The organism is Oceanicella sp. SM1341, from assembly GCF_003448965.1.
Classification (GTDB): Bacteria; Pseudomonadota; Alphaproteobacteria; order Rhodobacterales; family Rhodobacteraceae; genus Paroceanicella.
In genome coordinates this window covers 1-112,187 of record NZ_QRGC01000017.1, presented here as the reverse complement: position 1 = coordinate 112,187, position 112,187 = coordinate 1, and the positions used below count along the sequence as shown (strand labels likewise).

Sequence of the window (112,187 nt, the reverse complement as noted above, 5' to 3'; positions counted from 1 at the left end):
GAGATCGACACCGCTGCCATCCGCCTTCACGCGGACCTTCACGTTGTAGTCGATCACGCGTTTGACCGGCACGAGGACCTTCATCCGCATTTCTCCACTGTTGCGCGCGCCGCGGTGGCCGCGGCACGACGAAATTCTGCCGGGGGGTGGCTTCCGGGCGCCCTTCCGCTTCCCCGCCGGGGGAAGGGCGGCGCTCCGGCTTCCGGCCCCGACTTCCTTAAAAGACCCCCGGCCGAGGTCAAGTGCCTTGACCGGGGCATCTGCCGGGACCGATGGGTAGGGCAAGAAAAACCGATTGTCGACATGTTCTGCGTCGCTTTGCGGTCCGTGCCCGGCATCGGGCGGGCGGGAAGCGGGCGCGCGGGGGGCTCAGCGGTTGGCGCCGGGCACCCAGAGCACGTCATCCGCGCCATTGCCGTTCGCCACCCGGGAGGCGACGAAGAACCAGTCCGACAGCCGGTTGAGGTATTTCACCCCCGCGGGGTTCACCTCTTCCTCGGCGGCAAGCGCCACGCTCAGCCGCTCGGCGCGGCGCGAGACGGTGCGGCACAGGTGCAGGTGGGCGGCCAGCGCCGAGCCGCCGGGCAGCACGAAGCTCCTGAGCGGCGCGAGATGCGCGTTCATCGCGTCGATCTCCTGCTCCAGCCGGGTCACCTGGGCGGGGGTGACGCGCAGCGGCGGGTACTCGGCCGATGCATCGGCGGCCATGTCCGGGCGGCAGAGATCGGCGCCGAGGTCGAAGAGATCGTTCTGGATGCGGGCGAGGGCTGCGTCCATCTCGCCCTCCGCATGCAGGCGGGCGAGGCCGAGGGTGGCGTTGGTCTCGTCCACCGTGCCGTAGGCTTCCACGCGCGCGGCGTTCTTGGCCACGCGGGTGCCGTTGCCGAGCGCCGTGTCGCCCGCGTCGCCGGTGCGGGTGTAGATCCGGTTGAGGACGACCATGCTCAGCTCCCGAAGGCGACGAAGATGATGATGAGGATCACGGCGACGAACTGCAGCCCGATGCGCCACTGCATGATCTTGTTCGCGTTGCGCCGGTTGAACTCGCCGCCCTTCGCGAAGGTGCCGATGCCGAAGAGCAGCACCGCGAGCACCGCGAGGCAGGCGAGGCCGGCAAGATAGAAGAGGGGTGAGTCTGTCATGCCCCCGAGTCTAGCGCCGCGCCGGCGAAACGCAACGAATCCCCCCGCGCGGAGGCGCCGTGCCGCAGGCGGGCGGGCGCCGCGGCCGGGCCAGCCCGCTGGAATCGCGCGGCAACCCGCGCCGCGGGGCCGGGGGAAACTTGCCGTGATCGGGGGGCTTCGCGGGCGTCTCCCGCCCCGGCGCTGGTGGTGGCGGCTACTGGTTGCGCAGCAGCCGGTCGCGGGCGCGGGTGGTGAGCAGGCGGCGCAGGGCCTCGGCGGCGCGCGTGGGCAGGGTGACGCGGTAGCGCGGCTTCGGGCGCGGGCTCTCCAGCGCGTGGATGAGCGCGCGGGTGACGGCGGCGGGGGGGCGCTCGAAGCGGTCCGGCGGCCCGGCCTCGGCATAGAGGCGGGGCAGCACCTCGGCCGCGTAGGTGGCGCGCTTCGGGGCGTTCTGCCAGTCGATCCAGCGCTCGAAGTGCGGGCGCGACTTCACCCGTATCTGCGTGCCGATCGGCCCCGGCTCGATGAGCGAGATGTGCACCGGGCCGCCGAGGTTCTCCAGCCGCAGGGCGTCGGTCATCCCCTCCATCGCGTGCTTGGTGCCGCAATAGGCGCCGCGAAAGCGCAGCGCGGTGAGGCCGAGCACCGAGGAGCAGTTCACGATCCGCCCCGAGCCGCGCGCCAGCATGCCCGGCATCAGCCGGTGGATGAGCTCGAAGGGCCCGAAGAGATTGGCCTCGAAGATGGCGCGCAGGCCGCCGCGCGGCACGTCCTCCATCGCGCCGGGCAGGGCGAAGGCGCCGTTGTTGAACAGCGCGTCCGGCACGCCGGTGCGGGCGAGGGCGGCGGCGATGCTCGCCTCGTCCGCATAGTCGAGCGGGAAGCTCTCCAGCCCCGGGTGGCCCTCGGCCATGAGGGCGTCGCAATCCTCCGCCCGCCGGCAGGTGGCGAAGACATGCCAGCCGCGGGCCGCGAGGGTGAGGGCCGCGTCGCGCCCGATGCCGGAGGAACAGCCGGTGATCAGCACGCTGCGATGGGTGTGGGATGCGCTCATGGCCCGCCTTTCCTGCGCCGGGGGAGGTGGGGCCCAGAGGGGCCGCCGCGGGCCGCGCTGTCAAGCGCCGCGCGGCCGGCTCCACACCGGCCCGCTTCGCACTGGACGGACGCCCGGTGCGCCGTTACAGAAACTCCATGTCAGACACACTCGATGTTCCCGGCCCCGAAGACGGTGGCACCTCGGCAGAGACCCTGCGCCGCGCGCTCGGCGAGCGCTACCTCACCTACGCGCTCTCCACCATCACCAACCGCGCGCTGCCCGATGCCCGTGACGGGCTGAAGCCGGTGCACCGCCGCATCCTCTACGCGATGCGGGGCCTGAAGCTCGACCCCGGCGGATCCTTCCGCAAATGCGCCAAGATCGTCGGTGAGGTGATGGGTAACTACCACCCGCACGGCGACCAGGCGATCTACGACGCGCTCGCCCGCCTCGCGCAGGATTTCAACGTGCGCTACCCGCTCGTCGAGGGGCAGGGCAACTTCGGCAACATCGACGGCGACAACCCCGCCGCCCAGCGCTACACCGAGGCCCGGCTCACCGCCGCGGCCATGGCGATGCTCGAGGGGCTGGCGGAGGACGCGGTCGATTTCCGCCCCAATTACGACGGCTCGGACAGCGAGCCCGAGGTGCTGCCCGCCGCCTTCCCCAACCTGCTGGCGAACGGCTCCTCCGGCATCGCGGTGGGCATGGCCACCAACATCCCGCCGCACAACGTGGGCGAGCTCTGCGACGCGGCGCTGCACCTCATCAAGCACCCCAACGCGAGCGTGGAGACGCTGGTGGACATGGTGCCGGGCCCCGATTTCCCCACCGGCGGCGTGATGGTCGAGAGCCGCGACGCCATCGTGGAGGCCTACCGCACCGGCCGCGGCGCCTTCCGCACCCGCGCGCTCTGGACCCAGGAGGACCTCGGCCGCGGCCAGTGGCAGATCGTGGTCACCGAGATCCCCTACCAGGTGCAGAAATCCAAGCTGGTCGAGCGCATCGCCGAGCTGGTGAACGAGAAGAAGCTGCCCATCCTGGCCGATGTGCGCGACGAGAGCGCCGAGGACATCCGCCTCGTGCTCGAGCCGCGCTCGCGCACGGTGGACCCGAAGCTGCTCATGGAAATGCTGTTCCGCCAGACCGACCTCGAGCTGCGCTTCAACATGAACATGAACGTGCTCATCGACGGGCGGGTGCCGCAGGTCTGCGGGCTGCGCGAGGTGCTGCGCGCCTTCCTCGACCACCGGCGCGAGGTGCTGCTGCGCCGCTCGCAGCACCGGCTGGAGAAGATCGACCACCGGCTGGAGGTGCTCGAGGGCTACATCGTCGCCTTCCTCAACCTCGACCGGGTGATCGAGATCATCCGCACCGAGGACGAGCCCAAGCAGGTGATGATGGCGGAGTTCAGCCTCACCGACGTGCAGGCCGAGGCCATCCTCAACATGCGCCTGCGCAGCCTGCGCAAGCTCGAGGAGATGGAGCTGCGCCGCGAGCGCGACGCGCTGGTGGCCGAGCGGGAGGACCTCGTGGCCCTGCTGGGCTCCGAGGAGCTGCAGTGGAAGCGCATCGCCGACCAGCTGCGCGAGACCCGCAAGACCTTCGGCGCGCCGGCGAGCTTCCGCGGCATCACCTTCGTCGACGATCTCGCCGCGCTGAAGGCCGAGCATGGCGAGGCCTACCCCGTTGGCGCCCGCCGCACCGGCTTTGCCGATGCGCCGCAGATCGAGCTGGTGCCGGCCGAGGCGCTGATCGAGCGCGAGCCGATCACCGTGGTCTGCTCGAAGATGGGCTGGATCCGGGCGATGAAGGGCCATATCGCCCTCGATTCGGAGCTGAAGTTCAAGGACGGCGACGAGGCCCGCTTCATCTTCCACGCCGAGACCACCGACAAGCTGCTGGTGGCCGCCACCAACGGGCGCTTCTTCACGCTGGGCTGCGACAAGCTGCCCGGCGGGCGCGGCATGGGCGAGCCGCTGCGGCTGATGGTCGACATGGCCAACGACGCCGAGGTGGTCGACCTGCTGCTGCACCGGCCGGAGGGCAAGCTGCTGCTCGCCTCCTCCGCCGGCGAGGGGTTCGTGGCGCCCGAGGCCGAGCTCATGGCCCAGACCCGCGGCGGCAAGCAGGTGATGAACCTCGCCGCCGGCGTGCGGGTGCATGTCGTCCGCCGCCTCTCGGGCGACCACATCGCCGTGGTCGGGGAAAACCGCAAGATGCTGGTCTTCCCGCTCGACGAGATGCCGGTGATGTCGCGCGGCAAGGGCGTGCGGCTGCAGAAGTACAAGGACGGCGGCCTGTCCGACGCCATCGGCCTCACCCTCGCCGACGGGCTCTCCTGGAAGGATGGCGGCGGGCGCACCCGCACCGAGCGCGACCTGGGCGAATGGCTGGGCAAGCGCGCCTCCTCCGGCCGCATGGCCCCGCGCGGCTTCCCGCGCGACAACCGCTTCGCCGAGGGCTGAGACCTACGGGCCCGCGCCGCCCCGACGGGTGGCGCGGGATGTCCCCTCGCGCGTCCGCCCGGCTCGCCCGCAGCCGACCGACACGGCCCGGCCCGCCCTCCCGGGTGACGGAGGCCGGGTCCCGCGCCGGAGCAGGCCGCTCGCGCCGGCTTCCGCGCGCTTGCGCGTCCGCCGCCTCGCCGATGGCCGACCGACACGACCCGCCCGCCCCGCCGTGTGCCGGTTCCGGCGCCGGGACAGGCCGCCCCCGCAAGGATTTTTCTCGCGCGCGTCCGCCCTCCGCAGCCGGGCGTCGGGGCCTTGTCGTTTCTTCTTCCCCATGAGGGCGGGGCCTGTCCGGTTCGCCGGGCGCCCGCCCGCCTCGCTCGCCCGTCTTCCGGTCGGGACAGGGCAGCCGGCGCGCTTCCGGGAGGCAGGAACCGGGTGCCCGCGCAGCCGGCTTCCGGCGGTGATCCGATCACGCGCCGATCACGTGATTGCGATAGCGCTTGCATGGACAGGCCCGGCCGCGCCCCCCAGCCTTTCCGCCCGGACCGCCTCTCCCCCGAGGGGCCGGCCGATGGAAGACAGGGAGAGAGCCATGAGGAGACACCTGGCAACCGCGGCCCTGCTGCTGGCGGCGGCCCCCGCCGCGGCGCAGGATCACGACGAGATCCTGGAGGCGATCACGCTGCCCGAAGGCTTCAACATCTCGGTCTTCGCCGAAGTGCCCGGCGCGCGCTCCATCGCGCTCACCGAGCCGGGCGGCCCGATCTTCATCGGCTCGCGGGACGGGGCGGTGCACTCGATCCGCGACGCGGACGGTGACGGCGTGGCCGAGGAGGTGCACGAGCGGGCCGCCGACCTCAACGTGCCCAACGGCATCGCGGTGCGCGACGGCCGCCTCTACCTCGCGCTGCAGGACCGGGTGGCGGTCTGGGACGCCGGGGCGGAGGGTCTGGCCGGTGAGGGGCGCCCGGAGCCGCTCGAGACGGTGTACGACGATTTCCACGATGCCTATCACCACGGCTGGCGCTACGCGAAATTCGGGCCGGACGGGCGGCTCTACATCTCGCTCGGCGCGCCGTGCAACATCTGCGCGCTCACCGAGACCACCGGCAAGATCATCTCCATCGCGCCCGACGGCTCGGACATGCGGCTGGTGGCCGACGGGGTGCGCAACTCGGTGGGCTTCGCCTGGCACCCCGGCACCGGGGTGATGTATTTCACCGACAACGGTGCCGACCGGATGGGCGATGATATCCCGCCCGACGAGCTCAACGCCGTCGAGACCCCCGGCGGGCACTACGGCTTTCCCTGGCGCGGCGGCAGCGTGGCGCTGACCGGTTACGAGGACGAGGAGCCGCCGGTGGAGGTGATCGCCCCGGTGGTGGAGTTCGGTGCGCATACCGCGAGCCTGGGGCTCGACTTCGTCGACAGCGCGATGCTGCCCGAGGACTGGCAGGGCGACGCGGTGGTGGCCCAGCATGGCTCGTGGAACCGCTCGACGCCGATCGGCTACCGGCTGATGCGGGTGCGCTTCGGACCGGACGGCACGGCGCAGGGTCGGGAGGTGTTCGCCGAGGGCTGGTTGCTGGACAATGGCAACGTGCTCGGCCGCCCGGTCGACGTGGCGCAGATGCCCGATGGCGCGCTGCTGGTGACCGATGATCACGCCGGGCTCGTCTACCGCATCACCTACGAGTAGGCGCGCCACCCCGGCCGGGCGTGCCGGCGCGTCGGAGAGGGGCTGCGCCCCCCGCCTCCGCACCGGCGTCGGGCCTTCGGCCCTCCGGCGCGCATGGCGAGGGGGCACTTGCCCGGGTGCCGCCTGGCGCGGCCGCAGGCGCGGAGCGCCACCCGTCCCGATGCGGGCCCCCGGGCCCGCATCACCGGGTCGGCAGACCCGGTGCGGATGTGCCCTGCGGGCACAGCCGCGGGACGTATCGCCCGGGCACCGGCCGGGGCAGCGGCGCTCAGATCGGGCGCACGCGCAGTTTCACCCCGCCTTCCGGGCGCAGGGTGATGAACAGGCGTGGCACCGGGTCGGGTCCGTCGGCCTCGAAGCGGAAGCGGCGCAAGAGCGCGGCGAGCACGATTTGTGCCTCCATCATCGCGAAACCGGCACCGATGCAGATGCGCGGACCGTCGCCGAAGGGCAGGTAGGAGAAGCGCTCCGGCCGCGGCCCGAGGAAGCGCTCGGGGCGGAAGGCGTCGGGCTCCTCCCACAGCATGTGGTGGCGGTGCAGCGCGTAGATCGGCAGCATCACCGTGTCGCCGGGGCTGATGATCCGGCCGCAGAGCCGGTCCTCCGCCCGCGCGGTGCGGGAGAGAAACGCCGCCGGGGGGTAGAGCCGCATGGTCTCCTCCACCACGGCGCGGGTGAAGGGCAGGGCATCGAGGTCCTGCGGGCCGGGCAGGGCTTCGGGCAGCACCATCGCCTCGGCCCGGGCGCGCTCCTGCGCCGCCTGGTCGTGCCCGAGCAGGTAGAGCGCCCAGGCGAGGGCGAGGGCCGTGGTCTCATGCCCGGCGACGATGAAGGCGAGCAGGTTGTCGCGCAGCTCCTGCGGGTTCATGCGCCGGCCGCTGTCGGGGTCGGCCGATTCCATCAGCATGCCCAGCAGGTCGGGCGTGTCGGACGGGTTGGCGAGGCGCTCGCGCACCACCCGGTCCGCCACCTCGTGCAGGCTGCCCACCACCCGCCGGCCCATCAGCGCGCCGGGCCGCGGCGCCCAGGCGGGGGCGCCCACGATGTCGAGCAGCGAGACGCGCCCCACCCGGCGGATGTAGCCGTTGATCGTGTCATGCACATGCGCGCGGTCGATCTGCCCGCCGCCCGCGAGGGTGACGTTGCAGATGATGTCGAAGGTGACGGCCACCATCTCGTCGTAGAGATCGGCCGTGGCGCCCCCGGGCCCCGCCGCGCGCTCCAGCCGGGCGAGGGAGGCGCGCGCCGCCTCCTGCATCACCGGGGCGAGGTCGGCGAGGTTGCGGTGCGAGAACACCGGTGCCGCGGTGCGCCGCTGCCAGCGCCAGTGCGCGCCCTCGGCGAGGAACAGGCTCTCGCCGATGCCGGGGCCGAGGATGCGGTGGGTCACCGTGCTCTTGGGGTAGTCCTCCACCCGGTCGCGCAGCACCCGGCGCAGGGCCTTCGGGCTCATCACCATGTGCCAGCGCAGCCCGGTCTTGCCGGTGACCATCGGCTGGCGGGTGGCGTTCCACGGGATGATGGCGAGCAGGTTGCCGCGCGCGGCACGCAGGGTGCCGAGGATGCTCAGCGGCTCGCGATGCAGCTCGGCCCGGACCGGGATGAAGGGCGTGTCGGCGAGATCTTTCATGGGGTCCTCCCGCATCAGAGTATGGGGTCGGCGGGGCAGTTTGGGAATTGCGGCGGCGACGATTTCCTGCGATGGGGCGCGGATGAGCGACTGGGACGTGATCGTGATCGGGGCCGGAGCGGCCGGGATGTTCGCCGCCATCGAGGCCGGGCGGCGGGGGCGGCGCGTGCTGCTCCTCGACCATGCGAAGGCGCCGGGCGAGAAGATCCGCATCTCCGGCGGCGGGCGCTGCAACTTCACCAACATCCATGCCGGGCCGGGGAACTTCCTCTCGGAGAACCCGCGCTTCGCGGTCTCGGCGCTGAAGCGCTACACGGCGCGGGACTTCCTCGCCCGGGTGGAGGCGCATGGCATCGCCTGGCACGAGAAGACCCTGGGCCAGCTCTTCTGCGACGGCTCGGCGCGTGAGATCGTGGCCATGCTCACCGGCGGGCTGGCGGAGGCGGGGGTCACCCTGCGGCTCGGCACGCCGGTGGAGGCGGTGGGGCGCGACGGCGGCTTCGTGGTGCAGGCGGGCGGGGCGCAGCGGGCGCAGAGCCTGGTGATCGCGACGGGCGGCAAGTCGATCCCGAAGATGGGGGCGACCGGCTTCGGCTACGACATCGCGAAACAGTTCGGGCTGGGGCTGGTGGAGACGCGGCCCGGCCTCGTGCCGCTCACCTTCGCCGAGCAGGAACTGGCGCCGATGAAGGCGCTGGCCGGGGTCTCGGTGCAAGGCGCGGCGGCCAGCGGCAAGGCTCGCTTCGAGGAGGCGGTGCTCTTCACCCACCGCGGCCTCTCGGGCCCGGCGATCCTGCAGATCTCCTCCTACTGGCGCGAGGGCGGCGAGATCACCCTCTCGCTCGCGCCCGCGCATGATGTCTTCGCCGAGCTGAAGGCGCAGAAGGCGCAGGCCGGCCGGCAGGCGCCGCAGACCGCGCTGGCCCGGCTGCTGCCGAAGGCGCTGGCCCAGCACCTCGCCGCGGGCCTCACCGGCAACCTCGCCGACCTCTCCGACAAGCGCCTGCGCGCGCTGGCCGAGGCGGTGAACGCCTGGCGCCTGCGCCCGGTGGGCAGCGAGGGGTACCGCACGGCCGAGGTGACGCTGGGCGGGGTCGACACGGCCGGGCTCGACAGCCGCACGCTCGCGGCGCGCGAGGTGCCGGGGCTCTACTTCATCGGCGAGGTGGTGGACGTGACCGGCTGGCTGGGGGGCTACAACTTCCAGTGGGCCTGGTCGTCGGGCTGGGCCGCGGGACAGGTGGCCTGAAGGGCGCGTCCCGCTTGTCGGGACAGGGCCGACGAACGCCCCACCATGGGTGGGGATGAGGAGGCCCTCGCTCCGCCGGGGGCCCCGCGCTGTACGCTCCCTCCCGCGGGGAAGGCCCTCCTCATCCCCTCCCGGGGCGGGAGGGGAGTTCGTCGGCCCTCGTCCCGCCGGGGGCGGGACGGGCGTCGTTCCTGAGGGGGGAGTTGAAGCGCCGCGGGGCTCCCGCGAATGTGCCGGGGCTCGGGCGGCGGGAAGGCTGCCGCTGCTCTCGGGGAAGGGCAGGCGGCAGGGGGGGGGCGCAACCGGCGTCGCGCCGGGACGCCTCAGGCGAAGGCTTCGGGGTTTGCCTCGCGGGCCATGTGGTCGAGCACGGCGTTCACGAATTTCGACTCGCGGCCCTCGGGGAAGAAGGCCTTGGCGACGTCGACGAACTCGGTGATCGCCACTTTCGGCGGCGTCTGGCGGCCGAGGAACTCGGCGCCGGCGGCGCGGAACAGGGCGCGCAGCGTGGGGTCGATCCGGTCGATCGGCCATTTCGCCACCAGGGCGCGGTCGGTCATCTGGTCGATGGCGGCCTGGCGGCTCACCGCTTCGGACACGAGGTGGCGGAAATGGTCGATGTCCGCTTCCTCGTAGGTGTCCTCGTCGATGGTGGCCCCGATGCGGTGCGTCTCGAACTCGGACATGGTCTCGCTCAGCGAGGTGCCCTGCGCCTCCATCTGGAACAGCGCCTGCACGGCGTAGAGCCGGGCGGCGGAGCGCATGCGGCGGGCGAGGGAGATCGGCATGGAGCGGGCCATCAGGCGGTGTCCTTCGAAGGGGCGGCACCGCCGGCGACCAGCGTGTCGGTGGAGGAGGGGGCGAAGGCCTTGCCGCCGCGCTTGAAGCGCCGGGCGAGGGCGACGAGATGCAGCGCGGCCTCGGCCGCCCCGCCGCCCTTGTTCTGGTCGAAGGCGCGGGCGACGGCCTGGGCGTGGTTCTCCACCGTGAGGATGCCGTTGCCGATGCAATGGCCCTCGAGGCCGAGCAGGGTGAGGGCGCGGGAGCTGTCGTTGCACACCGTGTCGTAATGGGTGGTCTCGCCGCGGATCACGCAGCCGAGTGCCACGTAGCCCTGGTAGCGGTAGCAGTTGGTGGCGAGGCGGATCGCGGTGGGCACCTCGAGCGCGCCGGGCACCTCGATGGTCTCGTGCGTGGCGCCCACGCTCTCCAGTGCCGCGCGCGCGCCGGCCAGCAGGCCGTCGGCGATGTCGCGGTAATAGGGGGCGACGACGATCAGCACGTGCGGCGCGGGGTCGAACGCCGGAAGCGGCACGCGGTAATGGCTTTCACCGGCCATGGATCACTCCTCCTCGGGGCCGGGGGCCCCGGAAATCGGGCGGGTGGAATGCACCGTGAGCCCGTAGCCTTCGAGCCCCACGATACGCGGCACGGGGGAATTCGTCAGCAGGATCATTTCGGAAATGCCCAGCGCGCCGAGGATCTGGGCCCCCAGCCCGTACTGGCGCAGGATGTTCGGGCTCACCCCGCCGGGCGAGACGATGTTGGTGAGGGCGTTCGGCTCCATGTCGCGCAGGATCACCACGGCGCCGCGGCCCTCGCGGCCGATCTCGGCCATCGCGTCGTGCAGCTGGTGCGCGCGGCCGGTGCGCAGGCCCAGCATGTCCTCGAGGATGTTGGCGGCATGCATGCGCACCAGCACCGGGCCGGGGGCGGAGAGATCGCCCTGCGTGAGGGCGAGATGCTCCTGGCCCTCGGTCTCGTCGACGAAGACGCGCAGCAGCCAGTCACCGCCATGCTCGGAGGAGAAGGTGCGCTGGGCGCTCTCGCGCACCAGGTTGTCGTGCCGGCGGCGGTAGGCGATGAGGTCGGAGATGGTGCCGATCTTCAGCGCGTGGCGTTGGGCGAAGGCGACGAGGTCGGGCAGGCGGGCCATGGTGCCGTCGTCGTTCATGATCTCGCAGATCACGCCGGAGGCGTTGAGCCCGGCGAGCCGGGAGATGTCGACCGCCGCCTCCGTGTGGCCGGCACGCACCAGCACGCCGCCGGGCCGCGCGCGCAGCGGGAAGACATGGCCGGGGGTGGCGAGGTCCTGCGGGCCGCTCTCGGGGTTGATGGCCACGGCCACGGTGCGGGCCCGGTCATGGGCGGAAATGCCGGTGGTCACGCCCTCGCGCGCCTCGATGGAGGTGGTGAAGGCGGTCTCGTGGCGCGACTGGTTGGAGGCCGACATCATCGGCAGGCCCAGCCGGTCCAGCCGGTCGCCGGTCATCGCGAGGCAGATGAGCCCGCGGCCATGGGTGGCCATGAAGTTGATCGCGTCCGGCGTCGCCATCTGCGCGGGGATCACGAGGTCGCCCTCGTTCTCGCGGTCCTCGTGGTCCACGAGGATGAACATGCGGCCGTTGCGGGCATCCTCGATGATCTCCTCGATGGAGGAGATGGCATCGGAGTAGGTGTTGATCATCAGCGTCGCCTCACGCGTTGGTCATCTCGGCGAGCCGCGCGACATAGCGGGCCAGCGTGTCGATCTCGAGGTTCACCCGGTCACCGGCCCGGGCGTCGCCCCAGGTGGTCTCGGCGCGGGTGTGGGGGATGATGTTCACTCCGAATTCCAGCCCCTCGACCTCGTTCACGGTGAGGGAGGTGCCGTTGAGCGCCACCGAGCCCTTGGGCGCGATGAAGCGGGCCAGGGCCTTCGGGGCGCGGAAGCGGTAGCGGATGCTGTCGCCCTCGGGCGTGAGCGAGAGGATCTCGGCCGTGCCGTCGACATGGCCGGAGACGATGTGCCCGCCCAGCTCGTCGCCCACGCGCAGGGCGCGCTCGAGGTTGATGCGCTTGCCCGCCGCCCAGCCGCCCAGGGTGGTGAGGGAGAGGGTTTCGGCGGAGACGTCGACGTCGAACCAGCCGCGGCCCTCCGCGCTGCCTCCGGGATTGCCCCCGAGGTTGCCCTTGTCGACCACGGTGAGGCAGACGCCGTCGCAGCTGATGGAGGCGCCCAGTGCCACGCCGGCCATGTCGTAGCCGCAGGCGATGCGCATCCGGGTGTCGCCGCGGGGGGTGATCTCCACGATCTCGCCGATGTCGGTGATGATGCCGGTGAACATTTCTCTCGCCTTTCCGCGCTGCCGGGCTAGGGAAGTAGCGTGCAGCCGCGATGTACGCAAGCCACGCCGGCGTTTTTCCGGCGGCTGCCGCGCCGCAGCGATAGGGCTTTTTCCCCTGCCTGCGATACGCTACCATCGGTTGCGCGGCCGGGGCAGAACGCCCGGAGCGCCGAAGGCCGGGCCGCGGCACGACCGGGACGGAACGCCCGGAGAGCGGGGCGCGATGCCCCCCGGCGCGGCAGGGCGCGGCGCCCGGGCCGCCGGGAGGAACGCCCGGTGCCCGCGCGGCCCGCACGGACGGAAATTCGTGGCCCGATGGCCCCGGACGATGCAGGTCGGGGCCGGAAGGCCGTGGAGACCGTCACCCGGGCCGAAAGGCCGTGCAGAAGCAATGTCGGGGCGAAGGCCCCGAGGAAGCAATGTCGGGGCGCATGGCCCCGGGGAAGCAATGTCGGGGCGCATGGCCCCGAGCCGGACCAGGCCGGGGCCATCCGCCCCGGAACAAAGCAAGCGGGGCGAATGCCCCGGAACAGAGCAAGCCGGGGCGGATGCCCCGGAAAAGCGGGGGCGAAACGCTCCGAAGACTGCCAGGGCGGAACGCTCGGAAAAAAAGGCCATAAGAGGGACAAAACTGTGATCAGGCTCTTTGCGACCGGACCGCTGAGATATGCGGCCCTTGCGTTGATTCTTCCACTTTCGGCCTGCGGACTGCCCAGATCGGGCCCGAGCATGACCGAGATCGAGGCCGGCACGCCGGACGATGACGCCGAGTCGCTGCCCTTCGAGGTGGTGGACGTGACCGACCAGGTCGCGCGCTTCGCCGCCCGGGACGAGACGCTGAACTTCGGCACGAGCTTCCTCAACGCGATGGAGCAGAACGTCGACCTCTTCGGTCCCGGCGACAGCATCTCCATCACCATCTGGGAGAACGTCGACAACGGGCTGCTGGCCAGCATGGGCACCAAGCAGACCTCGCTGCAGGAAACCCAGATCGACCAGACCGGCTACATCTTCGTGCCCTACGTCGGGCGCATCCGCGCCGCCGGCCGCTCGCCCGAGGACCTGCGCCAAGTCATCACCGCCGGCCTGCAGGGCCAGACGCCGGACCCCCAGGTGGAGGTGCGGCGCGTGCGCTCGGATTCGGCCACCGTGAAGATCCTCGGTTCGGTCAATTCCCCGGGCGTCTACCCGATCGAGGCCTCCACCCAGGAGCTGATCGGCATGCTCTCCATGGCCGGCGGCATCTCGCTCGACCCGGAAGTGGCGATCATCAAGATGCGCCGCGGCACCCAGAGCGGCCAGATCTGGCTGCAGGACCTCTACGACAACCCGGCCTTCGACGTGCCGCTGCAGGCCGACGACTCGGTCATCATCGAGCGTGACCGGCGCACCTTCACCGCCCTGGGTGCCTTCGGCGCGCAGCAGCGGGTGCCCTTCCCCTCGCGCAACATCACCGCGCTCGAGGCGCTGGGCCTGGTGGGCGGGCTGAACTCGCAGCTCGCCAACCCGCAGGGCGTGTTCGTGTTCCGCACCGAGCTGCCGGACATCGCCAGCAAGGTGCAGCCCGGCAAGAGCTTCGCCGAGCCGGTGAACACCGCCTACGTGATCGACCTCACCAAGCCGGGCGGCATGTTCACCGCCGGCTCCTTCGGCATCCGCAACGGCGACGTGCTCTACGTGACCGAGGCGCCGATGGTCCGCGTGATCAAGACGCTGAGCTCGCTCTCGCCGCTGGTGAGCTTCGCCGGCACGGTGAACAACCTCTCGCGCTGAGCCGCGCGACGCTGACAGCGAAAGGGCCGCCCCGGGGGATCGGGGCGGCCCTTTTTCGTGGGGGGTGATCGGGACGGACGCCGGGGGCGGGGGCCATGCCGGGGGCTCGTGAGCGGTCCCGGAGCCCGGGGGCGATGCCTGTTCGGAGGCCGCGTCGGGCCCAGACGGTCTGAGCCCTGCGCGCTCCTGCCCGGACCCGCGCCCGCCCGCGCGGCCCGGCCCGATCCCCGCGGATCCCGTCTGCCGGAGCGCGCCCGGGGCGCCGGCGCCTCGCCCGGTTGCCCGGGCCGTCAGTCGAGCCGCACGCCCTGGGCGGCGAGGAGGGTGCGCACGGCGGTCACGTCGACCTCGTCGAAGTCGCGGTCGTGGCGCACGGCCCAGGCGGCGGCCACGCCCGCGCCCTGGCCGGCCACCGCGCAGCAGGCCATGTTGCGCGTGGCGGCATGGGCGATGCGGTCGCCGCCGATCGCCCGGCCGGCCACGATGAGGTGGCGCACGCCCTTCGGCAGCATCGCGCGGTAGGGGATGTGCATGTAGCGCCCGGTGGTGGGCAGGATCAGCACGCCGTAGCCGTCGATGAACTCGGGGTAGATGCCGATGCTGTCCTCGAAGCGGGCCTGGCCGCGCACGTCGCGCTCGGTCATGTTGTAGGCGGCGTCGATCTTGCGGGTGTCGCGGATGCCGATGGACATGCCGAAGTTGCGCAGCCGCACGCCCTCGCAGCCCGGCGTGTAGCGCCGTAGCGCCTCGATGGCGTGCATCGCCTGGGCCCGGCCCTCGATCTCGAAACGGGTCATGCTGTCGGGGTCGGTGCCGTCGCAGCCGGCGAGGTGGACGAGGTTCATGTAGGTCATCTCGCCGCTGTCATGCACCGCGCCCCAGGTGCCGCCGATGGTGTTGAGATGCGCAGGGATCACGCCCTCGCGGATCGCCTGCGCGAAGGGCTTGGCGAGGAAGGGGGAGAACAGCGTGTCCTCCTTGGTGTCGGTCTCCACCTGCCATTCGCCGGTCGACCAGTTGGCATAGGTCTGCGGGTCAGCGCGCACGCCGGCCATGAAGGCGGCCTTGTCGACACCGGCGAGGTGGAACATCACGCTCGCCGCCTGCATCTCCTCCACCGGGGTCTTGAAGGCGGGGGCGCCGGCGCGCACCGCCACGTCGGCGTCGCCGGTGGCGTCGATCACCCGGCGGGCAAGGATCGCCTCGCGCCCGGCCTTCGATTCCACGATCACGCCGCGGATGGTGTCGCCCTCCATGATCGGCGCGACGAACTGGCGGTGCAGCATCGGGTGGATGCCCGCCTCCTGCACCAGCGTGTCGGCGACCAGCTTGAACCCCTCGCTGTCGATCTCGTAGCTCAGCGACTGCACCTCGGGCACGGCGGCGCCCATGTCGCGGGCGCGGTCCTCGAACTCCCGGCCGATGCCGCCGGCCTCCACCGTCTCCTCGTGGCGGTACCAGGCAAAGCCCTCGACGCCCACCACGGTGATGTTGCCGCCGAAGCAGCCGAAGCGCTCGAGCAGCGTCACCTCGACCCCGCAGCGCGCCGCGGCCAGCGCCGCCGCGAGCCCGCCCGGGCCGGAGCCGACCACGAGCACGTCGGTGCGGTGGATGACCGGGGTCTCGCGCGCCGGTTCGGTGATGCTGGTCTGGGTCAAGCGGGCCTCCTACGGCATGCCGTGTCGCGGGTCTGCGGGTGCGGCCGGGAGCATGGCAAGCCGGTGGGGGGAGCCGCAAGGCCGGAGTGGCCCGCAGCCGCGGGTCCGGGGCCGGGCTGACGCACGGGAAGGTGCCGGGGCCGCCGGCGCAAGACGGCGGCGAGCGCCGAGCGGGGGCTCGATGCCCCCCGAGGCGCTGGCTTCGTGCCGGGAACCGGCGGTCGGGCGGCGGAAGCGGCGGGTGCGGGCTTTCGCGCCGCTGGCCGGGGTAGCCCCGAACGCCGATGTCCGGACCGGGCGAAGGCCTCGGGCGGGGAAGCAGCATCCGGTCGGGCGCTCAGCCGCGCTCCCAGGTGCTCATCAGGTCGGTGCCCACGCGGCGATGCTCGGCGAGGCGGAAGGCCGGCGCGTCGGCGAGGCGTTCGAGGCCGAGCCCGGCGATGGCCGGCGTGCCCTCGCCGCCGATGGCCCGGCCGGCGGTGAAGGTCACCAGCCGGTCGACGAGGCCGGCGCGCAGCAGCGCCGCGGCGAGCCGGGCGCCGCCCTCGCACATCAGCCGGGTCATGCCGCGGGTGCCGAGCCGGGTGAGCAGGTCGGGCAGGTCGATGCCGCCGCCCGGGCCGGTGGCGCAGGGCATCAGCTCGGCGCCGGCGGCCTCGAGCATCTCGCGCCCGGCCGCGGGCGCCTGCGGCCCGCAGGCCACCCAGAGCGGGATCGCCCCGGCGCTGGCCACGAGGCGCGAGCCCGCGCCGAGGCTCAGCCGCGCATCGGCCACCACCCGCACCGGCGCGGCGGCCTCGAGCCCGATGCCGCGCACGTCGAGCATCGGGTTGTCGCTGCGCGCGGTGCCGGCGCCCACGAGGATGCCGTCGTGGCGCGCGCGCATCAGGTGCACGAGGCGGCGCGCCTCGGGGCCGGTGATCCAGCGGCTTTCGCCGGTGGCGGTGGCGATGCGCCCGTCGAGCGTGGTGGCGAGCTTGAGCGTCACCATCGGCCGGCCGAGGGTGATGCGGGTGAGGAAGCCGCGGTTCACCGCCCGGGCCTCCTCGGTCATCACCCCGCGGGTCACGGGGATGCCCGCGTCATGCAGCCGGGCAAAGCCGCGGCCGGAGACGCGGGGGTCGGGGTCCTCGAGGGTGGAGACGACCCGGGCGATGCCCGAGGTCACCAGCGCGTCGGCGCAGGGCGGTGTGCGGCCGTGGTGGGCGCAGGGCTCGAGCGTGACATAGGCGGTGGCGCCGCGTGCCGCCGGCCCGGCCTGGGCGAGGGCCATGGCCTCGGCATGCGGGCGGCCGCCGGGCTGGGTCCAGCCGCGGCCCACCACCCGGCTGCCCTGCACGATGACGCAGCCCACCGCCGGGTTCGGCCAGACGCGCCCCAGCCCCCGGGCGGCGAGGGCGAAGGCCATGGCGAGAAAGCGGCGGTCGGCGTCGGAGACGGGCCGCTCAGTCCCCATCGAGGACGGCGGTGACAGTGGGCCGGAGCTCGGCAACGAAATCCTCGAAGTCATCGGCGGCCTGGAAATTCTTGTAGACGGAGGCGAAGCGGACATAGGCCACGGTGTCGATGCGCGCGAGGGTTTCCATCACGATGGCGCCGATGGCGTCGGATTTCACGTCCGAGTCGCCCATCGACTCGAGCCGGCGCACGATGCCGGAGATCATCTGGTCCACGCGCTCGGGCTCCACCGGGCGCTTCTGCAGCGCGATGCGGATCGAGCGCTCGAGCTTGTCGCGGTCGAAGTTCTCGCGGCGGCCGTTCTTCTTGATCACCGTGAGGTCGCGCAGCTGCACGCGCTCGTAGGTCGTGAAGCGACCCGCGCAGGCCGGGCAGTAGCGGCGACGGCGGATCGACACGTGGTCCTCGGCCGGCCGGCTGTCCTTCACCTGGGTTTCGACATTTCCACAGAACGGGCAGCGCATCTTGTTCCCCCTGGAGCTCCGTCAGGCACCAGTATAGGCAACCCGCGAAGGCTTGGGTAGGGGAGAATGACCGGCCCCAGATATGGGGTGCGGCGCAGCAAGGCCGGGACCGGTCGGGAACAGGCCCGGGCGTGGCGCCGGGGCCGGGCGGTGCCGCTTCCCTGCGCGCCCCGGGGCGCGCAGCTTCTCCGCCCGCGGGCGGAGAAGGGCCGGCCCCTTGCGGGGACGGCCGGAAGCGGGTTGCGCACCGCTCCGGGGTCAGAGCCCCTTGTAGATCGGGAAGGCGGCGCAGAGCGTGGCGACCTTGGCCTTCACCGCGGCCTCGACCTCGCCGTTGCCCTCTTCGCCGTTGGCCGCGAGCCCGTCGACCACCTCGGTGATCAGCCGGCCGATCTCGCGGAACTCGGCCTCGCCGAAGCCGCGGGTGGTGCCGGCCGGGGTGCCGAGACGCACGCCGGAGGTCACGGTCGGCTTCTCCGGATCGAACGGGATGCCGTTCTTGTTGCAGGTGATATGGGCGCGGCCGAGGGCCTTCTCGGTCGCGTTGCCCTTCACGCCCTTGGGCCGCAGGTCGACCAGCATCACGTGGGTGTCGGTGCCGCCGGTGACGATGTCGAGCCCGCCCTTCATCAGCTCGTCGGCCAGCGCCTGGGCGTTGGTGACGACCTGGGCCGCATAGGCCTTGAACTCGGGGCGCAGCGCCTCGCCGAAGGCCGCGGCCTTGCCGGCGATCACGTGCATCAGCGGCCCGCCCTGGATGCCGGGGAAGATCGCCGAATTCACCTTCTTCGCGATCGCCTCGTCATTGGTGAGGATCATGCCGCCGCGGGGCCCGCGCAGGGTCTTGTGGGTGGTGGTGGTCACCACGTCGGCATAGGGCATCGGGCTGGGGTGGGCGCCGCCCGCCACCAGACCGGCGAAATGTGCCATGTCCACCATCAGGTAGGCGCCCACGCTGTCGGCGATGGCGCGGAAGCGGGCGAAGTCGATCTGGCGCGGGATGGCCGAGCCGCCGGCGATGATCAGCTTGGGCTGGTGCTCCTTCGCCAGCGCCTCCACCTCGTCGTAGTCGAGCAGGCTGTCCTGCTTGCGCACGCCGTACTGCACGGCGTTGAACCACTTGCCGGACTGGTTGGGCGCCGCCCCATGGGTGAGGTGGCCGCCGGAGGCGAGGTTCATCCCGAGGATGGTGTCGCCCGGCTTGATCAGGGCCTGGAAGGCGCCCTGGTTGGCCTGGCTGCCGGAATTGGGCTGCACGTTGGCGAATTTCGCGCCGAAGAGCGCGCAGGCGCGGTCGATGGCGAGCTGCTCGGCGATGTCGACGAACTGGCAGCCGCCGTAGTAGCGCCGGCCGGGGTAGCCCTCGGCGTACTTGTTGGTGAGGACCGAGCCCTGGGCCTCCATCACCGCGCGGCTCACGATGTTCTCGGAGGCGATGAGCTCGATCTCGTCGCGCTGGCGGCCGAGCTCGAGGGTGATGGCGTTGAAGAGCTCGGGGTCGCGGCCGGCGAGGGCCTCGGTGAAGAATCCCGGGTCGCGGACTTCGGTGGTCATGCTCGTCTTCCTCCAGTCAGGGGCGGGTGCGGGGTCGCGCGGGTTCTAGCGCTGCCGGGGCCGGTTGTCGCGGGCAAAGTGACAGCGCGGGGGCGGTTCGGGCAGTGCAATTGCGTCCCCCCCGCGCCCATCCGCGACCTTTCGCGCCGATCGGAAACCCCCGGGCGCAGGCGGGGCGGATTTTCCTGCCTTGTCTCCGCCCGGCCGGGCGGGCAGGGTGGGCCGCGCCGGAGAGGGGCGACCGGGCGAGAGGCAGGCATGAGCGGCAGACGGATCCATTTCACGGCATCGGGCGCGCCCGAGGCACAGGCCGCGCTCGGCACGCTCACCGCGCGCTATGGCCAGGCCCGGCTGCAGGAGGCCGAGGTGATCGTGGCGCTGGGCGGCGACGGGTTCATGCTCGCCACGCTGCACGCCACCGGCGGGCTCGCCGTGCCGGTCTACGGCATGAACCGCGGCACCGTGGGCTTCCTGATGAACGCCTATGACCCCGAGGGGCTGGAGGACCGGCTGGCCGAGGCCACCACAACGGTCATCAACCCGCTGCGCATGCGCGCGGCGGGCGCCGACGGCACCCGGGCCGAGGCGCTGGCGATCAACGAGGTCTCGCTGCTGCGCGCCGGCCCGCAGGCCGCGCACCTGCGCATCCATGTCGACGGGCGCGAGCGCATGCACGAGCTGATCTGCGACGGCGCGATGGTCTGCACCCCGGCGGGCTCCACCGCCTACAACTACTCCGCCCACGGGCCGATCATCCCGGTGGGGGCGGCGATCCTCGCGCTCACGCCGATCTCGGCCTTCCGGCCCCGGCGCTGGCGCGGCGCGCTGCTGCCCATCACCGCCACGGTGCGCTTCGAGGTGCTCGACCCGCACAAGCGCCCCGTGGCCGCGGTGGCCGATAACGTGGAGGTGCGCGACGTGCTCTGGGCGGAGGTTTCCAGCGACGAGAGCGTGGCGCATACTCTGCTCTTCGATCCCGGTCATGGCCTCGAGGAGCGCCTGATCCGCGAACAGTTCAGCTGAAGGCGGGGCCCGCGGCCCCGCTCCGACTTGCATAAGGCGCGCCGCTGCGTCATCTGGGAGCCGAGAGAGGGGGAGGCCGCCTATGAGCCTGAGCACGAGGGATCAGCTGCGCTACTGGGGCATCGGCCTCGTGATATTCATCGTCATCCTGTGGGCGATCGGGCAGGCGCTCGTGCCCTTCCTGGTGGGGGCGGCCATCGCCTATTTCCTCGATCCCGTGGCGGACCGGCTGGAGCGGCTGGGCCTGTCGCGCGTGGCGGCCACCGTGGTGATCACCCTCGTCGCGCTGCTGATCGCGGCAGGGGCGCTGCTCATCCTCGTGCCCTCGGTGGTGCGCCAGGTGCAGGCGCTGATCGAGACCACGCCGGAGATGGTGCGCCAATTGCAGACCTTCCTCTCCGAGCACTATCCCGACCTGCTCACCGAGGACAGCCCGCTGCGCACCACGCTGTCCTCGGCCTCCGACACGCTGCAGCAGAAGGGCATCGCGATGCTCAACAGCCTGCTGAGCTCGTCGCTGGCGCTGATCGACTTCCTGCTGCTCATCGTGGTTGCCCCGGTGGTGGCCTTCTACCTGCTGCTCGACTGGGACCGGATGATCGCGGCCATCGACAGCTGGCTGCCGCGCCAGCACGCCCCGGTGATCCGCGACCTCGCGCTCAAGGTCGACCGGGTGCTGGCCGGCTTCGTGCGCGGGCAGATGCTGGTCTGCGTCATCCTCGGCACCTTCTACGCGGTGGCGCTGGCCATCCTGGGGCTGCAGTTCGGGCTGGTGATCGGGCTGGTGGCCGGGCTCATCAGCTTCATTCCCTTCGTGGGCTCCATCGTGGGGGGCGCGATGTCGATCGGCCTCGCGCTGTTCCAGTTCTGGGGCGAATGGCCGTGGATCGCGGCGGTGGCCGGCGTGTTCGTCATCGGCCAGGCGGTGGAGGGCAACGTGCTCACCCCGCGGCTGGTGGGCGGCTCGGTGGGGCTGCACCCGGTGTGGCTGATGTTCGCCCTCTCCGCCTTCGGGGCGGTGATGGGCTTCCCCGGCCTGCTGATCGCCGTGCCGGTGGCGGCGGCCATCGGGGTGCTGGGGCGCTTTGCCATGGCCGAATACCAGTCCGGCCGCCTCTACCGCGGCACGCCAGACGAGCCGGTGGAATGACCCAGCTGATCTTCGACCTCCCCACGCGCGCCGCGCGGGACCGCGAAGCCTTCTTCGTGAGCCCGGCGAACGCCGACGCGCTGGCGGCGGTCGATCTCTGGGCCGGCTGGTCGCAGGGCAGGCTGGCGCTGGTGGGGCCGGAGCAATCGGGCAAGACCCATCTCGCGCAGGTCTGGGCCGGCGATCTCGGCGCGCGGGTGCTGGAGGCGGAGGCGCTCACCGAGGCGCTGGTGCCCGAGCTCGCCGAGGCCGCGCTGGTGCTGGAAAACGCCGATGCCGCGGTGCCCGGCCACCCGGCGCGCGAGGCAGCACTCTTCCACCTCCTGAACGCGATGACCGAGGCGCGCCGGCCGATCCTGGTGACCGCGCGGCGCGCGCCCGCGCGCTGGGAGGTGGGGCTGCCCGACCTCGCCTCGCGCCTCGGCGCGATGCAGGTGGCGCAGATCCACGCGCCGGATGACGCGCTGCTCTCCGCCCTGCTGGTGAAGCTCTTCGACGACCGGCAGCTCGCCGTGCCGCCGGAGCTGATCCCCTTCCTCGTCACCCGGATGGAGCGCTCGGCGCGCGAGGCGGCGGCGCTGGTGGCCCGGCTCGACGCCGAGGCGCTGGCGGCGAAGAAATCGCTCACGCCCGCCTTCGCGAAGCGCATCCTCGGCTGGTAGGCCCGCTGTCACGGAGTTGTTGCACCAGATGCCCTATGTAAGCGCCATGACCCAGGCTGATTTCCTCACCTCCGAGCCGGAGGCCCCGCTGCTGCCCGACGGGCTCGACATCACCGGCCCCGCGCGCTTCATCAACCGCGAGCTCTCCTGGCTCGCCTTCAACTGGCGGGTGCTCGAGGAGGCGGAAAACCCCAGCGTGCCGCTGCTCGAGCGCGTGCGCTTCCTCTCGATTTCGGGCAACAACCTCGACGAGTTCTACACCGTGCGCGTGGCCGGCCTGCGCAGCCTCAAGCGCACCGGGCTCGGCGGCCCCTCGGCCGACGGGCTCACCCCGGCCGAGCAACTCGAGCGCATCGACGCCGACGCCCGCGCGCTGATGCAGCGCCAGCAGGCGGCCTGGCTGTCGCTGCAGGCCGAGCTGCGGACCGCCGGCATCGAGGTGGTGCGGCGCGACGAGCTCACCGGCGCCGACGTGGAGCGGCTGGAGAAGACCTTCCTCGAGACCGTCTTCCCCATCCTCACCCCGCTTGCCATCGACCCCGCGCACCCGTTTCCCTTCATCGCCAACCGCGGCTTTGCCATGGCGCTGCAGCTGCGCCGCATCTCCGATGACGCGCCCCTCGACGCGCTCCTCCCGGTGCCCCCGCAGGTGCCGCGCTTCCACCGGCTGGAGGGCGGGCGCGGCCGCGCCATCCGCTTCCTGCCGCTCGAGGTGCTGCTCGAGATCTTCCTCGACCGGCTGTTCCCGGGCTACCGTGTCTCGGGCTCCTGCCTGTTCCGCGTGCTGCGCGACAGCGACCTCGAGGTGGAGGAAGAGGCCGAGGACCTGGTGCGCGAGTTCGAGACCGCGCTCAAGCGCCGGCGCCGCGGCGAGGTGATCCGCCTCACCATCACCCATTCCGACAATCCCGACATCCAGAACCTGGTGACGGACGAGCTGCACGTGGCGCGCGACGAGGTGATCCCCGTGGCCGGGCTCATCGGCATCGCCGACCTCTCCGAGCTGGTGGTCAAGGACGACCCCGACCTGCTCTGGCCGCCCTTCAAGCCGCGCATGCCCGAGCGGGTGCAGGACTACGAGGGCGACATCTTCGCCGCCATCCGCCAGAAGGACATGCTCCTCCACCACCCCTACGAGACCTTCGACATCGTGGTGCGCTTCCTCCAGCAGGCCGCGCGCGACCCCGACGTGCTCGCCATCAAGCAGACCCTCTACCGCACCTCGCGCGACAGCCCGATCGTGGCGGCGCTGTGCGAGGCGGCGGAGGACGGCAAGTCGGTGACCGCGCTGGTGGAGCTGAAGGCGCGCTTCGACGAGGCGGCGAACATCCGCCAGTCGCGCCAGCTCGAGCGGGCAGGGGCGCAGGTGGTCTACGGGTTCATCGACTGGAAGACCCATGCCAAGGTCTCGACCGTGGTGCGCCGCGAGGGCGACGAGCTGGTCACCTACTCGCATTTCGGCACGGGCAACTACCACCCGGGCACGGCCAACATCTACACCGACCTCTCGCTCTTCACCTGCGACCCCGCGCTGGGCCGCGACGCGACCCGGCTCTTCAACTACATCACCGGCTATGCCGAGCCGCAGGGGCTGGAGAACCTCTCGCTCTCGCCCATCACCCTGAAGAAGACCCTGCTGGAGGGGCTGGAGGCCGAGGCCGCCCATGCCCGCGCCGGCCGCCCGGCGCATGTCTGGGTGAAGGTGAACTCGGTGATCGACGCCGAGATCATCGACGCGCTCTACGCCGCGAGCCAGGCCGGGGTGCGCATCGACATGATCGTGCGCGGCATCTGCGGGGTGCGGCCCGGTGTCACGGGCCTGTCGGAGAACATCCGGGTGAAGTCCATCGTGGGGCGGTTCCTCGAGCATTCGCGCATCGTGTGCTTCGGCAACGGCCACGGGCTGCCCTCGGCGCAGTCGAAGGTCTACATCTCCTCGGCCGACTGGATGGGGCGCAACCTCAACCGCCGGGTGGAGACGCTGGTGCGCATCGACAACCCCACCGTCCACAGCCAGATCGTCGACCAGATCATGGCGGCAAACCTCGCCGACGTGGCCCAGAGCTGGGTGCTGGGGCCGGATGCGGAATGGGCCCGGGCCGTGGCGCCCGAGGGGGCGAAGCCCTTCTCCTGCCACCGCTTCTTCATGGAAAACCCGTCGATGTCCGGCCGCGGCCGGGCCGGCACCAGCGACGCGCCCCGCCTCACCCACGGGCACGACTGATCACCGGCCGCGGCCCGCGCCGGCGCCCCCGCGGCGCTGTTGCGCGGGCGCCGCGGCCCCGGCCTAGTGCCTTCGGGGCGGTTGACCGCGGGTGCGTGCCGTGGCAGGCGTCAGGTGGGCCGCAGCATCCAGGAAGTCACCTTGTCGGCGAGAGACGAACTGTTCCGGCGCGCACGCTCCTTCGCGGCGCCCAAGCCCGTCGAGACGGATGCCACCGCGCACCGCCGCGTGGCCGTGATCGACGTGGGGTCGAACTCCGTGCGCCTGGTGGTGTTCGACGGCATCGCCCGCAGCCCCTCCTATTTCTTCAACGAGAAGGTGCTCTGCGGCCTCGGCCGCGGCGTGCTCGACACCGGGCGCCTGCACCCGGAGGGGCGCGAGCGCGCCCTCGCCGCCCTGCGCCGCTTCGCCGTGCTGGCCGAGCGCATGCAGGTGAGCGCGCTCGAGGCCGTGGCCACCGCCGCGGTGCGCGAGGCCGAGGACGGCAAGGCCTTCTGCGAGGAGGTGCTCGCCACCACCGGCATCCGCATCCGCATCGCCTCGGGCGATGACGAGGCGCGCATTGCCGCCGAGGGCGTGCTGCTGGGCTGGCCCGGCGCCGACGGCGTGGTGGCCGACATGGGCGGCGCCTCGATGGAGCTTGCCCGGGTGGCGAACGGCAAGGTGGGTGCGCGCGTGACCACCCCGCTCGGGCCGCTGCACCTGCGCGACAGGGCGGGCGACCCGGAGGCGCTGCGCGCGCTCATCGACCAGCATCTCGAGGCGGCGCGCGAGGTGGTCTCCGGGCCGGTGCGCAGCCTCTATCTCGTGGGCGGCTCCTGGCGCGCGCTGGGCCGGGTGCACATGGTGCGCTCCGACTATCCCATCCACGTGCTGCACGAATACGGCATGGAGCCGGTGGACCTCGCCGCCCAGACCCGCTGGATCGCCCGGCAGACGCCCGAGGCGCTCGACGAGATGTCCGACATCTCCTCCGCCCGCGCCGAGGTGCTGCCGCTGGCCGCCGCGGTGCTCGAGCGGCTGGTGCAGGTCTTCGCGCCGGAGAAGGTCTCCGTCTCGGCCTACGGGCTGCGCGAGGGGCTGCTCTGGGAGCACCTGAGCCCGGGCATCCGCGCGCTCGACCCGCTGATCGAGGCCTGCCGCTTCCGCGAGCGGCGCCGCGCGCGCTTCCCGGGCTTCGGGCAGGAGCTGTTCGACTGGGTGCGCCCGCTGCTCGACGGTTTCGCCCCGGACTCGCTGCGCCTCGCCGAGGCCGCCTGCCTGCTGCATGACGTGAACTGGCGCGCCCACCCGGACTACCGTGCCTCCGTGGGGTTCGAGACGCTGATGCGCGCCTCGCTCGGCGGGGTGGACCATCCGGGCCGCGTGTTCATCGGCCTGGCACTCTACCACCGCTACAAGAGCAGCCGGAAGCAGCTCGGCGCCGATGCGATGCTCGGCCTGCTCGCCCCCGAGCGCCAGGCCGAGGCCGAGCGGCTGGGCCGGGCGATGCGGCTGGGCGCGATGCTCTCGGGCTCCACCCCCGGCGGCCTCTCCGGCGCGCCCATCGCCCGGGTGGGCGAGCGGCTGGTGCTCAGCCTCGGCGCCGACATGGCCGATCTCGCCGGCGAGGTGGTCTCCAAGCGTCTCGGCTCGGTGGCGAAATCGCTCGGCCTCACCCCCGAACTCACCATCATCGAGGACTGAGGCCGCGCCCGCGTGCCCCGGCCGGCGGGTTTCCGCCGGTTCCGCCGGCGGGGTCCTGCCGCAAGGCAGGGCGCACCCGGGGCATGGCCGGCGCGAGAATTGAGATTTCGTGAAGCGGTGCGGGGGGGCGTGAAGTGCCGGGCCTGCACGGTTGCAGGCCCGGTCAAATGAAAAACGGTCCGCTCTTGCCGGCGGACCGTTTCCCTTCCCCTAGACTTGAGCCTTGTTTGTGGCAAGGAGACCGTACGCCAACCCGTGACATTCCGTCAGCAAAAAACTGCGCAAAATCAGGGCTGGTTGCAAAAAATCAGTGCAAACCGGGGGTGCGGGCCCGGTTTCTTTCGCAAGTGCGAAGGTGTCTCTGCGCTGCAATCGTCAAACATGTTCAGTTTTCGCGCTGCGTCATGATTCGGACATGACTCATCGCGGCGGCTGATTCGTCGGGCCGGGCCGCGGGGCTGCGCGCCTGCCGGCCATTGCGCCGAAGCCCCGCCTGGCTTACACCTCGGGCCGATCCGAACCGACCGTTCCCGAGGGCTCTCCATGCGTCTGACGCGCTACTTTCTTCCCGTTCTGAAAGAAACCCCGGCGGAGGCGCAGATCGTCTCGCACCGGCTGATGCTGCGCGCCGGCATGATCCGGCAGTCGAGCGCCGGGATCTACTCCTGGCTGCCGCTGGGCTTCAAGGTGCTCCGCCGCATCGAGCAGATCGTGCACGAGGAGCAGCAGAAGGCCGGGCACATCCCGATGCTGATGCCCACCATCCAGTCTGCCGACCTGTGGCGCGAGAGCGGCCGCTACGACGCCTACGGCCCCGAGATGCTGCGCATCCGCGACCGGCATGACCGCGACATGCTCTTCGGCCCGACCAACGAGGAGATGATCACCGACATCTTCCGCAACGCGGTCTCCTCCTACCGCGAGCTGCCCAAGACCCTCTACCACGTGCAGTGGAAGTTCCGCGACGAGATCCGCCCGCGCTTCGGCGTGATGCGCGGCCGCGAGTTCCTGATGAAGGACGGCTATTCCTTCGACACCGACCGCGAGAGCGCCATCCACGCCTTCAACCGCCACGTGGTGAGCTACCTGCGCACCTTCGAGCGGCTGGGCCTGAAGGCGGTGCCGATGCGCGCCGATGCCGGGCCCATCGGCGGCGATTATTCCTACGAGTTCCTCGTGCTGGCCGAGACCGGCGAGAGCGAGGTCTTCCTCGACCGCGACGTGGTGGAGCTGGCGCTGGGCGACCGCGAGGTCGATTTCACCGATGCCGCCGCCCTGCAGGGCCTGGTGGACCAGTGGACCACCCCCTACGCCCGCACCGACGAGACCCATGACGCGGCGCTGTTCGACGCGGTGCCCGACGCGCGCAAGGTCACCGCGCGCGGCATCGAGGTGGGGCACATCTTCTACTTCGGCACCAAGTACTCCGAGCCGATGGGCGCCGTGGTCACCACCGCGGAGGGCAACCAGGTTCCGGTGGAGATGGGCTCCTACGGCATCGGCGTGAGCCGGCTGGTGGCGGCGCTGATCGAGGCGAACCACGACGACAAGGGCATCATCTGGCCCGAGAGCGTGGCGCCCTTCGGTGTCGGCATCGTGAACCTCAAGCAGGGCGACGCCGAGGCCGATGCCGCCTGCGAGAGCCTCTATGCCGCGCTGGGCAAGGCCGGTGTCGAGGTGCTCTACGACGACCGCGACGAGCGTGCCGGGGCGAAATTCGCCACGATGGATCTCGTCGGCTGCCCCTGGCGCATCACGGTGGGCCCGCGCGGCCTTGCCAAGGGCGTGGTGGAGCTTACCTCCCGCAGGACGGGCGAGAGCACCGAGCTCTCTCCCGAGGACGCCGTCACCCGGGTGGCGGAGATCTTCGCAGGCGTCTGAGCCGGGCAGGGGCCCGGCACGGGCCCGGCGGCCGAGGGGGCTCGATGCCCCCGAAGGCCGCCGCCCCCTCGCGGGGTGCTTCCCATCCTTCCCCCGAACGGGAGACATGCATGAGCCGCAGCACTGCGCCCTTCGCCGGTTTCGAATGGCTGATCGCCTGGCGCTACCTCAAGGCGCGGCGGCGCGAGGGCGGGGTGAGCGTGATGACCTGGATCTCGCTCGTCGGCATCACGCTCGCGGTCTTCGCGCTGGTGGCCACCTTCGCGGTGCGCACCGGCTTCCGGGCCGAGTTCACCGACCGCATCCTGGGCGCCAATGCCCATGTCACCCTCTACAACATGCGCGACGGGCGCATCGCCCCGATCCCGGATTTCGACACGGTCACCGGGAAGGTGGCCGCGGTGCCCGGCGTGGTGCGTGCGGCCCCCATGGTCTCGGCCCAGGTGATGGCCACCGCGCGCGGCCGCAACGCCGGCGTGCAGGTCTTCGGCGAGCGCCGCTCCGACCTCGAGACCCTGCCGCTCATCGCCAACCCCGAGAGCCGCTGGGGCTCGCTCGACACTTTCGGCGGCGAGGAGAACGGCATCGCCATCGGCTCCGGTGTCGCGCGCGAGCTCGGCCTCTTCGTGGGCGACACGGTCACCCTCATCTCGCCCGACGGGGTGAAGACCGCCTTCGGCGCCACCTCGCCGCGCATCAACAACTACAAGATCGCCTACATCTTCCAGATCGGCCGCTACGACATCGACCGGGTGCGCGTGTACCTGCCGCTCGAGGAGGCGCAGAAGTTCTTCAACCACCAGGACACGGTGGACCAGATCGAGGTGATGGTGGCCCGGCCCGAGGGGCTCGGCTCCTCCCGCGCGCCCGACGCGCTCACCGCCCGCATCGCCGACGCGGTGCCCGGCATGAGCGTGCTCACCTGGAAGGACACCAACGGCGCCTACCTGCAGGCGCTCACGATGGAGGACAACGTGATGTTCGTCATCCTCTCCATCCTCGTGCTCATCGCCTCGCTCAACATCACCTCGGGCCTCGTGATGCTGGTGAAGAACAAGGGGCGCGACGTGGGCGTGCTGCGCTCCATGGGCCTCACCCAGGGCTCCATCCTGCGGGTGTTCTTCATCTGCGGCGCCTCCATCGGCGTGGTGGGCACCATCCTCGGCGTGGTGCTCGGCTGCCTCTTTGCCATCTACATCGACCCGATCTTCACCGCGGTGAACGACATCGCCGGCGGCGGCGTGTGGGACCCCTCCCAGCGCCTGCTCAGCCAGCTGCCCGCCAAGCTGGTGTGGTGGGACGTGTTCCGCGCCGCGGCACTCTCCTTCCTGCTCGCCTGCGTGGTGACCATCTTCCCCGCCCGCCGCGCGGCGCGGCTCAACCCGGTGGAGGCCCTGCGCTATGAGTGACATGACCCTGGCCCTCTCCGGCGTCTCCCGCGTGTTCAACCAGGGCACGCCGGGCGAAGTGCGCGTGCTCGAGGGGGTCGACCTCGAGATCGCGCCGGGCGAGGTGGTGGGGCTCGTCGCTCCCTCCGGCTCCGGCAAGTCGACCCTGCTGCACATCGCAGGGCTCCTCGATACGCCCGACAGCGGCACGGTGCGCATCGCCGGCCAGGACGCCACGCGCCTGCGCGACGGGGCCCGCACCCGGTTGCGGCGCGACACGGTGGGCTTCGTCTACCAGTTCCACCACCTGCTGCCGGAGTTCACCGCGGCCGAGAACATCGTGCTGCCGCAGCGTGCCGCCGGCGTGTCGCGCGCCGATGCGGAGGCGCGGGCGGCGATGCTGCTGGGCTCCGTCGGCCTCACCCCGCGGGCCACGCACCGGCCGGGCGAGCTGTCGGGCGGCGAGCAGCAGCGCGTGGCCGTGTGCCGCGCCCTCGCCAACGCGCCGCAGCTGCTGCTGGCCGACGAGCCGACCGGAAACCTCGACCCCGGCACCTCCGACACCGTGTTCGACGTGCTGGTGCGCCTCGTGCGCGACACCGGCATGTCGGCGCTCATCGCCACGCACAATCTCGAGCTCGCCGCGCGGATGGACCGGGTCCTGAAGCTCGAGCGTGCCCGCGTCATCCCGGCCTGAGGGGCCGGCTTTGCGCCGGGCGGCGGCCGTGGCATGTAGGCAGTCATGAGCCAGGGCCGCCCCGAGATTCTCTTCCCCCTCTTCGCCGATCTCCCGGCCCTGCCGGGCGTGGGGCCGAAGACCGCGAAGGCATTGGAGAAGCTCGGCATCTCCCGCCCGCGTGACCTGTGCTTCACGCTGCCCGCCCATTTCATCGACCGCACCCCCCAGCCCTCGATCCAGGGCGCCACGCTGCCCGGCGTGGTGACGGTGGAGGTGACCGTGGGCGGCCACATGCCGGCCCGCCAGCGCGGCCGCCCCTACCGCATCTGGGTGGAGGACGCGGAGGCCGAGTTCCAGCTCGTGTTCTTCCACGCGCGGGAGGACTGGCTGCTGCGCCAGCTTCCGCCGGGGGAGCGCCGGCTGGTCTCGGGCAAGGTGGAAGTCTTCGAGGGCCTCGCCCAGATGGTCCACCCCGACCATATCCTGCTGCCCGGGGAGGCCGGCGAGCTGCCGCGCTACGAGCCGGTCTATCCCATCGGTGCGGGCGTCACCCAGCGGGCGATGCAGAAGGCAGTGAGCGCCGCCCTCGCGCGCGCGCCCGAGATGCCGGACTGGCTCGACCGCGGCCTGCGCGCGAAGCACCACTGGCCGGACTGGCGCGAGGCGCTGCAGCTCGTCCATGCGCCCCAGCCGGGCGAGACCGGCCGCACGATGGCCGCGCGCGAGCGCCTCGCCTATGACGAGCTGCTGGCCCATCAGCTCACCCTCGCGCTCGCCCGCGCCCGGATGAAGCGCGCCAGGGGCCGCCGCACGGCCGGAGACGGCACGCTGCGCGCGAAGCTGCTCGCAGGCCTTCCCTATGCCCCCACCGGCGCGCAGACCCGCGCGGTGGAGGAGATCGCCGGTGACATGGCCGGCGATCTGCGCATGAACCGCCTGCTGCAGGGCGACGTGGGCGCGGGCAAGACGCTGGTCGCCATGCTCGCCATGGCCATCGCGGCCGAGGCGGGCGGGCAGGCGGCGCTGATGGCCCCGACCGAGATCCTCGCGCGCCAGCACCTCGAGGGCATCGGCCCGCTGGCCGAGGCCGCGGGCCTGCGTGTGGCGCTCTTCACCGGGCGCGACAAGGGCGCGGAGCGGGCCGAGAAGCGCGCCCGGCTGGCGGCGGGCGAGATCGACATCGCCATCGGCACCCACGCGCTCTTCCAGCGCGACATCGCCTTCGCCGACCTGCGCCTCGCGGTGGTGGACGAGCAGCACCGTTTCGGCGTGCGCCAGCGCATGGAGCTCGGCGCCAAGGGCCAGGCGCCGGACGTTCTGGTGATGACGGCCACGCCGATCCCGCGCAGCCTCGCGCTTTCCACCTACGGCGACATGGACCTCTCGGTGCTCGACGAGAAACCGCCGGGGCGCCAGCCGATCGACACGGTGCTTGTCTCCTCCGGCCGCCTCGCGGAAGTGGTGGAGCGGCTGCGCGGCGCGCTGGCCGAGGGGCGGCGGGCCTATTGGGTGTGCCCGCTCGTCGAGGAAAGCGAGACCGTGGCGATGACCGCGGCCGAGGACCGCGCGCAGGCGCTGCGCGAGGCGCTGGGCGAGGGGCTGGTGGGCCTCGTGCACGGCCAGATGCCCCCCGCGCAGAAGGACGCGGCCATGGCCGATTTCATCGCCGGGCGCACGCGGCTGCTGGTCGCCACCACGGTGATCGAGGTGGGGGTGAACGTGCCCGAGGCCACGATCATGGTGATCGAGGGCGCGCAGAGCTTCGGCCTCGCCCAGCTCCACCAGCTGCGCGGCCGGGTGGGGCGCGGGGCGGGCAAGTCGACCTGCCTGATGCTCTACGACCCGCCGCTGGGCGAGACCGCGCAGGCCCGCCTCTCCATCCTGCGCGAGACAGAGGACGGCTTCCGCATCGCCGAGGAGGACCTGCGCCTGCGCGGCGCGGGCGACCTGATCGGCCATCAGCAATCCGGCCTGCCGAAATTCCGAATCGCCGACCTCGAGGGCCAGGCCGACCTGATGAAGATCGCGCAGGACGATGCGCGACTCGTTCTCGCGCGCGACGACGCCCTCGATTCGGAGCGCGGCCGGGCGCTGCGCGTTCTCCTCTACCTCATGGGCCGGGACGAGACGATCCGTTTGATTTCAATCGGTTGACCCTTCGTTCGCATCTGTTCTCTTAAAGTTCTTGACTCTGCGAGGCGGAGCGGGAACATTAAGGAAACATTAACCGCCCACCGAGGGAGATGCCGATGTCGACCCTGATCCGCATGGTTCGCAACACCGAATTCCACCACCGCGATGCGGCCGCAGATGTGCTCGGCCTGCTCGCGCTCACGGTGCTGCTCGTCGCGCTCTTCGGTGTTTTCGGAATGTTCTGAAGCCTGCCGCCGGCCGGTTCTCTTCGGCCGGAGACTGTCCTGTTTCGCCTGGCGAACCACATGGGAAGCCCCGGCATACCCCGCCGGAGATCGGTCTTTCTGCCTCTTCCGATCCGTCGTTGGCCCTGTCCCTGTCCTGCGACGCTCTCCCGGTTCGCCTCACTGTCGCCGCACCCGGCCTCCCCATGCCAGGGTTGCGGCGACTTTTTTTTTGCCTGCAGCGCGCCCGGCGCGGGGGCTGGCCGGCAGGGTCCGGGTCAGACGAAGTCGGAGCGCGAGATGGCGTAGCGGGCCATCTTCTCGTTGAGGGTGCGGCGCGGCAGCGCCAGCTCCTCCATCACCTCGGTGATCGAGCCGCGATGCCGGCGCAGGGCGTTGCGGATCATCATGCGCTCGAAGGCCTCGACGTGGTCCTTCAGGGGGCGCAGGTCCTGCGGCAGCTGCTCGGTGCCGGAGGGGGCGACGGGGTCGAGCAGCTCGGCGAGGATCACCGGGCCGCGCTTGGCGCGCAGCACCGCGCGCTCGGCGAGGTTGCGCAGCTGGCGCACGTTGCCGGGCCAGGGGAACTGCAGCAGCGTGGCGGCATCATCGGCCGAGAGGGCGGGGGGTGTCGCGTCATGCTCGGCGGCGAGCGACTGGGCGAAGAGGTCGAACAGCAGCAGGATGTCCTCGCCCCGGTCGCGCAGCGGCGGCGCCACCAGCTCCATCGCGGCGAGGCGGAAGTAGAGATCCTTGCGCAGCCTGCCGTCGGCGATGGCCTCGTCGGTGCCCTCGGGGGCGGCGGAGATGATGCGCGGCGCCCCGGTGGAGGTGTCGTGCAGCGCGTCGACGAGGTGGGGCTGCAGGGCGGGCGGCAGGGCGGTCACCTCGTCGAGGAACAGCGTGCCGCCGCGCGCCGCCACCAGCCGGTCATGCAGGGCGGCGATGGGCGCGTCCTCCGGCAGGGCGGCGCAGTTGAGGGTGATGAACGGGCCCTCGGCGCTGGGCGAGCAGCCGTGCAGGGCGCGGGCGATCAGCGTCTTGCCGGTGCCGGTCTCGCCCTGGATGAGCACGTTGGCGCCGGTGGCGGCGCCGTCGAGGATGTCCTCGCGCAGGCGGCGGATGACCGGGCTCTCGCCGGCGATCTGGCGCAGCAGGGCCGAGCCGTCGGCGCGCTCGCGGCGCAGGGCGCGGTTTTCCAGCACCAGGCGGCGGGCCTCGGCGGCGCGGCGCACCAGGTCGGTCAGCCGGTCGGGGTTGAAGGGCTTCTCGAGGAAGTCGTAGGCGCCGACGCGCATCGCCTCCACCGCCATGGGCACGTCGCCGTGGCCGGTGATCAGGATCACCGGCAGATCGGGGTCGCGCTCCAGCAGGCGGCCGAGCAGGGCCATGCCGTCCATCTCGGGCATGCGGACATCGGTGATGACCACGCCGGAGAAATCGGCGCCGATGGCGTCGAGCGCCGCGAGGCCGTTCTCGAAGGGGGCGGGGATGAAGCCGGAGAGCTCCATCCACTGGGCGATGGAGGCACGCATGTCCTCCTCGTCATCGACGATGGCGACGGGGGTAGGGGGAAGGGGGATCATTCTGCTGCCGTATCCAGTTTCTGCAAGGCGGGGAGCGTGAGCTCGAAACACGCTCCGCCCCGCGCGAGGTTCCGGGCCGTGAGCTCTCCGCCGAGATCCTGCGCGATGCCCGCGGAAATGGCCAGCCCGAGACCGAGCCCCTCGCCGGGGCGCTTGGTGGTGAAAAAAGGCTCGAACAGGGCATCCGGTTCCTTCGGCAGGCCGGGGCCGTTGTCGGACACGCGGATGGTGGGCAGGGGGCCGGGCACGAGGGTGACCTCGATGCGCCGGTCATCCTGGGCGCGCAGGGCGTCGAGGGCGTTGCGCAGCAGGTTCACCAGGATCTGCTCGATGCGCAGCTGGTCGCCCCGGGTCATCACCGGGGTGGAGGGCATGTCGGTGACGAGCTCCACCCGCACCTGGCCGAGCTGGGGCGACATCACCGAGAGCGCGCCCTTGATCGCGTCGCGCAGGTCGAGCGGGCGGATCTCGTCCTCGCCCTTGCGCGCGAAGGACTTGAGCTGCCGGGTGAGCATGGCCATGCGGCCGATCAGGTCGTCGATGCGCTGGATGGAGGAATGCGCCTCGGGCATGCGGCCGCGCTCGATGAGCAGGCGGGCGCCGGCGATGTAGGTGCGCATGGCGGCGAGGGGCTGGTTGAGCTCATGGCTCACCGCGGCCGACATCTGGCCGAGGGCGGCGAGCTTGGAGGCCTGCACCAGGCTCTGCTCTGTGCGCGCCAGCGTCTGCTCGACGCGGCGGCGCTCGAGGATCTCGTCCGACAGGCGGCGGTTGAGGTCGCGCAGCTCGGCGGATTCGCGCTCGAGCCGCAGGAAGCGCCGCCAGGCCTGCTTGGAGCGGATCCAGAAGATCAGCGCCACCAGCAGGGCGACGGCCATGATCTCGAGCGCGATCACCGCGTTCACCCGGGCGCGCACGTCGTCGAGCGGGGCGAGGTAGTTGAGCGTCCAGCCGCGGAAGCCGATGGAGACGTCGCGGCGCAGGTAGGTCGCGCCGCCGATGCGCACCTGGCGGCCGGTGCCGGTCCAGTCCATCGGCAGGATCTCGAGCCCGCCGAGCTGGCGCGAGCGCAGGGCGGCCATGCGCGCCTCCTCCAGCAGGGGCGAGAGCAGCTTGTAGCGCCAGTCCGGGTGGGAGGAGAGGATGACAACGTCCTCGGCATTGGTGACGAAGACGCGGCCGGTGTCGCGCGCCCAGGAGGCCTCGAGCTCGCCCAGGTTCACCTGCACCGCGATGACGCCGAGCAGCTGGCCGCCCGAGCGCACGGCATGGGCGAAGAAGAAGCCCAGCTCGCGCTCGGCCACGCCGGTGGTGGTGAAGATGGTGGTGTTCTCGCGCGCGGCCTCGCGGAAATACGGCCGGTCGGCGCGGGAGGTACCGAGCAGCCGGCGGTCGGAGGAGGCGACGATGCGGCCCGTGGCGTCGAAGAGCAGCAGGTTGCGGGCCTTCAGCTCGTCGTTGATGTCGATGAGCCGGGCCGAGGTCATCGCGTATTGCCCCTTCATCAGCGCGTCGGTGAGGGTGCGGTCACGCGCGAGGACGGACGGGATGAGCTGGTGGCGCTCCAGCACGTTGAGCAGCGAGCCGTTGTAGATGGCGGCGCGCACGTTGGCGCGGTTGCGCAGGTCCTCGGAGTAGAAGGTGGTGAGGTAGTTGTGGCTGGCCCAGATCAGCAGCGCCACGATGGTGATGCCGAGCACGGCGAGACCCCTGCGCAGGAGCGATCCGCGCCGCGCAGCGATGGCGTCCCTGGTCATGGGGCTTTGTGGGGTCATCGGCAGAGGATATGGTGCGGCCACGGCGGGCTCAAGCGCCTTTGATTGGATGTGCGCGGGGCTTCCGGCCTAGGATGCATGCTTGAGGGGGGTGTGCGCACCCGAGCCGAGGAGAAACGCCCGATGCACTATCACCGCAAGCCCCGCTGGATCATTCCCGAGCGCGAGGTCACGCCCGAATCCGTTTTCCTGAACCGCCGGGCCATCCTGGCCGGGATGGCGGGGATCGGGCTGAGCAGCGCGCTGCCGCGGCTGGCCTCTGCCGCCTCCGGCTTCTCGCCCGAGCCGCAGATGAACCCGGCCTTCGCCGATGCCGGACGGCCGGTGACGGACGAGGCGATCAACACGACCTACAACAATTTCTACGAGTTCAGCATGTCGAAATCGGTCTACCGCGAGGTGGACGCGCTCGAGACCGACCCCTGGACGGTGAAGATCGACGGCATGGTGGACACGCCGATGGAGATCGGCATGGAGGACCTGCTCAAGCGCATGCCGCTGGAGGAACGCATCGTGCGGCACCGCTGCGTGGAGGCCTGGTCGATGGTGGTGCCCTGGATCGGTTTCCCGCTCTCCGAGCTGGTGGGCATGGCGGGCCCGGGTTCGGATGCGAAATACGTGCGGATGGAGACCTTCAAGAACCCCGAGATCGCGCCCGGCCAGCGGCAGACCTGGTATCCCTGGCCCTACGTGGAGGGGCTGACCATCGAGGAGGCGATGAACCCGCTCGCCTTCATGGTGGTGGGGGCCTATGGCAAGGACCTGCCGAAGACGATGGGCGCACCGCTGCGGCTGCACCTGCCGTGGAAATTCGGCTTCAAGTCGGTGAAATCGGTGGTGCGGATCAGCTTCACCGACGAGCAGCCGCAGAGCTTCTGGCAGGACCTGCAGAGCTCGGAATACGGCTTCTGGGCCAATGTGAACCCGGAGGTGCCGCACCCGCGCTGGAGCCAGGCGCAGGAGCGCGTGCTGGGCACCGGCGACCAGGTGCCGACGCAGCTCTTCAACGGCTATGGCGAGGAAGTGGCCGGGCTCTACGCGAACATGGACCAGTCGGCGCGCACGCTCTGGTACTGAGCGGCCCGCGGGGGGCGGACGTCCCGTCGGGGGCATCGAGCCCCCTCGGGCCGTCGACGGCCCGCCCGGCGGCAGCGCGGGGCGGGCTCGTGTGGTGCCGGGCCGCGGCGCGCGGATCAGGCCGGGGCGAGGGCGCCGAGCAGGCTTTCGAACACTTTCGCGCCGTCGGAGCCGCCAAGGGCGGGGTCGCACAGGCGTTCGGGGTGGGGCATCATGCCCAGCACCCGGCGGTTGGGCGAGAGCACGCCGGCGATGTTGCTCACCGAGCCGTTGGGGTTCGCCTCGTCCGTCACGTTGCCGAGCGCGTCGCAATAGGTGAAGGCGACGCGGGATTCGCCGTGCAGGCGGTCGAGCAGCGAATCGTCGACGAGGTAGTTGCCGTCATGGTGGGCGACGGGGATGCGGGCCACGCCGCCGTTGTGCCAGGCGTTGGTGAAGGGACTGTCGGTGGTCTCGACGTTCAGGTGCACGTCGCGGCACACGAAGTTGAGCCCGGCGTTGCGGAGCAGGGCACCGGGCAGCAGCCCGGTCTCGAGCAGCACCTGGAAGCCGTTGCAGATGCCCAGCACGTGGCCGCCGCCCTGCGCGAACTCGGCCACGGCGCGCATGATCGGCGAGCGCGCGGCGATGGCGCCGCAGCGCAGGTAATCCCCGAAGGAGAAGCCGCCCGGCAGGGCCACCACGTCGAGCCCGGAGGGCAGGGCGGTTTCCTTGTGCCAGACCATGGTGCTGGGACGGCCGGAGACGCGCTCGAAGGCACGGGCGAGGTCGCGGTCGCAGTTGGAGCCGGGGAACACGATGACGGCGGTTTTCATGGTCACTCTCCAGAAGCGCCGGGACGGTCGGCGCGTGAACGGGCCGGTCTGTCAGGCCGGGGCCCCCGCCGGGCCCGGCTCACTGTGCAGCGATGCTGACGACCCGGGATGGGGTGTCAGAGAATTTCCACCGTGTAGTTCTCGATCACGGTATTGGCGAGCAGTTTCTCGCACATCTGGCGCACCTGCTCCTCGGCCTGGGCGGGTTCGATGCCGTGCAGGTCGAGGTCGATCACCTTGCCCTGGCGCACGCCGTTGACGCCGTTGAAACCGATGGCGCCGAGCGCGTGGCGCACCGCTTCTCCCTGCGGATCGAGGACACCGGGCTTGAGGGTGATGTGAACGCGGGCATGCATGCGTGTCGTCTCCGTTCGATCTTGGGGCCGCGCCGGCGGCGCGGTTCGGATGCGCCCTCGGGGCGTCTGGGTCGGATGCGCCCTTTGGGCGCCTGGTCGGAAGCGCCCTCCGGGCGCCTTGATCTCGTGCCGGCGCGCCGGCGGATGGGCGGCGCCCCGGCGGGGCCTCAGTGGACCAGCTTCGGGCCGCGCTTGCCCTCGGTGCGCTCACCCGGGCGAGGCATGATGCCGAGCCGCTGGGCCACCTCGGAATAGGTGTCGGCAATGGAGCCGAGGTCGCGGCGGAACACGTCCTTGTCGAGCTTGTCGCCCGATTTCACGTCCCACAGGCGGCAGCTGTCGGGGCTGATCTCGTCGGCGATGACGAGACGGTGGAAATCCCCCTCCCAGTGCCGGCCGATCTCGATCTTGAAGTCGATGAGCCGGATGCCGACGCCCATCATCATGCCTGACATGAAGTCGTTAACACGCAGTGCAAGCGAGATGATGTCGTCGATGTCCTGCTGGGCGGCCCAGTTGAACGCGATGATGTGCTCCTCGGTGACCATCGGGTCGCCCAGGGCGTCGTCCTTGAGGTAGAACTCGATGATCGGGCGGGGGAGGGGCGTGCCCTCCTCGATGCCGAGCCGGGTGGACAGCGAGCCGGCGGCCACGTTGCGCACCACGATCTCGAGCGGGATCATCTCCACCGCGCGGACGAGCTGCTCGCGCATGTTGAGCCGGCGGATGAAATGCGTGGGCACGCCGATGGCGTTCAGGCCGGTCATCACGTGCTCGGAGATGCGGTTGTTCAGCACCCCCTTGCCCTCGACCACGTCCTTCTTCGCGCCGTTCCCGGCGGTGGCATCGTCCTTGAAATACTGAATGAGGGTCCCGGGTTCGGGGCCTTCGTAGAGGATCTTCGCCTTGCCCTCGTAAACCATTCTGCGGCGGGCCATCGTCAACTCCGGCTCGTGTGGAGGCAGGGGCGTTGCCGCCCCCGTCAAAGCGCGGTCTATATGACCAAAGCCGCGAAAGGGCAAGGATTCGCGCTGGTGGCTCAGCCGGCCGCGAGGCTGAGCACTGCCGAGGTGACGGTGACCGCCGCCCAGGCCGTTGCCAGCGCGGCGACCGTCCAGACCCTGCGGTTCCTGGATGTCATCATGTGTGTCCTGAAAATTGAGTGAACGCCGGAAATCTTCCGGGCCGACGGGATATGGAGGGCCGCGCGGGGTTTCGCAAGCGCCCGGAGCGTGACCCTGCCGTTTCGGACGCGGAAACGACCGGCCGCATTAACCGCTCCGCAAGTGTTCTGGCCTATCCCTCCTCGCGGGGTTGCGAGATTTTTCCACGGGGAGGGAGCGAATGGCTCATGTCGAGGGCGCGGTTGCGCGCCGGGTCGAAGGTGCGGTGGCGCGCCGGGGTTGGATGCTGCGCGCCGCGGCGATGGTCGGGCTCGTGGGCCTGTCGCTCTGGATGCTGGGCGGAGAGCTGGCCGCCATCCGCGCGGCGGACGTGATGTCCCGCCTGCGCGAGGTGACGGCAGAGACATTGCTGCTGGCAGTGGCGCTCGCGGTGCCGAGCTATCTCGCCATGGCCTGCTACGACCTGGTGGCGCTGCGCCAGCTGCGCATCTCGCTGCCGCGCGGTGCGGCGATGCGCGCGGGCCTGGCTGCGGCGGCGCTCTCGCAGGGGCTCGGCTTCGGCATGATCACCGGCGCGCTGGTGCGCTGGCGGATGCACCGGCGCCACGCCCTGGGCGCGGCGGAGGCCGGCGCGCTGAGCATGCTGGTTTGCCTCGGCTTCTTCTTCGGCATGGGCGGCGTGATGGCGGTGCTGGCGGTGGCGGACCCGGAGGCTCTGGCCGGCCTCTCCGGCCTTGCCCCGGAGCAGCTCTCGATGATCGGGGCCTGCGGGCTGGCGGCGCTGCTGCCGCTGGGGCTGCTGGCCATGCTGCAGCCGCGCCTGCGCATCGCGGGGCGCGAGCTGCGCCTGCCGCCGCCGCGGCTGCTGGCCATGCAGGTGCTGCTGGCCGCGCTCGACGTGGTGCCGGCCGGCATGGTGCTCTGGCTGCTCCTGCCCGGCGCGCCGGAACTGGCCGGCTTCCTCGCGCTCTTCACCGTGGCGATGGCGGCGGGCATGGTGTCGAATGCGCCGGGGGGGATCGGGGCCTTCGAGCTCGCGATGTTCACCGCGCTGCCGCACCTGCCCCAGGCCGATCTCGCCGCGGCGCTTCTGCTCTATCGCGTGGTCTATCACGGGCTGCCCTTCCTGCTCGGTCTCGGCCTCTTCGGCCATGCCGAGTTCTGCGCCGCCCCGCGCCGTGAGCCCCGTCCTGCCGCCGCGCGGCGCCTCCCGCCGGCGCGGGTGGGGCAGGTGCCGGCGCCGCTCTGGCCCGCCCTCGCGCAGTCGCGCCAGGCCGAGGCCGGGCTCGCCCGCGCGGGCGACAAGGAATTCCTGCTGTCGCCCTGCGGCGAAGCCTTCGCCATGCTGCGCGAGAGCGCCGGCTGCCTGGTGATGATGGGGGACCCGGTGGGGGCCGAAGCGGCCTGGCCCCGGCTTGCCGCCAGCGTGCTCGCCGAGGCGCGCGGGCGCATGCTGCGCCCGGCCTTCTATCGTTGCGGCGCGGGCTTTGCCGCCCATCTCGCCGATGCCGGGCTGCGGGCCGACCGGCTGGGCGCGGAGGCGGTGGTCGCCGTGCCGGAGTTCTCTACCGCGGGTGCTGCGCGGCGCGAGCTGCGCCGCAAGCTGGGACAGGCCGAGCGTGCCGGTGTCGTCGTCAGCCTGCATGCGCCGGGCCGTGCGCCGATGGCGCGGATGCGGTCGATCGCGGAGGCCTGGCAGGCCGCGCGCGGCCGCGAGACCGGCTTCTCCATGGGGCGGTTCGACCCCGCCTACCTCGCGGGCTTCCCGGTGCTGGAGGCGCGCTGCGGCGAGGAGACCGTGGGGTTCCTCTCGCTCTGGTCTTCCGGAGATGGTCGGGAATGGGGGCTCGACGTGATGCGGCTCGCCGCGGACGCACCCTCGGGCAGCATGCATGCGCTCGTCTGCGCCGGCATCGAGGCGGCGCGGGCGGCCGGCGCGACGCGCTTCAGCCTGTGCATGGCCCCGCTCGCCGGGGCCGAGCCCGGGGCGGACCGGCTGCTCGAGCGGCTCGCCGCGCGCTTCTGGGAGCATGATCGGCTGTCCGGGTTGCGCGGGCTGCAGCGCTTCAAGCAGGGCTTCCGCCCGGAATGGGAGCCGCGCTTCCTGATGAGCACCGCGCGTGTGCTCCCCTGGCGTGAGGCCTTCGCCATCCGCCGTTGCATCCTGGCCGGCCCTGGGCTCGCGGAGCAGGAGGGAGAGGAGCTCTTCCTGCCCGGCCTGGGCGAGGCGGCGCCGGCCGAGGAGCCGGTGACGGTGCGCGGCTAGTCAGCTGCCCGGCAGCACCGCCTCGATCCCGGCGATCATCTCGGGGTCTTCCGGCTTCATGCGGGTGGGGAAGGTGGCGGCCAGCGTGCCGTCCGGGGCGATGAGCAGCTTGTGGAAATTCCAGCGCGGCACCGCCGCGCTGCCGCCTTCGCCGGCGGCCCAGCGATAGAACGGGTGCGCCTCATCGCCGGTGACATGCTCGATCTCGGTCATCGGGAAGGTGATGGAGAAATTCACCTCGCAGAAGTCCTTCACCTCCTCGGAAGTGGTGAACTCCTGGCGGAAATCGTCCGACGGGACGCCGAGCACGACGAATCCCCGCGCGCCATACCGGTCTGCGAGGTCCTGCAGGCCCTGGTACTGGTACGTGTAGCCGCACATCGAGGCCGTGTTGACCACCAGCACCGCCTTTCCGGCGAAATCCGCCATGCGGATCTCACCGCCGGAAAGGGCGGGGAAGCTGTGGTCGAACGCGCCGTCTGCCTCGGCCATGCCGGCCAGCGCGGAGAGGGTCAGCGCCATCGCGCCGGTCTGGAGGGAGCGCTTGGTCATGGTCGGCCTCTGCTGTGCACACTCTTCCCACTGAGGTAGTGCACCGGGCGGCCGGTTCCAGACGTAACGGTGAAGAAGTGAACCGCAGCGCCCGCGGCGGAGCCGCGCGCACGCGAAACGCTCAAGCCGCAAGGGCGAGCGATTTCAGCGCGATGTACCGGATGATGGTGGGACGTAGTGGGCTCGAACCACTGACCCCAGCGATGTGAACACTGTGCTCTACCAACTGAGCTAACGTCCCGGTGGCGCGGGGTATAAGGGGGGTCGGCGGGGTGGTCAAGCGGATTCGTGACGGGGGGCAGGGATGATTTTTTCCAGCAGCCCCGGAAGCTCGTCGTAGCCTGCCATCAGCGCTTCCGGCGCATGGCGCGCGACGCTCTCTCCCTCGGGGCCGAAGGTCACCAGGATGGCGGGCACGCCGGCGGCGCGGGCGGTGTCACGGTCGGTCAGCGTGTCGCCGATCATGGCCGTGCGCGCAGGCGTGCCGCCGAGCCGGGCGATGGTCTCGAAGAGCGGCGCGGGGTCGGGCTTGCGCACCGGCAGCGTGTCGGCGCCGATCAGGGCGATGAACCGGTCGATGAGGCCGAGCTCGGTGAGCAGGGTGCGGGCAAGGCCCTCGGGCTTGTTGGTGCACACGCCGAGCCGCCAGCCGGCCGCGACGAGGGTGTCGAGGGTTTCGGTCACGCCGGGGTAGAGCGTGGTGTGGCGGCAGATGTTCGCGCCGTAGAAGGCGAGGAGCTCGGGGTAGAGCCGGTCCACCGCCAGCTCGTCCACCGCGCCCAGCCGCGAGAAGCCGAGGCGCAGCATCGCCCGGCCGCCGTGGAAGGCGGTGGCGGCGTCGGCCGCGGGGTCGAGCGCCACGTCGTAGGGGGCGAGGCAATGGTTCGCGGCGGCGATCAGGTCGGCGGCGGTATCGGCAAGGGTTCCGTCGAGGTCGAACACGGCGCTGCGCATGGGGTCTGTCCTTGGCAATGATTGGTAACCATTTATGAAGCGGTCACCGATTTGCAGGCGCCGTCCGGGCTGGTAGAACGCCTCAAAAGAGATGTGAGGTCAAATGTCGAGTGCAGTCGTGATCCTGGCCGCGGGGCTGGGAAGCCGGATGATGTCCGAAATGCCGAAAGTTCTGCACCGCGTGGCGGGCGAGCCGATGCTGGCGCATGTGCTGGCGACGGCCGCCTCGCTGGAGCCGGAGGTGACGGTGGTGATCACCGGGCACGGGGCAGCGCAGGTGGAGGCCGCCGCGCAGGCCGTGGCCCCGGAGGCGCGCTTCGCCCGCCAGGCCGAGCAGCTGGGCACCGGGCACGCGGTGCTGCAGGCCCTGCCGGACCTCGAGGGGCTGGAGGGCGACGTCTTCGTGCTCTACGGCGACACGCCCTTCATCCGCCCCGAGACGCTGGAGGCGATGCGCACCGAGCGCGAAGCGGGCGCCGGCCTCGTGGTGCTGGGCTTCGAGGCGGCGGAGCCCGCGGGCTACGGCCGGCTGGTGCTCGACGAGGGCAGCCTCGCCGCCATCGTGGAGGAGCGCGACGCCGACGAGGCCACCCGCGCCCTCACCCTGTGCAATTCCGGGGTGATGTGCGTGGAGGCGGGCCTGCTGCGCTCGCTGCTGCCCCGGGTGGGCAACGACAATGCCAAGGGCGAGTACTACCTCACCGATCTCGTGGCGCTGGCGCGCGGCGCCGGGGCGCGGGCCGGGGTGGTGACCTGCGCGGAAGCCGAGACCATGGGCGTGAACTCGCGCCTCGACCTCGCCGCCGCCGAGGCCGCCTTCCAGGCCGGCAGGCGCCGGGAGATGATGGAGGCGGGCGTCACCCTCACCGCGCCGGAGACGGTGTTCTTCGCGCGTGACACGATGATCGGCGCCGACACGGTGATCGGGCAGAACGTGGTGTTCGGCCCCGGCGTGACCATCGAGAACGGTGCCGAGATCCGGCCCTTCTGTCATCTCGAGGGCTGCCATGTCTCCTCCGGCGCGCAGGTGGGCCCCTATGCGCGGCTGCGGCCCGGCGCGGAGCTGGGCCCGGATGTGCGCATCGGCAATTTCGTCGAGATCAAGGAATCGCAGATCGATGCGGGCGCGAAGGTGAACCACCTCGCCTACGTGGGCGACGCCACGGTGGGCGAGGCGGCAAACCTCGGCGCCGGCACCATCACCTGCAACTACGACGGGGTGATGAAGCACCGCACCCGCATCGGCGCGCGGGCCTTCATCGGCTCCAACGGCGTGCTGGTGGCGCCGGTGGGCGTGGGGGATGACGCCTTCGTGGCCGCCGGATCGGTGATCACGTCGAACGTGGCCCCGGGCGCGCTGGCGCTGGGCCGCGCGCGGCAGGAGAACAAGCCGGGCCTCGCGCTGCGCCTGCGCGAGCGTCTGAAGGCGATGAAGGCGGGCAAATCGGGCAAGGGGCAGGGCTGAACATGTGCGGCATCGTCGGAATCCTCGGCAACCACGAGGTTGCTCCCATCATCCTCGACGCGCTCAAGCGGCTGGAATACCGCGGCTATGACAGCGCCGGCATCGCCACGCTGAACCACGGCCACATGGAGAGCCGCCGCGCGGTGGGCAAGCTCGCCGCCCTGTCGGACCTGCTGGTGCAGTCGCCCATCCGCGGCCATTCGGGCATCGGCCACACCCGCTGGGCCACCCATGGCGCGCCCACCGAGATCAACGCCCACCCCCACCGGGCCGGCTCGGTGGCGGTGGTCCACAACGGCATCATCGAGAACTTCCGCGAGATCCGCGACGCGCTGGCCGCCGAGGGCCGCCGCTTCGCCTCGGAGACCGACACCGAGGTGGTGGCCCAGCTCGCCGCCCATTACATCGACCGCGGGCTCTCGCCCGAGGAGGCCGCCGCGGCCACGCTCTCGCGGCTGGAGGGGGCCTTCGCGCTGTGCTTCCTCTTCGAGGGCGAGGAGGACCTGATGGTGGCGGCCCGCGCCGGCTCGCCGCTCGCGATCGGCCACGGCGACGGCGAGATGTACGTGGGCTCCGACGCGCTGGCGCTGGCGCCGATGACCAACCGCATCACCTACCTCGAGGAGGGGGATTACGCCGTGATCCGCCGCTCGGGCGCGGTGATCCACGATGCCGCCGGGCACCGGGTGGAGCGGCCGCTCAAGACCGTCTCCATCGACACGGTGCTGGTCGACAAGGGCAACCACAAGCATTTCATGGCCAAGGAGATCCACGAGCAGCCCACCGTGGTGGCCTATGCGCTGGGCCATTACATCGACCAGGCGCGCAACATGGTGGCCGAGGCGGCGATGCAGGTGGATTTCGCCGCCGCAGACCGCATCGTGCTGGTGGCCTGCGGCACCGGGCACTACGCCTGCCACGTGGCGAAATACTGGTTCGAGCAGGTGGCCCGTGTGCCGGTGGAGATCGATATCGCCTCCGAGTTCCGCTACCGCGACCCGGTGCTCACGGGCCGCGAGGTGGCGATCTTCGTCTCCCAGTCCGGCGAGACGGCCGACACGCTGGCCGCGCTGCGCCACGCCCGCTCCCGGGTGGGGCAGGCGGTGGCGGTGGTGAACGTGCCCGAGAGCTCGATCGCGCGCGAGAGCGACGTGGCGCTGCCGATCCTCGCGGGGGCGGAGATCTCGGTCGCCTCCACCAAGGCATTCACCTGCCAGCTCACCGTGCTCGCGAGCCTCGCGATCCTCGCCGGCCGGCAGCGCGGCACGCTTGATGCCGCGGCCGAGCAGGAGCTGGTGCGCGCCCTCTCCGCCGCCCCCGGCGCGCTGGCGCGGGCGCTGAACGTGGAGGAGCACATCGCCCCCTTCTCGATGGAGCTCGCCCGGGCGCGCGACGTGCTGTTCCTCGGCCGCGGCGCGATGTACCCGCTGGCGCTCGAGGGCGCGCTGAAGCTCAAGGAGCTGAGCTACATCCACGCCGAGGGCTACGCGAGCGGCGAGCTGAAGCACGGGCCCATCGCGCTCATCGACGAGGACGTGCCGGTGATCGTGCTCGCCCCGCGTGACGCGCTGTTCGAGAAGACCGTCTCCAACATGCAGGAGGTGATGGCACGCGGCGGCCGCATCGTGCTGGTGACCGACCGGGAGGGGGCGCGAGTCGCGGGCAACGACGCCTGGGCGACGCTGGTGATGCCGGACATGCATCCCTTTATCGCACCTTTGGTTTATGCTGTTCCCGCGCAGCTGATTGCGTATTATAGTGCCATGGCCAAGGGCACCGACGTGGATCAGCCACGGAATCTGGCAAAATCGGTCACGGTAGAGTAAAAACCTGTACAGAGAGTGAATGTGCAAGGGGCCGGACCGGCCTTCGGTGCTCACAAGAAAATGCGATCCGATCAAGGAAAGCGTTGAGGAGTCGAGGATGAAGTGGGTAATCGGCCTTGTCGCACTGGGCCTGCTGACGGCGTGCGGGGAAAGCAAAGCTCCCGCGCCGCAGCCCGTGGCCGCAGCGCCATTGGATCCCGAGTGCAGAACGGTGGTTGTCTTTGACAGCACCAAGATCTCCAAGCCCCCCAGCGACCTGCCGGACGCCTGGAAGGCGTTCAGCGGCGTCTGGGGCAAGGCGGGCTGGAACAACAACACCTGGTGCCACGATCTCTACGTGATGAAGATCGACGAGGACGGCAAGGTGGCGCTGATGGACACGCATGGTCCCGGCGGCGGGCATGACGGCACCGCCTTCGCGCGCGTGGGCAAGCTGGGCGACGACAACCGCCTGCGCTTCTACGCCGACGGGCTCGAGCGCGAGTACTGGATCGAGGACGGCAAGCTGATGGGGGTCAAGCACCTCTCCGGCAACCGGACGATGACCATCGCGATGCTGCCCAAGTCAGCCACATGATCGACGGCGCGGCAGCGCTCTCCGCGCTGTCCGCGCTCGGAGATGCGAGACTGGCGAGCGAGGCCGCGGCCCTGCACAAGGTGCCGCGGACCTATCTCGGCGTGCGGGTTCCGGCGATCACCGAGCTGGCGAAGTCCTGGCGCGAGGAGGGCGGTGAGCCCGGGGAGCGCGTGGCCCTGGCCGCGGCGCTGTGGGACAGCGACGTGCACGAGGCGCGGGTGGCGGCGGCCAGGCTGCTCACCCAGGCCCGCATGCGCCCCGACGATGCCGCCTGGGCGGAGATCTGCCGCTGGGTGCCGCAGGTGGACGGGCAGGCGCTCTCCGACCTCGTGGCCGATGCCGGCGCACGCCGGCTGGTCGCCGAGCCCTCCCGGCTCGACACCGTGCAGGACTGGGCGCTCGACCCCGGCCTGTGGGTGCGGCGCGCGGTGTTCACCTTCACCCTTCCCTGGGCCAAGCTCCCCCATCCCTCGGAGGCGGAGCAGGCGGCGCGCGAGCGCATTCTCGGCTGGGCCGAGGCCGCGATCCCGGTCGACCGCAACGGCGTGATCCAGGGCGCGGTTGCCGTCTGGCTGCGCACGCTCTCCAAGCATGACCCGGCGCGGGTGCGGGCCTTCGTGGCCGGCCCCGGGGCCGAGCTGAAGCGTTTTGCCCGCAACGAGGCCCTGCGCTACCTCGATTAGGCGTCGATTTTTGGGGTATTCAGATACCTATTTTGCAAGCCATTGATTTGCATGGGTTTTTCCGGAATTACCCATATTGACTCGGCTGCCAGAGTGTTTAGAAGGCCTCCATCCGATGGAGCGGAGGCCTTCCCTCGTCCATCGCACGATTTTTCCGGGCGGTCCGCCGCCGCAGAATGGACGAAGCGACATGAAAACCTATTCCGCCAAAGCGGGCGAGATCGAGAAGAAGTGGGTGCTGATCGACGCCGAGGGCGTCGTGCTCGGGCGCCTGGCCTCGATCATCGCCAACCGTCTGCGTGGCAAGCACAAGGCCACCTACACCCCGCACATGGATGACGGCGACAACGTCATCGTCATCAACGCCGACAAGGTGCAGATGACCGGCAACAAGCGGGCCGACAAGAACTACTACTGGCACACCGGCTACCCGGGCGGCATCAAGTCCCGCACCGCGGCGCAGATCCTCGAGGGGCGCTTCCCCGAGCGCGTGCTGACCAAGGCCGTGCAGCGCATGCTGCCGGGCGGCCCGCTGAGCCGTCAGCAGCTGACCAACCTGCGGGTTTACGCGGGCGGCGAGCATCCGCACGAGGCCCAGAGCCCCGAAGTGCTCGACGTGAAGTCGATGAACCGCAAAAATACCCGGAGCGCCTGATCATGGCTGAAGATATCAAAACGCTTGAGGATCTGAAAACCGCCGTGGCCGACGCCCCGGTGACCGAGACCCGCACCCCGGCCGAGCCGGTGCGTGACAGCCTCGGCCGCTCCTACGCCACCGGCAAGCGGAAGAACGCCATCGCCCGCGTCTGGGTGAAGCCGGGCTCCGGCAAGGTCGTGGTGAACGGCAAGGCGATGAACGAGTACTTCGCCCGCCCGGTGCTGCAGATGGTCATCGGCCAGGCCTTCTCGGTCGCCAATGTCGCCGGCCAGTTCGACGTGATGTGCACCGTGAAGGGCGGCGGCCTCTCCGGCCAGGCCGGCGCGGTGAAGCACGGCATCTCCAAGGCGCTGACCCTGTACGAGCCGAGCCTGCGCCCGGCCCTCAAGGCCGCCGGCTTCCTCACCCGCGACAGCCGCGTGGTCGAGCGCAAGAAGTACGGCAAGCGGAAGGCCCGCCGGTCGTTCCAGTTCTCGAAGCGCTGATCCGGCCGCTTCGCGAGACATCGGACCGCGCGCCCCCCGGGGCGCGCGGTTTTTTCTTGCCCGGTCGTCCGGCCGCACCCGGGCAGGGCGGAGGGAGTTTAGACAAAACTTACACAAATTCGTGCCAAATGAGACGCGTTCGCGCGGGCCCGTCCGCGCCGGCCTGCGGGGAGGAGACCGCGTTGCAGACAGCACAGCCCGGGGCGCTGCCGCCCGATATCGTGAGCGTCGAGGCGCTCGCCCGCGAGATTTCCTATGCCTCCTCGGCGCAGACCCGGGCCGGACGGGCGCTGATCCGCTCGGTGGAAAACCTCACCGGCCGGCTGGCGCTGCTGCGCATGGCGGGGGATTACGCGGAGGCCGCGGCCACCGGCAGCGGCTTCTGGGACATGCTGGTGGAGCGCTACCGGCTCACGCCCGAGATCGTCGGCGGCAGCCTCGCCAGCATTCCGCCCGAGGGGCCGGTGGTGGTGATCTCCAACCACCCCTACGGCATTCTCGACGGGCTGATGACCGGCTGGCTGCTGGCCCGCGCCCGGGGCGATTTCCGCATCGTCGCGAACTCGGTGTTCCGCAAGGCGCGCGAGCTGGACCGGGTGATCCTGCCGATCTCCTTCGACCCCACGCCGGAGGCGCAGCGGCTCAACATCGCCACCCGGCGCGCAGCGCTCGACTACCTGGGGCAGGGGGGCTGCATCGCGATCTTCCCCGGCGGCACCGTCTCGACCGCGCGCACTCCCTTCGGCCGGCCGATGGACCCGCGCTGGCGCAGCTTCACCGCCCGGATGATCGCGCGGTCCGGCGCCGCCGTGGTGCCGCTCTACTTCGACGGCCAGAACTCGCGCCTGTTCCAGATCGCGAGCCACCTGCACCAGACCCTGCGGCTCGCGCTTCTCATCAAGGAATTCCGCGTGCGGGTGGGGGCGCCGGTGCGCATGGTGCTGGGCGAGGCGCTGCCGCGCGCCGAAATCGCCGCCCGCGCCACCGACCCCGCGGCGCTCATGACCTATCTTCGCGAAGAAACCTACCGCCTCTCGCCGGAGCCACTGCGTGATCTGGGCAACGGGTTCGACTTCGAATTGGCAGCGGCACGAAGAAAAGCCGGTTGAACAATCGCGCCTCTGCTACAGCTGTTCCAGTGCGCATCCCTGCGCAGCGCCGCGCATCCCGCTCGCGGTGCGGCCGCCAACCGAGCCGGAGCAGTAAGATAGAGACCCGACAGACACCGCAGATCGAGGGTGAGCGTGCCCCCCGCAGCCCCGACACGAAGCCGGGATGGCTGAGCCGCATGCCGGTTCCCGTACGGGTGATGGTGCGCGCCGGCGCGCGCTTCATGCGCCACGAGGGCGACGTGATGGCCGGCTACGTGGCCTATTCCGTGCTGCTGGCCATGTTCCCCTTCCTGATCTTCTGCGTGTCGCTGGCCGGCGTGCTCATCGGCCCGGCGCAGAGCGTCGAGGCGGTGGACTTCCTCTTCGAGATGCTGCCCAGCCACGTGGCCCAGACCCTCGCGCCGGTGGTGAACGAGGTGGTCTCGCGCTCCTCCCGCGGGGTGGTGACCGTCTCGGCGCTCGTCGCGATCTGGACCGCCTCGAACGGGGTGGAGGCCTTCCGCATCTCGCTCGACCGCGCCTACGAGGTGCGCTCGCCGCGCAGCTACGTGATGCGCCGGCTGATGGCCGTCTCGGTGGTGCTCCTGGGCACGCTCACCTTCGTGGTGCTGGGGCTTGCCATCGTCGCCGGGCCGCTGCTCATCCGGCTGGTGGAGAGCGGGCTCGACACCAGCATTCCCGGCGTGGTGAGCGTGGTGCGCTACGTGGTGGGCATCGTGGTGCTGCTGTTCTTCCTCATGGTGCTGCACCGGCGGCTCGCCACCTCATCGAGCCGGCCGCGCCGGCTCTGGCCCGGCGTGCTGGTGTCTGCGGCGCTGTGGCTCGTCGGGGCGCTGGCGTTTTCCGCCTATCTCGACTATGCCCCGAGCTACACCGTCACCTACGGCACCCTGGCCGGTGTGATCATCACGATGTTGTTCCTTTACCTCACCGGCATCGTGTTCATCTTCGGGGCCGAAGTGAACGCCAGCCTCGAAGCCTCGCGCGAGGATGGCCCTGCCGTCGCGGGAGAATGACGTGGCCGGACTGCGCAAGAAACAACGGATCCGCCTGATCATCGTCGGGCTGGTGCTCATGGCGGGCGCCGCCGGCATGGTGGGCTATGCCATGCAGGACGGGATCGAGTTCTTCCGCGCGCCCTACCAGATCGCCGAGGACGTGCCGGGCCCGGACGTGCGCTTTCGCCTCGGCGGCATCGTGGAGGAGGGCAGCCTGGTGCGCGGCGAGGGGCTGGAGACCAGCTTCAACATCCGCGACAACGCGAGCTCCGTGCCGGTGCGCTTCTCCCAGGTGCTGCCCGACCTGTTCAAGGAGGGCGAGATGGCCATCGCCTCGGGCTACCTCGTCGACGGCGTGTTCATGGCCGACAACGTGCTCGCCAAGCATGACGAGACCTACATGCCCCGCGAGGTGGTCGACGCGCTGCGCGAGCAGGGCGTGCAGCACGAGGGCGTGGAGCCGGAACCGGTTAGCGGAATGTAAATCCGCCTGCGCTAGTCTCCCGCACCGGAGCCCGGGCCGGCCTTGCGCCGCGGGCATCCGGTCATCAGCGGAGACATTTTCATGCAATCAGTACGCGATATTGCGCGGGACATCGTTGCGCGCGAGGGCGGGTTCGTGAACGACCCGGACGACCCCGGCGGCGCCACCAACCACGGCGTCACCATCCACACCCTGCGCGCCCTCGGCCGCGACATCGACGGCGACGGCGACGTGGACGAGGCCGACGTCCGCGCCCTGCCGCGCGAGGGGGCGGTGGAGATCTTCGTGGCGAACTACTTCGAGCGCCCCGGCCTCGGGCGCCTGCCCGAAGCCCTGCACCCCACGGTGTTCGACATGCAGGTGAATGCGGGGGCCACCGCGGTGCGCCTGTTGCAGGAGTTGCTGAACGAGGCGGGTTTCGGCCCGCTTGCGGCCGACGGCATCTGCGGCCCGCGCACCGCCGCCGCCGCCGGGGCAGCCCAGGCGGCGATGGGAGGCCTGCTGCCCGACGCATACGGCGTGGCACGGCGCAACTGGTACTACGCCCTGGCCGACCGCCGCCCCGCGAGCCGCAAGTACGCCCGCCGGCGCGACGGCGGCAAGGGCGGCTGGATCACCCGGGCCGAGGAATTCATCTCCCCCCGCTTCCGCCTCACCGAGGCCGAGCACCGCGCGCGGGTGGCGGCATGGGGGTGATGAGCTGGCTCTTCGGCGGCGGCATCCGCCAGATCGCGACCGGGGTGAAGGACGTCTCGGAAGTGTTCCGGGTGAACTCCGAGGCCGAGGCGGCGCGCCAGTCCGCCGAGTTCACCGGCGCGCTCGACCAGTTCGGCGCCGAGTTCCGCCCCGGCCCGCCCACTGGCTTCGCCGGGCTGGTGGACGGGCTGAACCGCCTGCCGCGCCCGGCGCTGGCGCTCGGCTGCCTCGCGCTGTTCATCTACGCGATGGCCGACCCGCTGGGCTTCTCCGTGCGCATGCAGGGGCTGCAACTGGTGCCCGAGCCGCTGTGGTGGCTGCTCGGCGCGGTCGTGTCCTTCTACTTCGGCGCGCGCGAGCTGCACTACATGCGTGAAACCCGCCGCGTCTCTGCCGCCCCGGCCGACGTGGCCCGCACCCTCGCCGAGGTCGACCGCCTCCGCGCCCTTGCCCCCCGGCCGATCGCGGAGCCGGGCCCCGCGCCAGACAGCGCCAGCACGCCCCGGCCCGAGCCGAAGGCGCCCGACACCCCCATCCGGGTGACCCCGCTCGCCGAGCCGGACATGGCAGGGGAGGGGGCGGCCCCAGAGCCCCCGGTGGCCCCCGAACCTGCCTCCGTCACGGCAGACGCGGCCGCCGCCAACCCGCCGCTGGCCGAATACCTCGCCCGGACGGCCTGACACCGCGCCCCTCCGAATGTCGGAGGGGCGTTTTTTCTTCGCTGAGTCTATGCTCTTCCTTCGCTCGCTCGGGAGGGGCCATGGACTTGGAGAGCGTCTGGACAGGCGTGCTTGCGGCGCTGCGGGCGGTGAGGTCATTCGTGGATCACTGGCAGACGCTGATCGCCGGGTTGCTGGCCTTGGTCGCCGGAGGACTTACCGTGCGGATGATGCGCCGGCAGTTGCAGCAGATCGAAAATCATCGGACAGAAAGACGCTCTCAAACTGAGCGGACGGCCAGGGCGGGGCTGCCGTTGCTATTGTCTGAAGTATCGCGCTGGGCGGACGCGGTCGCCACGGCGATACTCCGCGCCTGCCCGGACCCCATTTTTCGGGGCAGGGCCGGTGCTGAGGACCTCTCTGTCAGTCCCGACTATATCCGAACCATTGAGGTCGATAGCGGAAGTCTGCAGACAGCATTGGAAATCGTTCTTCCCGAGACTGTACGGACGGGCTTGCCGGACGCTGTCGAAAAGCTCCCCGAGGCTCACGCTCGGCAGATGCGCCTGCTGCTTCAGCGCGTCGCGCTCGTGTACAGCGAACTCGGGGCATTCGGCGGAAAGAATGCCATACGCCTGCGACCTCCCTTTGACATTCGGACGGTATCGCACCGGTTGCTCGATCTCGCCACCGTGCTCCTGCTGGTCAATCGCGCGCTCCCCTACGCGACACAAGAGAGTGAGGAAGTCGTGTCAGACGCGACATGCGAGGATCTGGAAGCCTTTCTGTCGCGGGTCGGCTGCTCGGATAGCTTCATCGCATTCATGAGGGAGTACGGAGATCTGGCCGCGTGGGCTGCCCGATGCTCCCCACCCACGAACCCGTGACCCTCCGCCGCTTACCCTTTCCCCACACCTGCTCGCCATGATAGCCATGGGCCGAACAGACTGAGGAGTCCCCACCCGTGATCGCCGAGCTTGGTCATTTCGCCCTCATCCTCGCATTTCTCGTTGCCATCGTGCAGGCCGTGGTGCCGATGGTGGGGGCCTCGAAGGGGTGGAGCGACTGGATGCGCCTCGCGGTGCCGGCCGCATGGGTGCAGTTCCTCCTCACCGCGCTGAGCTTCGCCGCGCTGGTGCATGCCTTTGCCGTGTCGGATTTCTCCGTGCGCCTCGTCGCCGCGAACAGCCATTCGCTCAAGCCGATGCTCTACAAGGTCACCGGCACATGGGGAAACCACGAGGGCTCGATGCTGCTCTGGGTGCTCATCCTCACGCTGTTCGGCGCGCTGGTGGCCTGGCGCGGCGGAAACCTGCCGCCGGGGCTGCGCGCCCGCGTGCTCGCGGTGCAGGCCACCATCGGCGTGGCCTTCTTCGCCTTCATCCTCTTCACCTCGAACCCGTTCGAGCGCCTCGCCAACCCGCCGCTTGACGGCAACGACCTCAACCCGCTGCTGCAGGACCCCGGCCTCGCCTTCCACCCGCCCTTCCTCTACCTGGGCTACGTGGGGCTCTCGATGGCCTTCTCCTTCGCCGTGGCGGCGCTGATCGAGGGCCGGGTGGACGCGGCCTGGGCGCGTTGGGTGCGGCCCTGGACGCTGGCGGCCTGGATCGCGCTCACCATCGGCATCGCGCTCGGCTCCTACTGGGCCTATTACGAGCTCGGCTGGGGCGGCTGGTGGTTCTGGGACCCGGTGGAGAACGCCTCCTTCATGCCCTGGCTGGTGGCCGCGGCGCTGCTGCACTCGGCCATCGTGGTCGAGAAGCGCGAGAGCCTGAAGAGCTGGACCATCCTGCTCGCCATCCTCGCCTTCTCCTTCTCGCTCATCGGCACGTTCATCGTGCGCTCGGGCGTGATCACCTCGGTGCATGCCTTCGCCAACGACCCCACGCGCGGCGTGTTCATCCTCGCCATCCTCGCGGTGGCGATCGGGGGGTCCTTCACGCTCTTCGCCTGGCGCGCGCAGCGGCTGGCGGCCAAGGGCGTGTTCGGGCTGGTGAGCCGCGAATCCGGCCTCGTGATCAACAACCTGCTGCTGGTGGTCGCCTGTTTCGTGGTGTTCCTCGGCACCATCTGGCCGCTGATGGTGGAGTTCGTGAACGGCGAGAAGGTGTCGGTCGGCCCGCCGTTCTTCGACCTTGCCTTCACCCCCTTCATGGTGCTGCTCGCGCTGGTGCTGCCGGTGGGCGCGGTGCTGCCGTGGAAGCGCGCGCAGCTCGGCCGGGCGGCGCGGCCGCTGCTGCCGGCCGCGGTGCTGGCGCTGGCCGTGTTCGGGCTGGTCTGGGCGATGGAGAGCGGGCGCAGCCTGCTTGCGCCGATCGGCCTCGGCCTCGCGGCCTGGCTGGTGCTCGGCGCGCTCGCCGATCTCGGCTCGCGCAGCCGGGCCGGCAAGGTCTCCGCCGGCGAGACCCTGCGCCGCCTCGCCAACCTGCCGCGCGCCGAATGGGGCAAGGCGGTGGCCCATGCCGGGCTCGGCCTCACCTTCCTCGGGGTTGCCGCCGTCTCGGCCTGGGAGACGGAGGATGTCCGGGTGATGCGCCCTGGCGACAGTTTCACCCTCTCGGGCTACACCTTCACCCTCGACGCGGTGGAGCCGCTGCCGCTGGGCGCCGATTTCCACGTCGACGGCTGCACGGCGGAGCACGGGCTGCTCGGCCTCGCCGGCATCTTCGGCGAGGAGGGCGCGCGCAACTTCTCCACCGATCTCGGCCGCTTCCATGTCGATCGTGACGGCACCCGTGTCGCCACGCTCTGCGCCGAGAAGCGCTTCTACCCGGTGCAGCGCATGCCCACCACCGAGGCGGGCATCGACATGGGCTTCACCCGCGACCTCTACGTGGTGCTGGGCGACCAGCAGCAGGCCGGCGGCTGGGCGGTGCGCACCTACGTGAAGCCCTACGCGAACTGGATCTGGCTCGGCGCGCTGGTGATGGCGCTGGGCGGCGGCCTCAGCCTCACCGACCGGCGCTACCGCGTCGGCGCCGCCGTGCGCCGGCCGCGGGCGGCCGCGGTTCCGGCGGAGTAGGGCGGATGCGCGCGCTCCTCGTGCTGATCTTCCTCGCGCTGGCCGGGCCGGTGCTCGCCGTGCAGCCCTCCGAGATGCTTGACGACCCGGGGCTGGAGGCGCGGGCGCGCAGCATCTCCGAGGGCCTGCGCTGCCCGGTGTGCCGCAACGAGAGCATCGACGAATCCAACGCCGACATCGCGCATGACCTGCGCGTTCTGGTGCGTGAGCGCCTGGTGGCAGGCGACACGGATGAGCAGGTGGTCAACTACATCGTCGACCGCTACGGCGATTTCGTGCTGCTGCGTCCGCGCTTCGGCGGCTCCACCTGGGCGCTGTGGCTGGCGGCACCTGCGCTGCTGCTGGTGGGCGGCGGCATCGCGGCCCTGTTCATCTCGCGCCAGCGCCGTGGCTCCGGGCGGGGCGCCGGGCCGGGCGGCGAGGCGAACCTGTCGGAGGAGGAGCGCCGGCGGCTCGAGGCGCTCCTGCAGGACCCGTGAGCTACGAGACGCTCCAGTACGATCTCGCCGCCGGGGTGGCCAGCATCACCCTCGCGCGGCCCGCGGCCCGCAACGCGCTCGACGCCCGCATGCGCACCGAGCTGCTGCATGCCCTGCGCCGCGCGGCGGGCGAGGCGCGGGTGGTGCTGCTCACCGGCGCGGGCGAGGATTTCTGCGCCGGGCAGGACCTGGGCCAGCGCCGCAACGCCGCCGACCTCGACCACGAGCGCGCCCTGGTGGAGGAATATGCCCCGCTCGTCACCGCGCTCGCCGAGTGCCCGCTGCCCAGCATCGCCGCGGTGAACGGGCTCGCGGCCGGGGCAGGGGTGAGCCTCGCGCTCGCCGCCGACGTGGTGATCGCCTCCGACGCGGCGCGCTTCTCCTTCGCCCAGGCCCGGCTGGGCCTGGCGGTGGACGCGGGCGCGAGCCACTGGCTGCCGCAGGCCGTTGGCCTGCCGCGGGCCATGGGCGCGGCGCTGTTTGCCGAGCCGGTGAGTGCCGCGCAGGCGGCGGAGTGGGGGATGATCTGGGAGGTGGTGCCGCACGCCGGGTTCGAGGCGCATGTCGCCCGCCGGGCCGCAACCCTCGCCGCCGGGCCCACGCTTGCCTATGCCGCGATCAAGCGCTCCCTGCGCGCTGGCCATGCGAGGGCGCTGGCAGACCAGCTCGCGCTCGAGGCCACCGAGCAGGGCGCGGCGCTGCGCAGCCGAGACCATGCCGAGGCGCTCGTCGCCCTGCACGAGGGCCGGCCGCCGCGGTTCGAGGGGCGCTGAGATGGAGCCGCTCGCCGCCCGCATCACCCGCTACCCGCTTGCCGCCGACCCCGAGCGCGAGGCCGACATCCTCGCCGGCCTGCCCGAGGACCTCCCCGCGCCGCTGCGCCGGCTCGCCGGGGCCACCGCGGGCTCCAGCAACTTCCTCGCCGGGCTGATCGCCGCCCAGCCGGAGCTGCTGGCGGAGCTGGCCGCGCGCCCGCCCGAGGCGCTGCTGGCCGATATCCTCGCCGCCCCGCCCGGCCCGGACCCCGACCGCATGCTGCGCGAGGCAAAGCGCCGGGTGGCGCTGGTCACCGCGCTGGCCGATCTGGGCGGCGCCTGGTCGCTCGACGAAGTCACCGGCGCGCTCACCGATTTCGCCGATTACGCGGTGCAGACCGCCCTGCGCCACCATCTCGACGCGGTGATCGCCCGCGGCCGCCTGCCCGAGAGCGCGCGGCGCGACCATGGCGGCATGTTCGTGCTGGCCATGGGCAAGATGGGCGCGCGCGAGCTCAACTACTCCTCCGACATCGACCTCATCTGCCTGTTCGACGAGCGCCGCTACCCGCCGGAGGACTATGCCGAGCTGCGCGCCGGCTTCGTGCGGGTCACCCAGGGCCTCGTGCGCACCCTCTCCGCCCAGACCGCGCATGGCTACGTGCTGCGCACCGACCTGCGCCTGCGCCCCGACCCCTCGGTGACCCCGGTCTGCCTCGGCATGGGCGTGGCCGAGACCTACTACGAATCCCTCGGCCGCACCTGGGAGCGCGCGGCGATGATCAAGGCGCGGCCCTGCGCGGGCGATCTCGTCTCCGGCCAGGCGTTTCTCGACAACATCACCCCCTTCATCTGGCGCCGCCACCTCGATTTCGCCGCCATCGAGGACGCGCATGACATGCAGCGCCGCATCCGCGACCACAAGGGCCTGCACGGGCCCTGCGTGGCCCCGGGGCATGACGTGAAGCTGGGCCGTGGCGGCATCCGCACCATCGAATTCTTCGCCCAGACCCGCCAGCTCATCTGCGGCGGCCGCGACCCCGGGCTGCGCTCCGAGCGCACGGTGCCGGCGCTGCACGCCCTGGCCCGGGCGGGCTGGATCCGGGTCGAGGTGGCGGAGGCGCTCTCGGAGGCCTACGAGGACCACCGGACCCTCGAGCACCGCATCCAGATGCTCGAGGATGCCCAGACCCATGTCATCCCGCGCGCCGACCCCGCGCGCGCCCGGCTCGCGGCGCTGTGCGGCGAGGCGGATCTCGCCCGGTTCGACGCCCTGCAGAAGCGCCGCTTCGAGGAGGTGGACCGGCTCACCGAGGCCTTCTTCGCCCCCGCCGCCAGCGGCCCGGCCCCGGCCGTGGGCGAGGCCGGGCTGAGCGAGCTGGGCTACGCCCGCCCCGGCATGGTGACCGGGCTGCTCGACCGCTGGCACGCGGGCCTCATCCCCGCCACCCGCTCCGACCGCGCCCGCGCCATCCTCAAGCGCATCGAGCCGGAGATCGTCGCCCGCCTCGCGCGCGCCGCGAACCCCGACGAGGCCTTCGCCCGTTTCGACAGCTTCCTCTCCGGCCTGCCCGCCGGCGTGCAGATCCTCTCGCTCTTCGAGGCGAACCCGCAGCTGCTCGACCTGCTGGGCGAGATCTTCGCCGCCTCGCCGAGGCTCGCGGGCGAGCTCGCGCGCCATCCCGGTGTGCTCGACGCCGTGCTGGAGGGCGGGTTCTTCGCCCGACTGAAGCCGCTCGCCGCCCTGCTGCCGGCGCTGGAGGCGGTGCTGGCAAGGGCGGCGGACTACGAGGGCGTGCTCGACGCCGCCCGCCGCTGGGACCGCGAGATGCGCTTCCGCATCGGCGTGCAGCTCCTGCGCGGCGTCGCCACGGCGGAGGAGGCGGGGGCGGCCTTCACCGATGTGGCCGAGGCCTCGCTGCGCGCCCTGCTGCCGCATGTGAAGGCCGAGTTCGCCAGCCGTTTCGGCCCGGAGCCGGGGCGCGGCTGCGCCATCCTGGGCATGGGCAAGTTCGGCTCCGGCGAGATGACCATCTCCTCCGACCTCGACCTGATCGTGATCTACGACCCCGCCGGCGAGACCGAGAGCACCGGCCGCCGCCGCCTCGCCGTCACCGCCTATTACGCCCGGCTCACGCAGGCGCTGGTCTCCGCCCTCTCCGCCCCCACGGCGGAGGGCACGCTCTACGAGGTGGACATGCGGCTGCGGCCCTCGGGCCGGCAGGGGCCGGTGGCGGTCTCGCTCTCGGCCTTTGCCACCTACCAGGCCGAGGAGGCCTGGAGCTGGGAGCACATGGCGCTGACCCGGGCGCGCATCGTCTCCGGCCCCTGCGCGGTGGCCCGGGAGGTGGAGACGGTGATCGCCGGGGTCCGCGCCGCCCCGCGCGCGCAGGGGGCGCTGATCGAGGATGCGCGGGACATGCGCGCCCGCCTCGGCCGGGCGCATGCGGCACAGGCGGCGCGGATCTGGGAGGTAAAGCACCGGCCCGGCGGCATGATGGACATCGAGCTCCTTGTGCAGACCGGGCTGCTCGCCACCGGCATCACCGGGCCGCGCGCCCCCCGCCAGGCCATCGCGCCGCTGGTGGGGGCCGGCTTCCTCGAGGCCGGGGAGGGCGAGGCGCTGGCCGAGGCCCTGGCCCTGCAGACCATCGTGCAGCACTACGCCCGCCTCTCGGTGGATGGCACCTTCACGCCCGAGGCGGCGGGGGCGGGGCTGGTGGAGGCGCTCATCCGCGCCACCGGCGACCCCGGCCTCGCCCGGCTCGCCACCCGGCTGGAGCGGCTCACCGACGGGGCCGCCGCCATCATCGCGGACAAGCTCGGCGCATGAGCGGCCCGGGCATGCCGCCTCTGGTCTGGCACCCGGACTATACCATCACGCTCGCCCGCGGCCGGCGCTTTCCGATGTCGAAATACGGCTACCTGCGCGCCGCCCTCGTGCGCCGGGGCATGATGCCGGAGAGCGGCGGCTACCTCGCGCCCGCGCCGGCCGGCCTGCACCGCATCGCCCGGGTGCACGAGATCGGCTACGTGGAGCGGGTGTTCGACGACCGGCTCACGCCCGAAGAGCTGCGCGCCATCGGCCTCGGCAGTTCGGCGCAGATCGCCCGGCGCAGCCGGCTGGCCTGCGCCGGCACGCTGCTCGCCGCCCGGCTGGCGCTGGAACACGGGCTGGCCTGCAACCTCGCCGGCGGCTCGCACCACGCGGGCCCCCTGCGCGGCGCGGGATACTGCGTGTTCAACGATGTCGCCTTCGCCGCGCGTTCGCTGCTCGACGAGGGCATGGTGCGCCGCATCCTCGTGGTCGATCTCGACGTGCACCAAGGTGACGGCACCGCCCGCATCTTCGAGGGCGACGGCGACGTGACCACCTTCTCGCTCCATGCCGAGGCGAACTACCCGCGCGAGAAGGCCCGCTCCAGCCTCGACATCGGCCTGCCCGACGCCACGGGCGACACGGCCTATCTCGACACGCTCTCCCGCGCGCTCGAGCGGCTGCTGGCCGGCCCGCGCCCCTCCATCGTGTTCTACAACGCCGGCGCCGACCCGGTGGCGGAAGACCGTATCGGCCGGCTCGCCCTCAGCCGCGCCGGGCTCGCCGCGCGCGACCGCATGGTGCTCACCCGGATGCGCGCCGCCGGCCTGCCGGTGGTCACCGTGCTCGGCGGCGGATACGGCCACGACCCCGAGGAAGTCGCCGAGCGCCACGTGCTGCTGATCGAGGCCGCCCGCGACACCGCCGCCGCCTGACTGCCTGCGGCAGGGCCGGATCCGCGGCCGCGTCTTCGGTGCGTTTCGGTAATGCGGGCAATTCCCGGTCAATCGGATGTGAACGCCCCGGGCTTGGAACCCCGGGCCCGCGGCCCCACGTCAAGTGCAGCAACGGCCAGGGTCCCCGGTCCGTTGCGCGACCCGCCGCAGTCCCTCTCTCACACCAGCATCGGCGGCGGGTCGCACTTTTTCCGATATCCGGAACACCCCCGAGCCGCAGCGCGACGACTGCCACGTTCCGTTCGTCCGGAGCCTCCGTGGCCGGACCCCGGCTGTCGGGGGCGCGGTACAAGAGCGGTGTCGCATCCCGCGGGCGCGCCCCGGCCGCGGCGCGGGCGGGCGCCCCATCCGCTCTCCCCCTCCGGCATGCGTCGACCGCCATCGCGCAGCCTGGGAGCCGCGATCCCCGCGCGTTTCGCCGCTGCCGCGGAGGCGTCTGCCCCCCGGCGCTCCTCGAGGCGCGGGTGCCACGGAGCCTGTGCGAGCGCGCCCTGCACACCCGATCCTGGCCCGCGGCGCGCATCTCCTGCGGAGGCAGGCGCTGTGCATGCCTCGTGCCGCCGCGCGCTCCGCGAAGCGTCTCGCGAAGCTTCGGGATCCGTGTCCGGACGCGTCCCGCTGCTCTTGTGCGCGCGAGCGTTCCGCGCCTCTCGTCCGGGCAAGCGTTCCGCGCGCCTTGCGTGCGCGCGCGTTCCGCAAGTCTCGTTAATGCGCGCGTTCCGCGGCCCTTGTTAATGCGCGCGTTCCGCGCGACCCTCCGCAAGCACCCAAGGAGGGCCCACGGATGAGTGAGAAGGAGTTGAGCCCGGAAGACCCGCGCGGCCTGATCTCGGAGGCCTATCGCATCGAGGGCATCGGGGCGGAGGATTGCCGGTCGATCTACTTCGACTGGGCGCTGGGCATGCCGGCGGAGGCCGATCTCGCCGCGCTCACCCGGGCGCTGCACGCCCGGCTGGCGCCCGCGGCCCCCGACCATCCGATGAGTGCCGTGCTGGCCGAGGGGGCAGGGCGCACCGCCCCCCGGCCGCGGCGGCGCGGGGGGCGGCGGCGGGGCTAGCTCAGGCCTTCGCCAGCGCGTCGAGGATGCGCGCCCAGCTGCGCGCGCCCTTGTGGAAGCTGCGCAGCTCGTATTTCTCGTTGGGCGAGTGGATCTGGTCGTCGTCGAGCCCGAAGCCCACCATCAGGCTGTTCATCCCGAGGATCTTGCGGAAATGCCCGACGATCGGGATCGAGCCGCCCATGCCGGAGAACACGGCCTCGGTGGCCCATTCCTCGGTGAGGGCGGCCTGCGCGGCGGTGAATTCCGGCGTGTCGGTGGGAAGCTCGGTCGCCATCGAGCCGCCATGCGGCTTGTACTCCACCGTCACGTCGGCGGGCAGGCAGCTCTCCACGTAGGAGCGCAGGGCGGCGCGCAGCTTCACCGGGTCCTGCTGGCTCACCAGCCGCATCGACACCTTGGCCGAGGCCTGGGCCGGCAGCACGGTCTTGAAGCCCTCGCCTGTGTAGCCGCCGATGATGCCGTTGAACTCCAGCGTCGGGCGCGACCAGATCTGCTCCAGCGCGGAATAGCCCTTCTCCCCGGCCGGCACCTTCAGCCCCACCTCGCCGAGGAAGGCCTCGCCGTCGAACTTGAGCGCGTCCCACTGGGCCTTGATGTCGGCGGGCAGATCGGCCACGTCGTCGTAGAAGCCGGGCAGGGTGACACGGCCCTCGTCGTCATGCAGCCCGGCGAGGATCTTCGCGAGGATGCGGATCGGGTTTGCCGCCGGGCCGCCGAAGGAGCCGGAGTGCAGGTCCTTGTCCGCCGCCTTGATGGTGATCTGCTCGCCCAGCATGCCGCGCAGCCGGGTGGCGATGGCGGGGGTGTTGCGGTCGAGCATGCCGGTGTCGCAGACCAGCGCCAGCTCGGCCTTCAGCTCCTCCGCGTTCGCCTCGAGGAAGGGGATGAGCGAGGGCGAGCCGGATTCCTCCTCACCCTCGAACAGGATGGTCACGTTGGCCGGCAGCTTGCCGGTGACCGCCTTCCAGGCCCGGCAGGCCTCGAGGAAGGTCATCAGCTGGCCCTTGTCATCCGCCGCACCGCGGGCACGGATCACCGCGCCATGCGCGGTCTCCTCGATGGCGGGCTCGAAGGGCGGGCGGGTCCACAGCTCCAGCGGGTCCACCGGCTGCACGTCGTAATGACCGTAGAACAGCACGTGCCGGCCCTCGCCGCCGGAATGCGCCACCACCATCGGCCGGCCCGGCGTGTCGCGCCGCGTGGCCTCGAAGCCGAGCGATTTCAGGTCCTCCACCAGCCAGTCCGCCGCCTTCTCGCACTCCGCGGCATAGGCGGGGTCGGTCGAGATGCTCTGCATGCGCAGCAGCGCGAAGAGCCGCTCCAGCGCCTGCGGGCGGTCGGCATCGATATGGGCGAGAACGTCGTCGAGCTGCGACATGCGGGGGCTCCTTTCGGGGAGGTTCGGACTTCGGGCCAGAGGCTATGCCGCGGCTTGCCGAGTGTCCAGAACCCCCGCGGCGGCCCTCAGCCGCGGTGGATCCAGCCGCCGCCCAGCACCCGGTTGCCCTCCGGCGCGTAGAACACGCAGGCCTGGCCCGGCGCCACGCCCTCCTCGGCCGAGAGCAGCTCCACGCGCGCCGTGTCCGGCCCGGTGGGGTGGATGCGCGCGGGCCGCGGCGGCCGGGCGGAGCGCACCTTCACCAGCATCTCCCAGCCGCCCTCGGGCGCCTGCTCGAAGGGAACATGGCCCAGCCAGTTGATCTCGCGCACCGGGATCTCGCGGATGGCGAGGGCCTCGCGCGGGCCGACGATGACCTGCCGTGCGTCCGGATCGAGCTTCACCACGTAGAGCGGCTCGCCGCCGCCGATGCCGAGGCCGCGGCGCTGGCCCACGGTGTAATGCAGCACACCGTCGTGGCGGCCCAGCCTGCGTCCATCGAGATGCACGATCTCGCCGGGCTCGGCCGCGCCGGGGCGCAGCTTCGCGATCACGTCGGCATAGCCGCCCTCGGGCACGAAGCAGATGTCCTGGCTGTCGGGCTTGTCGGCCACGGTGAGGCCGAACTCGGCGGCGAGCGCCCGGGTCTCGGCCTTGCTCTTCAGGTGGCCGAGCGGGAAGCGCAGGTAGGAGAGCTGCTCGGGCGTGGTGGTGAACAGGAAGTAGGACTGGTCGCGCCCGGGGTCGGCGGCGCGGTGCAGCTCGGGGCCCTGCGCGCCCTCGAAGCGCTGCACGTAATGGCCGGTGGCCATGCAGTCGGCGTCGAGCTCACGCGCGGTCTCCAGCAGGTCGCGGAACTTCACCCGCTCGTTGCAGCGCACGCAGGGAATGGGGGTGGCGCCGGCGAGGTAGCTGTCGGCGAACTCGTCGATCACGCTCTCGCGGAAGCGGTTCTCGTAATCGAGCACGTAATGCGGGAAGCCCATCACCTCGGCCACGCGGGAGGCGTCGTAGATGTCCTGGCCCGCGCAGCAGGCACCCTTCTTCTGCAGGGCGGCGCCGTGGTCGTAGAGCTGGAGGGTGACGCCCACCACGTCGTAGCCCTCGCGCTTGAGCTGGGCTGCGACGACCGAGCTGTCCACCCCGCCGGACATGGCGACGACCACCCGCGTTTCGGCGGGCGGCTTGGCGAATCCGAGGCTGTTGAGGCCCGTCGCGGGCAGGGCATTGGCCATGAGCGTCTCCTTGGCGCCCTTATATAGGCGCGGGCTCGCGCGCCACAAGCGAGGTTTCACCCCCCATTAAGCCATTCGGACTAGCCTTTCCCCCGGGTGAATACGAGTGAGTTAAGTGGGGTAACATGTATATCAAACGGGTGAACGGCCCCGTCTTCGCGACGGGGCTGAACGGAGAAGTCATAACGCGTTCGGACCTGCCGCCGGCAGATACGAAACGCTGGGTCGCGCGCCGCAAGGCTGCGGTCGTGGCGGCCGTCAACGGGGGCCTGATCAGCGCCGAGGAGGCGTGCAGGCGATATGCCCTGTCAATGGAGGAGCTGGATGCCTGGCGCGACGCGGTCGCCCGGCACGGAGCGCGCGCCCTGAGGGTTACCACGATGCAGACATTCCGTTAGTCTGCTAACAGTGCCCGCACCGGACGCAATTTTGCAATGAAATGTCAATGGTAACTCTATGTTTACTATTGGCGCTCCAGACTGGTTAACTGTTGATGGGGAGGCAGTCTCAGGAGAGTTTCTATGCGTGTTCTACTGGTTGAGGATGACCCGACGACCTCGCGCAGCATCGAGATGATGCTCAGCAAGGCGAACCTGAATGTGTACACAACGGACCTGGGTGAGGAGGGAATTGATCTCGCACGTCTCTACGACTACGACCTGATCCTGCTGGACCTGAACCTGCCGGACATGACCGGCTACGAGGTTCTGCGCCAGCTCCGGGTCTCGAAGATCGCGACGCCGATCCTGATTCTCTCGGGTCTCGATGACACCGAGAACAAGATCCGCGGTTTCGGCGTCGGCGCCGATGACTACATGACCAAGCCCTTCAACAGCGACGAGCTGGTGGCGCGGATCCACGCCATCGTGCGGCGCTCCAAGGGCCACGCCCAGTCGGTGATCGAGACCGGCAAGGTGCGGGTGAACCTCGATGCCAAGACGGTGGACGTGGCCGGCAAGCCCGTGCCGCTCACCGGCAAGGAATACCAGATGCTCGAGCTGCTCTCGCTGCGCAAGGGCACCACGCTCACCAAGGAGATGTTCCTCAATCATCTCTACGGCGGCATGGACGAGCCGGAGCTGAAGATCATCGACGTGTTCATCTGCAAGCTGCGCAAGAAGCTCGCGGTGGCCACGGAAGGTGACAACTACATCGAGACCGTCTGGGGCCGCGGCTACGTGCTGCGCGACCCGATCCCCTCCCAGGCCGCGATGGCGGGCTGAGAGACCGAGGCAGGACAGGGCCGGGCAGCGAGGCGGCAGACCTCTCCCGGCGCCCCGGAAGCACCGCTCCGGGGCCGGCGGCTGGCAGAGCCGCCAGAGACGTCACCCTGGCGCTTTCCGGGCAGCAGTGTTCCGGCAGCCGGGCGGAACGAAGGTCGAGCCGGCTCACGCTCCGGCGGCCGGGGGCGCAGGCATTCGCCATGCGCATGCTTTCACCACCAGGAAGGCGGAGTGGCGCGACACGTGCCCGCTGCGGCGGCAGGCCGGCGGCACGGGCTTCGACCACTGGACGCGAGCGGTCCGGAAGATAGATTGCACTCCGATCTTCGGGAGGGCGAATCGTGACCGACACCGACATTTCCGCACTGACGGAAGAGCAGGCCCGCGCCGAGCTCGAACGGCTGGCCCGGCTCATCGCCGAGGCCGATGTCGCCTATCACCAGGAGGATGCGCCGCGCATCTCCGACGCGGAATACGACGCCCTGCGCCGCCGCAACCTCGACATCGAGGAGCGTTTCCCCGAGCTTCGCCGCGCGGACAGCCCCGCCCTGCGGGTGGGCGCCGCTCCGGCCGAGGGCTTCGCCAAGGTCCGCCACCGCATCCGCATGCTCTCGCTCGCCAATGCCTTCTCCGCGCAGGAGGTGAGCGAGTTCGACAGCCGCATCCGCCGCTTCCTCGGCCTCGATGCCGAGGCGCCGCTGGCCTACACCGCCGAGCCGAAGATCGACGGGCTGTCGCTCTCGCTGCGCTACGAGAAGGGCGTGCTGGTGCAGGCCGCGACGCGCGGCGACGGGGCGGAGGGCGAGAACGTGACCGCCAACGCCCGCACGGTCGACGACATCCCCGAGCGCATCGCCGACGCCCCGGAGGTGATGGAGGTGCGCGGCGAGGTCTACATGGCGCATGACGATTTCGCCGCCCTCAACGCCGCGCAGGAGGCGCGCAACCTGCGCCCCTTCGCCAACCCGCGCAATGCCGCCGCCGGCTCGCTGCGCCAGCTCGACGCCTCCATCACCGCCGCGCGGCCGCTGCGCTTCTTTGCCTATGCCTGGGGCGAGGTGTCCGGGCGGCTGGGCGAGACCCAGTCCGGCGTGCTGGAGCGGTTCCGCTCGATGGGGTTCAGCGTGAACCCGCTCACCGGCATCTGCGACGGGCCGGAGGCGCTGATCGCGCGCTACGAGCACATCGCCGCCGAACGCGCCATGCTGCCCTATGACATCGACGGCGTGGTCTACAAGCTCGACCGGCTCGACCTGCAGGAGCGGCTCGGCTTCCGTTCCACCACGCCGCGCTGGGCGATCGCGCACAAGTTCGCCGCCGAGGAGGCGGTGACCGAGCTGCTGGGCATCGACATCCAGGTCGGCCGCACAGGCGCGCTCTCGCCCGTGGCGCGGCTGCGCCCGGTCACGGTGGGGGGCGTGGTGGTCTCGAACGCCACGCTGCACAACGAGGATTACATCGCGGGCAAGGGCGGCGACGGCGAGGAGATCCGCGGCGGCCGCGACATCCGCGTGGGCGACTGGGTGACGGTCTACCGCGCCGGCGACGTGATCCCCAAGATCAAGGACGTCGATCTCTCGCGCCGCCCCGAGGGCACCGAGGCCTACCGCTTCCCCGACACCTGCCCGGCCTGCGGCAGCCACGCCGTGCGCGAGCCGGGCGAGGCGGTGCGCCGCTGCACGGGCGGGCTGGTGTGCCCCGCGCAATCGGTTGAAAAGCTGAAGCATTTCGTCTCCCGCGCGGCGTTCGACATCGAGGGGCTGGGGGCGAAGCAGGTCGAGCTCTTCCACACCATGGGCTGGGTGAACGAGCCGGCCGACATCTTCACCCTGCAGGAGCGCTACGGCCCGGGCAAGCTGCAGCAGGTGCAGTCGCTCGAGGGCTGGGGCGAGAAATCGGCCACCAAGCTCTTCGCCGCGATCGACGAGCGCCGGCGCATCCCGCTCAACCGGCTGATCTTCGGCCTCGGCATCCGCCACGTGGGCGAGAGCACGGCGACGCTGCTCGCCCGCCACTACGGCTCGTGGTCGGCCTTCGAGGCGGCGATGCGCGCGGCACAGGAGGACGAGGCCGAGCGCCAGGGCCTGCTCGACATCGACGGCGTGGGCAACGTGCTCGCCACCGCGCTGATCGAGACCTTCGCCGAGCCGAAGTCCCGCGCGGCGATGGAGCGGCTGCTCGCCCATCTCGAGGTGGAGGACGTGGAGGCGCCGAGCGGCGCGGGCAGCCCGGTGGCCGGCAAGACCGTGGTCTTCACCGGCACGCTGGAGAAGATGACCCGCGCCGAGGCCAAGGCCCGCGCCGAGAGCCTCGGCGCCAAGGTCTCCGGCTCGGTGTCGAAGAAGACCGACATCGTGGTGGCCGGGCCCGGCGCCGGCTCGAAGCTCGCCCAGGCCGAGAAGCTCGGGCTCGAGGTGCTGACCGAGGATGACTGGCTGGCGCTGATCGCCGGGGCCTGAGGCGTACCGGCAGGGCATCCGGCCCGGAGGGGCCGGGTCGGGGGTTTGCCGCGCCCCGGGCGCGGCGGGTCCGCAGATGCGCTGTCCGGAGAAACGGGCGCCGCGCCCGCTGGGGGCGCCCGGGGCGATGCGGCCGCGGCCCCGCGCTCAGCGGTCGCAGATGCCGCGCAGGGCCACCCAGTCCTGGTCGTCGAGGGCGGGGAGGAAGCGGGTGTCGTCCGCCTCCGCCGGCGGGGCGCCGGCGACATGGCGGGCGGCATGGGGCAGGGGGCCGTCGCCTTCCTCCGTGAGGCGGATGAGCAGCTCGCGGCCGGCGTCCTGCGGCAGGCCGGCCTCGCGCAGCAGCCCGGCGGCGCGGGCGATGGCGGCGGCCTCGGTCTCGTCGTCGTAATCGGTGCGCGGCAGGTCGGCGGCGAGGCGGGCGACCGTTTCGGGGTCGATGCGTCCGAAGAGGATGTCGAGCATCTCCAGCGGCCGGGCGAGGGCGAGGGCACGGCCCGTGGGGTCCTCCGCCAGCACGTGGCCCATGGCATGGGCGAGCAGGCCGGCCAGTTCCTCCGGGCTCTGTGCCGCCTCGATCAGCCCGCGAAACACCAGGATGCGCCGGCCGGGCACGGCGAAGACGCTCTGCATCGGGTGGTCGAGCACGTGAACGGTGATGCGGCCGCCCTCGGCATCGTTGCGGGTGAGGCGGGTCATGAGCCGCGACATGGCGCGAACGCCCTCCGGCGCGTCGCAGACGCGCACCGGGCTGCCGTCGCCGAGCGTGTCACGCAGGTCGGTCACCATGGCGCGGCCGAGCATCTGCTGGCGGGCCTGCGGCACCAGCAGCGCGATCTGCGTGGCGAGCAGCGGCACCGCGAGGTAGAGCGCCACCAGCGCGACCACCAGCGTGGCCGTGCCGGTGAGCAGGCGCAGCGGCGTGCGGCTGCGCGGCGGCGGCGGGCCGTCAAGGTCGCGGCACACGAGGGTGAGCGCCTCGATCATGTCGGGGTCGGAGACTTCCAGCCGCTCCTCGCTCTCCAGCCCGGGGGCGAGGTGCAGCGTGCCGCCGGGCATCGAGCCGGGCAGCCGGCGCAGCGAGGCCAGCGCCCAGTGGGTGATCGGCAGGTCGTCGGTGCCCAGCAGGGTGAGCGTGGCCTCGCCGAACTTCACCACCACCTCGCGCGGGGGCTCGCCCGAGCCGTCGAAATAGAGGCCGAGCGCCTCGAGCAGCGCGTAACGTTCGAGAGCGGTGCGGGACATCAGTGCAGGGCGCTCCTGCGGGCCTTGGGGCTGCGGGCGGCCGGTCTGGCGCTGCCCGGGGCGGAGGGCAGGGAAGGGGGGGTCATTTCATGCATTCTTTCCGGGCGAAGCGCTCGGGAGGCAGCCTAGCAAGGCGGCGGGGGAAGGTCATCCGCCAAAGCGCCCGCGCGCGCGGGTTGCGCGCGACTGTGGTGCGGGAGCCGCGCTGCCGGCCCCCGGCACGGGGTCATTCCGGGGCGACGTAGTTCATCTCGGCGAGCTGCCGGCGCAGGGTGAGCTTGGAGATCTTGCCGGTGGCCGTGTGCGGGATCTCGGAGACGAAGAGCACGTCGTCGGGCACCTGCCAGCGGGCGAAGCGGGTGCCGATGAGGTCGAGGATCGACTGTTTCTCCGGCGTCCGGCCCGGGCGCGGCACCACCACGAGCAGCGGGCGCTCGTCCCATTTCGGGTGGGGGATGCCGATGGCGGCGGCCTCGGCCACGTCCGGGTGGCCCACGGCGGCGTTTTCCAGCTCGATCGAGGAGATCCACTCGCCGCCGGACTTGATCACGTCCTTCGAGCGGTCGGTGATGCGCACGTAGCCCAGCGGGTCCATGGTCGCCATGTCGCCGGTGTCGAACCAGCCCTGCGGGCAGAGCGCGTCCTCCTCCTCGTGCAGGTAGCGGCGCAGCACGGCGGGGCCGCGGGCCTTCAGCCGGCCCTGCGTGCGGCCGTCCTGCGGCAGGGGGGTGCCGGCATCGTCGGTGATGGCGAGCTCGATGCCGAAGGGCGGGTGGCCAACGGTCTCCTGGGTGTCGAGCCGGGCCTCGGGGGCGAGGGCCTCCACCTCGGGCTTGAAGGTGCAGACCGTGCCCAGCGGCGACATCTCGGTCATGCCCCAGGCGTGCAGCACCTTCACGCCGTAGCGGTCCTGGAAGGCCTCGATCACCGCGCGCGGGCAGGAGGAGCCGCCGATCACCACCCGGTCGAGATGCGGCAGCCCGAGGCGGTTTTCCTCGAGATACTGCAGCAGGCCCAGCCAGATGGTCGGCACCGCGGCGGTGATGGTGACCCCGAGCGAGAGCATCTCGTAGAGCGCGGCGGGGCTCATGTCGCGCCCCGGCATCACCATCGCCGCGCCCGACATCGGCGCGGAATAGGCGCAGGACCAGCCGTTGGCGTGGAACAGCGGCACCACGGGCATGAGCGTGTCGGTGGAGGCGAGGCCGAGCATGTCGCGCGCCTGGGCGGTGAGGGCATGCAGCACGTTGGAGCGGTGGGTATAGACCACGCCCTTGGGATTGCCGGTGGTGCCGGAGGTGTAGCAGATGCCGCAGGCCTCGCGCTCGGAGCCCCCGGTCCAGCCGGTGTCGCCATCGGTGCCGGCGCGCCACTCCTCGTAGCTGATGGCGGGCAGGGCGGTGGCGGGCATGCGGGCCGTGTCGGTGAGCACGATCCAGCGGCGGATCTTCGGCAGCCGGTCGGCGATGGCCTCGAGCACCGGCAGCAGGTCGGCATCGACCATCATCACCGTCGCGCCGGCGTGGTTGATGATGTAGACGAGCTGGTCGGCGAAGAGCCGCGGGTTGAGCGTGTGCAGCACCGCGCCGGCGCCGGGGATGCCGTACCACAGCTCCATCATGCGGGGCGTGTTCCAGGCCATCACGCCCACCACGTCGCCCTTGCCGATGCCGTCGCGCCTGAGCGCCTGGGTGACACGCAGCGCGCCTTCGCGCAGGGCGCCGTAACTGCTCTCGACGAGCTCCCCCTCCGCGCTGCGCCCGGCGAGCCGCCGGCCGGCGTGGTAGCGCGCCGCGTGGTCGAGGATATGCGTGACGCGCATCTCCCAGTCCTGCATCAGGTTGTGCATTCGCGTGTCCTCCCATGTGGACTTGCCCCGGGCCTTTTCCGGCCTCTGGGGAAGAAGGGTAGCACGAAGCGCGGGCTTCGCCGCTCATTCTTACGTGCAGGGGACTCGCGGGCAGGAGCTTGCGGGCATGCGCCGGCGCGCGGCCCCGCTGCGCCGGCCGCCCGGGCGTCACGCTCCCGGAGCCGGGCACGGCGGCGCGCGGGGGCCATCCCCGGCGCGCCGGACAGTCGGCCTTCGGCTGTCCGCGGGCGGGCCGGGCAGATGCGGCCTGTCGTGCCTCAGGCGGCGTCGCGGCGGGTGGCGCCGGGGTAGAAGCGGCGCTCACCGGTGGCCATGTCGCGCAGCAGGGCGGGGGGGGCGAAGCGCGGGCCGCAGCGGGCGGCGAGCTCTTCGGCCATTTCCAGCACCCGGCCGGGCCCGGTCATGTCGACCCAGGAGAACGGCCCGCCCGACCAGGGCATGAAGCCCCAGCCGAGGATGGCGCCCACATCGCCGGCGCGCACATCCGTGAGCACGCCCTCCTCGAGCGCGCGCAGGGCCTCCAGCACCTGGATGAGGATGAGGCGGTGGCGCACCTCCTCCACCCCCGGCTGCTCGGGTGCCATCGGCCAATGGCCGGCGAGCCCGGGCCAGAGGCCGGTGCGTTTGCCTGCCTCGTCATAGGCATAGAAGCCGGCCTTCGCCTTGCGCCCCAGCCGGCCCTCGCCTTCGAGCGTGAAGATCACGTCATCCGCGGCGCTGGGCGGCCGGCCTTCGCCGGCGGCGCTCGTGGCCCGCGCGATGCGGGCGGCGAGGTCGATCGAGGTTTCGTCGACGAGCTGCAGGGGCCCGAGCGGCATGCCCATGCCGGTGGCGGCATGCTCCACCAGCACCGGGTTCACGCCTTCGGCGACGAGCATCACGCCCTCGTTGATGTAGGGGATGATGCAGCGGTTGGCGTAGAAGAAGCGCGCGTCGTTCACCACGATCGGGGTCTTGCCGATCTGGCGCACGAAGTCGAGCGCGCGGGCCACGGCGGCATCGCCGGTCTGCTTGCCGCGGATGATCTCCACCAGCATCATCCGGTCCACCGGCGAGAAGAAATGGATGCCGATGAAGTTTTCCGGCCGGGCGCTCGCCTTCGCGAGGCCGGAGACCGGCAGGGTGGAGGTGTTGGTGGCCAGCGTCGCCTGCGGCCCGAGCTGGCCTTCGGCGGCCGAGAGCACCGGCGCCTTCACGGCAGGGTCCTCGAACACCGCCTCGATCACGAGGTCGGCGCCGGCGAGCAGGCCCATGTCGGCCCCGGCGGTGATGCGGGCGAGGGCGGCGTCGCGCGCCCCGGGCGCGAGGCGGCCGCGGTCGACGCTCGCCTCCAGCCGCTTCGCGATGCCGGCGCGGCCGGCCTCGGCGGCCTCCGCGTCGCGGTCGAGCAGCACCACGTCGATGCCGGCGGCGGCGGCCACCTGGGCGATGCCGGCGCCCATCATGCCCGCCCCGATCACCCCGAGGCGGGAGACCTTGCGGTCGGCCACGCCCTCGGGGCGCAGGGCGCCCTTCTCCAGCGCCTGCTTGGAGAGGAACAGCGAGCGGATCATCGCCTCCGACGAGGGGTCGAGGATGACGGAGACGAAGTGCCTCGCCTCGATCCTCAGCGCGGTGTCGAAGGGCACCAGCGCGCCCTCGTAGATGGCCGAGAGCAGCGCCTTCGCCGCCGGGTAGACGCCCTGCGTGCGGCCATGCACCATCGCCGCCGCCCCCACGAAGGTGGGAAAGCCGGGCGCGGTGTAGGGCGCGCCGCCGGGCATCTTCCAGCCCTTGCGGTCCCAGGGCTTGATCAGCTCGTCCGGCTTTGCCGAGAGCACCCAGGCGCGGGCGGTCTCCAGCAGCGCCTCGGGCTCGGTGACCTCGTCGATCAGGCCGAAATCGAGCGCCTCGGCGGGTTTCATCATCTTGCCTTCCAGCAGGATGGGCGCGGAGGCCATCAGCCCCAGCATGCGCGACACGCGCATGGTGCCGCCGGCGCCGGGGAACAGCCCCACCTTGATCTCCGGCAGCCCGAGCCGCGCGCGCGGCGCATCGGCCACGAAGCGGCGGTGGCAGGCGAGCGCGATCTCGAGCCCGATGCCCGCGGCGGTGCCGGGCGAGGCCCAGGCCACCGGCTTGCCGCCCTTGCCGGTCTTCGGGTCGGCGCCCGCGCGCTCGAGCCGGCGCAGCACGCCGTGCATCTTCATCAGCCCCTCGAACAGCGCCTTCCCCGGCGCGCTGGCCGAGGCGGCGCGCAGGGCGCCGAGCACCCGCAGGTCCATGCCGCCGGCGAAATCCTTCTTCCCGGAGGTCACCACGATGCCCTTCACCGCGTCATCGGCGAGCGCGCGCTCGAGATGGGTGGAGAGCTCCTCCAGCGCCTCGAAGGTGAGCACGTTCATCGCGGTGTCCGGCTGGTCCCACAGGATGGTGGCGATGCCGGCGTCGTCGGAGAGGTAGTGGAAATCGGTCATGTGTCTCGCTCCTTGCGGGGCAGCGGGGTGCCGTCGCGGCGGGTAAAGCGGTCGCTGTCGCTACCGGCATCGCGGCGGAGGACGAGGTCGATGTCGGCATAGTGGCAGCAATCCTGCCACGCGCGGGTGCCGACCACGAGATAGGTGGCGGGCGCGTCGGTGTGGTTCACCAGCCGGTGGTGCACCGGCACGCCGGCCTTCCAGCCCGCACCCTCGCCGGGGGCGAGCGGGTAGCTCTCGTGGTCCTCCTCCACCGTGAGCGCGCCGGAGAGCAGCCAGACGAACTCGTCCTCCGCCTCGTGCCAGTGGCGGATGGAGGAGGCGGCGCCGGGCTCCAGTGTCTGCAGCACCACGCCGAACTGGGTGAGGCCGGCGGCATCGCCGAGATCCCGCGCGCTGTAGCGGCCCATGCCGGCGTCATGCGGCGGCGGGTAGCCGGTGCCGCTGTAGCTCTCCAGGCTCTCGGGGCGGATGCGCGGCATGGCTCACACCCGCTCGATGATGGTGGCAGCCCCCATGCCGGAGCCGATGCACAGCGTGGTGAGAGCGGTTTCCCTGTCCGAGCGCTCCAGCTCGTCGAGCACCGTGCCCAGGATCATCGCGCCGGTGGCGCCCAGCGGGTGGCCCATGGCGATGGCGCCGCCGTTCACGTTCACCCGGTCATGGTCGAGGTCGAAGGCCTGCATGAAGCGCAGCACCACCGAGGCGAAGGCCTCGTTCACCTCGAAGATGTCGATATCGTCGGCGCTCATGCCCGCCCGCTCCAGCACCCGGCGCGAGACCGGCACCGGGCCGGTGAGCATGATCGTGGGGTCGGAGCCGATCTTGGCCGTGGCGCGGATGCGGGCGCGCGGCGTGAGGCCGGCCGCCTCGCCGAAGGCCTTCGAGCCGATCAGCACCCCGGCCGCACCATCGGCGATGCCGGAGGAATTGCCGGCATGGTGCACGTGCTCGATGCGCTCGAGCTCGGGGTATTTCATCAGCGCCACGGCGTCGAAGCCCGGCATCACCTCGCCCAGCTCGCGGAACGAGGGCTTCAGCGCGCCGAGGGACTGCATGTCGGTGCCGGGGCGGGGCAGCTCGTCCCGCGCGAGGATCTCGAGCCCGTTGCGGTCGCGCACGGGGGTGACGGAGCGGGCGAAGCGGCCCTCCTCCCAGGCGCGGGCGGCGCGCTTCTGGCTCTCCACCGCGTAGGCGTCGCAGGTGTCGCGGTCGAAGCCGTAGCGGGTGGCGATGATGTCCGAGGAGATGCCCTGCGGCACGAAATAGGCCTTCATCGCGAGCTCCGGGTCGGCGGCGATGGCGCCGCCGTCGGTGCCCATGGGCACGCGGGACATGCTCTCCACCCCGCCGGCGATATAGGCCTCGCCCTGGCCGCCCATCACCTGGCCGGCGGCCATGTTCACCGCCTCGAGGCCGGAGGCGCAGAAGCGGTTGACCGAGACGCCCGGCACGCTCTCGTCGAGCCCGGAGAGCAGCACGGCCGAGCGCGCGAGGCAGGCACCCTGTTCGCCGATCTGGGTGACATTGCCCCAGATCACGTCCTCGATCAGCCGGCTGTCGAGCCCGTTGCGCGCCACAAGCGCGTCGAGCACATCGGCCGAGAGGCGGACGGCGGAGACCTCGTGCAGCGCGCCGTCCGGCTTGCCCTTGCCGCGCGGGGTGCGCAGGGCGTCGTAGATGTAGGCGTCGGTCATGAGCGTCTCCTGCGTGTCAGCCGGGCAGGGGATGGCCCGGCATCAGGTCGTAGGGGTGTTTCCAGCCGGGCAGGGCGCGGATGCGCTCCGCCCAGGCGGCGACGGCGGGGAACTCGGCCGGATCGAAGCCGAACTCCTCGCCGTAGAATATGTAGCCGCAGCACGAAAGGTCAGCGGTGGTGGGGCGCGGTGCCGCAATCCACGCGCGGCTGGCGAGATGCGCCTCGAGCACCTTCATCGCCGCGCGCCAGCGGCCGGTGAGGAAGGCGATCACGTCCGGGTTGCGCGCCTTCTCGGGGGCGAAATTGGAGAGGAACCGGGCGGTGGCGATGTTGGCGGTGAGCTTGTGGTTGTCCCAGAGGGTCCAGCGCAGGATCTCGCGGCGCTCTTCCTCGGTCTCGGGGCCGAAGCGGCCGAGCGTGCCGGTGAGATAGTCGAGGATGACGCCGGACTGGCTGAGGGTGAGGGCCCCGTGCTGCAGGGTGGGCACCTCGGCCATGGGGTTGAGCGCCATGTACTCCGGCCCGCGGGCGGCGCCGTTGAAGAAATCGACGAAGATCGGCTCCCACTCCGCGCCGCAGAGCGTGAGCATCAGGGCGGGCTTGTAGGCGTTGCCCGACTGGGCGAAGCAATGAAGGGCGTATTCGGCCATGGTCAGTTCCTGGTGGCGGGCGGGCCCGCGGTGTGTCTTCGGCGGGCAGGCCCGCCGGGTCTTGCGGTGACGGGGCTCCCCGCCGTGGGTCTGGCGGCGGGGCCCGCCGGGTACGGGGTCGGCGGGTGTCCCCGCGGCTCGTGGTTCCGGCGGGATCCCCCGCCGGACGGGGTTCCGGCGGGTGTCCCCGCCGGGAAGTGGTGCCGTCAGAAGGCTTCTTCGGGCAGGGCGAACACCGGGGCGGCGCCGGTGCGGATGCGGATGAGGCGCGCGGCGGTCTCGGGCATGATGCGTGCCATGTAGAAGCGCGCCGTGGCGAGCTTGGCCTCGTAGAAGCCGGGGTCGGGCGGGGTGCCGGCCAGCGCCGTGGCGGCGACGCGCGCCATGTCCGCCCAGGCCCGGCCGAGGCAGACGAGCCCGAAGAGATGCAGGAAATCGGTGGAGCCGGCCAGCGCCCCGGCCGGGTTTGCCGGCCCTTCGGAGGCGAGCCAGGCCACCGCCTCGCCGAGGTCGGCCGCGCCGGCGGCGAGGGGGCCGAGGATGTCCTGCGGCAGCGAGCCGTCGCCCGAGCAGGCGGCGAGGTATTCGCCGGTTTCCTTCAGGTAGCCCGCGATGTGGTGGCCGCTGTCGGCGGCGAGCTTGCGCCCCACGAGGTCGAGCGCCTGCACGCCGTTGGTGCCCTCGTAGATCATCGCCACGCGGGCATCGCGCACGAATTGCGAGACGCCGGTCTCCTCGATGTAGCCGTGCCCGCCGAACACCTGCTGCGCGCTCACGCAGGCCTCGAAGCCGCGGTCGGTGAGGAAGCCCTTCACCACCGGGGTGAGCAGGGCGAGGCGGCCGGCGGCGTCGGCGTCGGCGCTGTGCTCCACCTCGTCGACCAGTGCGGCGGTGGCGAGCAGGAAGGCCCGGCCCCCCTCCACGAAGGCGCGCTGCTCCATCAGGGTGCGGCGGATGTCGGGGTGGCGGATGATCGGGTCGGCCGGCTGGCCGGGGTCGGAGGGGCCCGAGACGGCGCGGCCCTGCAGCCGCTCCCGCGCCCAGGTGACGGCGGCCTGGTGGGCGGCGGAGGCCTGCGCCAGCCCCTGCAGCCCCACCTTGATGCGCGCCTCGTTCATCATGGTGAACATCGCCCGCATGCCCTTGTGCGCCTCGCCGAGCAGGAAGCCGGTGGCGCCGTCATAGTCCATCACGCAGGTGGCGTTGGCGTGCACGCCCATCTTCTCCTCGAGCTTGGAGCAGGCGAGGGCATTGCGCGCGCCCGGGGCGCCGGCCGCGTCGGGCAGGAACTTCGGCACGATGAACAGCGACACGCCGCGGATGCCCTCCGGCCCGCCGGGAATGCGCGCGAGCACGAGGTGGACGATGTTCTCCGCGAGGTCATGCTCGCCGGAGGAGATGAAGATCTTCTGACCGGTGATGCGGTAGCTGCCGTCGGCCTGCGGCTCGGCGCGGCTGCGCATCAGCCCGAGGTCGGTGCCGCAATGCGGCTCGGTGAGGTTCATGGTGCCGGTCCAGCGCCCGGTGGTGAGCGGGGCGAGGTAGGTGCGCTTCTGCTCGGGCGTGCCATGCGCGCGGATGGTCGACCAGGCGCCATGGGTGAGGCCGGGGTACATCATCAGCGCCATGTTGGCGGAGACATGCATCTCCCCCACCGCGGCGCCGAGCAGGTGGGACTGGCCCTCGCCGCCCCATTCCTCGTCGCAGTCGAGCCCGTTCCAGCCGTCGTCGCGCAGACGGGCGTAGGCCTCGGCAAAGCCCTGCGGCGTGCGCACCACGCCGTTTTCCAGCCGGCAGCCGGCGCGGTCTCCCGGGGCGTTGAGGGGGGCGAGCACGTCGCGGGCGATGCGACCGGCCTCGGTGAGGATGGCGGCGCTGGTGTCGGGCTCGAGCGCGGCGAGCACGGGGACGGCGGTTTCCTCCACCCGCAGCACCTCGTGGAGGAGAAAGGCATAGTCGCGCAGCGGCGGCTCATAGCTCGGCATCGACCCTCCCGGCGCCCTGTCTCGGCGCGTCATGCCGGAGGGTGCGTCGGGCTGCCCGGGCAAGGGCCCCGGGCGCCGATCCTTTGCCGGCGCAAGCCGGTTCTCATCCCCCCCGGCGTGTTTCTGTCCGGTTTGTACCAGACGAGCGGAGGGGGGATGATTCGATCAAGCCGTTCCGCGCGCAGGGGCGCGGATAACGTCGCGTAAGCCCCTCATTCGGCGGCGTGGCGCTTGCCGGTGAGCATGCCGGCGATGGCGGCCTCGCGCAGGGCGCGCAGCTCGTCGATGGTCTGGTCGAGCTCCTCGCGCTCGCGCTCCAGCTCCTCGAGCCGGGTGGCCGAGCTCTCGATCCACATCCGGGTCTGCAGCTCCGTGCCCGCGTCCTCGTCGTAGAGGTCGAGCCACTGGCGGATGCGCTCCAGCGCGAAGCCGAAGCGCCGGCCGAGCAGGATGAGCTTCAGCCGGCCGCGGTCGCGCGGGGTGTAGAGCCGCTTGCGCCCTTCGCGTTCGGGCGCGATGAGCTCGATATATTCGTAATAACGCAATGTGCGGGGGGTTACACCGAACTCGGCACACATTTCGCTGATGGTCGATCGCCGCGTGGGCACGCCCGGAGCCTCCCTCCGTTGCATTTCTGAATGAGCGTTCATTTTCTGCGATGCCTCTGCCGGGGTCAAGCGCTCGCGTGTCGCAACACGGGCCAAGTGCCTAAATGGTGTCAGAACAGCCCCGGAGCAAGGAAGTAGACGCCATAAGCGACGAGAAGTGCAGGAATGGTACTATAGAGCGTGGCACGCACTGCCGCCCCGGGGTCGAGCGCGAGGGCGGGGAAGAGGGCGTCGCCGTCGTTGGAGATGGCGTTGCCGATGAGGGCTGAGAAGGGGATCAGCCCGTTGAGGAACAGCGTGGTGACCAGCACCTGCGGCCCGCAGCCCGGGATCAGCCCCACCGCGATGGCGATGAGCGGCAGCAGCGGCGCAACCGTGTCGAAGAGCTGCCCGAGGTCGATGCCGGTGAGGGTGATGAGGTACTCGTAGGCGAGGTAGGCCATGATCACGTAGGCGGTGACGAAGCTCGTCTCCTCGCTCATGCGCGCCAGCGGCGGGTCCTGCGGCGAGGTGATCGCGTCGACCGGCGAGGCGGCCCAGATCAGCGCGCCGAGGGCGATGCCGGCGAGCGCCACCCATTGCGGCAGGGCGCCGAAGGTCTCGGCCGGGTCGGTGTCGGCCAGCAGCATGGCCCCGAAGACGAGGCCGGGCGCGGCGAGGGCGAGGCTGGCGAAATCCCGCGCCCGCGGCCGGGCGATGCGCGCCGGCACGCAGGCCGGCGCCGCCGCCGTGGCGAGCCGGCCGGGGGCCAGCCAGTCCACCGCGTAGCCCGAGAGGATGCCGGTGGCAAAGCTCAGCGGCAGCACCACAGCCGCCACGTCCGGCCGGGTGGCGATGAGCAGGAAGGCCGCGTCGCCCATCGTGGCGGTGAGCGTGGCGGTGACCGCGCCCATGCCCACGTGGCCGGAGGAATAGGCCGCCACCACCACGATCGCGCCGCCGCAGCCCGGCAGCGCCCCGAACAGCGCCGCGATGGGCACCTGGAAACGGCGATGCCGGCGCATCAGGCTGCCCACGTCCACGTGCCAGGCGCGTTCCACACCGTAGAACAGCAGCAGCGTGGCGGCCACGAAGACCGACACCTGCAGGTAGGCATCGGTGAGCGCGCCGCGGGTGACCACGCCGATCTCTCCCGGCAGCACCGCGAGCAGCCCGAGCAGGGCCACGAGCGCGAGACGTCCGGGCCGGAAGGGGCCCGGCCCTGTCGCGAGGGCGGAGCGGGGCGGTCGGCCGGCGGTACCGGACTGGGAGGGCATCGTGTCTTCCTTCCTGTTGAGAACTATTCTCAATTGCAAGATCGGGGCAATTCATCTCAAAATCAAGCCCCGCGCAGGGACGGCTTGCCTCCGTTGCCGTTCCGGGCGGAGTATGATCAGGTGCGGCACCGGCAGAAGAGGGGAGTTTGCCCGAAACATGAGCACTTTCGATCTCGAGAAGCGGATCGAGCTGGCCCGCGGCTTCATCGGCGCGCTGCCGCATGCGCAGGCGCTGGGGATGGAATTCGTCTCCATGGCGCTGGCCGAGGCGGTGCTGCGCGTGCCCTATCACCCGCAGCTGGTGGGAGACCCGGAGACCGGGGTGATGCATGGCGGGGTGATCACCACCCTGCTCGACACCTGCTGTGGCACGGCGGTGATGTTGCACCCCACCAACGCGCTCGTCACCGCCACGATGGACCTGCGGATCGACTACATGCGCGCGGCCTCTCCCGGGCTCGCGGTGAGTGCCCGGGCCGAGTGCTACCACACCACGCGCAACGTGGGCTTCGTGCGCGCCACCGCCTTCGAGGCGGAGGACGAGAGCGCCGTTGTCGCCACCGCCAGCGGCGCCTTCATCATCGACCGTGCAACAGAGGGAGCCGCCTGATGGCCCGCCCGAAGCCCGAACCCGTGCAGGTGATCAAGAAGCGGCGCGACGCGGCGCTGCGCCAGCTCGTGGGCGCGGTGCCCTACATCGGCTTTCTCGGCGTCACCTTCGAGCGGCGGGGCGACGAGCTCACCGGCATCCTGGCCTATGACGAGAAGAACATCGGCAACCCGCTGCTGCCCGCCCTGCACGGCGGGGTGACCGGCGCCTTCCTCGAGATCACCGCCATCACCGAGCTCGCCTGGTCGATGATCTGGGAGCGGATCGAGAGCGGCGGGGAAGAGGCCGAGCGGCTGGAGGCGGGCGGCATGGTCTCGCTGCCGCGCACCATCGATTTCACCGTGGACTACCTCCGCTCCGGCCTGCCGCGCGATGCCTACGCCCGCGCCCGCATCACCCGCTCCGGGCGGCGCTATGCCTCGGTGCAGGTGGAGGGCTGGCAGGACAACCGCGACAAGCCCTTCATCCAGGCGACGGGGCATTTCATGATGCCCCGTTTCGACCGTGGCTGAGGCAGACCGCCGCGCCACCGGCCCGCGCGGGCGGGCCGGCACGAGGCGGCCGCTGCGCGGGGGCGTCTGAGGCCCGCCCGCCTCCGCCCTCGAGCCGCAAGCCGCACCGGACCCCACGGACCATGACAGACACCGTCTCCCCCTCCGCCATCACCCATGCGCGGGTGCTCAAGATCGCGCTGCCCATCGCGCTCTCCAACGCCACCGTGCCCATCCTCGGCGCCGTCGACACCGGGGTGGTGGGCCAGATCGGCCTCGCGGCCCCCATCGGTGCCGTGGGCATCGGCGCGATCATCCTCACCTCGATCTACTGGGTGTTCGGCTTCCTGCGCATGGGCACCTCGGGCCTCGTGGCCCAGGCCCGCGGCGCGGGCGACGTGGCCGAGACCGGGGCGCTGCTCACCCGGGCGCTGATGATCGGGGCGCTGGCGGGGCTGGTGTTCGTCGCGGCGCAGGTGCCGCTGTTCTGGGCCGCCTTCCGCATCGCGCCTGCCTCGAGCGAGGTGGAGGGGCTGGGCCGCGCCTATCTCGCCATCCGCATCTGGGGGGCGCCGGCCACCATCGCGCTCTACGCCGTCACCGGCTGGCTGATCGCGATGGAGCGCACGAGGGCGGTGCTGCTGCTGCAGCTGTGGATGAACGGGCTCAACGTCTGCCTCGATCTGTGGTTCGTGCTCGGGCTCGACTGGGGGGTGGAGGGCGTTGCCACCGCCACGCTGATCGCGGAATGGACCGGCCTCGCGCTCGGCCTCTGGCTGTGCCGCGCCGCCTTCACCGGGGCGCAGTGGCGCGACTGGGGGCGGGTGTTCGACCGCGCCCGGCTGCGGCGCATGGCGGCGGTGAACGGCGACATCATGGTGCGTTCGGTGCTGCTGCAGGCGAGCCTCACCAGCTTCCTGTTCCTCGGCGCCGATTTCGGCGACGTGACGCTGGCGGCAAACCAGATCCTGCTGCAGTTCCTCGAGATAACCGCCTGCGCGCTCGACGGTTTCGCCTTCGCGGCGGAGGCGCTGGTGGGGCAGGCGATGGGCGCGCGCGCCCGGGCCGCGCTGCGCCGGGGCGCCTGGCTCTCCAGCCTCTGGGGCGTGGGCGGCGCGCTTGTGCTGGCGCTCGCCTTCGCGCTGGGCGGCACGCTGATCATCGACGCGATGACCACCGCGGAGACGGTGCGCGCCGAGGCCCGCGCCTACCTGCCCTGGGCGGTGCTCGCCCCGGTGGTGGGCATCCTCGCCTGGATGTTCGACGGCATCTTCATCGGCGCCACCCGCACGCGGGACATGCGCATGGCGGCGATCTGGTCGAGCCTGATCTACGCCGGCGCGCTGGTGCTGCTCATTCCCGCCTTCGGCAACCACGGGCTTTGGGCCGGGCTGATGGTGCTCAACACCGCCCGCGCCGCGACGCTCTGGCTGCGCTACCCCGCGCTGGAGCGCGAGGCCGACGCACCGGGCGCGGGCGGCTGAGAGCCGTGCCCGGCCGCCTGCCTCAGCGGTGGTCGGCACCCACCGCATCGGCCACGGTGGCAAACCCGTCGCGCGCGAGCAGCGCCTCCAGCCCGTGCAGGATCTCGGGCACCAGCGACAGGCCGCGGTAGGCGAGCGCGGTGTAGAGCTGCAGGGCCGAGGCACCGGCGCGGATCTTGGCATAGGCCTGTTCGGCCGAGGCGATGCCGCCCACGCCGACGAGCGGAACCGCGCCTTCGGTGAGCCGGTAGAGCTCGGAGAGCACCGCGGTGGAGCGCGCGAAGACCGGCTGGCCGGAGAGGCCCCCGGTCTCGCCCCGCGCCGCGCTCGTGAGCCCGTCGCGCGCCAGCGTGGTGTTGGTGGCGACGATGGCGTCGATGCCCGTGCCGCGCGCGGTGGCGGCGATCTCCGCCAGCGCCGGGCTGTCGAGATCGGGCGCGATCTTCAGGAACACCGGAATGCGCCGGGGCAGGGCGTCGCGCGCGGTGAGCACGCCTTCGAGCAGGGCGCGCAGGGCGGCGGGGCCCTGCAGGTCGCGCAGCTTCTCGGTGTTGGGCGAGGAGATGTTGACGGTGGCGAAATCCACCAGCGGCCCGAGGCGCTCCATCAGGGCCACGTAATCGGCCGCGCGGTCTTCGCTGTCCTTGTTGGCGCCGAGGTTGAGGCCGGTGATGCCGGCGGGGCGCGGGGCCGCCAGCGCCTGCGCCATCGCCTCCATGCCCTTGTTGTTGAAGCCGAACCGGTTGATGACGCCGGCGTCCTGAGGCAGGCGGAACAGCCGCGGGCGCGGGTTTCCGGGCTGCGGGCGCGGGGTGACGGCACCGACCTCGACAAAGCCGAAACCGGCGCGCAGCAGCGGGCTCAGCGCCTCGGCGTTCTTGTCGAACCCGGCGGCGAGGCCGAGCGGGTTGGCCAGTTTCAGCCCGGCGAGCCGCGTGGCCAGCCGCGGCGAGGTGACCGGCCCCGGCGCCGGCGCGAGCCCGAGGCGCAGCGCCCGGATGGCGAGGCCATGGGCGGTCTCGGGGTCGATGCGGCGCAGCAGCGGCAGGCCGGCGCGTTCGAGGAAGGCGGACATGGGCGGGCTCCGGGAGCTGCTTCGGGTGCCGTTCTATCGGCCGGCGCGGGGGCCGGGGTCAAGAGGTGCGCGGCCGGTGCTGTCCGCGCCGGCCATTGCAGGGGAGGCGCGAGGCTGGCGGAGCACGCCGCGCCTGCCGGGCTGCCCGGTGGATGGCTGGAGGCCCCGGCGCTGCGGCCGGGGCAGCGGAGCGAGGGGCGGCCGTGGGGCTTGGCGTTGCGGCCCGGGGCAGCGGAGCGAGGCGGGCGGTGCCGGGACAGGGCCGGGGCGAACGGGAGAGTGCCCGGGCCGCGCGGGGCGGCCCGGGGCGTGTCAGGTGAGCTCGGGGAAGATGTGCCGGCCGTCGGGGCCGAGCGGCAGCGGGCGGCACCACAGGATCTCCTCGCGCGCGAGCGGGCGGTAGAGATGCGGGAAGAGCGCGCCGCCGCGCGAGGGCTCCCAGCGCAGCTCGGGGCCGAGGGCGTCGGCCTCGAGGGCTGCGAGCATCAGGCCCTCGGCGCCGGCGAAATGCTTTGCCGCCGTCTCCGCCGCCTGGGAGGCGGTGGAGAAATGGATGAAGCCGTCCGCGAGGTCGACAGGCGCGCCGCGGGTGGTGCCCGAGGCGGTCAGCGCGTCCCATTCCGGGGCGCGCCATATCTTGTAGATCAGGGGCATGGGGCCTTTTCCTGATGTTCCGGTGAAGGGCTCAGCCCTTCACGAAGCCTTCGGCCTTGCCCCAGGCGTAGGTGGCGTCGAGGGCCTCTTCCATCGGGGCGAACATCTCCTCGATCTCGGCCTCGTTGATGATCATCGGCGGGCAGAAGGCCATCGAGTCGCCGATGGAGCGCAGGATCACGCCGCGCGACAGCAGCTCGGCGCCGAGCTTGGCACCCATCTTGCCGGGCTGCTCGAAGGCGGCCGGGGTTCCGTCCGGGGTGAGCTCGAGCGCGCCCATCAGGCCGAGCGCGCGCACCTCGCCCACCAGCGGGTGGTCCTTGTAGGCGTTGAGCTTTGCGGCGAAGAGCGGCGCGAGCTTCTTCACGTGGCCGACGATGTCGCGCTCGCGGTAGATGTCGAGCACCTTGGCGCCCACGGCGCAGGACACCGGGTGGCCGCCATAGGTGAAGCCGTGGCCGAAGGTGCCGATGGTGCCGGAGTTCGCCTCCACCGCCTCGGCCATGCGCGCGTCCATCGCCACGGCGGAGAGCGGCGCGTAGCCGGCGGTGAGCTGCTTGGCCAGCGACATCGAGTTGCGCGGCATCTCCAGCGTGTCGGAGCCGAACCACTCACCCGTGCGCCCGAAGCCGCAGATCACCTCGTCGGCGATCATGTGCACGTCGTATTTCTTGCACACCGCGGCGATGGCCGGGAAATAGCCCGCCGGCGGGATGATCACGCCGCCCGCACCCATCACCGGTTCGGCGATGAAGGCGGCGACCGTCTCCGGACCCTCGGCGATGATCAGCGCCTCGAGATCCTCGGCCATGCGCTTCGCGAACTCGGCCTCGGTCTCGCCGGCCTGTGCCTCGCGCCAGAAATGCGGGGTGGAGGTGTGCTTGATGCCCTCCACCGGCAGGTCGAAGTCGCGGTGGTTGTAGGGCAGGCCGGTGAGCGAGGCGGAGACGATGGTCACGCCGTGGTAGGCCTTCTTGCGGGAGATGATCTTCTTCTTCTCCGGCCGGCCAAGGGCGTTGTTCATGTACCAGACCAGCTTGATCTGGGTGTCGTTCGCCTCGGAGCCGGAGGACTGGTAGATCACCCGCGCCATGTCGGGGGCCAGATCCTTGATCTTCTCCGCGAGCTCGATGGCCGGCTCGTGCGAGCGGCCGCCGAAGAGGTGGTAGTAGGGCAGCTTGCCGAGCTGCTCGCGCGCCGCGTCGGCGATCTCGGCGTCGCCGAAGCCCAGCCCGCAGCACCACAGGCCGGCCATGCCCTCGATGTAACCCTTGCCAGCCTGGTCGAACACGCGCACGCCCTCGCCGCGCTCGATCACATGCGCACCGTCGAGGCGCACCTGGCGGGCGTTGGTATAGGGGTGGAGCAGGGCCTCCACGTCACGGGTCTGGGTGTTGGTGAGCTGGTTCATCGGAAAGTCCTCTGGAAGGGTCGCATTGCATGCCGAAACATGCGTAGCGCGGAACGGGAGGCGCGGTCAATGACGCCTCCCCGCCGATTCCGCTCGTCGCGCCTCCCGGGCCCCGGCGGGCTCAGAGCCGGAAGCGGCGCTGGGTCAGCACCAGTTCCGGCGGCGTGGCGGCATAGGCCTCGCTCCAGGGCCTGTCGGTCTTGCCGCAGGCGAGGGTGGTTCCGTTGATCTCGCCGGGCTCGGCGCGGCCGGTGGCGAGGAAGTAGTTCAGCCCCTGCACCAGCCTGTCACCGGCGGCGTCCACCGCCATGGCGGCAAGGAACTGGAAGGCGGGCACCTGCTGCCGGGCGCCGGACTCGGACCAGGCGCCGCAGACCGCGGTGAAGCCGTCCCGCTCCACCACCGCGTAATAGTAGGTGTTGGAGCTGCCCGTGGTCCAGGAGATGACTTCGTATTTCGTGTCGACCTCGGTGTAATCGACGCTGCCGATCTCGGTGACGCCGCCGGCGCAGCCGCCGAGGGCGAGGAGGGTGAGGGCACAGGCGGCGGTGTGAAGGGATCGCATCATATCGCATCTCCGGGGGAGAAGGGCCGGTGGCGGGCCCGGGAAGGGGAGTGTCCGCACCCCCCCCCCGCGGGGGCGCAGCGGCGGGGTCAGTCGTAGAAGCTGCGCTGGGTGAGCACGATATCGGGGGCGACGGCGCCGTAGGCCTCGCGCCAGGGCGTGTCGAACAGCGCGCAGTTCAGCGTGGTGCCGTTGATGCTGCCGGGGTCGGCGGTGCCGGTGCGGGCGAAGAACTCCACGCCATGGGCGATGCGCTCGCCGGCGGCCTCGATGGCGAGGGCGCGCAGCAGCTCGTCCTCGAACAGGCTGTTGCCCGAGCCATAGGTGGAATAGGCGCCGCAGACGCCGGTCTTGCCCTCCGCCTCCTTCACCGCGAAGATGAAGGTGAGGCTCTCGCCGCTGGTCCAGCGGATGATCTGCCCGGTGGGGTTCACCTCGTCGGTGCTTACGCTGGCGAGCGGCCCGAGCGGCTTGCCGCAAGCCGAAAGGGCGAGCAGGGCGAGGCCGGCGGCCAGGGGGCGTGCAATGCGGTTCATGGTCTGTCCTTGGGTGATGTCAGCCGAAAACATGCTGGCGGGAGACGAATTCCGGCTCCGCCTCCTCGAATTCCGCCCGCCAGGGCACGTCGGAGAAGGCGCAGTTGAGCAGGCTGTCGATGTTGCCCGGCTCCATGGGGCCGCCGGCGTTGAAGAACCCGAGGCCGTCCATCACCGTCTCGCCGTCGATCTCCAGCGACGCGTTCCGCAGCAGCTCGGCATAATGGATGCTCACCGCATTGCCGAAATACGACCAGCCACCGCAGACCGCGGTGCGCCCGCCGATGCGGGTGACGGCATAGGCGATGGTGTAGCTCTCGCCGGTCGTCCAGCGGCCGATGCCGCCATGGGTGTCGACCGACGAGGCGCGGACCGTACCCGCGCTGGGCGGCGGGCCCGCGCAGGCGGCGAGCAGCGCGAGGGGGGCGACGAGGGGGAGGGCGGTGTGGCGCATGGACTGGTCTCCGGCGGTCGGGCGGATCTTGCGGAGGCCGAGCGGGTGCTCAGCCGTTGAAGCTGCGCTGCACGGCGACGAGCCGCGGGCGCTGCGTGGCGTAGGCCCCGGACCAGGGCCGGTCGGACAGCGCGCAGCTCAGCGTCTGCGTGTCGACGGTGCCGGGCTCGGCCACGCCGGTGGCGGTGAAATACGAGACGTCGGAAAGCAGCGTCTCGTCGGCCATCTCCACGCGCATGGCGCGCAGCAGCATCGGGTAGTGCTGGCGCGTGGCATTGCCGAAATACGACCAGGCCCCGCAGACCGCAGTCTGCCCCGAGATCTGCGTCACGGCATAGATCACGGTGAAGCTCTCGCCGCTGCGCCAGCGGCCCATGTAGGCGGAGGGGCTGACCGCGCTCACCTCCACCGTGCCGGCGCGCACCGGCGGCGCGGGCCGGGCACAGGCGGTGAGCGCGAGGGCGGCGCAGGTGGCCGCGGCGAGGGCGGAAAGCGGAACGGGCATGGCCGGACCTCCGGTGAAATGGCAAGACCCGTCGCGGTGACGGAGGAAATGGACCCGCCGGAACGGCGGAGGGATGTCGGTCGCCGGGATGGCGGGAGCAATGGGCCGTCAGGAGGGAGGGCGGGCGCGCGGGCTGCGCCGCGGCCGCCGGAGGCGTTCGGATGTGGACGGACGGAGGCCGCGCCGCGCCGGATCTGCCCCGCCGGGCCCGGAGCGCCGCGCGAGGGCGGGGCGCTGCGCCGTCGTGGCGCGGGGCGGGGGCGGGATACGCAGGACGGGCATTGGAACGCGGGTGTCTCCGGACTGGCAGGACCCGCAGAAGGCCATGCCGCGCTCTTCGGGTCAAGTCTCGCGCTGCGGGCATGCGGGCGGTGGTGTTCGGCCTGCGGTTGCGCGCTTGACCTGAGCGTGGGCCTCGCTCACCATTCCCCTATCCGGCCCCCGGAAAGGTTCCGGAATTTCACAGGGGAGAACTAGTCTTGAAGCTCGCGAGAACCCTCACGATCGGCTCCGCCATCGCTCTGATGGCCGGCATGGCGCATGCGGAGTATCGGCTCACCGTCCTGCACACCAACGACTTCCATGCCCGCTTCGAGCCGATCTCGAAATACGACAGCGGCTGCAGCGAGGAGGACAACACCGCCGGCGCCTGCTTCGGCGGCTCCGCCCGGCTCGCCACCGCCATCGCCGAGCAGCGCGAGGCCACGCCGAACTCGCTGCTGGTGGACGGCGGCGACCAGTTCCAGGGCACGCTGTTCTACACCTATTACAAGGGCAAGCTCGCCGCCGAGATGATGAACCGCCTCGGCTACGACGCGATGACCGTGGGCAACCACGAATTCGACGACGGGCCCGAGGTGCTGCGCGGTTTCATCGACGCGCTCGAGTTCCCCATCCTGATGTCGAACGCCGATGTCTCGGCCGAGCCGCAGCTCGCCGACGTGCTGAAGAAATCCACCGTCATCGAGAAGGACGGCGAGAAGATCGGCCTCATCGGCCTCACCCCGCAGGACACCGACGAGCTCGCCTCGCCGGGGCCGAACGTGACCTTCTCCGACCCCTCGGAGGCCGTGCGCGCCGAGGTGGCGAAGCTCACCGAGCTGGGCGTGAACAAGATCGTCGTGCTCTCGCATTCCGGCTACTCGGTGGACAAGAAGGTGGCGGCCGAGGTGGACGGCATCGACGTGATCGTCGGCGGCCACACCAACACCTATCTCTCCAACACCGCCGAGGGGGCGGAGGGCCCGTACCCCACCATGGTCAACGGCACGGCCATCGTCTCGGCCTATGCCTACGGCAAGTTCCTCGGCAAGCTCGACCTGGTGTTCGACGATGACGGCAACGTCACCTCCGCCACCGGCGAGCCGCTGATCATGGATGCCGCCGTCACCGAGGACGTGCCGGTGAAGGAGCGCATCGCCGAGGCCGCGAAGCCGCTCGACGAGATCCGCAACGAGGTGATCGGCTCCACCGCCGCCCCGATCGACGGCTCGAAGGACAGCTGCCGCATCTCCGAGTGCGAGATGGGCGTGCTGGTGGCCGACGCCATGCTGGCCCGGGTGAAGGACCAGGGCGTGACCATGGCCATCGCCAACGGCGGCGGCCTGCGCGCCTCCATCGACGAGGGCGAGGTGACCATGGGCGAGGTGCTCACGGTGCTGCCGTTCCAGAACACGCTCGCCACCTTCCAGCTCAAGGGCGCCGACGTGGTGGCGGCCCTCGAGAACGGCGTGAGCCAGGTGGAGGAGATGGCCGGGCGCTTCCCGCAGGTGGCCGGGCTGAAATACACCTGGAGCCGCGGCGCGCCGGCCGGCAGCCGCATAAAGTCGGTCATGGTGGCCGATGGCGAGGGCTGGGCCCCGATCGACCCCGAGGCCACCTATTCCGTGGTGTCGAACAACTACATGCGCTCGGGCGGCGACGGCTACAAGGTCTTCGCCGAGGACGGCATGAACGCCTATGACTACGGCCCCGGCCTCGAGGAAGTGGTGGCGAACTACATCGAGGCCTCCGGTGGCTACACGCCCTACACCGACGGGCGCATCACCGAGGAATGAGCCTGTCGCGCCGGGCGGCCCCGCTGCCCGGCGCCCCCTCTTCGGACTTCCTTAATCTCCTCGCGCCTAGACTTCCCCGAGGTCGCAAATGCGGGAGGGTCGCATGAGGGAGAGTCCTGTTCAGCTCAGCAGTTCTGCGGACATGCTGGGCGTAGCCATCGCGGAGCGGCAGTTGTCCTGCCTGCTCGTGGATGACAGCCGTTTCGACCGCCGGCGCGTGCGCTACGTGGCCGAGCGCAGCGGGGTAGACGTGCGCTTCCTCGAGGCGACGACCATCGCCGAGGCGCGGGACGCGCTCGATTCCCAGCCCATCGACTTCATCCTGCTCGACAATTTCCTGCCTGACGGTCAGGGGCTCGGCCTCGCGCTCGACCTGTCGGAGCGGGCGATCCCGGTGATCATGCTCAGCGGGCAGGACGAGAACGGCCTTGCCGATGCCGCGATCTGGGCTGGGATGGACGAATTCGTGCAGAAGGACCGGCTCAGCCCCGAGCTCTTCGCCGAGGTTGTGCGCGCGCTGGTGCAGCGCGGCCGCACCGCGCCGCTGCACGAGGTGCATGGCGGGGCGGAGGAGCCGGGCCAGTTCGCGCGGGACTGCGTGGCCGAGATGCAGCCGCCGATCTCGCGTCTCTGCACCCTCACGCGGGAGATGCGCCATCACATCGGCGGCGCCGATGTCGTGTCCCAACACCGTATCCTGAGCGAGATGGACGAGCTTTGCGGAGCGCTGTCCGACTACCTCTCCGATATCCGCAAGAACATCCGCCCGAGCTGAGGGCATGCCGATGCCCGGGGGCGGCGCGGAGCGCGCCCGCCGGGAGCAGCCGGGCCGCCTTCGCGGCCGGCAGCCCGGCCCGCGCCGCCCCGCTGTGGAGCGCCGCCCGTCCGGCGCACCGGAAGCGGGCAGGGAAGGGCCCGCGCCACCGGCGGGGGCCTGAAAGCGCCAGGGGCGCTTCAGAGGGCGTTCAGGAGATTGTCCACGTCCTCGGCGGTCGTCGACCAGTTGCACACCATCCGGCAGGAGAGCAGCTCGTCGTCCGGCCCCTCGAGGGACTGGTTGAACGGCCAGAAGTAGTAATGCGCCCCGGCCTGCAGCGCGCGCTTGTGGCTGGCGCGCGGGAAGGCGGCGAAGATGGCATTGGCCTGCACCGGGTGCAGCAGCCGGGCCTGGCGGGCGCGCAGCCCCTCGGCCAGCCGGTCGGCCGCCGCATTCGCCGCCGCGGCGAGGCGCAGCCACAGCCCGTCGGTGAGATAGGCGTCCATCTGGGCCGAGAGGTAGCGGTGCTTGGAGAACAGGTGCCCGCCGCGCTTGCGCCGCAGCTCGAATTCCCAGGCCTTCGCGGGGTCGAAGATCACCACCGCCTCGACGCCCATCAGCCCGTTCTTGGTGCCGCCGAAGGAGAGGATGTCGACCCCCGCCTTCCAGGTGAGCTCGGCCGGGGTGCAGCCCAGCCGCACCAGGGCGTTGGCGAAACGCGCGCCGTCCATGTGCGCCGGCACGTGATGCGCCTTCGCCAGCCCGGCAAGCTCGGAGACCTCGGCCGCGGTGTAGATCGCGCCGTTCTCGGTGGCGTTGGTGAGCGAGAGCGCGCCCTTCTGCACGTTGTGCACCCCGCCGCGCCCGGTGAACTGCAGCGCGCGGGCGAGGGATTCGGGCGCGATCTTCGCGTCCTTGCCGTCGAGCAGGGTGAGCTTGGCGCCGCCGGTGTAGAACTCCGGTGCGGCGCATTCGTCTTCCTCGATATGCGCGTTGCGATGGCAGAACACCGTGGCCCAGGGCGGGCAGAGCATGGCCAGCGACAGCGCGTTCGCCGTGGTGCCGGTGGCCACGAGATAGACCGCGGCCTCCGGCGCCTCGAAGATCTCGCGGATCTTCGCGGTCACCCGCGCCATGATCGGGTCGGCTCCGTAGGAGGCGGCATAGCCCGCGTTCGCGGCACCGAGTGCTGCCATCACCTCGGGGGCCACCGGACCTGCATTGTCAGAGCTGAACCACATCAGATGTCTCTCCAGATTATGTGATCTTCGAGGTCGTCCTCGTCGACCTCCCATTCCGGCACCGTGGCATGGTGCATCGAGTTTCCGCTGCGCCGCGGGCTGTCGGCCCGGCCGGTGAGGAGCGGGTGCCAGGTCGGCAGCCCCTCGCCGTAGGACAGCCGGCGGTAGGCGCAGGTGCGGGGCATCCAGTCGCGGATCTGGGGCAGGTTGTCGGGCGTGATCACCACGCAGCCCTGCACCAGCGACTGGCGCAGCGCATACTGGCTGCAGCGGCAGGTGCTGTCGTCGAACAGCCGGCAGGCGACATCGGTGTAATGCACCCGGCCGGTGTCCTCGTCCTCGAGCTTCAGCACGCAGCACTTGCCGCAGCCGTCGCACAGCGCTTCCCACTCCTCGGAGGTCATCTCCGTGAGGGGTACGGTTTTCCAGAAGGCGGGGCGCAGCTTGGACATGGATGTTTCTAGGCCGGATTGCGCAGCGTTTCCAGCCTCATCGCGTCTCGTTGGCGTGAGGGGTGGAAAGGTCGGGCCCGGCGCGGTGGTGGCGCCAGATCAGCGCCGCCGCACCGATGCCGCTGAGCCCGAACACCACCATCACGTCTTCCCGCGCGAGGCCCGCGGCGACCAGCGCGATGGCGAGCAGCGCCGAGACCACCATGGAGATCGAATCGACCACGTTCGAGCAGGCCACGAAGCGCCCGCGCTCCCCCTCCGGCGAGGTGGCCTGGTAGACCACCGAGAGCGGCACCACGTAGAGCCCCGCCGCCGCCGCCATCAGCGTGAAGCCGGCGAGCAGCGGCCAGGCATCGGCGCGCGCGAGGAAGGCGACGCCGTCGAGCAGCGGCGCGTCGGGGGCGATATCGGCGCCGTAGCCCGCGAGCCCGGCGCGGAAGATCAGCATGCCGGCGAGGATGCCGAGTGCGCCGAGCGGGGCCGTGCGGTAGCTCACCGCGCCGCGCAGCACCCGGTTGCACATCAGCGCGCCGAGGGCGACGCCCACCGAGAAGGTGACGAGCAGCAGCAGGGCCACGTCCTCGGTGCCGTGCAGGTTTTCCTTGGCAAGCGGCGGGATGAAGCTCAGCACCGCCGCCCCGGTGAACCAGAACCAGCCCGAGAGCAGGATGGCGAAGAACGGCTCGGGCCAGCGCGCCCCGTCGCGCAGCGAGTGCACCATGGCGCGCGGCAGCAGCCAGTCGACCCGCGGCGCCGGGCCCAGCGGCGGCACGGGGCGCGCGCGCAGCGAGGCGAGCCAGCCCGCGACGGCGATCACGATCACCGCGATGGAGGCCACCGTCACGCCGTCCTCGGTCAGCACCAGCTTCGCCCCGGCGATCTGGCCGAGGATGATGGCGAGGAAGGTGGCCGCCTGCACCAGCCCATTGCCGGCCACCAGCTCGTGCCGCGCGAGGTAGCGCGGCAGCACGGCGTATTTGATCGGCGCGAAGAAGGCCGATTGCGCCCCCATGGCGAAGAGCAGCACGAAGAGCAGCGTGACGTTCTGCACCTGGAAGGCGAGGGCGGCGAGGGCCATCAGCACGATTTCGGCGAATTTCACCCAGCGCATCATCACCGCCTTGTCCACCCGGTCGGAGATCAGCCCCGCGGTGGGGGAGATCAGCGCGAAGGGCAGGATGAACAGGGCGGCGGAGACCTGCACCAGCAGGTCCAGCTCGCCCTCCAGCCCGCGCTCGCGTGCCAGCCGCCAGGTGAGCAGCGCCACGAAGGCGGTCTTGAAGCACTGGTCGTTGAAGGCGCCGAGGAACTGCACCCAGAACAGCGGCCAGAAGCGGCGGCTGCGCAGCAGGCCGAACTGGCTGGGCTCGGGCGCCGGGCCCTGGGTCATGCGCTCTCTCCTGCTCTGCCGGGCGGTGAGCTTCCCGCATGCGACGGCCCGGGGGGTGGCGTCAATCCCGGTTGGGGGCTTTCGCTGCGTGAAGGGCGCGGGCCTCTGCGGCGCGCGCGGGGCTCGCGTGTTCCTCGATCAGCGCCATGGTGGCGGTCTCGATCGTCTCCTCCAGCCGGGCCATGAAGGGCTCGAGGGCGAGGCCCGGCGGGATCGGGGCGAGGAATTCGGCCGCCCCGGTGGTGCCGGGGTGCTTCACCCATTCGCGCCGCGGCCAGATCACGCCCACGGAGAAGGCGACGGGGGTCGCCTCCACCCCCAGCGCCTCGTAGATGCGCCACACGCCGGTGCGGTAGCGCTCGCGCGCGCCGAGGCTCATCAGCGTGCCCTCGGGGTAGATCAGCACCGGCCGGCCCTCGGCATGCACCCGGGCGGCGCCCTCGACCACGGCGGCGCTGCGCCCGGCAGGGGGGCCCGAGACCGGCACGAGGATGTATTCCAGCCGGCGGATGATGCGGCCCACGAAAGGGTAGCCCTCCAGCTCCTGCATGGCGATGGCGCCGGCCTGGGGGAAGAGGGCGAGCAGCAGGATGGCGTCGAGCTCGGACTGGTGCTTGGCCACGATCAGCGCCGGGCCGCCGGGGGGCAGGGCCTCGAGCCCGCGCACCTCGATCTTGGCGCCGAGGATGAGCCGGGTGGCGCCGAGCATGGTCTTCGCCCAGAGGCCGAGCAGCCCGCGCAGGGTGCGTGGCCCGGCGACGAAGCTCAGGCCCCAGGCGAAGCCGGCAGTGAGGAAGGTGAACCCGTAGAGCCAGAGATTGAACAGCGTTGAGCGCAATGACGGCCCCTCCGCTGTGGCCCGGGCGCGAGCGTGCCCGGTTTTGCCGCCCCTGCCAACCGGTCAGAGTGGCGCGGCGGCCTTCAACGTGGCGCGGGCGGTCTCGCAGTCGCGGTTCATCTGCTCGATGAGGGCGGGAAGCCCGTCGAAGCGCAGCTCGGGGCGCTGGAAATCGACGAGCCCGACCGAGAGCTCGGCGCCGTAGAGATCGCCGGAGAAGTCGAACAGGAACACCTCGAGGTTGGGCCGGTTCTCGCCGAACATCGGCCGCACGCCCAGCGAGGCGGCGCCGTGGTAGGTGCCGGCATGCGGGCCCTCCAGCACGTCGACCGTGACGGCATAAACCCCGAAGGCCGGCAGGTGCAGCCCGTCGAGGGGCATGTTCGCGGTGGGAAAGCCCAGCTCGCGGCCGCGGGCGTCGCCGTGCTCCACCCGCGCCTCGATGCGGTGCCAGTGGCCCAGCATGCGGCGCGCATCGCCCGGGCGGCCCTCGGCGAGGGCACGGCGGATGGCGGTGGAGGAATAGTCGGTCTCGCCGTCGGAGACGATGGGCGCCGCGGTCACGCGGAAGCCCAGCTCGGCGCCGAGGCGGGCAAGCGTGTCCACGTCGCCCGCCCGGCCGCGGCCGAAGCGGAAGTCCTGGCCCACGACGACATGCGACACGCCCAGCCCGCGCACCAGGATGTCCCGGGCGTAATCCTCGGCCGTGAGGCGGGCGAGATCGGCGCCGAAGGGCAGCTCGTAGAGCAGTTCCACCCCCAGCTTGGCCAGCCGGTGGGCGCGCGAGGCCGGGTTCATCAGCCGGAAGGGCGGGGCATCGGGGGCGAAGAAGCTGCGCGGATGCGGCTCGAAGGTGATCACCCCGGCCGGCGCGCTGCTGGCGCGGGCCTCGCGCAGCGCCAGCCCGATCACCGCCTGATGGCCGAGATGGACGCCGTCGAAATTCCCCATGGCGACCGAGGCGCCCCGCTCGGCGGGATCGGTCGTGGCAGTGCTCCGGATGATCCGCATGGCCCCCTGGCGGGGCGCGGCCCCGTCCTTCAGTCGAACTTGCGGCTCGGCGCCAGAACCAGCGCCTCGCCCTTCAGCACGACCGTATCACCCACGCGGGCCGCACAATCAAGCGTCACCCTGCGCTTCGCGTGGTCGATCGAGGTCACTTCCACGGTGGCCTCCACCCGGTCACCGGGGCGCACGGGGGCGAGGAAGCGCATGGTCTGCCCGAGGTAGACGGTGCCATGCCCGGGCAGCTGCTCGCCGATGACGGCCGAGATCAGCCCGGCGGTGAGCATGCCATGCGCGATGCGGCCCTCGAAGATCGTGTCGCGGGCGTAATCATCGTCGAGGTGGACGGGATTGTGGTCGGTGGATACTTCGGCGAACAGCTCGATGTCGCGGTCGGTCACAACCTTGGCCAGGCTGCGGCGCATGCCGATTTCAATGTCTTCGATGACGATCGTGCCTCGGGGCTGGTTGTCGAGCATGTGCCGGTTCCTGGTTGCGTTGCAGCATGGATCGCCCGGTGTCAAGGGCGTTGCTGCAGTGCAACCTAGCGCGGGCGGCCCGGCTTGGCAAGAGGCGCGCGCAAGAATCGCACGCCAGCAGGATTAAAGTCGTAAGATTGTTGCGTGAGGATTTGCGCTCCGCACCGCGATTCAGCCCATCCAGGCCTCCTGCTGCAGGGAATTGGCCATGAACAGCAGGCCGCGCTGCAGCTCCTCGCGGGTGATGGAGCCGCCGAGGCAGACGCGCACGTGCTCGTCGGGCGCGCCGCTCACGGTGAAGACGTCCGAGGGCATCAGGCCCACGTGGCGCCCGGCCATGCGGCCCATCAGGTCGGCCCGGCCGGAGCCCTTGGGCAGGTGCAGCCAGATGTTGAAGGCGTTGGGGTCGGAGGTGAATTTCAGCCCCTCCAGCGTCTCGGCCGCGATGGCCTGGCGCGCCGCACTCTCGGTGCGGATGAAGCGGCGGATGCGCTCGGCCGTGCCGTCCTCGATCCAGTGGGTGGCAAGGGCCGCGGAGATGGGCGAGGGCATCACCGCCGTGGCCCGCAGCGCCTGGGCGAGGTTGAAGGCCCCGCGCGCGCTGGGGGCCACCACATAGGCCAGCCGCAGCCCGGCGCCGATGCATTTCGCGAGGCCGCCGATGTGCCAGGTGAGGTCGGGCGCGCTCACCGCCAGCGGGGCGGGCGCGCGGGCGGGGATGAAGCCGTAGGCGTCGTCCTCGATCAGCGGCAGGCCGTGGCGGTTGAGCACCTCCGACACCTCCAGCCGCCGCGCGGTGGGCATGGTGAGGGTGGTGGGGTTCTGCAGCGTGGGGTTGAGGTAGAGCGCCCGCGGCCCGTGGGCGCGGATCGCGGCCTCCAGCGCGTCGGGCAGGATGCCGCTCTCGTCCATCTCCAGTCCGACGAGCTCGATGCCGAGCCGCCGCGCGATGTTGCGCAGGCCGGGGTAGGTGATGCGCTCGCACAGCACCGCGTCGCCCGCGCCGCAGAGGGTGGAGAGCACGGCCGTCATCGTGGCATGCGCGCCGGGGGTGACGGCGATGCGCTCCAGCCGCGGCACCATTCCGCGCATCGACAGCCAGGTGGAGGCGGCCTCCTTGTCCTTCTCCGAGCCGATGGGCGACTGGTAGCGCAGCAGCGAGACGAGGTTTGCGCCCACGTAGCTGAGCCCCTCGCGCATCTTCTCGAGCAGGGCGGGGTCGGTCGGCTCGGGGGGCATGTTCATCGACAGGTCCTCCTCCCCGGCGCGGGCCGGGTCGGGGGCGGTGGAGCCGTTGGCGCTCGCGGTCACGAAGGTGCCGCGGCCCACGTGGCTGTCGAGCAGCCCGCGGGACTGCGCCTCGGCATAGGCGCGCGAAACGGTGGTGAAATCCACCCCCAGCCGGCCGGCGAGCTTGCGCTGCGGCGGCAGGCGGTCGCCCGGCTTCAGCGTGCCGGCGCGGATGTCCTGGGCGATCGCGTCGGCGATCAGGATGTAGCGTGGCTTGCCGCTCTCGGGGAGCGTCGGCGTCCAGTCGATCAAGTCAGTGGCCCTCCTGTGCCGCTTTCTAGCGCGGTGGCCGGGGGAATTGAAGCGGATTGTATGCAGGGAGGATTGTATGCGGAATGATTCGATTCAGTTTCTGGTTAATGCGTTACGAATGATTCGACGCTTGCCTTGATCTGGATCATTCAATTCCTGCCAGTTTCCGCGGCTGAAGCCCGGAAATCTGCCGAAGAAATCGCCATATCTGCTGTTTTCGCCCAGATAATTGTATGGAGATTGAATTGATAATTGACTGGATATCCGCCCTGCGATCACCCTGCTCCCGACCCCAGCCAGGAACAGGAGATACCAGATGCCTGCAGTCACCCAGGAAGCTCACAAGGACGGCGACTACTTCGTGAACTACGAGGAGAAGGTCTTCGAGGACGTGAAGGCAGAGGCCGGAGAGAAGGCGCTGGTCACCTTCCACACGGTCGCCTTCGAAGGGTCCATCGGCCTCGTGAACATCCTCAACGCCATCCGGCTGAACCGCAAGGGCTACGACACCTCGATCCTGCTCTACGGGCCGGGGGTCACGCTGGGCATCCAGCGCGGCTTCCCCACCCTGGGCGACGAGGCCTTCCCCGGCCACCAGAACTTCGCGGTGAACCTGAAGAAGTTCATGGGCGAGGGCGGCAAGGTCTATGCCTGCCGCTTCGCGCTCCAGGCGCTCTACGGCCACGGCGAGCCCTCGCTGCTGCCCGGCATCACCCCGGTGGCCCCGCAGGACGTGCTGGACTGCATCCTGCTGCACAAGAAGGCGAACGCGGTGATCCTCGACACCTGGACCGTGTGATCCACCCCGGGGGTGCCGGCCGCCGGCGCCCCCATCCCCCCCCGAGAGCGGAGCCATCAGATGAGAACCGACACCATCCGGGCCGCCGCGGTCCAGATCGCCCCCGATCTCACGGGCCGGGCCGGCACGGTCGAGCGGGTGCTGAACGCCATCGCCGAGGCGGCGGACAAGGGCGCGCGCTTCATCGTCTTCCCCGAGACCTTCGTGCCCTATTACCCGTATTTCTCCTTCGTGCTGCCGCCGGTGCAGCAGGGGGCGCCGCATCTCGAGCTCTACCGCGAGGCAGTCACCATCCCCTCGCCGGAAACCCGCGCCGTGGCCGAGGCCGCGCGCACCCGCGGGGTGGTGGTGGTGCTCGGCGTGAACGAGCGCGACCATGGCTCGCTCTACAACACCCAGCTCGTGTTCGACGCCGACGGCTCCCTCGCCCTCAAGCGCCGCAAGATCACCCCCACCTACCATGAGCGCATGGTCTGGGGGCAGGGCGACGGCGCCGGGCTCAAGGTGGTGGACACCGCCGTGGGCCGCGTGGGCGCGCTGGCCTGCTGGGAGCATTACAACCCGCTCGCCCGCTACGCGCTGATGGCCCAGCACGAGGAGATCCATGCCGCGCATTTCCCCGGCAGCCTCGTGGGCCCGGTCTTTGGCGAGCAGATCGAGGTGACCATGCGCCACCACGCGCTGGAGGCGGGCTGTTTCGTGGTCAACGCCACCGGCTGGCTCACCGAGGAGCAGATCGCCTCCATCCACCCCGACCCCGCGCTGCAGAAGGGCCTGCGCGACGGCTGCATGACCTGCATCGTCTCGCCCGAGGGCCGGCATCTCGCCCCGCCGCTCACCGACCGCGAGGGCATCCTGATCGCGGACATGGACATGCGGCTGATCACCAAGCGCAAGCGGATGATGGACAGCGTGGGCCATTACGCCCGGCCCGAGCTGCTGCATCTCGTGCATGACACCCGCCCCGCGCAGCCGCGCGTCGAGGCCCCCGCGCCCGAGGCCGCCGCCCCATCCGAGGAGGAACCCGCCGATGTCTGACTCCGAGCTCATCAACGACCTGCAGACGAAGGGCATGCGCCTGGTCGACCCCCGTGCCGGCCATGAGAGCCGCCGCGGCGGGGCAGGGCCCTCGGACCACAAGGCGATCACCATCGGCGGCACCACGGTGATGGTGCCGGTGCACACCGCGCCTGCCTTCGAGAGCCCCTATCTCGTCGAGGCGCCGGATGCCTCGGGCGCCGCCCGCGTGCTGCGCGACGGGGCGGAGGTGGCCCGCGTGCGCTTCCCGCTGCGCCCGCGCTTCTACGAGCTGAAGACCGCGGACGGCATCCCCTACAACCAGATCGCGGTGCTGCATTCGCGCGACGTGCTCGCCACCACGGTGCTGCAGACCTGCATCCGCTACGAGAGCCGCAAGAAGACCTGCCAGTTCTGCTCCATCGGCCAGAGCCTCGCCGCCGGGCGCACCATCGCCCACAAGACCCCCGCCCAGCTCGCCGAGGTGGCGAAGGCGGCGGTGGCGCTCGACGGCGTGAAGCACATGGTGCTCACCACCGGCACCCCGCGCGGCAAGGATCGCGGCGCCGCCGTGCTGGCCGAGAGTGCCGCCGCCATCAAGGCCGCCGTCGACCTGCCGATCCAGGCCCAGTGCGAGCCGCCGGAGGACGATGCCTGGCACCGCCGCATGGCCGATGCCGGGGTCGACGCGCTGGGCATGCATCTCGAGGCCGTGACCCCGGAGGTGCGCGCCCGCATCATGCCCGGCAAGGCGGGCGTGCCGCTGGAGAAGTACTTCTCCTCCTTCGAGGCGGCGGTGAAGGTGTTCGGCCGCGGGCAGGTGTCCACCTACATCCTCGCGGGGCTGGGCGACAGCGCCGAGGCGATCCTCGCGATGTCGGAGAAGCTCTGCGGCATGGGCGTCTACCCCTTCGTGGTGCCCTTCGTGCCGATCTCGGGCACGCCGCTGGAGAGCCACCCCGCGCCCTCCTCGGCCTTCATGGCCTCCATCCTGCGCCCGCTCGGCGCGATGATCGTGGCGGCCGGCATGAAGTCGGAGGACATCAAGGCCGGCTGCGGCAAGTGCGGCGCTTGCTCGGCCCTCTCCACCTACGAGAAGCTGAGGGTGGCATGAGCGCGCTCGACCAGTCGGTCTTCCACTGCCCGGGCTACTACATCCGCGCCGCGGGCGAGCCCTGGGAGCATGCCGGCGCCGCCGCCCTGCGCCACCGCGTGTTCGTGGAGGAGCAGGGCATCTTCACCGGCCATGACCGCGACGCGATCGACGATGTCGCCACCGCGCTGGTGGCGATCTCCACCTATGCGCATGAGGCCGACGAGGTGGTGGGCACCGTGCGCATCCATCAGCCGGAGCCGGGCCTGTGGTGGGGCTCGCGCCTCGCGGTCGACGGGCGGTTCCGCCGGGTGGGGCGGCTGGGCTCCGAGCTCATCCGCCTCGCGGTGCGCACCGCCCACGGCCGCGGCTGCGAGACCTTCCTCGCCCATGTGCAGAGCCAGAACGTGCCGCTGTTCCGCCGCCTGCACTGGACGCTCGAGGAGGAGGTGAGCCTGCACGGCGTGCCGCATGCCCGCATGCGCGCCGACCTCGCCCATTACCCGCCCATCGACGACCCGTTCGCCGGCTGGCTTTCGCTGGTGCGGAGGGCGGGGCGATGAGCGCCGCGGCCATCGCGGAGGCGCTGCGCGCGCACCCTTCCATCCGCGGCAAGCTCGCCATCGCCTCGGCCACCACACAGCTCGGCCTCGGCGCGGCCAGCACCGGGCTCCCGGGCGATGACGCCGCGGTGCTGCCACGCCCCGGCGGCGGGTTCGACCTGCTGGCGGGCGAGGGCTTCATCCCCGCCTTCGTGGCCGACGACCCCTGGTTTGCCGGCTGGTGCGGGGTGATGGTCAACCTCTCCGACATCGCCGCGATGGGCGGCCGCCCGGTGGCGCTCGTCGACCAGGTCTGGGCGCCCTCGCCGGAGGCGGCAGCCCCGCTCATGGCCGGCCTGCGCGCCGCGGCGGAGGCCTACGGCGTGCCGGTGGTGGGCGGCCACACCAACTATGCCGGGCGCGAGCTGTCGCTCGCCGTGTCGGTGTTCGGCCGGGCGGAGGCGCTGATCTCCTCCTTCGCCGCCCGCCCCGGCGAGGTGCTGATCGCCGCCATCGACCAGCGCGGCGCCTACCGCCCCAGCTTCGACAATTTCTGCGCCGCCCTCGACGTGCCCGCCCCCCGCCTGCGCGGCGACCTCGCCCTGCTGCCCGAACTGGCCGAGGCGGGGCTGGTCTTCGCCGGCAAGGACATCAGCCAGGGCGGCATCGCCGGCACCGCGCTGATGCTGGCCGAATGCTCCGGCACCGGCATCGCCCTCGATCTCGACGCCATCACCCCGCCCGCGGGCGTGGCCCCCGAGCGCTGGCTGCGCACATTCCCCAGCTTCGGCTACCTGCTCACCGCCGCCCCGGAGCAGGCGGAGGCGGTCTGCGCCCGCTTCGCCGCGCGCGACATCTCCGCCGCCATCATCGGCTCGGTCACCCCCGGAAGCGCCGTCACCCTCCGCAGCGGCGGAGAGGACGCGTTGTTCTGGGACCATGCCGCCACCCCCTATCTCGGCCTCGCGCCGAAGGAGCCCTCCCATGCCTGAAGTCCGTTTCACCCTGCGCTGGCCCGATGGCAGCGAGGATGTCTGCTACTCGCCCTCCACGGTGATCACCCGGTTCTTCACCGTGGGCGAGAGCTACGCACTGCCCGATTTCCTCACCCGCGCGCGCATCGGCTACGAAAAGGCCTCGATGCGCGTGGCCGAGCGCTACGGCTATGCCTGCACCGCCGCGATGGCCGAGCTCGACCGTCTGGAGGCCCGCGCCGCCGCCTTCGAGGGGCAGGAGGGTGCGACCATCGCCTGCACCGCGATGAGCCAATGAAGGGGGATGACATGAAGGACATGGCTGCAGACCGCCACGTGTCGGTGGTGATCGTGGGCGGCGGGCAGGCCGGGCTCTCGGTGAGCTGGCATCTCTCCCGCGCCGGCATCGACCACGTGGTGCTCGAGCGCCACGCGCGCTTCCACTCCTGGCGGGAAAACCGCTGGGACACGTTCTGCCTCGTGACGCCGAACTGGCAGTGCCGCCTGCCGGACTTCCCCTACGCGGGCGACGACCCCGACGGCTTCATGCTCAAGGACGAGATCACCGACTATCTCGACGCCTTCGCGGAGAGCTTCGACCCGCCGCTGCACGAGGGCGTAACCGTCACCCGCGTGGCCCAGGAGGGGCAGGGCTACACCGTCGAGACATCGGCCGGCAGCTGGCACTGCGCCCAGGTGGTGATCGCCACGGGCGGCTACGACACGCCCATGGTGCCGCCCTTCGCGCAGGCGCTCGACCCGGCGATTGCTCAGATCCATTCGCGTGATTACCGCCGCCCGGCGCAGGTGCCCGAGGGCGCCACGCTGGTGGTGGGCACCGGCCAGTCCGGCGTGCAGATCATGGAGGACCTGGTGCGGGCGGGCCGGGAGGTGCATCTCGCCGTCGGCCCCGCGCCGCGCAGCCCGCGCAAGTACCGCGGGCGTGACGCGACCGACTGGCTCTACGACGCCGGCCATTACGCGATGACCATCGACCGCCACCCCGACCCGGCCGCCGCCGTCTCGAAGACCAACCACTACATGTCGGGCCGCGACGGCGGCAAGGAGATCGACCTGCGCCGTTTCCACGTGGAAGACGGCGTGCAGCTCTACGGCAGCGTGGCCGGCATGGAGGGCAGCCGCATCCGCTTCCTGCCCGACCTCGCGAAGAACCTCGACGACGCCGACCGCTCCTACGTGGGCATCCGCACCCAGATCGACGCCTGGATCGCGAAACAGGGGATCGACGCGCCGGAGGAGCCGCCCTACGCCCCGCTCTGGCAGCCGGAACGCGAGACGGAGGAGATCGACTGCGCCGCCCTCGGCATCACCTCGGTGATCTGGTCGATCGGTTTCCGCCCGGACTATTCCTGGATCGAGGTGCCGGTGTTCGACGCCCGCGGCCGCCCGGTCTACCGCCGCGGCGTGTGCGAGGTGCCGGGCTTCCATTTCATCGGGCTGGGCTGGCTCAACACCTGGGGCTCGGGCCGCTTCCTCGGCATCGACGAGGACAGCGCCTATCTTGCCGAAGCCATCGCGGGCCAGCTCGCCACGGCCCGCGTGGGGGCCCGAGGGTGAGCGTCGTCGCCCTGCGCGCCGGGCCGCCGGCGCCCGAGCTCGTCTCGCGGCAGCGGCTGGGCATGGCCCAGCTCGGGCCGCAGGGCCTCTCCGAGCAATGGCTGCTGCGCGAGTGCGGTGATCGGCACTGGCAGCTCATCGCCACGGCGATGGGGCAGGAGCGCGCGGTCTTCGCCGATGCCGCCGGCCGCCCGGTCTACGCCGCCTTCTGCGCCACGGTGCTGGAGCTGGCGCCGCCCGCGCCCGGCGGCGTGCCGGGCGGGCTGCTCACCCTGCGCTCGGGCCTGTTCCGGCTCGGCGGCAGCCGCATCGGCTCCGAGCACGCGCTGGAGGTGGAGGGCCGGCCCGCCGGCCTCCTGCGGATGATCTCCACCTTCGTGGGCCACGGGCCGGGCGGCAGCAACCGCGCCATCCTGCGCCGCCCGCCGCTGCGCGAAGTGGCGCTGCCGCCGGCCGGGCCCGGGCTGGCGGCGCTCGCCGCACGCAGCCGCGAGACGGTGCGGAGCCTCTGCCCGACGGCGCCGGCCGGGCCGCCGCTGCTCGCCGCCGTGCCGGTGCCGGGGCTCGATTTCAACGCCGTGGGCCTGCTCTACTTCCCCGCCTTCTCCGCGCTGGCCGAGCGCGCGCACTGGGCCGACCCGCTGGCCCGCCCCGGCGCGCTCGCCCGCCGCGAGATCGTCTATCTGGGCAACATCGACCCCGGTGACGGCATCGCCCTCCACCCCGAGCCCGGCCATCCGCCCGGCGCCTTCGGCCTGTGGCGCTCCGACGCGGTGCGCATCGGCTTCGCGCGCAGCAGGTACCATCAATAGCGCGACAATCGGTCCGGAAACATGCCTTCAATTCCGCGGCGCGCGGGTCCATATCGGGGGCAGGAAACGCCCCGTCCGAAGGAGGCCTGTCATGGCCCTGACACCCGATCTCACCCCCGATCCCGCCACCCGCGAGGTGAAGCCCGCCCTGCTGCGCGGCCTCCGCTGCCGCTGCCCGCGCTGCGGCGAGGGAAAGGTGTTCGACGGCTACATCCGCGTGGCGAAGAGTTGCTCCGCCTGCGGGCTCGACCTCACGAAGCAGCGCGCCGACGACGGCCCGGCCTATATCGTGATCCTGATCGTCGGCCACATCATGGGGCTGATGATGCTCGAGCTCTCAACCCTGATGCGCGACTCGCCCTTCCTCGTGGCCGGCATCTGCTGTGCCGCTGCCCTCGGCCTCGCCATCCCCATGCTGCCGCGCGTGAAGGGCGCCTTCATCGCCTACCAGTGGGCGAAGGGCCTGCACGGCTTCTGAGCCGGGCAGGGGGGCGGGCTTCCGCCGGGCGGAAGGCGCGCGCGCAGGTGCCTTAGCGCCTTGGTGCCGAAGGCAGATCCCTATCCCCGAGCCGATGTGGCGGGCGCGACTTGCGCGCCTGTGCTTCGCTGAAGTCCGCGGGGCCGTCGCCGGCTGCGCGTGCCCGGTCTGAGCGAAATCTGAGGGCGCCTGCGTGTACGGCCTTGTCCGCTGGTTGGCGGGTGGAGCAACGCGCTCTCGCACGCGGCCATGCCTGACTTCCGGCCATATCCGCCTCTCCGCCGGCAGGGGGCCGTGCGGGGCGCTCTCCGGGGCCGATCTTCCGGGTCTGCGTGAGCCGCCGGGCGTCCCGGCGCGGGCCGGGCAGCTCATCTGCTCAGCGAAGCCCGCGCCTCGCCGATTTCCGGGATGTGCCGTGTCGGCCTGCGCGCGGTGGCCGCGACGGCAGATCACGCTGGCCGGTCGGGACCTGTCGCGTGCCTGCCCTGCGAGCAGAGGGGCGACGCCGGGGCCGTGACCGCCCGGCAGGACAAGGACGTGCCCGCCCTGCACGCGGGGCGGCTACGGCCGGTCAATGCGCCGGGGGCCGTGGCCGCCGCCTGCAGCCCGGGGAAGCTGTCGTTTTCCTCCCCGTCGTGCCGCCCGCGGGCCGGGGCGGCTTCAGCCCGGCCGTGCCTCAGCGCAGGCGGCCGATGGAATACTCCGGGTCGAGGTCATGCGCGTCGAGGTAGGAGTAGAGCAGCTCCGGGTCGGGGTTCTCCACGTCGCTGCCCATCTCGGGGGCGGCGAGCCCGCCGGTGATGAACAGCGTGTCGAGCCCCTGGTCGACGCCGCCGCGCACGTCGGTGTGGATGCCGTCGCCCACGCAGAGGATGCGCTCGTCGGCGATCTCGCGCCCCGCGGCGGCGAAGAGGCGCTGGCGCGCGAGGTCGTAGATCGGCGCATGCGGCTTGCCGAAGTAGCACGAGGTGCCGCCCGCCGCGGTGTAGGCGGCGGCGATCCCGCCCGCGCACCAGATGCGCCGCTCGCCGCGGTCGACGAACACGTCGGGGTTGGCGCAGAGCAGCTTCAGGCCGCGCGCCACGCCCTCGGCGATCATGTCGGCGTAATCGTCCGGGCTTTCGGTCTCGTCGTTGAACAGGCCGGTGCACACGATGCCCTCGGCCTGCGACAGCGGCACCCGGGCGATCTCGGTATGCGGCAGGTCGCGGCCCGGCTCGGTGAAGAAGGAGATGTCGCGCTCGGGGCCGAGGTGGAAGACCCTTGTGCCGAAGGCGCCGGAGAGCATCGCCGCCTGGGCCGCGTCGCCGGAGGAGACGATGTCGTCGCGCACGTCCATCGGCGTGCCCACGGCGTCGAGCTGGCCATGCACCGAGCGGCGCGGGCGTGGCGAGTTGGTGAGCAGCAGCACCGTGCCGCCGCGCGCCTTGAAGCGGCGCAGGGCCTCCACCGCGGCGGGGTAGGTGGTGATGCCGTTGTGCAGGCAGCCCCAGAGGTCGCAGAAGAGGGCGTCGTAGCGCCCGGCGATCTCATCGAGCGACGTGATAATCTGGGTCATGGGGTGTTCCGCGGCTTGGGGTGGCATTCGCAGGTGCAGCGGGGCAGGTGTAGCGGCCACCCGACCCGCAATCAACCCGGCCGGGCGGGTGCGCACCCGCCGCGCGGCACGCGCGGCCCGGCCCAAGGCGGAGGAGACGCGCCCGCGAGGGCGTGTCGACGGAGCACGGGAGGGCCCCGCCACGCCCCGGCGCCACCGCCCGGTATCAGCGGACCGGGAGCCCTCCCGTGCCGGCCGCACCTGCCGGTGCCCCCGCCTTTGGGCCGGGCCGGGTGCTGCGCACCCGGCGGCAGCGCGAAGGGGGCGGGCAAGCGGCATGATGGAAAGCGCAGGCGATCCGCTGCATCGGCTCGGAGGTCCGGCGCTCGCGGAACGGTGGCGCGGCTCGGGGCGATTAAGACAGTCCGTGGTGCAATATCTGCGGCCGTTCGCTGGTAGGGGGCGACTGGCATCGTGCCTGCGGGGCAATGCTCCCGGGCCGTGAACAGAATTCCGCGCCCCGGCATCGATCTCGTCGTCTGATCGGGAGGCGCGATCTCGCTGCGAGTGGGAAGTGCAGGTCGCTTGGCGGCTTCGTGCAATCGAGTGCCGGCGTCGCGTGCGCTCCCGGAAGGCAGGCCCCCTTCCCGCTATGTGCTGAGGGCCGCGCCCGACCCTGGGTGGGCGCAACCCGCTCGTGGTCGGCGGTTTACCTCAAAAGCTCCGGACGAAGGCTGAGCGGCTCACGGCATCGCCATCGCGCCCTCCCGGGGGGAGGGTCGGGCGCGGCCCGGGCTGGTCGCCCGGGCGGAACAGGGGAACGGTAGCTTGCCGCTTGCCGGCCGGCGCCGCCTTTCAGCCCGGGGCTGCATCGCGCGGCGGAGGCGGCTCCCCCAGCCGATGCGACCCGCCCCGTTTCGCGGCGCGCCGGCTCAGAGCGGGACGCGGGTGATCGTCCAGCCCTCGTCGGCGAGCAGGTTCAGCACCCCCGCCTCGCCGGGCAGGTGCAGCGCGCCCACGGCCACGAAGGCGCCGCCGCGCTCCAGTTCCATCACCAGTTTGGGCAGCCACTTGCGGTTGCGGCCCTCGATGAGGCGGGCCTCGAAGAGCTTGATCAGGTGGTCGGCCTTCTCCTCGGGCAGCACCTTGTAGGTCTCGTACTTGCCGTATTCCCAGATCGCCTGGAGGTCGCCGTCGAGGTAGAGCTGCTTGGAGGAGGCGCGGTAGTCCTCCGCGTCCTTCGAGGTGGCGATCACGAGCTCGAGCAGGTCGGCCTCGGTCTGCGGGTCGCCGGAGCGGAAGGCCTCCATCGCCTCCTCGCCGGTCTCCAGTCCGATGATCTGCCGGCCGCTGTCGCGCGCCACGTTCATGATGCGCCGGTCGAGCACCGGGGAGGCCTGGGCGGCCTCGAGCGCGCAGGCCGGCTGGGCGAGCAGCATGGAGAGGAACCAGGGGTGCATGCGCTGGGCCATCTCCAGCGTCATGCCGTATTCGGGCAGGATGCCGCCGAGGATCTCGAGCGCCTGCGGCGAGAGCTTCTGGGAGAGCGGCGTGCCGGAGAGGTCGAAGATCTGCGCCGGGTTGGCGGCGAAGCTCTGCTCCATCTGCGACATTTCGTCGAGGGTGATCTCCACCACCACGCGCTGCGCCTCGCCGAGCGCCTCCTCCACCGGGCCGGGCAGGGAGGTGACTTCGGGGTCCGCGTCGTGGTAGGTGCCGAACACCCAGGAGGTGCGGCCCGCCTTCTCCGCCCGCCAGAAGCGGCCCTCGGAATAGGGCACCGCCTCGGCGGCCGAGAAGATGCCGCGATAGTCCGACGGCGCGGAGCCGCGCATGGCCGAGAGCCGGTCCTCGCCGCCGCACAGCGCCAGCGCCGGTGCTGCCAGAAGCGAAAGAATGGCCCCGAGGGCGGTTGCAACGCGCGTCTTCATCCACATCTCTCCCAGGTCAGCGAGGCTGGAACAGAGATAGCTCTCCCCTTGACAGACTCAAGGCCGCGGCGTATCTCGCTGCCATGTTAGCACTCACGGGTGGTGAGTGCTAACAGGCGGGCCGGGAGCGCCGAAAGGCGTGGGGCCCGGCGAATGACCGCCCGCAAGGACATACGGAAAACGCAGTTCCAAGGAGCGACTTCCATGAAATTCACCCCCCTGCACGACCGCGTTCTGGTCCGTCGCCTCGAAGGCGAAGAGAAGACCAAGGGCGGCCTGATCATCCCCGACAGCGCGAAGGAAAAGCCGGCCGAGGGCGAAGTGATCGCGGCGGGCGAAGGCGCGCGCAAGGATTCGGGCGAGCTGATCCCGATGGCCGTGAAGGCCGGCGACCGCGTGCTCTTCGGCAAGTGGTCCGGCACCGAGGTCAAGGTCGACGGTGAAGACCTGCTGATCATGAAGGAAGGCGACATCCTCGGCCTGATCGGCTGAGCGACCGCCACTCTTCTTCCCGAAACATCTGAATTTCAAGGAGCAGACGCATGGCTTCGAAAGACGTCAAGTTCAGCACCGACGCCCGCGACCGCATGCTGCGCGGCGTGGACATCCTCGCCAACGCCGTGAAGGTGACCCTGGGCCCGAAAGGCCGCAACGTGGTCATCGACAAATCCTTCGGCGCCCCGCGCATCACCAAGGACGGCGTGTCCGTGGCGAAGGAAATCGAACTGGAAGACAAGTTCGAGAACATGGGCGCCCAGATGGTCCGCGAAGTCGCTTCGCGCACCAACGACACCGCCGGTGACGGCACCACCACCGCGACCGTCCTGGCCCAGGCGATCGTGAAAGAGGGCATGAAGTCGGTTGCCGCCGGCATGAACCCGATGGACCTGAAGCGCGGCATCGATCTCGCCGTCTCCAAGGTCGTCGAGTCCATCAAGGCGATGGCCCGTGACGTGACCGACACCGACGAAGTCGCCCAGGTCGGCGCCATCTCCGCCAACGGCGAGTACGAGATCGGCCGCCAGATCGCCGACGCGATGCAGAAGGTCGGCAACGAGGGTGTGATCACCGTCGAGGAGAACAAGGGCCTGGAGACCGAGACCGAGGTCGTCGAGGGCATGCAGTTCGACCGCGGCTACCTCTCCCCCTACTTCATCACCAACGCCGACAAGATGGTGGCCGAGCTCGAGGACGTCTACATCCTCCTGCACGAGAAGAAGCTCTCCTCGCTCCAGCCGATGGTGCCGCTGCTCGAGTCCGTGATCCAGACCGGCAAGCCGCTGCTGATCATCGCCGAGGACGTCGAGGGCGAGGCGCTCGCCACCCTCGTGGTCAACAAGCTGCGTGGCGGCCTGAAGATCGCCGCCGTCAAGGCGCCGGGCTTCGGTGACCGTCGCAAGGCCATGCTGCAGGACATCTCGATCCTGACCGGCGGCCAGGTGATCTCCGAAGACCTCGGCATGAAGCTCGAGAGCGTCACCATCGACATGCTCGGCACTGCCAAGAAAGTCCGGATCACCAAGGACGACACCACGATCGTCGACGGTGCCGGCGACAAGGCCGAGATCGACGCGCGCGTCGCCCAGATCCGCCAGCAGGTCGAGGAGACCACCTCCGACTACGACCGTGAGAAGCTCCAGGAGCGTCTCGCCAAGCTCGCCGGTGGTGTGGCCGTGATCCGCGTCGGCGGCTCGACCGAGGTCGAGGTGAAGGAGCGCAAGGACCGCGTCGATGACGCGCTCAACGCGACCCGCGCCGCGGTTCAGGAAGGTGTCGTCGTCGGTGGCGGTGTCGCGCTCGTCCAGGGTGCCAAGGCGCTCGAGGGTCTCGAGGGTGTCAACGCCGACCAGAACGCCGGTATCTCCATCGTGCGCCGCGCGCTGGAAGCCCCGCTGCGCCAGATCGCCAACAACGCCGGCGTCGACGGCGCCGTGGTTGCCGGCAAGGTGCGCGAGTCGACCGACAAGGCCTTCGGCTTCAACGCCCAGACCGAAGAGTACGGCGACATGTTCAAGTTCGGCGTGATCGACCCGGCCAAGGTGGTGCGCACCGCGCTGCAGGACGCCGCGTCGGTGGCCGGCCTGCTCATCACCACCGAGGCGATGGTTGCCGACAAGCCGGAGCCGAAGGGCGCCGGTGGCGGCATGCCCGACATGGGTGGCATGGGCGGCATGGGCGGCATGGGCGGCATGATGTAATCATCGCCGTTCCCGCTCAGGGACGTCTGCCTCACGAGGCACGGAAGGGCCGCCCGCCAGGGCGGCCCTTTTCGCATGCTCACGGCCCGACCCACCTCCGGCCGTCGCCCCCGGCGACCGCGCCCCCCTCCGGCCGTCGCCTCATGCGGCCGGGGCCGCTTCCGGCCGTTCCCGGATGACCCCGCCCGCCTCCCGCGGTCTCGCCGGACGATCCGCATCCGGTGATGACAGCGGCCTCCGGCCGTGCGGCAGTGCGAACGGGCTGCAGGCAGACCGGCGCCGTGTCGGCCAGCCTCCCCACCGGCAGGGCCCCGCAGTGGGCGGGCCCCGAGCGCCCCTGCCCTCAGGGCTCCGAACCGGAACAGTCCCCGCAGCGGCAAGGCGCTGCGGGGCAAGCCCTGCGCAGCCTGCTTGCCGAACGTGCAAGCCCTCCTCGGCAGTGCGCTCCGCAAGCGCCACGTCCCGTACGGAGATGTCCCGCAGCGGAAGCGGCCCTGCCCGGAAGCGGTGCCCGCAGTGCGACGCGCAACCGCCGCGCGCCAGCGCGGCCCGGCCCAAACCGCAGGAGACGCGCCCCGCGAGGGGCGGGTCGACGCAGGACGGGAGGGCTCCGTTTCCGCTCGCAGGAGGCCTGTCGGCCGGGGCACTCCCGTGCCGGGGCCACCTGTCGGTGTCCCCGCCTTTGGGCCGGGCCGGGTGCTGCGCACCCGGTGCGCGGGCAGGCGGCGTGGCGCCGGGCTGCCGAGAAGCGGCGGAAGCTGGCCCCTGGTCGGGTACAGCGCGAGAGGGAGCCGTGCGGATGGGGGCTGTGGGGATCGCTGCTGTGTCTGCGGGCGCATGCGGGCGCCGCCCGCGTGGATGGATGCTGTGTGGATGGCAGCCGCGTGGAGGGGGCCCTGGTCGGTCGTGGTGTCGATGGACGAGAGAGGGGGCGTGGACAGGTGCCGTGCCGATGGCTGCGGGGCGGGGCCTGTGGCCCTGGCCGGGTTTCGGCGCCGGGCCCTGCGGTTTCGCATTGGCGGGCGCGTGACGGGGGTGGCGCTTTACAGGGGCGGTGCGGGGCGCCATAGCTGGCGCATCATGCGGCTCGTTCTCCTCACCTTGCTCACGCTCGTCGCCTTCGCGGCCAATTCGGTGCTTGCCCGCGCCGCGCTTGCCGAGGGGGCGATCGGGCCGGGGCTGTTCACCGCGCTGCGCCTCGCCGCCGGGGCGGCGATGCTGCTGGGGCTGGTGGAGTTGCGCCGGCGCAGGCGAGGGCGGGCGGCGCCGGGGCTCTCGGGCGGCTGGTGGCCGGCGCTGATGCTGCTGGTCTATGCCGCCGGGTTTTCCTTCGCCTACACGGGGCTTGCCACCGGCACCGGGGCGCTGATCCTGTTCGGCGGCGTGCAGGTGACCATGTTTGCCGGCGCGCTGGCCGGGGGCGAGCGGCCGGGGCCGGCCCGCTGGGCGGGCGCGGCGCTGGCGCTCGCGGGGCTGGGCGTGCTCTTCGCGCCCGGCGCAGCGGCCCCGGAGCCGGTGAGCGCTGCGCTGATGCTCGCCGCGGCGGTCGGCTGGGGCGTCTACTCGCTGCGCGGCCGGGCGGCCGGCGATGCGCTGGGGGCGACGGCGGGCAACTTCCTCTTCGCCTCGGTGCCCGGCCTCGCCATCGGGCTGCTGGCCGGCGAACCGGCGCCGGGGCTCGCGGGCGTGCTGCTCGCGGTGACCTCGGGCGCGGTCGCCTCGGGGCTGGGCTACGCGCTCTGGTACACCGTGCTGCCGCAGCTCGAGGCCAGCGTCGCCGCCGTGGCGCAGCTCACCGTGCCGCTGATCGCCCTGCTCGGCGGCATGCTGTTCCTCGGCGAGCCCGCGACATGGCGCTTCGCCATTGCCGCGGCGCTGGTGCTGGGCGGCGTGGGCGGGGCCATCCTGCTCGGGCGGCGCCGGGCATGAGCGCGCATGACAGCCGGCGGGCGCTGCTGCTCTACCCCGGGCGCGCGCTGCGCCGGGCGGCGCGGCCGCTGGGGCGCGGCTCGCTCGCCGCGGGTCTGCGGCTGGCGCTGCGCCGGGGGCTGATGCGGGAGGGCGGGGAAGGGCTGGAGGCGCCCGAGGTCCGGCCGGGTGGCCGGCCGGTGGTGCTGCA

102 protein-coding genes, 1 tRNA gene and 1 pseudogene are annotated in these 112,187 nt (G+C 71.4%); 56 read left to right on the top strand and 48 right to left on the bottom strand.

Annotated elements, in window-relative coordinates; genetic code table 11:
* The 4 genes and pseudogenes from D3P35_RS15950 to D3P35_RS15935 form a co-directional block, all read right to left on the bottom strand.
* Window positions 1–84, bottom strand: a pseudogene (locus D3P35_RS15950) (electron transfer flavoprotein subunit beta/FixA family protein); the annotation flags it as partial.
* A 285-nt stretch (window positions 85–369) separates the two neighbouring features.
* Window positions 370–942 (bottom strand): cob(I)yrinic acid a,c-diamide adenosyltransferase, encoded by a 573-nt coding sequence (locus D3P35_RS15945; protein ID WP_118135739.1) that lies wholly within the window; start codon window positions 940–942, stop codon window positions 370–372.
* A gap of 2 nt (window positions 943–944) precedes the next feature.
* Entirely contained in the window at window positions 945–1,142 is a 198-nt protein-coding gene (locus D3P35_RS15940) for a twin transmembrane helix small protein (RefSeq protein WP_118135738.1), read from the bottom strand.
* Between the two features lie 196 nt (window positions 1,143–1,338).
* Window positions 1,339–2,178, bottom strand: coding sequence for an SDR family NAD(P)-dependent oxidoreductase (locus D3P35_RS15935; protein ID WP_118135737.1), 840 nt, complete (start codon window positions 2,176–2,178; stop codon window positions 1,339–1,341).
* A gap of 137 nt (window positions 2,179–2,315) precedes the next feature.
* Here D3P35_RS15935 and parC point away from each other — a divergent pair, with 137 nt between their 5' ends.
* Window positions 2,316–4,628, top strand: coding sequence for a DNA topoisomerase IV subunit A (gene parC / locus D3P35_RS15930; protein WP_118135736.1), 2,313 nt, complete (start codon window positions 2,316–2,318; stop codon window positions 4,626–4,628).
* Window positions 4,629–5,208: 580 nt separating this feature from the next.
* A complete protein-coding gene (locus D3P35_RS26220; RefSeq protein WP_157982174.1) occupies window positions 5,209–6,315 on the top strand; it encodes a sorbosone dehydrogenase family protein in 1,107 nt (368 codons plus the stop codon).
* 268 nt (window positions 6,316–6,583) lie between these two features.
* Here D3P35_RS26220 and D3P35_RS15920 read toward each other — a convergent pair whose 3' ends face one another.
* Window positions 6,584–7,945, bottom strand: coding sequence for a cytochrome P450 (locus D3P35_RS15920; protein WP_118135734.1), 1,362 nt, complete (start codon window positions 7,943–7,945; stop codon window positions 6,584–6,586).
* 82 nt (window positions 7,946–8,027) lie between these two features.
* Between D3P35_RS15920 and D3P35_RS15915 the strand changes: the two genes are divergently transcribed.
* Window positions 8,028–9,194 carry an NAD(P)/FAD-dependent oxidoreductase gene (locus D3P35_RS15915; RefSeq protein ID WP_118135733.1) on the top strand — a complete coding sequence of 389 codons (1,167 nt, stop codon included), beginning with the start codon at window positions 8,028–8,030 and terminating at the stop codon, window positions 9,192–9,194.
* Between the two features lie 323 nt (window positions 9,195–9,517).
* Here D3P35_RS15915 and nusB read toward each other — a convergent pair whose 3' ends face one another.
* From nusB to D3P35_RS15895, 4 genes are read right to left on the bottom strand one after another with little or no spacing between them, the layout of a single operon-like run.
* Window positions 9,518–9,994 (bottom strand): transcription antitermination factor NusB, encoded by a 477-nt coding sequence (gene nusB / locus D3P35_RS15910; RefSeq protein WP_232830520.1) that lies wholly within the window; start codon window positions 9,992–9,994, stop codon window positions 9,518–9,520.
* Entirely contained in the window at window positions 9,994–10,533 is a 540-nt protein-coding gene (locus D3P35_RS15905; RefSeq protein WP_118135732.1) for a 6,7-dimethyl-8-ribityllumazine synthase, read from the bottom strand. The genes nusB and D3P35_RS15905 overlap by 1 nt, the downstream gene beginning before the upstream one ends.
* A 3-nt stretch (window positions 10,534–10,536) precedes the next feature.
* Window positions 10,537–11,661, bottom strand: coding sequence for a 3,4-dihydroxy-2-butanone-4-phosphate synthase (ribB, locus tag D3P35_RS15900; protein ID WP_118135731.1), 1,125 nt, complete (start codon window positions 11,659–11,661; stop codon window positions 10,537–10,539).
* A 10-nt stretch (window positions 11,662–11,671) separates the two neighbouring features.
* Window positions 11,672–12,301 (bottom strand): riboflavin synthase, encoded by a 630-nt coding sequence (locus tag D3P35_RS15895; protein ID WP_118135730.1) that lies wholly within the window; start codon window positions 12,299–12,301, stop codon window positions 11,672–11,674.
* A 729-nt stretch (window positions 12,302–13,030) separates the two neighbouring features.
* Here D3P35_RS15895 and D3P35_RS15890 point away from each other — a divergent pair.
* Entirely contained in the window at window positions 13,031–14,074 is a 1,044-nt protein-coding gene (locus D3P35_RS15890; protein ID WP_157982173.1) for a polysaccharide biosynthesis/export family protein, read from the top strand.
* A gap of 290 nt (window positions 14,075–14,364) precedes the next feature.
* On the opposite strand, the gene D3P35_RS15885 is transcribed toward D3P35_RS15890, so the two are convergent.
* The 4 genes from D3P35_RS15885 to glyA all read right to left on the bottom strand — a co-directional run bounded on the left by D3P35_RS15885 (window position 14,365) and on the right by glyA (window position 19,208).
* A complete protein-coding gene (locus D3P35_RS15885; RefSeq protein WP_118135728.1) occupies window positions 14,365–15,732 on the bottom strand; it encodes an FAD-dependent oxidoreductase in 1,368 nt (455 codons plus the stop codon).
* A gap of 337 nt (window positions 15,733–16,069) precedes the next feature.
* A complete protein-coding gene (ribD, locus tag D3P35_RS15880) occupies window positions 16,070–17,188 on the bottom strand; it encodes a bifunctional diaminohydroxyphosphoribosylaminopyrimidine deaminase/5-amino-6-(5-phosphoribosylamino)uracil reductase RibD (RefSeq protein ID WP_118135727.1) in 1,119 nt (372 codons plus the stop codon).
* Window positions 17,178–17,654: a transcriptional regulator NrdR gene (gene nrdR, locus D3P35_RS15875; protein ID WP_118135726.1), complete on the bottom strand. Its 477-nt coding sequence runs from the start codon at window positions 17,652–17,654 to the stop codon at window positions 17,178–17,180. The genes ribD and nrdR overlap by 11 nt, the downstream gene beginning before the upstream one ends.
* A gap of 258 nt (window positions 17,655–17,912) precedes the next feature.
* The gene (gene glyA, locus D3P35_RS15870; RefSeq protein WP_118135725.1) at window positions 17,913–19,208 is read right to left on the bottom strand and encodes a serine hydroxymethyltransferase; all 1,296 of its coding nucleotides are present in this window, start codon (window positions 19,206–19,208) and stop codon (window positions 17,913–17,915) included.
* A gap of 258 nt (window positions 19,209–19,466) precedes the next feature.
* On the opposite strand from glyA, the gene D3P35_RS15865 reads away from it, so the two are divergent.
* The 10 genes from D3P35_RS15865 (at window position 19,467) to D3P35_RS26895 (ending at window position 32,279) form a co-directional block, all read left to right on the top strand.
* A complete protein-coding gene (locus tag D3P35_RS15865) occupies window positions 19,467–20,231 on the top strand; it encodes an NAD kinase (protein ID WP_118135724.1) in 765 nt (254 codons plus the stop codon).
* Between the two features lie 82 nt (window positions 20,232–20,313).
* The gene (locus tag D3P35_RS15860; protein WP_118135723.1) at window positions 20,314–21,381 is read left to right on the top strand and encodes an AI-2E family transporter; all 1,068 of its coding nucleotides are present in this window, start codon (window positions 20,314–20,316) and stop codon (window positions 21,379–21,381) included.
* Window positions 21,378–22,043, top strand: coding sequence for a DnaA ATPase domain-containing protein (locus D3P35_RS15855; RefSeq protein WP_118135722.1), 666 nt, complete (start codon window positions 21,378–21,380; stop codon window positions 22,041–22,043). The genes D3P35_RS15860 and D3P35_RS15855 overlap by 4 nt, the downstream gene beginning before the upstream one ends.
* Before the next feature lie 46 nt (window positions 22,044–22,089).
* A complete protein-coding gene (locus D3P35_RS15850; RefSeq protein ID WP_118135721.1) occupies window positions 22,090–24,267 on the top strand; it encodes an RNA degradosome polyphosphate kinase in 2,178 nt (725 codons plus the stop codon).
* Between the two features lie 141 nt (window positions 24,268–24,408).
* Window positions 24,409–25,953, top strand: a complete 1,545-nt coding sequence (locus tag D3P35_RS26555; protein WP_198670648.1) for a Ppx/GppA family phosphatase — start codon at window positions 24,409–24,411, stop codon at window positions 25,951–25,953.
* A 543-nt stretch (window positions 25,954–26,496) separates the two neighbouring features.
* Window positions 26,497–27,834, top strand: coding sequence for a proline--tRNA ligase (proS, locus tag D3P35_RS15840; protein WP_118135719.1), 1,338 nt, complete (start codon window positions 26,497–26,499; stop codon window positions 27,832–27,834).
* A gap of 110 nt (window positions 27,835–27,944) precedes the next feature.
* Complete coding sequence (locus D3P35_RS15835) at window positions 27,945–29,243, top strand: ABC transporter permease (RefSeq protein WP_118135718.1); 1,299 nt, start codon at window positions 27,945–27,947, stop codon at window positions 29,241–29,243.
* Entirely contained in the window at window positions 29,236–29,919 is a 684-nt protein-coding gene (locus D3P35_RS15830) for an ABC transporter ATP-binding protein (RefSeq protein WP_118135717.1), read from the top strand. The genes D3P35_RS15835 and D3P35_RS15830 overlap by 8 nt, the downstream gene beginning before the upstream one ends.
* 45 nt (window positions 29,920–29,964) lie before the next feature.
* Entirely contained in the window at window positions 29,965–32,055 is a 2,091-nt protein-coding gene (recG, locus tag D3P35_RS15825; RefSeq protein WP_118135716.1) for an ATP-dependent DNA helicase RecG, read from the top strand.
* A 95-nt stretch (window positions 32,056–32,150) separates the two neighbouring features.
* A complete protein-coding gene (locus D3P35_RS26895; protein WP_255418362.1) occupies window positions 32,151–32,279 on the top strand; it encodes a hypothetical protein in 129 nt (42 codons plus the stop codon).
* A 257-nt stretch (window positions 32,280–32,536) separates the two neighbouring features.
* Here the strand turns inward: D3P35_RS26895 and D3P35_RS15820 are convergent, their stop codons facing one another.
* Window positions 32,537–33,844 (bottom strand): sigma-54 dependent transcriptional regulator, encoded by a 1,308-nt coding sequence (locus D3P35_RS15820; RefSeq protein ID WP_118135715.1) that lies wholly within the window; start codon window positions 33,842–33,844, stop codon window positions 32,537–32,539.
* Complete coding sequence (locus D3P35_RS15815) at window positions 33,841–35,601, bottom strand: ATP-binding protein (RefSeq protein ID WP_198670647.1); 1,761 nt, start codon at window positions 35,599–35,601, stop codon at window positions 33,841–33,843. Before D3P35_RS15815 ends, D3P35_RS15820 begins: the two co-directional genes overlap by 4 nt.
* 141 nt (window positions 35,602–35,742) lie before the next feature.
* Here D3P35_RS15815 and msrP point away from each other — a divergent pair, with 141 nt between their 5' ends.
* Window positions 35,743–36,696: a protein-methionine-sulfoxide reductase catalytic subunit MsrP gene (gene msrP / locus D3P35_RS15810; RefSeq protein ID WP_118135713.1), complete on the top strand. Its 954-nt coding sequence runs from the start codon at window positions 35,743–35,745 to the stop codon at window positions 36,694–36,696.
* A 116-nt stretch (window positions 36,697–36,812) separates the two neighbouring features.
* Here msrP and purQ read toward each other — a convergent pair whose 3' ends face one another.
* The 3 genes from purQ to purC all read right to left on the bottom strand — a co-directional run bounded on the left by purQ (window position 36,813) and on the right by purC (window position 38,805).
* Window positions 36,813–37,511 (bottom strand): phosphoribosylformylglycinamidine synthase subunit PurQ, encoded by a 699-nt coding sequence (gene purQ, locus D3P35_RS15805; protein ID WP_118135712.1) that lies wholly within the window; start codon window positions 37,509–37,511, stop codon window positions 36,813–36,815.
* Window positions 37,512–37,627: 116 nt separating this feature from the next.
* The gene (gene purS / locus D3P35_RS15800; protein WP_118135711.1) at window positions 37,628–37,867 is read right to left on the bottom strand and encodes a phosphoribosylformylglycinamidine synthase subunit PurS; all 240 of its coding nucleotides are present in this window, start codon (window positions 37,865–37,867) and stop codon (window positions 37,628–37,630) included.
* A 167-nt stretch (window positions 37,868–38,034) separates the two neighbouring features.
* On the bottom strand, window positions 38,035–38,805 hold the full coding sequence (gene purC / locus D3P35_RS15795) for a phosphoribosylaminoimidazolesuccinocarboxamide synthase (protein ID WP_118135710.1): 771 nt from the start codon (window positions 38,803–38,805) through the stop codon (window positions 38,035–38,037).
* A 60-nt stretch (window positions 38,806–38,865) separates the two neighbouring features.
* Between purC and D3P35_RS26210 the strand changes: the two genes are divergently transcribed.
* The gene (locus D3P35_RS26210) at window positions 38,866–39,033 is read left to right on the top strand and encodes a hypothetical protein (protein ID WP_157982172.1); all 168 of its coding nucleotides are present in this window, start codon (window positions 38,866–38,868) and stop codon (window positions 39,031–39,033) included.
* 178 nt (window positions 39,034–39,211) lie between these two features.
* The gene (locus D3P35_RS15790) at window positions 39,212–41,257 is read left to right on the top strand and encodes a bifunctional lysylphosphatidylglycerol flippase/synthetase MprF (RefSeq protein ID WP_118135709.1); all 2,046 of its coding nucleotides are present in this window, start codon (window positions 39,212–39,214) and stop codon (window positions 41,255–41,257) included.
* Here D3P35_RS15790 and D3P35_RS15785 read toward each other — a convergent pair whose 3' ends face one another.
* The 3 genes from D3P35_RS15785 to D3P35_RS15775 form a co-directional block, all read right to left on the bottom strand.
* Window positions 41,258–41,809, bottom strand: a complete 552-nt coding sequence (locus D3P35_RS15785) for a glutathione peroxidase (protein WP_118135708.1) — start codon at window positions 41,807–41,809, stop codon at window positions 41,258–41,260. It abuts the gene before it with no gap.
* Window positions 41,810–41,974: 165 nt separating this feature from the next.
* Window positions 41,975–42,050 (bottom strand) — tRNA-Val (locus tag D3P35_RS15780).
* 35 nt (window positions 42,051–42,085) lie between these two features.
* Window positions 42,086–42,763 (bottom strand): HAD-IA family hydrolase, encoded by a 678-nt coding sequence (locus tag D3P35_RS15775; RefSeq protein ID WP_118135707.1) that lies wholly within the window; start codon window positions 42,761–42,763, stop codon window positions 42,086–42,088.
* Window positions 42,764–42,866: 103 nt separating this feature from the next.
* Here D3P35_RS15775 and glmU point away from each other — a divergent pair, with 103 nt between their 5' ends.
* The 18 genes from glmU to D3P35_RS15685 all read left to right on the top strand — a co-directional run bounded on the left by glmU (window position 42,867) and on the right by D3P35_RS15685 (window position 61,496).
* Entirely contained in the window at window positions 42,867–44,228 is a 1,362-nt protein-coding gene (glmU, locus tag D3P35_RS15770) for a bifunctional UDP-N-acetylglucosamine diphosphorylase/glucosamine-1-phosphate N-acetyltransferase GlmU (protein WP_118135706.1), read from the top strand.
* A gap of 2 nt (window positions 44,229–44,230) precedes the next feature.
* Complete coding sequence (glmS, locus tag D3P35_RS15765; protein ID WP_118135705.1) at window positions 44,231–46,054, top strand: glutamine--fructose-6-phosphate transaminase (isomerizing); 1,824 nt, start codon at window positions 44,231–44,233, stop codon at window positions 46,052–46,054.
* Window positions 46,055–46,265: 211 nt separating this feature from the next.
* Window positions 46,266–46,631, top strand: a complete 366-nt coding sequence (locus D3P35_RS15760) for a hypothetical protein (RefSeq protein WP_118135704.1) — start codon at window positions 46,266–46,268, stop codon at window positions 46,629–46,631.
* Window positions 46,628–47,314, top strand: coding sequence for a DNA alkylation repair protein (locus D3P35_RS15755; RefSeq protein WP_118135703.1), 687 nt, complete (start codon window positions 46,628–46,630; stop codon window positions 47,312–47,314). The genes D3P35_RS15760 and D3P35_RS15755 overlap by 4 nt, the downstream gene beginning before the upstream one ends.
* A 190-nt stretch (window positions 47,315–47,504) precedes the next feature.
* A complete protein-coding gene (rplM, locus tag D3P35_RS15750; protein WP_118135702.1) occupies window positions 47,505–47,969 on the top strand; it encodes a 50S ribosomal protein L13 in 465 nt (154 codons plus the stop codon).
* Window positions 47,970–47,971: 2 nt separating this feature from the next.
* Complete coding sequence (gene rpsI / locus D3P35_RS15745) at window positions 47,972–48,457, top strand: 30S ribosomal protein S9 (RefSeq protein WP_118135701.1); 486 nt, start codon at window positions 47,972–47,974, stop codon at window positions 48,455–48,457.
* 182 nt (window positions 48,458–48,639) lie between these two features.
* The gene (locus D3P35_RS15740) at window positions 48,640–49,566 is read left to right on the top strand and encodes a lysophospholipid acyltransferase family protein (protein ID WP_232830519.1); all 927 of its coding nucleotides are present in this window, start codon (window positions 48,640–48,642) and stop codon (window positions 49,564–49,566) included.
* A 179-nt stretch (window positions 49,567–49,745) separates the two neighbouring features.
* A complete protein-coding gene (locus D3P35_RS15735) occupies window positions 49,746–50,585 on the top strand; it encodes a YihY/virulence factor BrkB family protein (RefSeq protein ID WP_118135699.1) in 840 nt (279 codons plus the stop codon).
* 1 nt (window position 50,586) lies between these two features.
* Entirely contained in the window at window positions 50,587–51,051 is a 465-nt protein-coding gene (gene ccmE / locus D3P35_RS15730; protein WP_118135698.1) for a cytochrome c maturation protein CcmE, read from the top strand.
* An 81-nt stretch (window positions 51,052–51,132) separates the two neighbouring features.
* Complete coding sequence (locus tag D3P35_RS15725; RefSeq protein ID WP_118135697.1) at window positions 51,133–51,747, top strand: holin-associated N-acetylmuramidase; 615 nt, start codon at window positions 51,133–51,135, stop codon at window positions 51,745–51,747.
* Window positions 51,747–52,427 carry a holin family protein gene (locus D3P35_RS15720; protein WP_232830518.1) on the top strand — a complete coding sequence of 227 codons (681 nt, stop codon included), beginning with the start codon at window positions 51,747–51,749 and terminating at the stop codon, window positions 52,425–52,427. Before D3P35_RS15725 ends, D3P35_RS15720 begins: the two co-directional genes overlap by 1 nt.
* A gap of 80 nt (window positions 52,428–52,507) precedes the next feature.
* Window positions 52,508–53,293, top strand: a complete 786-nt coding sequence (locus D3P35_RS15715; RefSeq protein WP_118135696.1) for a hypothetical protein — start codon at window positions 52,508–52,510, stop codon at window positions 53,291–53,293.
* Window positions 53,294–53,370: 77 nt separating this feature from the next.
* Window positions 53,371–55,431: a heme lyase CcmF/NrfE family subunit gene (locus D3P35_RS15710; protein ID WP_118135695.1), complete on the top strand. Its 2,061-nt coding sequence runs from the start codon at window positions 53,371–53,373 to the stop codon at window positions 55,429–55,431.
* Window positions 55,432–55,436: 5 nt separating this feature from the next.
* A complete protein-coding gene (locus D3P35_RS15705; RefSeq protein WP_118135694.1) occupies window positions 55,437–55,910 on the top strand; it encodes a cytochrome c-type biogenesis protein in 474 nt (157 codons plus the stop codon).
* Complete coding sequence (locus D3P35_RS15700) at window positions 55,907–56,683, top strand: enoyl-CoA hydratase-related protein (RefSeq protein ID WP_118135693.1); 777 nt, start codon at window positions 55,907–55,909, stop codon at window positions 56,681–56,683. The genes D3P35_RS15705 and D3P35_RS15700 overlap by 4 nt, the downstream gene beginning before the upstream one ends.
* Window position 56,684: 1 nt before the next feature.
* Window positions 56,685–59,498, top strand: coding sequence for a bifunctional [glutamine synthetase] adenylyltransferase/[glutamine synthetase]-adenylyl-L-tyrosine phosphorylase (locus D3P35_RS15695; protein WP_157982171.1), 2,814 nt, complete (start codon window positions 56,685–56,687; stop codon window positions 59,496–59,498).
* A gap of 11 nt (window positions 59,499–59,509) precedes the next feature.
* Entirely contained in the window at window positions 59,510–60,418 is a 909-nt protein-coding gene (locus tag D3P35_RS15690) for a histone deacetylase (protein ID WP_198670645.1), read from the top strand.
* Between the two features lie 805 nt (window positions 60,419–61,223).
* Window positions 61,224–61,496 (top strand): hypothetical protein, encoded by a 273-nt coding sequence (locus D3P35_RS15685; protein WP_118135690.1) that lies wholly within the window; start codon window positions 61,224–61,226, stop codon window positions 61,494–61,496.
* 1 nt (window position 61,497) lies between these two features.
* Here D3P35_RS15685 and D3P35_RS15680 read toward each other — a convergent pair whose 3' ends face one another.
* Window positions 61,498–62,877, bottom strand: a complete 1,380-nt coding sequence (locus D3P35_RS15680; RefSeq protein ID WP_118135689.1) for a dipeptidase — start codon at window positions 62,875–62,877, stop codon at window positions 61,498–61,500.
* A gap of 86 nt (window positions 62,878–62,963) precedes the next feature.
* Window positions 62,964–64,112 (bottom strand): tRNA 2-thiouridine(34) synthase MnmA, encoded by a 1,149-nt coding sequence (mnmA, locus tag D3P35_RS15675; RefSeq protein WP_118135688.1) that lies wholly within the window; start codon window positions 64,110–64,112, stop codon window positions 62,964–62,966.
* 125 nt (window positions 64,113–64,237) lie between these two features.
* Here mnmA and D3P35_RS15670 point away from each other — a divergent pair, with 125 nt between their 5' ends.
* From D3P35_RS15670 to ligA, 3 genes are all read left to right on the top strand, one after another.
* Window positions 64,238–64,510, top strand: coding sequence for a DUF1153 domain-containing protein (locus tag D3P35_RS15670; protein ID WP_118135687.1), 273 nt, complete (start codon window positions 64,238–64,240; stop codon window positions 64,508–64,510).
* A gap of 123 nt (window positions 64,511–64,633) precedes the next feature.
* Window positions 64,634–65,335, top strand: a complete 702-nt coding sequence (gene ctrA / locus D3P35_RS15665; protein WP_118135686.1) for a response regulator transcription factor CtrA — start codon at window positions 64,634–64,636, stop codon at window positions 65,333–65,335.
* A gap of 341 nt (window positions 65,336–65,676) precedes the next feature.
* A complete protein-coding gene (ligA, locus tag D3P35_RS15660; RefSeq protein WP_118135685.1) occupies window positions 65,677–67,794 on the top strand; it encodes an NAD-dependent DNA ligase LigA in 2,118 nt (705 codons plus the stop codon).
* A 147-nt stretch (window positions 67,795–67,941) separates the two neighbouring features.
* On the opposite strand, the gene D3P35_RS15655 is transcribed toward ligA, so the two are convergent.
* The 9 genes from D3P35_RS15655 to D3P35_RS15615 all read right to left on the bottom strand — a co-directional run bounded on the left by D3P35_RS15655 (window position 67,942) and on the right by D3P35_RS15615 (window position 79,563).
* Window positions 67,942–69,039 (bottom strand): M48 family metalloprotease, encoded by a 1,098-nt coding sequence (locus D3P35_RS15655; protein ID WP_118135684.1) that lies wholly within the window; start codon window positions 69,037–69,039, stop codon window positions 67,942–67,944.
* Between the two features lie 226 nt (window positions 69,040–69,265).
* Window positions 69,266–70,888: a long-chain-fatty-acid--CoA ligase gene (locus D3P35_RS15650; RefSeq protein WP_118135683.1), complete on the bottom strand. Its 1,623-nt coding sequence runs from the start codon at window positions 70,886–70,888 to the stop codon at window positions 69,266–69,268.
* 278 nt (window positions 70,889–71,166) lie between these two features.
* Entirely contained in the window at window positions 71,167–73,365 is a 2,199-nt protein-coding gene (locus tag D3P35_RS15645) for a 3-hydroxyacyl-CoA dehydrogenase NAD-binding domain-containing protein (protein WP_118135682.1), read from the bottom strand.
* The gene (locus D3P35_RS15640; RefSeq protein ID WP_118135681.1) at window positions 73,362–73,847 is read right to left on the bottom strand and encodes a cupin domain-containing protein; all 486 of its coding nucleotides are present in this window, start codon (window positions 73,845–73,847) and stop codon (window positions 73,362–73,364) included. The genes D3P35_RS15645 and D3P35_RS15640 overlap by 4 nt, the downstream gene beginning before the upstream one ends.
* A 3-nt stretch (window positions 73,848–73,850) precedes the next feature.
* Window positions 73,851–75,062 carry an acetyl-CoA C-acetyltransferase gene (locus D3P35_RS15635; protein ID WP_118135680.1) on the bottom strand — a complete coding sequence of 404 codons (1,212 nt, stop codon included), beginning with the start codon at window positions 75,060–75,062 and terminating at the stop codon, window positions 73,851–73,853.
* Between the two features lie 16 nt (window positions 75,063–75,078).
* Entirely contained in the window at window positions 75,079–75,714 is a 636-nt protein-coding gene (locus D3P35_RS15630) for a glutathione S-transferase family protein (protein ID WP_118135679.1), read from the bottom strand.
* A 206-nt stretch (window positions 75,715–75,920) separates the two neighbouring features.
* Window positions 75,921–77,699 carry an acyl-CoA dehydrogenase gene (locus D3P35_RS15625; protein WP_118135678.1) on the bottom strand — a complete coding sequence of 593 codons (1,779 nt, stop codon included), beginning with the start codon at window positions 77,697–77,699 and terminating at the stop codon, window positions 75,921–75,923.
* 212 nt (window positions 77,700–77,911) lie between these two features.
* Window positions 77,912–78,277, bottom strand: a complete 366-nt coding sequence (locus D3P35_RS15620) for a MerR family DNA-binding transcriptional regulator (RefSeq protein WP_370031561.1) — start codon at window positions 78,275–78,277, stop codon at window positions 77,912–77,914.
* Between the two features lie 140 nt (window positions 78,278–78,417).
* Entirely contained in the window at window positions 78,418–79,563 is a 1,146-nt protein-coding gene (locus D3P35_RS15615) for a putative manganese transporter (RefSeq protein WP_118135676.1), read from the bottom strand.
* Between the two features lie 157 nt (window positions 79,564–79,720).
* Between D3P35_RS15615 and D3P35_RS15610 the strand changes: the two genes are divergently transcribed.
* From D3P35_RS15610 to D3P35_RS15600, 3 genes are all read left to right on the top strand, one after another.
* Window positions 79,721–80,173 carry a PaaI family thioesterase gene (locus tag D3P35_RS15610; RefSeq protein ID WP_118135675.1) on the top strand — a complete coding sequence of 151 codons (453 nt, stop codon included), beginning with the start codon at window positions 79,721–79,723 and terminating at the stop codon, window positions 80,171–80,173.
* Window positions 80,173–80,685 carry a PaaI family thioesterase gene (locus D3P35_RS15605; RefSeq protein ID WP_118135674.1) on the top strand — a complete coding sequence of 171 codons (513 nt, stop codon included), beginning with the start codon at window positions 80,173–80,175 and terminating at the stop codon, window positions 80,683–80,685. The genes D3P35_RS15610 and D3P35_RS15605 overlap by 1 nt, the downstream gene beginning before the upstream one ends.
* Window positions 80,686–80,807: 122 nt before the next feature.
* Complete coding sequence (locus D3P35_RS15600) at window positions 80,808–82,148, top strand: MATE family efflux transporter (protein ID WP_118135673.1); 1,341 nt, start codon at window positions 80,808–80,810, stop codon at window positions 82,146–82,148.
* A 22-nt stretch (window positions 82,149–82,170) separates the two neighbouring features.
* Here the strand turns inward: D3P35_RS15600 and D3P35_RS15595 are convergent, their stop codons facing one another.
* The 7 genes from D3P35_RS15595 to D3P35_RS15565 all read right to left on the bottom strand — a co-directional run bounded on the left by D3P35_RS15595 (window position 82,171) and on the right by D3P35_RS15565 (window position 87,348).
* A complete protein-coding gene (locus D3P35_RS15595) occupies window positions 82,171–83,223 on the bottom strand; it encodes a quinone-dependent dihydroorotate dehydrogenase (protein WP_118135672.1) in 1,053 nt (350 codons plus the stop codon).
* Window positions 83,224–83,535: 312 nt separating this feature from the next.
* Entirely contained in the window at window positions 83,536–83,877 is a 342-nt protein-coding gene (locus tag D3P35_RS15590; protein ID WP_118135671.1) for a DUF952 domain-containing protein, read from the bottom strand.
* A 31-nt stretch (window positions 83,878–83,908) separates the two neighbouring features.
* The gene (locus tag D3P35_RS15585; RefSeq protein WP_118135670.1) at window positions 83,909–85,288 is read right to left on the bottom strand and encodes an aminotransferase; all 1,380 of its coding nucleotides are present in this window, start codon (window positions 85,286–85,288) and stop codon (window positions 83,909–83,911) included.
* A gap of 121 nt (window positions 85,289–85,409) precedes the next feature.
* Window positions 85,410–85,856, bottom strand: a complete 447-nt coding sequence (locus tag D3P35_RS15580; RefSeq protein ID WP_118135669.1) for a hypothetical protein — start codon at window positions 85,854–85,856, stop codon at window positions 85,410–85,412.
* Between the two features lie 86 nt (window positions 85,857–85,942).
* Window positions 85,943–86,389: a hypothetical protein gene (locus D3P35_RS15575; RefSeq protein WP_118135668.1), complete on the bottom strand. Its 447-nt coding sequence runs from the start codon at window positions 86,387–86,389 to the stop codon at window positions 85,943–85,945.
* A 19-nt stretch (window positions 86,390–86,408) separates the two neighbouring features.
* Window positions 86,409–86,843, bottom strand: coding sequence for a hypothetical protein (locus D3P35_RS15570; RefSeq protein WP_118135667.1), 435 nt, complete (start codon window positions 86,841–86,843; stop codon window positions 86,409–86,411).
* A gap of 49 nt (window positions 86,844–86,892) precedes the next feature.
* Entirely contained in the window at window positions 86,893–87,348 is a 456-nt protein-coding gene (locus tag D3P35_RS15565) for a hypothetical protein (RefSeq protein ID WP_118135666.1), read from the bottom strand.
* 524 nt (window positions 87,349–87,872) lie between these two features.
* Here D3P35_RS15565 and D3P35_RS15560 point away from each other — a divergent pair.
* A complete protein-coding gene (locus D3P35_RS15560; RefSeq protein ID WP_118135741.1) occupies window positions 87,873–89,405 on the top strand; it encodes a bifunctional UDP-sugar hydrolase/5'-nucleotidase in 1,533 nt (510 codons plus the stop codon).
* Window positions 89,406–89,508: 103 nt separating this feature from the next.
* Window positions 89,509–90,180 (top strand): response regulator, encoded by a 672-nt coding sequence (locus tag D3P35_RS15555; RefSeq protein WP_157982170.1) that lies wholly within the window; start codon window positions 89,509–89,511, stop codon window positions 90,178–90,180.
* A 179-nt stretch (window positions 90,181–90,359) separates the two neighbouring features.
* On the opposite strand, the gene D3P35_RS15550 is transcribed toward D3P35_RS15555, so the two are convergent.
* The 7 genes from D3P35_RS15550 to D3P35_RS15520 all read right to left on the bottom strand — a co-directional run bounded on the left by D3P35_RS15550 (window position 90,360) and on the right by D3P35_RS15520 (window position 97,109).
* Window positions 90,360–91,403, bottom strand: coding sequence for a low specificity L-threonine aldolase (locus tag D3P35_RS15550; protein WP_118135664.1), 1,044 nt, complete (start codon window positions 91,401–91,403; stop codon window positions 90,360–90,362).
* Window positions 91,403–91,855 (bottom strand): YcgN family cysteine cluster protein, encoded by a 453-nt coding sequence (locus D3P35_RS15545; protein ID WP_118135663.1) that lies wholly within the window; start codon window positions 91,853–91,855, stop codon window positions 91,403–91,405. The genes D3P35_RS15550 and D3P35_RS15545 overlap by 1 nt, the downstream gene beginning before the upstream one ends.
* A 37-nt stretch (window positions 91,856–91,892) precedes the next feature.
* Complete coding sequence (locus D3P35_RS15540) at window positions 91,893–93,245, bottom strand: MFS transporter (RefSeq protein WP_118135662.1); 1,353 nt, start codon at window positions 93,243–93,245, stop codon at window positions 91,893–91,895.
* Between the two features lie 61 nt (window positions 93,246–93,306).
* A complete protein-coding gene (locus D3P35_RS15535) occupies window positions 93,307–94,083 on the bottom strand; it encodes a 1-acyl-sn-glycerol-3-phosphate acyltransferase (RefSeq protein ID WP_118135661.1) in 777 nt (258 codons plus the stop codon).
* 63 nt (window positions 94,084–94,146) lie between these two features.
* Window positions 94,147–95,094, bottom strand: coding sequence for a bifunctional riboflavin kinase/FAD synthetase (locus tag D3P35_RS15530; protein WP_118135660.1), 948 nt, complete (start codon window positions 95,092–95,094; stop codon window positions 94,147–94,149).
* A 29-nt stretch (window positions 95,095–95,123) separates the two neighbouring features.
* The gene (locus D3P35_RS15525; protein WP_118135659.1) at window positions 95,124–95,567 is read right to left on the bottom strand and encodes a MaoC family dehydratase; all 444 of its coding nucleotides are present in this window, start codon (window positions 95,565–95,567) and stop codon (window positions 95,124–95,126) included.
* Between the two features lie 171 nt (window positions 95,568–95,738).
* A complete protein-coding gene (locus D3P35_RS15520) occupies window positions 95,739–97,109 on the bottom strand; it encodes a PLP-dependent aminotransferase family protein (RefSeq protein ID WP_118135658.1) in 1,371 nt (456 codons plus the stop codon).
* 316 nt (window positions 97,110–97,425) lie between these two features.
* On the opposite strand from D3P35_RS15520, the gene D3P35_RS15515 reads away from it, so the two are divergent.
* The 9 genes from D3P35_RS15515 (at window position 97,426) to D3P35_RS15475 (ending at window position 104,402) form a co-directional block, all read left to right on the top strand.
* The gene (locus tag D3P35_RS15515) at window positions 97,426–97,908 is read left to right on the top strand and encodes an MSMEG_0572/Sll0783 family nitrogen starvation response protein (protein WP_118135657.1); all 483 of its coding nucleotides are present in this window, start codon (window positions 97,426–97,428) and stop codon (window positions 97,906–97,908) included.
* 60 nt (window positions 97,909–97,968) lie between these two features.
* Window positions 97,969–98,946, top strand: a complete 978-nt coding sequence (locus D3P35_RS15510; protein WP_118135656.1) for a Nit6803 family nitrilase — start codon at window positions 97,969–97,971, stop codon at window positions 98,944–98,946.
* Window positions 98,939–100,039, top strand: a complete 1,101-nt coding sequence (locus tag D3P35_RS15505; protein ID WP_118135655.1) for an MSMEG_0568 family radical SAM protein — start codon at window positions 98,939–98,941, stop codon at window positions 100,037–100,039. Before D3P35_RS15510 ends, D3P35_RS15505 begins: the two co-directional genes overlap by 8 nt.
* The gene (locus tag D3P35_RS15500; RefSeq protein ID WP_118135654.1) at window positions 100,036–100,581 is read left to right on the top strand and encodes an MSMEG_0567/Sll0786 family nitrogen starvation N-acetyltransferase; all 546 of its coding nucleotides are present in this window, start codon (window positions 100,036–100,038) and stop codon (window positions 100,579–100,581) included. The genes D3P35_RS15505 and D3P35_RS15500 overlap by 4 nt, the downstream gene beginning before the upstream one ends.
* Window positions 100,578–101,552 (top strand): sll0787 family AIR synthase-like protein, encoded by a 975-nt coding sequence (locus D3P35_RS15495; RefSeq protein ID WP_118135653.1) that lies wholly within the window; start codon window positions 100,578–100,580, stop codon window positions 101,550–101,552. Before D3P35_RS15500 ends, D3P35_RS15495 begins: the two co-directional genes overlap by 4 nt.
* Entirely contained in the window at window positions 101,545–101,832 is a 288-nt protein-coding gene (locus D3P35_RS15490; RefSeq protein ID WP_118135652.1) for an MSMEG_0570 family nitrogen starvation response protein, read from the top strand. The genes D3P35_RS15495 and D3P35_RS15490 overlap by 8 nt, the downstream gene beginning before the upstream one ends.
* A gap of 11 nt (window positions 101,833–101,843) precedes the next feature.
* Window positions 101,844–103,112 (top strand): MSMEG_0569 family flavin-dependent oxidoreductase, encoded by a 1,269-nt coding sequence (locus D3P35_RS15485; protein ID WP_232830517.1) that lies wholly within the window; start codon window positions 101,844–101,846, stop codon window positions 103,110–103,112.
* Window positions 103,109–103,924: a Pnap_2097 family protein gene (locus D3P35_RS15480; RefSeq protein WP_118135651.1), complete on the top strand. Its 816-nt coding sequence runs from the start codon at window positions 103,109–103,111 to the stop codon at window positions 103,922–103,924. Before D3P35_RS15485 ends, D3P35_RS15480 begins: the two co-directional genes overlap by 4 nt.
* 91 nt (window positions 103,925–104,015) lie before the next feature.
* Window positions 104,016–104,402, top strand: a complete 387-nt coding sequence (locus D3P35_RS15475) for a DUF983 domain-containing protein (protein WP_118135650.1) — start codon at window positions 104,016–104,018, stop codon at window positions 104,400–104,402.
* Between the two features lie 676 nt (window positions 104,403–105,078).
* Here the strand turns inward: D3P35_RS15475 and D3P35_RS15470 are convergent.
* Entirely contained in the window at window positions 105,079–105,960 is an 882-nt protein-coding gene (locus tag D3P35_RS15470; protein WP_118135649.1) for a TIGR01459 family HAD-type hydrolase, read from the bottom strand.
* A gap of 911 nt (window positions 105,961–106,871) precedes the next feature.
* Window positions 106,872–107,870, bottom strand: coding sequence for a TraB/GumN family protein (locus D3P35_RS15465; protein ID WP_157982169.1), 999 nt, complete (start codon window positions 107,868–107,870; stop codon window positions 106,872–106,874).
* 204 nt (window positions 107,871–108,074) lie between these two features.
* Here D3P35_RS15465 and D3P35_RS15460 point away from each other — a divergent pair, with 204 nt between their 5' ends.
* The 4 genes from D3P35_RS15460 to D3P35_RS15445 form a co-directional block, all read left to right on the top strand.
* Window positions 108,075–108,362, top strand: a complete 288-nt coding sequence (locus D3P35_RS15460; protein ID WP_118135647.1) for a co-chaperone GroES — start codon at window positions 108,075–108,077, stop codon at window positions 108,360–108,362.
* A gap of 50 nt (window positions 108,363–108,412) precedes the next feature.
* Entirely contained in the window at window positions 108,413–110,068 is a 1,656-nt protein-coding gene (gene groL / locus D3P35_RS15455; protein WP_118135646.1) for a chaperonin GroEL, read from the top strand.
* A 1,080-nt stretch (window positions 110,069–111,148) separates the two neighbouring features.
* Window positions 111,149–111,997, top strand: a complete 849-nt coding sequence (locus D3P35_RS15450; RefSeq protein WP_118135645.1) for a DMT family transporter — start codon at window positions 111,149–111,151, stop codon at window positions 111,995–111,997.
* A partial coding sequence (locus D3P35_RS15445; protein ID WP_157982168.1) for a hypothetical protein occupies window positions 111,994–112,187 on the top strand: 194 nt, incomplete at its 3' end. The genes D3P35_RS15450 and D3P35_RS15445, both read left to right, overlap by 4 nt.

Excerpts from the sequence above, each read along its gene's own strand:
- D3P35_RS15610 (WP_118135675.1), top strand. The coding sequence starts at position 79,721 with ATGAGCACTTTCGATCTCGAGAAGCGGATCGAGCTGGCCCGCGGCTTC.
- D3P35_RS15620 (WP_370031561.1), bottom strand. The coding sequence starts at position 78,277 with ATGTGTGCCGAGTTCGGTGTAACCCCCCGCACATTGCGTTATTACGAA.
- D3P35_RS15600 (WP_118135673.1), top strand. The coding sequence starts at position 80,808 with ATGACAGACACCGTCTCCCCCTCCGCCATCACCCATGCGCGGGTGCTC.
- D3P35_RS15775 (WP_118135707.1), bottom strand. The coding sequence starts at position 42,763 with ATGCGCAGCGCCGTGTTCGACCTCGACGGAACCCTTGCCGATACCGCC.
- nrdR (WP_118135726.1), bottom strand. The coding sequence starts at position 17,654 with ATGCGCTGCCCGTTCTGTGGAAATGTCGAAACCCAGGTGAAGGACAGC.
- D3P35_RS15495 (WP_118135653.1), top strand. The coding sequence starts at position 100,578 with ATGAGCGCCGCGGCCATCGCGGAGGCGCTGCGCGCGCACCCTTCCATC.
- D3P35_RS15755 (WP_118135703.1), top strand. The coding sequence starts at position 46,628 with ATGATCGACGGCGCGGCAGCGCTCTCCGCGCTGTCCGCGCTCGGAGAT.
- D3P35_RS15850 (WP_118135721.1), top strand. The coding sequence starts at position 22,090 with ATGACCCAGGCTGATTTCCTCACCTCCGAGCCGGAGGCCCCGCTGCTG.
- D3P35_RS15935 (WP_118135737.1), bottom strand. The coding sequence starts at position 2,178 with ATGAGCGCATCCCACACCCATCGCAGCGTGCTGATCACCGGCTGTTCC.
- D3P35_RS15890 (WP_157982173.1), top strand. The coding sequence starts at position 13,031 with ATGACCGAGATCGAGGCCGGCACGCCGGACGATGACGCCGAGTCGCTG.
- D3P35_RS15505 (WP_118135655.1), top strand. The coding sequence starts at position 98,939 with ATGTCTGACTCCGAGCTCATCAACGACCTGCAGACGAAGGGCATGCGC.
- D3P35_RS15630 (WP_118135679.1), bottom strand. The coding sequence starts at position 75,714 with ATGGCCGAATACGCCCTTCATTGCTTCGCCCAGTCGGGCAACGCCTAC.
- parC (WP_118135736.1), top strand. The coding sequence starts at position 2,316 with ATGTCAGACACACTCGATGTTCCCGGCCCCGAAGACGGTGGCACCTCG.
- groL (WP_118135646.1), top strand. The coding sequence starts at position 108,413 with ATGGCTTCGAAAGACGTCAAGTTCAGCACCGACGCCCGCGACCGCATG.
- D3P35_RS15645 (WP_118135682.1), bottom strand. The coding sequence starts at position 73,365 with ATGACCGATTTCCACTACCTCTCCGACGACGCCGGCATCGCCACCATC.
- glyA (WP_118135725.1), bottom strand. The coding sequence starts at position 19,208 with ATGACCACCGAAGTCCGCGACCCGGGATTCTTCACCGAGGCCCTCGCC.
- D3P35_RS15785 (WP_118135708.1), bottom strand. The coding sequence starts at position 41,809 with ATGACCAAGCGCTCCCTCCAGACCGGCGCGATGGCGCTGACCCTCTCC.
- D3P35_RS15640 (WP_118135681.1), bottom strand. The coding sequence starts at position 73,847 with ATGCCGCGCATCCGCCCCGAGAGCCTGGAGAGCTACAGCGGCACCGGC.
- D3P35_RS15485 (WP_232830517.1), top strand. The coding sequence starts at position 101,844 with ATGAAGGACATGGCTGCAGACCGCCACGTGTCGGTGGTGATCGTGGGC.
- D3P35_RS15655 (WP_118135684.1), bottom strand. The coding sequence starts at position 69,039 with ATGTCCCGCACCGCTCTCGAACGTTACGCGCTGCTCGAGGCGCTCGGC.
- D3P35_RS15865 (WP_118135724.1), top strand. The coding sequence starts at position 19,467 with ATGAGCGGCAGACGGATCCATTTCACGGCATCGGGCGCGCCCGAGGCA.
- rplM (WP_118135702.1), top strand. The coding sequence starts at position 47,505 with ATGAAAACCTATTCCGCCAAAGCGGGCGAGATCGAGAAGAAGTGGGTG.
- D3P35_RS15575 (WP_118135668.1), bottom strand. The coding sequence starts at position 86,389 with ATGAACCGCATTGCACGCCCCCTGGCCGCCGGCCTCGCCCTGCTCGCC.
- D3P35_RS15635 (WP_118135680.1), bottom strand. The coding sequence starts at position 75,062 with ATGACCGACGCCTACATCTACGACGCCCTGCGCACCCCGCGCGGCAAG.
- D3P35_RS15540 (WP_118135662.1), bottom strand. The coding sequence starts at position 93,245 with ATGACCCAGGGCCCGGCGCCCGAGCCCAGCCAGTTCGGCCTGCTGCGC.
- D3P35_RS15690 (WP_198670645.1), top strand. The coding sequence starts at position 59,510 with ATGCCGCCTCTGGTCTGGCACCCGGACTATACCATCACGCTCGCCCGC.
- D3P35_RS15625 (WP_118135678.1), bottom strand. The coding sequence starts at position 77,699 with ATGCCGAGCTATGAGCCGCCGCTGCGCGACTATGCCTTTCTCCTCCAC.
- recG (WP_118135716.1), top strand. The coding sequence starts at position 29,965 with ATGAGCCAGGGCCGCCCCGAGATTCTCTTCCCCCTCTTCGCCGATCTC.
- D3P35_RS15465 (WP_157982169.1), bottom strand. The coding sequence starts at position 107,870 with ATGAAGACGCGCGTTGCAACCGCCCTCGGGGCCATTCTTTCGCTTCTG.
- rpsI (WP_118135701.1), top strand. The coding sequence starts at position 47,972 with ATGGCTGAAGATATCAAAACGCTTGAGGATCTGAAAACCGCCGTGGCC.
- D3P35_RS15835 (WP_118135718.1), top strand. The coding sequence starts at position 27,945 with ATGAGCCGCAGCACTGCGCCCTTCGCCGGTTTCGAATGGCTGATCGCC.
- D3P35_RS26210 (WP_157982172.1), top strand. The coding sequence starts at position 38,866 with ATGACCAAAGCCGCGAAAGGGCAAGGATTCGCGCTGGTGGCTCAGCCG.
- mnmA (WP_118135688.1), bottom strand. The coding sequence starts at position 64,112 with ATGGCCAATGCCCTGCCCGCGACGGGCCTCAACAGCCTCGGATTCGCC.
- D3P35_RS15570 (WP_118135667.1), bottom strand. The coding sequence starts at position 86,843 with ATGCGCCACACCGCCCTCCCCCTCGTCGCCCCCCTCGCGCTGCTCGCC.
- D3P35_RS15650 (WP_118135683.1), bottom strand. The coding sequence starts at position 70,888 with ATGCACAACCTGATGCAGGACTGGGAGATGCGCGTCACGCATATCCTC.
- D3P35_RS15905 (WP_118135732.1), bottom strand. The coding sequence starts at position 10,533 with ATGGCCGGTGAAAGCCATTACCGCGTGCCGCTTCCGGCGTTCGACCCC.
- D3P35_RS15490 (WP_118135652.1), top strand. The coding sequence starts at position 101,545 with ATGCCTGAAGTCCGTTTCACCCTGCGCTGGCCCGATGGCAGCGAGGAT.
- D3P35_RS15940 (WP_118135738.1), bottom strand. The coding sequence starts at position 1,142 with ATGACAGACTCACCCCTCTTCTATCTTGCCGGCCTCGCCTGCCTCGCG.
- D3P35_RS15915 (WP_118135733.1), top strand. The coding sequence starts at position 8,028 with ATGAGCGACTGGGACGTGATCGTGATCGGGGCCGGAGCGGCCGGGATG.
- msrP (WP_118135713.1), top strand. The coding sequence starts at position 35,743 with ATGCACTATCACCGCAAGCCCCGCTGGATCATTCCCGAGCGCGAGGTC.
- ctrA (WP_118135686.1), top strand. The coding sequence starts at position 64,634 with ATGCGTGTTCTACTGGTTGAGGATGACCCGACGACCTCGCGCAGCATC.
- D3P35_RS15735 (WP_118135699.1), top strand. The coding sequence starts at position 49,746 with ATGCCGGTTCCCGTACGGGTGATGGTGCGCGCCGGCGCGCGCTTCATG.
- D3P35_RS15530 (WP_118135660.1), bottom strand. The coding sequence starts at position 95,094 with ATGCGGATCATCCGGAGCACTGCCACGACCGATCCCGCCGAGCGGGGC.
- D3P35_RS15945 (WP_118135739.1), bottom strand. The coding sequence starts at position 942 with ATGGTCGTCCTCAACCGGATCTACACCCGCACCGGCGACGCGGGCGAC.
- D3P35_RS15670 (WP_118135687.1), top strand. The coding sequence starts at position 64,238 with ATGTATATCAAACGGGTGAACGGCCCCGTCTTCGCGACGGGGCTGAAC.
- D3P35_RS15500 (WP_118135654.1), top strand. The coding sequence starts at position 100,036 with ATGAGCGCGCTCGACCAGTCGGTCTTCCACTGCCCGGGCTACTACATC.
- D3P35_RS15860 (WP_118135723.1), top strand. The coding sequence starts at position 20,314 with ATGAGCCTGAGCACGAGGGATCAGCTGCGCTACTGGGGCATCGGCCTC.
- D3P35_RS26220 (WP_157982174.1), top strand. The coding sequence starts at position 5,209 with ATGAGGAGACACCTGGCAACCGCGGCCCTGCTGCTGGCGGCGGCCCCC.
- D3P35_RS15855 (WP_118135722.1), top strand. The coding sequence starts at position 21,378 with ATGACCCAGCTGATCTTCGACCTCCCCACGCGCGCCGCGCGGGACCGC.
- D3P35_RS15515 (WP_118135657.1), top strand. The coding sequence starts at position 97,426 with ATGCCTGCAGTCACCCAGGAAGCTCACAAGGACGGCGACTACTTCGTG.
- purQ (WP_118135712.1), bottom strand. The coding sequence starts at position 37,511 with ATGAAAACCGCCGTCATCGTGTTCCCCGGCTCCAACTGCGACCGCGAC.
- nusB (WP_232830520.1), bottom strand. The coding sequence starts at position 9,994 with ATGGCCCGCTCCATGCCGATCTCCCTCGCCCGCCGCATGCGCTCCGCC.
- D3P35_RS15920 (WP_118135734.1), bottom strand. The coding sequence starts at position 7,945 with ATGAAAGATCTCGCCGACACGCCCTTCATCCCGGTCCGGGCCGAGCTG.
- D3P35_RS15790 (WP_118135709.1), top strand. The coding sequence starts at position 39,212 with ATGGCTCATGTCGAGGGCGCGGTTGCGCGCCGGGTCGAAGGTGCGGTG.
- D3P35_RS15715 (WP_118135696.1), top strand. The coding sequence starts at position 52,508 with ATGGACTTGGAGAGCGTCTGGACAGGCGTGCTTGCGGCGCTGCGGGCG.
- D3P35_RS15595 (WP_118135672.1), bottom strand. The coding sequence starts at position 83,223 with ATGTCCGCCTTCCTCGAACGCGCCGGCCTGCCGCTGCTGCGCCGCATC.
- D3P35_RS15705 (WP_118135694.1), top strand. The coding sequence starts at position 55,437 with ATGCGCGCGCTCCTCGTGCTGATCTTCCTCGCGCTGGCCGGGCCGGTG.
- D3P35_RS15820 (WP_118135715.1), bottom strand. The coding sequence starts at position 33,844 with ATGATCCCCCTTCCCCCTACCCCCGTCGCCATCGTCGATGACGAGGAG.
- D3P35_RS15605 (WP_118135674.1), top strand. The coding sequence starts at position 80,173 with ATGGCCCGCCCGAAGCCCGAACCCGTGCAGGTGATCAAGAAGCGGCGC.
- D3P35_RS15585 (WP_118135670.1), bottom strand. The coding sequence starts at position 85,288 with ATGAACCAGCTCACCAACACCCAGACCCGTGACGTGGAGGCCCTGCTC.
- D3P35_RS15555 (WP_157982170.1), top strand. The coding sequence starts at position 89,509 with ATGAGGGAGAGTCCTGTTCAGCTCAGCAGTTCTGCGGACATGCTGGGC.
- glmS (WP_118135705.1), top strand. The coding sequence starts at position 44,231 with ATGTGCGGCATCGTCGGAATCCTCGGCAACCACGAGGTTGCTCCCATC.
- proS (WP_118135719.1), top strand. The coding sequence starts at position 26,497 with ATGCGTCTGACGCGCTACTTTCTTCCCGTTCTGAAAGAAACCCCGGCG.
- D3P35_RS15550 (WP_118135664.1), bottom strand. The coding sequence starts at position 91,403 with ATGTGGTTCAGCTCTGACAATGCAGGTCCGGTGGCCCCCGAGGTGATG.
- D3P35_RS15510 (WP_118135656.1), top strand. The coding sequence starts at position 97,969 with ATGAGAACCGACACCATCCGGGCCGCCGCGGTCCAGATCGCCCCCGAT.
- D3P35_RS26895 (WP_255418362.1), top strand. The coding sequence starts at position 32,151 with ATGTCGACCCTGATCCGCATGGTTCGCAACACCGAATTCCACCACCGC.
- D3P35_RS15545 (WP_118135663.1), bottom strand. The coding sequence starts at position 91,855 with ATGTCCAAGCTGCGCCCCGCCTTCTGGAAAACCGTACCCCTCACGGAG.
- D3P35_RS15680 (WP_118135689.1), bottom strand. The coding sequence starts at position 62,877 with ATGTCGCAGCTCGACGACGTTCTCGCCCATATCGATGCCGACCGCCCG.
- D3P35_RS15685 (WP_118135690.1), top strand. The coding sequence starts at position 61,224 with ATGAGTGAGAAGGAGTTGAGCCCGGAAGACCCGCGCGGCCTGATCTCG.
- D3P35_RS15720 (WP_232830518.1), top strand. The coding sequence starts at position 51,747 with ATGAGCTGGCTCTTCGGCGGCGGCATCCGCCAGATCGCGACCGGGGTG.
- D3P35_RS15590 (WP_118135671.1), bottom strand. The coding sequence starts at position 83,877 with ATGCCCCTGATCTACAAGATATGGCGCGCCCCGGAATGGGACGCGCTG.
- ribD (WP_118135727.1), bottom strand. The coding sequence starts at position 17,188 with ATGGGGACTGAGCGGCCCGTCTCCGACGCCGACCGCCGCTTTCTCGCC.
- D3P35_RS15470 (WP_118135649.1), bottom strand. The coding sequence starts at position 105,960 with ATGACCCAGATTATCACGTCGCTCGATGAGATCGCCGGGCGCTACGAC.
- D3P35_RS15475 (WP_118135650.1), top strand. The coding sequence starts at position 104,016 with ATGGCCCTGACACCCGATCTCACCCCCGATCCCGCCACCCGCGAGGTG.
- ribB (WP_118135731.1), bottom strand. The coding sequence starts at position 11,661 with ATGATCAACACCTACTCCGATGCCATCTCCTCCATCGAGGAGATCATC.
- D3P35_RS15525 (WP_118135659.1), bottom strand. The coding sequence starts at position 95,567 with ATGCTCGACAACCAGCCCCGAGGCACGATCGTCATCGAAGACATTGAA.
- D3P35_RS15725 (WP_118135697.1), top strand. The coding sequence starts at position 51,133 with ATGCAATCAGTACGCGATATTGCGCGGGACATCGTTGCGCGCGAGGGC.
- D3P35_RS15815 (WP_198670647.1), bottom strand. The coding sequence starts at position 35,601 with ATGACCAGGGACGCCATCGCTGCGCGGCGCGGATCGCTCCTGCGCAGG.
- D3P35_RS15615 (WP_118135676.1), bottom strand. The coding sequence starts at position 79,563 with ATGCCCTCCCAGTCCGGTACCGCCGGCCGACCGCCCCGCTCCGCCCTC.
- purC (WP_118135710.1), bottom strand. The coding sequence starts at position 38,805 with ATGGCCCGCCGCAGAATGGTTTACGAGGGCAAGGCGAAGATCCTCTAC.
- D3P35_RS15695 (WP_157982171.1), top strand. The coding sequence starts at position 56,685 with ATGGAGCCGCTCGCCGCCCGCATCACCCGCTACCCGCTTGCCGCCGAC.
- D3P35_RS15580 (WP_118135669.1), bottom strand. The coding sequence starts at position 85,856 with ATGATGCGATCCCTTCACACCGCCGCCTGTGCCCTCACCCTCCTCGCC.
- D3P35_RS15565 (WP_118135666.1), bottom strand. The coding sequence starts at position 87,348 with ATGCCCGTTCCGCTTTCCGCCCTCGCCGCGGCCACCTGCGCCGCCCTC.
- D3P35_RS15460 (WP_118135647.1), top strand. The coding sequence starts at position 108,075 with ATGAAATTCACCCCCCTGCACGACCGCGTTCTGGTCCGTCGCCTCGAA.
- D3P35_RS15830 (WP_118135717.1), top strand. The coding sequence starts at position 29,236 with ATGAGTGACATGACCCTGGCCCTCTCCGGCGTCTCCCGCGTGTTCAAC.
- D3P35_RS15895 (WP_118135730.1), bottom strand. The coding sequence starts at position 12,301 with ATGTTCACCGGCATCATCACCGACATCGGCGAGATCGTGGAGATCACC.
- glmU (WP_118135706.1), top strand. The coding sequence starts at position 42,867 with ATGTCGAGTGCAGTCGTGATCCTGGCCGCGGGGCTGGGAAGCCGGATG.
- purS (WP_118135711.1), bottom strand. The coding sequence starts at position 37,867 with ATGCATGCCCGCGTTCACATCACCCTCAAGCCCGGTGTCCTCGATCCG.
- D3P35_RS15450 (WP_118135645.1), top strand. The coding sequence starts at position 111,149 with ATGCGGCTCGTTCTCCTCACCTTGCTCACGCTCGTCGCCTTCGCGGCC.
- D3P35_RS15560 (WP_118135741.1), top strand. The coding sequence starts at position 87,873 with ATGGCCGGCATGGCGCATGCGGAGTATCGGCTCACCGTCCTGCACACC.